Here is a 115,343-nt window from a genome sequence, read left to right on the forward strand (position 1 = left end):
CCCCCATGGGTCCCTCGCCAATCAGTTTCACTTCGCGCAAATTGCACTCGAAACGCACCAGTGCTTCTTCTACACCCGGTGCTGCCACCGCTTTGCTCAATGATTTTTTCAAGCCAGCTTTCTCAAACTCATCCACCTCGGGTGGGTAGTCGCCACAACTGGTGTTCATTTCATCCACCAGTACATGGCTCACAATATTCACCACGCATTCGCGTGTGCTTTGCAAATTGCTCAGCGTGTCCTTTTCGGCGCGGTCGCGCGGATTCACCTGCACCACGCACAACACAGGTGGCTTGCAACTGGCCACAGTAAAAAATGAATAGGGTGCCAAATTCGCAATGCCGTTTTCACTCAGTGTACTAACCCACGCAATGGGGCGCGGCACCACAGCACCCGTCAACAGTTGGTAGTTTTCTCGGGGGCTGATTTCAGAGGCGTTGAAGTACATGGGGCGGGTCCAAAGTTCGAAGTTTTTTGACTGCTGTTATAGTTTAGCCTGAACAAGCAAGTGGAGTGGGCACATGAACCTGACAGTGAAAGTGATCGTGGGCATGGCGCTGGGCATTGTAGTTGGCCTGGCCATCAACTTTTCTGGCCTTAATTCAGAGGGCAGTTTCGTACAGGAATTCATTACAGCAGGGCTGTTTCACGTGGTGGGCAAAATGTTCATCAATGCCTTGAACATGATGGTGGTTCCACTTGTGCTGTTCTCTCTTATTTGCGGTGTGTGCGGCATTGGTGATGTGAAACTGCTTGGAAAAATTGGCAGCAAATCGTTTGGTTTTTATATTCTTACCACCGCCGTGGCCATTGCCAGTGCAATTTTGATCGCAGGCGGAATCGGCATTGGCGAAGGCATGAACGCCAGCAGCGAAGCCAACTTCTCAGGTCGAGAGGCCCCGCCCCTGAGCGATGTGCTCATTAACATCATTCCCACCAACCCCATCAATGCCATGGCACAAGGGGAAATGCTGTCGATTATTTTCTTTGCAATTTTATTTGGCATCAGCTTGCTTCTGGTGGGCCGAAAAGCCACCAAGCTGATTGAGCTGATCGAAATTCTGAACGAAGCGATGATGAAAATGGTGACCATCATCATGGCGCTGGCCCCTTACGCGGTGTTCTGTTTACTGGCCAAAGCCATGGCCGAACTGGGCGTTGAATTGTTCGCCCAGTTGATCGGTTATGTTGTTGTGCTGGCCGGTGTGCTGCTGTTCCATTTGTTTGTAACCCTGCTGTTCTTCCTCAAGGTTTTTTCAGGCCTTAGCCCAACAATTTTCTTGAAGAAAATTCGCAATGTGCAAGTGTTTGCGTTCAGCACGTCCAGCTCCAATGCCACCATTCCGGTCACGTTGCGAACAGTCACCGAGCGCATGGGCGTGAACAATTCAGTGGCTTCGTTCACGGTGCCCTTCGGTGCCACCATCAATATGGACGGCACCGCCATTATGCAAGGCGTGGCCACGGTGTTCATTGCCAATATGTATGGGGTAGAACTGGGTATTGCCGGCTACCTGACCGTGATCATGATGTCGGTGTTGGCATCGATTGGTACGGCCGGCGTGCCAGGTGTGGGACTGATCATGCTGTCCATGGTGTTCGCCCAGGTCGGCTTGCCATTGGAAGGCATTGGCTTGATTCTGGGTGTAGACCGTTTGCTGGACATGCTGCGCACCGCAGTGAATGTCAGCGGTGACGCCGTGGTGTCGCTGGTGGTTGCAAAAAGCGAAGGCAAGCTGGATGAAGAGGTGTTCAACAATGAAAACCTGGAGGACAGCGACACAGGCGACATTCATGTCAGCAGCGAAATAGGCCGCGATTTTGCACAGGCCATTTCAACGGCTTACAAAGGCAAATAATCAAGGCTTTAAGGTGACCGGCTGCACCGCAGCCTCGCCCAAATACACCATGCCTTCCTGAATGGTGCAGGCCAGGCTCATATTGCGCTGGGCCAGGCCTGCCAATGTTACGCCGTCTTCGACACTCAGTTGCAGCACCTGTACTTTGTCCAATTTGTTCAACCAGTCCTGGTTTTGCCTCCACCACACCTCGGCTGATCGTGTGTAGCAGTAAATTACCACGCGGTCTGAACGGCCGCAGGCTTTGCGAATTCGGCTTTCGTCGGGCTGGCCCACATCAATCCACACCTTGATTTGCCCCGTGGGGTCGACTTCCCACACCGCAGCCTCTTCTTCTGCGGAAAGGCCTTTGCCGAATTGAACGTCTTGCCCGGCGTGCATGGCAAAAGCCAATAGCCGAACCATCATGCGCTCTTCAGTTTCAGAGGGGTGCAAGGCAAGCGTGAGGGGGTATTGGGCAAAGTGGTTGCGGTCCAGGTCGGACACATCCAGTTGAACTTTGTAGACAGTGGCTCGAAGGGCCATGGGGCGACTCGCGGTTTGAAACATTCAAACCGCGATTATCGCTGATTACTGCGTCATTAACGACCCATGCGGCGCAAGGCTGCTGTGGAGAAGTCCGCAGGCGAGTACTTCTTGCCAAACTCGGCAAACTTTTCTTCGTTGGTCAAACCACCCACCAGGTAACGGCGTGACTGCAGGTCATACAACACTTCGCCGGTGCCCGCAAACGCAGGAACATGGTAGGCCTGTACGCCGTAAACTTCACGGACGCGCCACAATGTGTTGCGGCTGTCATATTGGTCGGCATGCAACACTGCCCAAGAGTCTTCATCAATATAGAACACACGCTTGGCGTAAATGTGGCGTTTGCCGGGTTTCAGTGTGGCCTCCACCACCCAAACACGATGAAGCTCATAGCGAATGTACTCAGGGTTCACATGATTCTTCTGAATAATTTGCTTGTACTTCAGGTTGCGATCAGCGATTTGATAGTTGTTGTAAGGCACGTACATTTCTTTCTTGCCCACCAGCTTCCACTCGTAACGGTCGGGAGAGCCATTGAAACCGTTCAAGTCGTCGTTGGTGCGCAGGCCGTCTGCGCCAATACCCGGTGAGTCGTAGGCCAATTCAGGCGCACGAATCACGCGGCGCTGCCCGGGGTTGTACTGCCAGGCCAATCGGGGTTCTGCAACCTGGTTAATCGGCTCGTGCACCAAAGCCACTTCACCTGCAGAATTCGCTGGCGCTGTGATCTGGTTCATGAAGTACAAGATGCGATTGTCTTCCGGATTGTCCATGTACGAAGCCAGCGCCACGGTTTCAATACGCTTGCCCACCGTGAACGAACCATCGGACTGAACGGGGAAGTCTGCCGAGTAACGTGTCACCGAGCCGCCCAAATCGCGGAAGTTGTGATTCCAGATCACTTCAACACCACTCTTGGGCACGGGGAATGGGATGTTGGATTTCTTGATGCCTTCCACACCGTTGCCGCCGTCCACCAGTTTTACCTTGGGCGCTTCAGCCTTGGCCGCATCGTAAACACTTTGACGGTAAGCCGCAGTGCGGTGTGTTTTGTACACATTCATTTTGTAAGTGGGGTAACGCTTCATCATTTCCATCTGACCAGGGGTCAAGTTGGCCGCGTACTGCGCCATATTGGCCGAGGAAATAGTGAACAAGGGCTTCTCGCCAGCGAAGGGATCGACGTAACCGGTTTCAGGATCAAAACCCTTGGGCACGGTGTTCAAACCCCCAGTCCAGTCAGGAATGGTGCCCGCGGCGTTGCCTTTTTTCTCGGCGCCCACGGGGGTCAGGCTTTTGCCCAATTCAGACAGGTCATTGGCCAGTGCTGCGCCACTCCCCAAAACGATTGCTGCGGCCAGCAACCCGTGTTTCAACTTTTGCACTGCCATTTCATAGTCTCCTCAAAAACGAGTGGTTATTGATTGGTGTTTTGATCTTGTTCACACAGGGCGAACACCTCGCCACTGCGCATGCTTTGTGTAAAAACGTTTGGGTCGCAATAAATGCCGACAGGCGCGAAATCTTTCATCACATCTGCCAGTGCATCGCCCTTCTCTACGTTTTGAATGGCCTCTGCAAACTCCGGGTTGTGAAGCATGTGCCGGTACAACAGCAGTTGATCAGGATATGGCCCCCATGGCAACCACAAGAATCCGTTCTCGGCAGTGGCATTGGCAGGCCGGTCAGCAGGGTCAGAAATGACCACCGTGAAAAATCCTTGATCATCCAGCGGCACTTGAAAGTCAGCTGCGCAATCGGTGAAACGTTGGGTTGCAAACTCATTGCCGCACAACGACCAATAACGCAATTGCTCTTGCCCAAACTCAACACCGGGCTGGCCACGGTAAGTGGGGGCTTTGGCACGCACCATGGCGATGCTGCCGTAGCGGCGCGCAAAACCGGTGCTGGTGTAGGCATTGTGTACATTGCTTAGAAAGCCGCCAGAGCCTGAATCAACCCGGCCACCCAGCATGCTGGTATCTTGCCCAGTGATGTTGCCCAAAATTCGAAATGCCGTGTCGCCGAGACTGAAAAACTTCAAGGTGTTGGGTGGGTTGGTGGCAGTTGGAAAAGGCAAGGCCAACTGGTTGGGGTAATCAAGGCTCAGCAGCAGTTCATTCAACCCAAGGGGCGGTAGTGTCCCACCTGCATTGGGCAGCAGCGGCTCGGCACAGTTCGGCAGCGTGCCCAATTCACGGCCTCCATCAGCAGTTTCAAGCGTCAATGTGGGCAGGCCAACCCCACCATCAAAAAACTCGCCTGTATTCGACACATACACCCGGTATATGAACACCGCCAAGGCATTCGGAATATTCAAAGGCCCCAAGCCAATTTCGCCGGTGTAAAACGTATTGGGTTTGCGTGGCACATCGGGGTTTTGAACCGGGGAAGGACCATATTCCAGATAAGCCGTGTAAGCACCGCCAGGCTTTGCGCCCTTACGGGCAAACGGATTGCCCTCGCGGCCGTTGTCAGTGGGTGCCAATTCGAAGTCGGCTACTGCATCGGTTGGGCGAAGAGCAGCATCGTAAGCGTTGTAGGAAAAATAACGTGCATCGGGGTAACGGCCATCAATTCGCAAACGGGTTTGTGGTGACACCGGCGCGGCAGCCACCCAGTACTTGGCTTCGCTGTCGGGAAACGCAATATTGGCTTTGTCGGGGTCGCTGGCCGCAATCCAGCCACAACCCAAACCCAAGGGTGTTTCGCCACCCATGGCTTGAGCCAGCGACTCACTGCTCAGCACATTGCCACTGGCGGCGGGTGTGGCGGCGGGGCTGGCTGTGGTGCGCGCGTCTTCAGACGAGCAGGCACCCAGCAGGGCGAACGCCGAGCCAGCAATTGCGGCCGTGAATACTTTTGAAAGTTTCACGCATGTCTCCCGAATTTGTCGTTATAGTGTATTTAATCACTCTAGATTAATACCAAGGTATTAATTCAGGCAAGCGGGAAATTACTCACAAAAACAAGTACATGAACAACACAGCCCCCTCAGCCCACATCATTGATACTCGCGAACAGCTGTTACGGATTGCATTGAATGAATTTGCGCAGCACGGCATTGAAGGCGTGACACTGAGCAAAATTCGGCAGTTGTCAGGTCAGGGCAATCGCTCGGCGGTTCACTATCACTTCAAAACCAAAGACCGCCTGGTGGAAGAAGTGGTGGATTTTGTGACAGGCCAACTCGATGTGCACTGCAAGCAGGCGCATGCCGAATTCGCGCGCAGCCTGTCCGAACACAGGGAATGGTCCAATCTTTGCGAACTGATTTTTGATCCTTTTGTGCAACTGTTTTCAAGCGGTGAAACTGGTGCAGTGTGCATTCAGTTTTTATCACGCCTGACCTGGCAAACCGGTGAGCAGGGACAGCGGTTTTTGACCCGCTACTTCAACCCCTACATGGACGTGTTTGCGCCCGCTTTACAACAGTTTTTCCCGCAATATTCCGAAGCACAACTGCGCTTTAAAGTGCACTTGGCAGTGAACACGGCCATTCACGGCCTGGCTGACTTTTCAATGGTGATGCATGACGAAAGGCTGCTGCCTTTGGTGAACCAAAGCGGTGGCTTGAAAGAAATGCGCAGGCTGTTTCACGACTACATCAGTGCCGGGCTTCGCGGCAATGTGCATTCATAACAAGCGGTTCTGGCGCATGGCATGCAAGCGTGCTTTGCCTTGCTTCAGAGATTCCGTGTTGTCGACTATGGGTGCAGGATAATCGGCTGTGCCAAATTCTGGCAACCAACGTTTTACAAACTCCCCCTTGGGGTCTTGCTCGGCCTGCTGTTTTAGGGGGTCGTACACCAGCATTTGTGAAAAGTGACTGGTGCCCGATGCAATGCGCACTTGCCCGTAGTGAATGGCAGGCTCGAAATCCAGAAACTGCTGGGCCAAATACAAGGCCACGGGCTGCCAAGGCAGACCCAACTGCACACAAGCAAACGACACCAGCGTGGCCCGCGCCCGCATATTCAGCCAGCCGGTTTGCTGTAAGTAGCGCTGGCAGGCATCCACATAAGCAAAGCCGGTGCGGCCTTGCTGCCACGCCGCAAGAAACTCATGCTTGGTTTCTGAAGGTTCATTGCTGTAAAACGCATCAGTTTCCAGCACCACGTGGTTCTCGAATTGCTGCAAATAACCCTGCCGCCAAATCAGCCTGTCCACATAAAACCGGGCGGCGTCTTCCACTTTTGCAATCAGCCCCGCATCGCCCTGCCCGTGCACAGTATTCACCAGCGCGTTCAGTTTCTGTAGCACTTCGCGATCACTGACCACGCCATACGCCAAATAAGGCGACAGGCGTGAACAACCATTCCATGCTTTCAAGGGGCTGGAAATTGAGAAGGGGTAACTTTTCAGTTTTGCCGGAGTGAAAAATTGTGTTGCCACCGCGCGGGCCTGCACGCGACCACCTTTCATGCGCAAGGGTTTATCAACGCCAGCGGCATGCGGTACGGTGGCTCGGTTCAATTCAACCGGGGGCTTGGGTGCGAAAAATACGTTCAAATTTCGCCCGGTCGGGTTTTTGATTTCTTCTTGCGCCGCTCGGTCCAGGTAGGTTTGAAAGTTCAGTTTCTCTCCGCCTGCACGCTGTACATTGTTCTGTGGCAACTCTGTAAACACAACGCCCATGCTTTTGCACCAAGCAGCCACGGCTTGGTCGCGTTGGTATTGTGTAAGTTGTGTGGTTTCCTGGTGGGCCCACAGGTGGGTGAATTTGAATTGCGCATGCAGTGCGGCCAACACCTCCACCGCCTCGCCCAGTTCCTCGTGCAGGTAACCGCCCACATCGACAAGCTGTTGCTGCAAATCATCCAGGCATTCATGCACAAACAACTGGTGCTGGCGTGCCGTGTGCGCATCTGCAATTTGGCTGGGTTCATGAATGTACAGGGGCAACACCAGGCCATGGTGTTTGGCGTTGCGCATGGCCTCGAACAGCGGCAGGTGGTCGCTTAAACGCAAATCCCGTTTGAACCACAACACCTGCATGCCACTTCCTTGAACAACTTTAAAGGGGTTGCAACACCCCGGCGGCCAACAGTGCCAACACCACAATGCCCAGCACCACACGGTACACCACGAACAGGCCGTAGCCACGCGTGCTGACAATTTTCAGGAACCACACAATGACCGCATAGCCCACAAAAAAGGCAATGAAAGTGGCCAGCGCGGTATTGGCTGGGCTGACCGGGCCAGCCACACCCCAGCTTTTGTACAACTGGTAAAAGCCGGAAGCAAACACTGCGGGCACAGCGAGCAGGAAGGAATAGCGGGCGGCGGCCTCGCGGGTGTAGCCCATCAGCAAACCTGCGGTAATGGTGCCGCCTGAACGGCTGACACCGGGAATCAGAGCCAAGGCCTGCGCAAAACCAAACACAATGCCGTCGCGCCAGGTCATTTCCCTCAGCTCGGTTTGGCGTTTGCCCACCTTGTCGGCAAAACCCAGAATGAGACCAAACACAATCAACATGATGGCAGTGAGGTACAGGTTGCGCAGGTAGGTTTCAATCATGTCTTGAAACAACAGGCCCAAACCAGCGATGGGCAAGGTACCCACAATCACCAGCCAGCCCAGGCGGGCATCGGGGTTCATGGGCACACCACTGGCGGCATTGCGTTTGAACGACCCGCACCACGCCATGAATATTCGGGCAATGTCGTGGCGGAAATAAACCAGCACCGCGAGTTCAGTGCCCAGCTGGGTAATGGCGGTGAAGGCCGCGCCGGGATCCAGCCCCGAAGGCAACATGGGGCCGATAATTCGCAAGTGCGCACTGGATGAAATAGGCAAAAATTCGGTCAAGCCCTGTATCAGCCCCAAAATTACGGCCTCAAGCCAACCCACACCGTTGCCGGCAACAAACATGGTGAATTCCCGGTAAATAGATCAATAAAGGCCGTTTTCAGGCCAAATTCAATGCGAACTATAGCAAGCCTGAATGGGGGAAAACATTTTTCTGAAGGGGAAAGAGGCCTGATATTTAACAAATGATTGTGCGACACGGCCGGGATAATGAGGAAAATCAAATAGAAAGGCTTGGGTATGGACCATCGGAAAATTTATGTGACGCAGCCAGCGCTGCCGCCGCTTGCGGAGTTCATACCCTATCTGGAACAGATTTGGGACAGCAAAACCCTGACCAACAATGGCCCTTACCACCAGCAACTTGAAAAAGCGCTGTGTGAGCACTTGGGTGTTCCATTCATTTCCCTGTTTTGCAACGGCACCATTGCCCTGATGACCGCGCTGAAAGCCTTGCGCATTCAAGGCGAGGTGATCACGACTCCCTATTCATTTGTGTGCACCAGTCACTCCTTGTTGTGGAACGATTTGCAACCTGTGTTTGTGGATGTAGACCCGGTGACATTGAACCTGGACCCACGCCGCATTGAAGAAGCCATTACCCCGCAAACCAGCGCAATATTGCCGGTGCACTGCTACGGCTTGCCTGCCAACACCGATGAAATTCAGCGCATTGCCGATGTATACGGCCTGAAGGTGATTTACGACGCAGCCCACGCATTTGGGGTGAAACAAAACGGCGAGAGTATTTTGAATGCGGGTGATTTGTCGGTGCTTAGCCTGCACGCCACCAAAGTGTTCAACACCTTTGAAGGTGGTGCAATTATTTGCAAAGACGCCAAAACCAAGCAGCGCATTGATTACCTGAAAAACTTCGGCTTCGCCGATGAGGTCACCGTGATGGCCCCCGGCATCAACGGCAAGATGAGCGAGCTGAATGCCGCCATGGGCATGCTTCAATTGAAGTACGTAGACCAGGCCATTGAAAAGCGCCACCGCATTCAAGCCCTGTACCGTGAGCTGTTGGCCAATGTACCCGGCATTGAACACATGGCTGTGCCCGAGAATGTGGAATGGAACGGTGCTTACTTTCCGATCTTCGTGAACGCCCACTACCCCATTACACGCGATGCACTGTACGCCCGCCTGCAAGAACACGGCGTGAACGGGCGTCGATATTTTTTCCCATTGATCAGCAGCATGCCCATGTACCGAGGCCTGCCCTCCGCCGCACCACGCAATTTGCCCAACGCCCACAAAGCCGCAGAACAGGTGCTGTGCCTGCCCATTTATCCCGACCTGCCACTGGAAGACGTGGCCCGCATTTGCGTAATTATCGACGAGGCCAGCCGTGGCTAAGGTGCTGTTGGTTGACACCAATTTTTCCTCAGGGCCTATCCTGAACACCCTGCGCAATGCCGGGCATTCGGTGATGTTTGCGGGTGGCAAGCCCAACGATTTTTTGGCCAAAGCCACACCGGGTTACCAGCCACTGGATTACTCCGACCCCGCAGCGCTGGCCGATTTGTGCACCCGCATGGGTATTGAATATTTGGTGCCCGGCTGCAACGACCGCTCGTATTATTCCTGCGCAGAAGTGTCGGAAACCTTGCACTTTCCCGGCATTGATCGCCTGGAGGCAACCGAGACCATCAACCACAAACAGAAATTCCGAAGCTATGCGCAGCGCGAGGGATTGTCGGTACCGCGTGTATTTGGCAACGATGAAACACCTGCTTGCGCCGTGATCGTGAAACCAGTAGACGCCTACAGTGGCCGAGGCATCACCGTGGTGCAGGCTGGCGAAACCACACAGCTACACAAGGCCATCAATACTGCCAAAGCGGAATCGAAAAGTGGCGATTGTTTGGTTGAAGAATACGTGGAAGGCCAGCTGTACAGCCACTCTGCCTTTGTGGTGAACGGCCGTGTAGTGCAAGACTTTGTGGTGATTGAGCATGGCTCTGCCAACCGCTTTGTAGTCGACACCAGCCACATTGCAATCGACTTCCCTCCCGAAATACACACCCGCATTCGCCGTGAAATTGAGCACCTCGCCCAAAGCCTGCGTTTGTGTGATGGCCTGGTACACACCCAGTTTTTGCTCAAGGGCGATGAATTCTGGTTGGTTGAAATTACCCGCCGCTGCCCCGGCGATTTGTACAGCCAGTTGATTGAACTTTCAACTGGCTATCCTTATGTGGCCAGCTACACCAAAGGATTTTTGGGCCAACGTGCAGCACCTGGCCCCTTGAAGCAACATTTTATTTTGCGCCACACACTCACCCTGCCACACGAAGGTTTGTTACAACACCTGCACTTTAACCACCCGGTGCACATGGAACGTTGGGTGCCCATTGCCGCCACTGGCGACCACATTGCGCCCAGCCCGGTGGGCCGCATCGCCCTGCTGTTTGCACGCTGCACCAGTGCAGCCGAACTTCAAACGCTGGCCAGCCATGCCACACAGCGCAGGCTTTACACCTTCAATGGTTAAAGCCACACGCACAGGAGATTGAACATGAACAAACCCATCAAGGTAGCCATGATTGGCGGCGGCGTGAATTCAGCCGTGGGCCGTGTGCATGAAATTGCCATGAAAATGGACAATGAATTCGACCTGGTGGCTGGCTGCTTTAGCCGCAATCCGGAATTCAATGCCGAGTCGGGCCGCCAATACAATGTGCCCGCGGGCAAGCTTTACCCCAGCGCAGAAGCCTTGATCGATGCTGTGGCCAATGAGGTGGACGCGGTAGTGATTGCCACACCCATCAAGTCGCATGCGCAGTACATTCATTTGGCACTGGACCACAACTTGCGGGTTATTTCCGACAAACCCTTGCTGGCCAATGTGCAGGAATGCAAAGAACTGCTCACCCGTGTGAAACCCGACAACACCCAGGTGTTTTCAATATTCAATTACACCGGCTACCCGGCCGTGCGCGAAATGAAACGCCGCGTAGAAAGCGGTGCCATTGGCAGCGTGTTCAAGGTGATGGTGGAAATGCCGCAAGATTCGTACATGCGGCTGAGCAACCAGAACAAAACCCATGCCATTCAGGCCTGGCGGCTTGAAGACGGCGACATCAGCTGTGTGTCGCTCGACCTGTTCGTACACCTGCACAGCCTGGTGAATTTTGTGTGCGGCAACACCCCTCAAGCTGTTACAGCTTGGCAACGTGCCATTACCAACGTAGCGCCCGGGCTAATTGATGAAGTGGATGCTGTTATTCAGTACAGCAACAATCTGATGGTGAACGCCTGGTACGGCAAGGCTGTGTTGGGTTACCGCAATGGCTTGCGCATTCGTGTGTTTGGCACCAAAGGCAGTTTGCAATGGCACCAGGAAAGCCCGGAACTGATTGAGGCTGCCGACGAAGTTGGCAACCGCATGCTGCTGGATCGAATTTCAACAGGCAGCGAAGTAACCGCACAGCCCCGCTACAACCGCTTTAAAGCTGGACACCCGTCCGGCTTTATCGAGGCTTTTGCCAACTACTACGCCGACATTGCACAAGCCATGCGCGATGAACAACTGAATGCCTACACCTTGTCGACCGGCGTTGCTGCTGAAGGCTTGGCCCTGAGCCAGGCCATTGCGCAAGCCTCGGCCACAGGCCGCACCGTTCAACTTTAAGTTAGAGACTTATTCAACATGACCACAGCAAGCCTGGAAGAACAACTACAACCGCTGTTTGAAGAAATTGATGCCAAGCTGCAAGCCATTGAAAACGGTGTGTACTTGCAGCGTCAAGATGCTGAAAAAACAATCAATCAACTGGCTGTGTTGGTGAACGAATGCCAGAACAAACCCTATGCCAGTTTGATGCAGTTGAGCATTGTGGGCACCACAGAACTGTGTACCCGCTTTGCTGCGCTGTACGTGAATGTGCTCACCGATCTGAAACACACCTTGAGCCTGAACAGCCTGCTGGTACTGACCAAGCAAAAGCGCTTCATGAGCCATGTGTTCGAAGTATCGGGCTACGGCAACAACCGCGCCGTACTCAAACTGTTGTTGAACAAAGCCCACGAACGCAAAGCCAAGCAACTGACGGACAACCCGGCACTGGTGCGCGCACTGCTGCTGGCCAGCGTGGGTGACCTGGACCCTGCCGACCTGGTAGAACTGACACTGGAAAGCACGGAAACTTCGGCCTTGCTGGCCATTGGTTTGCTCCTCGATCGCCTGCCCTTGACACTGACGGGCGACGCTGGCCGCACCTTCCTGCTGGAAGAATACAACCCCTACAGTGCGCTTCGCCCGCTGGATCAATACCGTGCCTTGATTTCCAATATCTGGATGCTTTGCAGCTACAGCACCAGCCCGCGCAAACATGAAATCAAAAAGCATCTGAACCAGTGGTTCAAGCGGGTGCTCAAAGCCAAAGGCATTCAGGCCAAGCCTGCGGGCAGCGTGCGGCATGCGGGCAACATCGACAACAAACCCGTAATGGCTGTGATCGCAGAAACATTCAAATCAGTGCATGCCATGTACCGTTGGTATGCGCCCATGATCAAGCGCCTGAAACGCGACTACTACATGGTGATGGTGTCGATGAAAGCCGATGTGGATGAACAGTCCATGGGCCTGTTTGATGAATTCATTGAGGTGCCCGACGAAGAAATGAACCTGCAACCCGTGCTGAACCAGTGCACCCCGGACATTGCCTGGTTCATGAGCGTGGGCATGCGCTCTTGGGGAATTTCACTGGCCAACTTGCGCTGGGCACCACTGCAAACCATGAGCTTTGGGCACCCGGCCAGCAGCTTTAGCACTGAAATGGATTTGGCATTTGTCACCAGCCGCGTGTTCGGCGGCCCAGGTGTGGTGAATGAAAACATGCTGATTCTGGAAAGTGAAATTGGCAATGTGGCCGAGGCCCACAAAGACCTGAAACTGCCACCACCCCCGGTACTGGATGACTCCGTGGTGTCGATTGCAGTGCCTTGCAACACCATGAAAATCAATTTGGGATTCATTACCGCATTGAAGGAAATTGAACGCCTGTCGGCCAAGCCGGTGCGCTTCACTTTCTTCCCCAACGAGTATGGCGTGGGGCATTTGTCGACCGAAAAACGTCTGTGCAGTTTCTTCCCCACTGCGGTGGTGGCCCGCCGCACCGGCTACGAAGCGTATTTGAACCTGTTGAACCAACACCACCTGGCACTCAGCCCGTTTCCGTTTGGCAACGCAACCAGCACCATCGATTGCATGGTGTTGGGCCTGCCTGTCATCAGCTTGATTGGTGCTGAGCCGCATTCACGCAGTGACTACGACATTCTGGCCTCACTCGGCCTGGCTGAATACTGCGTCGCCGACTCGGTAGAAAACTATGTGCACGGCGTGGTGCGCTACATCAATGAACCAGGTTTGCTGGAAGAGCTGCGCGCCATGGTGGCCTCCAAACAATTCATGGACTTGCACCAGCAAAACGAGAATGAGTTTTCCGATGAAATGTGCAAGGCATTGAACTGGGCCTATGCGAACCAAGAAGAAGTGCGTGGGCCAAAGGGATTGGTGCTTGAAGGAAAAGGCAAGTGGTTACCGTGAAGGTCAGGTTCTTACTGTTAAACTGGAATCACAAGCAAACTGGGTTTTAAAATTTTAATTCATTTAAAACAATAAGTTATAAAATTCAAAACACATTTCATTTTTGATTTACAATATTGAGTAAATTTACTCAATATTGTAAAAATGTACAGTCGCCATCAAATTTCCACGCTTCGGCAAAGGCTTCAGGAAACACCCAAGTTCATGATTGCCGTCACTGGCCCACGGCAGGTGGGAAAAACCACCATGGTCAATCAGGTTCTTGACGAACAGCCAGCCGCGCACAGGTTTTTTGTATCAACAGAACAACGGGAAACCTTTTCCACCAACCTCACCACGTTCGACTTCGATTCAAATGAGGAGTCAGATTACACCCCCCCCCCAAGGTCAGAAGAATGGCTTGTTCACACATGGAACAAAGCGAGAGCCCAAGCTCTGCGGATCACCAACGGCACCCATTACATTTTGGCGATTGATGAAATACAGAAAATTCCGAACTGGTCAGAAGTAGTAAAAGGCCTGTGGGATAAAGATCGAATTGAACGACTGCCCATGCATGTGGTGTTACTTGGATCGTCGCCCTGGCTGATGCAAAAAGGCCTGACAGAAAGCCTTGCAGGTCGCTTTGAGCGCATTCATTTAAGCCACTGGTCTTTTCGTGAAATGCAAGAAGCATTCGACTTCACGCTGGATCAGTATATTTATTTTGGTGGATACCCGGGCTCAGCCAGCCTAATAGGTGACGAACAACGCTGGCGAGCTTATGTACAGCATTCATTGATTGACCCCATCATCAACAAAGACATTCTTGAACATAACCGCATTCACAAACCGGCACTGCTCAAACAACTTTTTGAACTGGGTTGCGGTGCCTATTCAGGTCAAATTCTGGCACTCAGTAAAATTGTTGATGGGGGGCTTCTGCAAGAAGCCGGTAACACAACAACATTGAGCGATTATATTAGCCTGCTATCCGCTGCAGAACTGCTCAGCGGGCTTCAAAAATACGCCAATAAAGAACATCGCAAGCGAGCCTCTGCTCCCAAATTCAATGCGCACAATACCGCGCTGATGTCTGCACTAGCGGGGTATACCTTTGCTGAAGCTAAGGCCGATCGAAGCCACTGGGGACGACTTGTGGAAACTTGTGTGGGGGCGCATCTGATGAATACTGCACAAGGCGAATGCGACATTCACTACTGGCGCGAGGGTGGCGACGAAGTGGACTTTGTGTTGAGCAAAAATTCCAAACTCTTGGGTATTGAAGTAAAAAGCGGAAAAACAGGAATCGCGCATAAAGGACTGCAAGCATTTAGTCAAACCCACACAGGATCAAAAACACTGCTGGTTGGGGATGCTGGAATTCCTGTTTACGATTTCTTAAGTGCGCCCGCAAGTCACTGGCTGGGGTAAGAAACCACATGCTCATTCCTCGCAAAGTCACCGAGTATCAGTTAACCGACTACTCTCCGCATTTACAAGGCAAGGCCATACCGCTTGCCGAACTTCGAGAGGTGAAGTCGTGGGTTCTTCTGGGCGAGCCGGGCTCTGGCAAAAGCACGGTATTCGAAGAAGAGTGCAAAAGAACAGGCGGTAAAGTAATACGAGTCAGTGAGTTTCTCGATGAAGAGCTTGCCGATTTAACTGAAGAACCTGTCATTTATCTGGACGCCTTGGACGAAGCGCGCAACACAACAAGCAATGCTGGAAAGCTACTGTGGCAAGTTGCAAAAAAACTGAGGCAATTGGGCCACCCACCATTCAGAATTTCATGCCGGGCTGCGGACTGGTATGGTGATCTGGATCATAATGATTTAAAACGAGTTGATCCGGCTCTTCGGATTTTCAAGCTTGATGAACTCTCAATCGATGACAGGTTTGTGCAGCAATACATCAAGGAGCAGTTGAATGCCAGGCCGGGCAATATGCCTGCCGCGGAATTTTTGAACCGGGTAGAACAACAAAACCTGAAGGCCTTGCTAGCTAATCCCTTATTGATCAGGCTGCTGATCGACTCAATTCACAACCATCAGTTTCCCGAGTCGCGGCGTGAGGTATTTGAATTTGCTACTCAAAAGCTGGCTAAAGAACACGACAAGCACTATCAAAAGTACGCCCCGGATGAAAAATATTCGATTGACGACATCGTGGATCGAGCGGGCTACTTGTGCAGCATCATGTTGTTCAGCAACCGCTTGGGCTTCGCTTTAAGCGATGGGAATGCACACAGCAATACTCATTTACAATCCGATGAATTGGGCGGGCTAAACTCCCTAAGCCTGCGCGCACTGCGAAGTACACTTTTCCGACCATCCCATTTACCAGACACTGCCGAGCCTTTTCACCGAACAGTTGCAGAATTTTTGGCTGCAAAATGGATCGCAAAACAGATTGAACAACACACTTTGCCAATCGGTCGAGTACTGCGCCTGTTCGAAGGTTTTGACAAAAAAACAGTGGCTAGTTTAAGGGGACTATTCGCCTGGGTAGCCACCCTTAGCCTTGGTGCTTTTCAGCGTATGGTTGAAATTGATCCGCTTGGCATTGCAATTTATGGCGATGCCGCCTACCTAAGCACGACACAAAAAAAACAAGTGATTCTTGCGCTTCAAAGGGAAGCCAAAACTTATTTCGGTTTTAGCTGGCAAGTTCCCTTCAAAAGCCCGCTTCACGCACTTTGGGACCCAGCGTTTGAATCGTTTTTTATCGAAAATTTCACCAACGTATCCAGAGAAAAACCTCACCAAGCTTTCATGCGTGAACTGCTGTGCATATTGCAAGGTAACAAGGCAAGTGATCAATTAGCATTTGCTTTAGAAAAAATTGTTGCAGACCACAGTTTCTGGGACAGTGTTCGAAGCGCCGCGCTTGATGTACTTCTGGTTGCGCCCGAACAGCAAAGTCATATTTTGTCATTGCTTGATCAAATTAAGAACGATGAAATCGAAGACCCAGAAGACCAATTGTTGGGCGCATTGCTAAGCACACTCTACCCCTTGGCAATATCCACAACATCGATTCTTCGCTACCTTCATCGCGCCAAGAATCCAAATTTAATCGGCGACTATCTTTATTTTTGGGAACATGAATTACCAAAACGTGTGCCGAAAGGTGATCTTCCAGTTTTGCTGGATCAACTGGCCAAAAGACTTGATTTGCCATGGCCGAGAACGGAAAGTCTTAATTTGCAAAGAATGATCGGCAAGTTGGTTCTACGCGGCCTGAATGAGCTGGGCGATGAAGCACATGATGAGCAGTTGTTCACATGGCTTGGTATTGGCCAAGATGAATATGGCCATGTCGACCGAACTGCAGAACATCAACAACAAATTGGCACGTGGTTTGGTGAACGGGAAGGTCGATACCTTTCATTCCTTGAAAAAGCCGTTGAGAAATCACTTTCAAAAAAAAATCCATACTATGCCTACCACACAACGAAGGAATGGATTTTTGTCAATAAATTGCCGGTCCAACTGGGCTTGTGGCATTTGAAAAAAGCGGATTCAGCAACTACCCACACTGCCGTGGAAATTCATGTGGGTGAAGCCATACGCTATCTTTCATTTCAACAGGGAAATGAAGGACTTTCGCTGGAGATGATCGACGAATTTTCATTAAAACACCCGGAGCACAGCGACTACATTCAAGCGCACTTTTTTCATGAACTCTCTAACGATGAACTTGAACTAGCCAAACACCGAAACAATTCAATACAGATAGCCAATCAAAGAAAAACTGAAACCACGAAAACGCTTTCAAACAATTTAGACGCGATTAAAGCTGGCACAGCCAGTTTGGGAATATTTTATAAGCTCGCAATTGTTTGGCTGGACCTTGCCACCGACATAAGTGGAAGTAATCCACAACAACGATTCGACAGCCTTTGTTTCAACGGCACAGAAGTTTATCAGGCAGCCAGAGCGGGATTTGCAAAATTCATTCTGTTGTCTGCTTTTGCAAACCACACCGAAATTATCGAATCCTATACAAACAGCAAAAGACCCTGGAATCACTTCCCTGCAATTATTGGCCTGGAGGTTCTTTTCGAAGAAAACCCGAATGCTTTTACATCAATCGATGAAAACCGGTTGAAAAGTTTTGTTGCCACGCAACTGGCTTATGGCCTGGAAGAAAAGCCGAAGTGGCTTGAGTATGTCGCCCAAATTAAGCCACTGCCGGTTTCAGAAGTTTGGGTTCGGTTTGTGCTGGCCACCTTCAAGAAGGTTCAGCTTCATGGAGCAAACATTTCCGGGATTTGCGATTGGCCTGAGTATCTTGAAGTTGCATTGATTGGCGTGCCCCGAGTGCTTGAAAAATATCCAGTTCGCAGCCGCTCGGATCAACTGGGTAATTTACGGCGCTTGCTTTACTTTGCCATACAAAATCTGCCTGAAAAGTTGCAGCCCATGGTCAAGAAAAAGTTGAACAATAAAAGTATGGACGCTGCCCAGCGTGTGTACTGGATCACGACTGGCTTGGCGATTGATTCGTCTGCTTATGAAAGCCAGTTGATTACCGAGTTGGTAAATTCAGAAACCAAAGCGAATTATTTTTTCCAGTTTATTGAACACAGTGCACGTGAAAACAATTATATATCCAGCACATCAGCCCTGTTTTTATCTCGATTGATTGAGGTGATTGCACCGAATGCAAACCCTGGCATTGAAAATATGGAGAATGCAGTTAGTCGTTCTGGTGAATTGTGGCGGAGCCTGCGCCGCTTGATCACCCAGCTCGGTGAAAGCGAAGACCCTGACGCACTGACAGAACTTCGACGACTTCAGCAATTGCCCGAACTGGAAAAAATCAATTTTCTACTTGAACACACTGCTTATGATGTGCAAATTCGCGTTCGGGAAAAGTCGTTTGCATTCCTGAAACCAGAAGGTCTAATCAAGGTTCTAAACAATCGCGAGCCTGTTGATGTAAAAGACCTGCAGCAATTGATTGTTGAACATCTTGACGACTACGCTGAGATGATTCACAAGAACAAGGCAAATATCTATGCCTTCTTTTGGGATAAAAACAAAACACGTCGCCCCGCAGATGAAAATTATTGTCGGAATATTATTCTCCACGAGTTGGAAAACAAACTTTCACGACACGGCATTGGATTTGAACCTGAGGCCCAGCATGTCAACAACAAACGGGCAGACATTAAGGCATTATTCAGCAACAAGTTTTCTGTTTCTATGGAATTCAAATGCGACTGGAACAAGGATCTTTGGAAAGGCCTGCCTGAACAGTTGATCAACCAGTATTCCATTGAGCCTAATGCGAATAGGCATGGAATTTATGTCGTGCTGTGGTTTGGAAAACATGACCGTGGGCCTATTCCTGAAACGCTGGACGGCTCACCCAAACCCCAAACACCCAAGCAACTTGAAGAGTATCTTTTGAGTTTACTGAACCCGGAAGAAAAACAACGAATACTTGTTCGGGTTATCAACCTTGAATGGACTGGTGCCTGATCATCCAGAAATTTCAACACCGTACAACCCACCCGGCTCTAACACCGTGGCAGGCCAGTTTGCAGCCTGTTGAACTGGCACCAGGCCGCGTTCAACAATCCACTGCACTGCGCGAATAACGCCTGCGTGGGTAATCCACAGTTCCTCACCTTGCATGCCCTGCAAAGCCTGCCCCACGCGCTGCAACACCGTTTGCGTGCTTTCAATTCCACCAAAACAATGGTGATCAAAGTCGGCCAGCCAGGCATCGAATGCGGGTTTTGGCACAGCATCCCATGGCTGCATCTCCCAGCAACCGAAATTCATTTCATTCAGGCGCGTGTCTACTGTGGCAGCAGGAAGATCGGGCCGCAACACCGCCAAATGATTTGCAAGTTGCTGCGCACGTATTAAACCGGAAACCCGCAGCACCAAACCCTGTGGCAATTGTTCAGCGGCCAACTTGGCAGCCAACAGGCTTGCAGCATCATCGGCGGGCACATCGCTTGCGCCATAGCAAATGCCGGAAGGCAGTAACACCGGCGCATGGCGAATCAGCCAAAGCTTCATCAGGCGTGTGCCAATGGCAAGGCCACAACAAAACCAAGATAAAACGCGACTTCACACAATTGCTGTGTGGCGCCCAAACCGTCGCCCGTAAAACCAGCCAACCTGCGTTTGAGCAAACGGAACATGTAGCCCAGTGCTATCACTGCACCTAACAGGCCAGCCCACCACGGCATGCCGGGCGCAAGCATATGCAGCGGGCCCAATGCCAAACCTGTCCACAGCGCAGCCGCCCACAAACTGCTGTTGCCAATTTGATCCGCCAAGGGCTTGGATTTTGATTGCTGTGTGTCGCCCACATGCGGCAAGCTGCGAATAATGAACAGCGGCAAAAAGCGGGAAAACACATGCGCGGCAAACACCGCCACAGCGACCACCAGCGTTGTGGCAAGTTGCAGCAAGGTTGCCAACAAGCCCACTTTAAGCAAGATGATCAGCACCAGCGCCAGTGCGCCGTAAGTACCAACCCGTGAATCTTTCATGATGTCGAGTGCGCGTTCGCGATCCAGGCTGCCACCCAAGCCATCGGCCGTGTCGGCCAAACCATCTTCATGAAATGCACCGGTCAACATGACACCAAACACTGTGCACAACACCGCAGCCACCCAGCTTGCGGCGGGCACTTCGGGCAAAGCCCACAACAGCCCCCACAATACCCCTGCACTGCTGGTACCAAGCAGCCAGCCCACACCGGGGAAGTGTGCCGCACTGGCACGCAACATGGCCGGCGAGAAACCCACCCATTCAGCCAGCTTGCCGGTTACAGGAATGCGTGTAAAAAACTGCACGGCCAGCAGGTAGTGGCGAATGAATTGCAAGAGGTGATGGATCATTCCGACGGTGCTTGTGTTGATGTTGTGGAAGCGGAATTGTCCGCACGCGACACACTGGCTGAATCAAAACTGGCCATGTCGCGCAGCAAAGCGCAGGCCGACACCAGCAGTGGCCAGGCCATGGCAGCGCCAGAACCTTCGCCCAAACGCATCCCCAGATCAAGCAGGGGCTGCGCGTTCAAGTATTTCAGCATGTTGCGGTGGCCCTGCTCGCCCGATTGGTGCGCGAAAACACAATACGCCAACACATTGGGGCACATTGCGTGGGCAAGCAACACCGCCGCCGTGGCAATAAAACCATCCACCACCACCACACGGCGTTCGCTGGCCGCTTGCAACACAGCACCCACCATGGTGGCAATTTCGAACCCGCCCAGGGCAGCCAGAATTTCCATGGGCGATTCAACATTTGTATGGCGATGCAGCACCTCTCGCAAAATATTCGCCTTGCGCTGAACAGCCTCGGCATTCAAGCCGGTGCCTGCGCCTGTGCATTCGGCAATGTCGTGCCCGGTAAAACGGGCCATGAGCAGAGAAGCTGCCGAGGTATTGCCAATGCCCATTTCTCCCAGCAACAGCACATTGCCGGGCAGGCTGCGAAGCAATTCAATGCCGTTGTTCATGGCCTGTTCGCATTGCTCAATGGACATGGCGGGCCCTTCAAAACTGTTGGCTGTGCCATGGGCAATTTTGCGGATGTACAGGCCGTTGCGTGCGGTGAAGTCGTGCTGAACACCGCAATCCACCACACTCAAATTCAAACTGTGTTGGTGCGCCAATACGCTGACAGCCGCACCACCCGCCAGAAAATTTTCCACCATTTGCCAGGTCACATCGCTGGGGTAAGCCGACACCCCACCCTGCCGCGTCAAACCATGGTCGCCCGCAAACACGATCAGCTGCGGTTCTTCAAGCACAGGGCTTTCAGTGCCCAGCAACATGCCAATTTGAATGGCCAGTGTTTCAATTCGGCCCAGAGAACCGACGGGTTTTGTTTTGTTGTCGATCTTTGTTTGAAGCCGTGCTTGCAGCAATGGGTTGTGCAGGCTTTCAATGGCAGGCAAATTCAAAAACATAATCAGTGGTACCCGCGAATAAATTTCAATCAAGTTTCAATCAGCGCATTCAACACGCCTGGCTCTACATGGCGCTCCAGAAAATCGGCCAATCCGTTGAACACGCTTTCCAGCGTGGGGGCATGCGCACCAAACAATGCAGCCAGTACAGCAGGGTCTTCAAACAGGCCATGCACATACACACCCAATACATTGCCAGTGGCATTTTGCCAGCCCAAGCCGGGCAACACCTCGTGGGCCAATTGCCCAGCCTCGGCCAGTGCGGGGTGTTGCATTGTGCGGCCATGGTGAATTTCATAACCGTTCACCGGCTGTTGCGCCAACGCAGCCCAAGGCCCTTGCACGCCCCCAAAACGCAGGTGGGCGCGGCGCACGGTTTTGTCGGGCTCAAAACAGGTGACCAAGGGCAAAAGCCCCAGCCCCGGTGCATTGCCGTCAATGCCATGTGAATCGACCAAGGCTTCGCCCAGCATTTGCAGGCCGCCACAAATGCCCAAAACTGGCTTGCCTTGACCTGCGTGGCTTGCCACAGTTTGATCAAGCCCCTGTTCACGAAGCCATGCCAAATCGGCTGTAGTGTGTTTGGAACCCGGCAAGACAATCCAGTCTGCACCTGCGCAATCGGCCGGGGTGCGGGCCCACACCAAACGCACGCCGGGCATGTTTTTCAAGGGCTGGAATTCATCCAGATTGCTGATGCGGGGAAGCGCCACCACTGCAATCGTGGTGTGCACCGCGCCCGTGGCCTTGCTTCGGTCATCGAACACGCCGTCTTCTTCGGGCAAACCATGCTGAAACCACATGGGCAAGGTCGCCACCGTGGGCACGCCAGTCAACTGGTGTAACTGTTCCGGCGCAGGGGCCAACAAGGCGGCATCACCCCGAAATTTATTCAACACAAACCCACGGATCAATGCACGTTCCTCAGCGGGCAACAAAGCCCAGGTGCCGTACAGGTGCGCAAAGGCACCGCCACGATCAATGTCGCTAACCAGCAGGCAACGTGCCTGTGCATGCACAGCCACCCGCATGTTCACAATGTCGCTGGCATGCAGGTTGATTTCAGCAGGCGAACCTGCACCCTCGATAACCACCACATCGTTTTCAACGCGCAAGGTGTCGAGCGCTGCCGCAATGTGTGGCCACACCTGTGCGCTGCGTTCACGCCAAGGTGTTTTGCTCAGTGCCGGGTCTACTTGCCCCAGCACCACCACCTGGCTTTTGGTGTCGGCTTCGGGTTTCAACAACACCGGGTTCATGTTCACACTGGGTTCGCAACAGGCGGCCAGCGCCTGAAAATACTGGGCCGAACCAATCTCACCTTCACGTCCATTCAGGCCAGCCACCACACGGGCATTGTTGCTCATGTTTTGTGCCTTGAATGGGGCTACTTTCAAACCCATGCGTGCGTAATGGCGGCACAGTGCGGTGGTTACCCAACTTTTGCCTGCGCCACTGCTGGTGCCCAACACCATGACACACACTGCGGTCATGGCTGCAAAGCCTTTGAAAGTGCAGCCATGGCTTGCGGCCCTTGCGCGCACAAACGCCACCAACCGGGCAAGCCAAAGGAAGTGGCATCACGCAGCTTGATGCCATGTACACGCAGGTGTACTTCACCAATTTCACGGGGTGCCCTGGCACACACAAACGAAGCAATGCTGGGCTGAATTTCCCAACCGTTCTCGTGAAGGCAATCCAGCAAATCCAGCTTCCACTGCGCCAGCACACCGCGACTTTCCGCCAGCCAACTTTGTGTTTCGGGCAGGGTCCAAGCCTGCAGCATGGCTTGGGCATGCGTGCCAATTGGCCAGGAAGGAGCAAGGCTGTTCAAGGCGCACACCGCTCGGCTTTCGCCCAAGGGTGCGATCGCGTAGGCGCCACGAATACCTGTCATGCCCAAGGCCTTGTTGGGTGACCACAATTGCCACAAGTGATCTCGCTGTTGCAGGCTTGCGCGTGCCTGTTCATCCAGGCACAAAGGTTCATAAGCACAATCGAGTACGGCAACCACATCGGGATGATTCGCCACAAGCTTCAATATCTCAGGCGATTCAGCTTGCCCCAAGGGGCTGGAAGGGTTGCACAACCAAACCAATCCTGCCCGGTTTGCGTCATCAACGCGTTCCATGTCCCACACCTGCGCGGCGTGGGCATAATCGCCGTAGGCATGTTGCGGTACCCAGTATGAACTGCAGCCTTTGCGCCACTGGCAAGTGGTCAGGCGTTGAATGAATTCGCTGGCACTGCCCGCAACCACAATTCTGGACTCGTCCACTTGGTGAAAGCGGGCCAATGCAGCGCGCAAAGTTGTGTAATTCGGGTCGGGGTAGCGCAGTGCGTCGGCCTGTTGAACCGCATTCAACACCGCAGGGCAAGGCCCCACCGCATTGGCATTGCTGGAAAAATCGAAGGGCACAGGCCCATGCTCATCGGTACCGCCATGTATGCGTGTGTTCATGCCAAGCCCCACAAAACAGCTGCCATGCAAAAAACTGCAATGAATACCACCACTTGTGCACAAGCATGCAAGGCGACTTCGGTGTGCGCACTGCGCGGGTCATCCCCTTGTGCATTCAAACAATACACCCCTTCCTTTTCAAGACGAATATTCATCCCCAAAGCCAATGCCCCCATGGGCCAGCCTCCGTTCGGTGATGGGGTTTGTTGTGCCACAGCGGGCAACTGCGGCAACCGTCGCCCTTTGAACCACAGGGCAATCAGCAAGGCAGTGATGCGGGCGGGTACCCAGGACAACACATCGTCTGCGCGCGCAGCCCACTTGCCGGCCCAGGTCCAGTCGCGCCCGGCACGTTCGCCCCGGTAGCCCCACATGGCATCGGCGGTGTTGGCAAAGCGGTAAACCGCAGCACCGGGCAAACCAAACAGCACAAACCAGAACAGCGGGGCCACCACCGAATCATTCAAATTTTCTGCAAGCGTGGAAATGGCCGCTTGCCGAACCTGCGCTTCATTCAGGGTATTCACATCGCGGCTCACCAAGCGCGCCACCTGTTGCTGGCCTTCGGGCAGCGAGCGTTGCAAGGCGTGTTCAACATCGCGCACTTCATCGCGCAGCACCCGCCAGGCCAGCATGGGTTTAAGCAGCAAGCCCACAAGCGCCACCTGAACCAGCCAATGCATTGTGGCCACCCACATTGAAATGGCCACAGCCAGCATGCACACAACAGCAACGCCCACCCACCAGGCCAGCGCACCGGCGGTAAATTCACGCAGCGGGTTTCGAGACAGCTTTTCAATCTCAGGTGCAAACAATCGCCCCGCCCACGCAAGGTAGTTGCCCATCCACACCACTGGGTGCCAGCGTGCGGGGGGTTCGCCAAAGCAATAGTCCAACAGCAAGGCGACCAGCATGGCAGCGGCCAGAATGTTGATTGGGGTGCTGTCAAACCACATGGCTAGTGGTCCTCGTTGGCAGGCGGCGAACCGGCTTGGCTCGCAAATACGGCACTGGCTTTGCCCCAGGTGTCGTCAAACACCAAACCCGACAAGGCCTCGCATTGGGCCCAGTGCTGTTGCGCCAGCATGGGTTCTGCGTAATAGCCCTCGACCGGTCCCAGGCACAGCACGGCAATCGGGCTTGCGCCTTCGGGCAGGCCCAACACTACAGCCAGTTCAGCAGGTTCAAACAGCGACACCCAACCCATGCCCAGCCCTTCAACCCTTGCGGCCAGCCACAGGTTTTGAATGGCACAGGCGGCCGATGCCAAATCCATTTCAGGCATGGTGCGCCTGCCAAAAACATGGCGCTCACGGCCATCGGCCAGCGCAACCACCAGCACCTCGGCTGCATCCAGAATGCCCTGTACTTTCAGCTGCATGAATTCGCTTTCGCGTTGTCCAAGTGCACGTGCAGTTTCAATACGTTCAGCCTCGACCAGCGCATGCAAGCGCACACGGGTGTCGTGGTTCTGAATGCGCAAAAAACGCCAGGGCTGCATGTAGCCCACACTGGGTGCCTGGTGGGCCGCCTGCAACAATCGCTGCAACACATCGCTAGGCACCTGCCCGCCACAAAAGTGGCGCATGTCGCGCCGCTCGCGAATGGCGCGGTACACTGCCGCCGATTCACGTGGGGAAAAAGGCGTGGCTTTTTTCATCACGGCCGGTTTAATCCTCAATGCCGCGTTGGGCTGGAATTCCAGCCTTGAATGCATGTTTGATCATGGCCATTTCGGTCACAGTGTCGGCCAGGTCGATCACCTCTTGCGGGCAGCGCCGCCCGGTGATCACCACATGCACATCCTTTGGCCTGTTGCGCAAGGTTTGTAACACGTCATCCAACGGTATCCAGCCGTAAATCAAACCGTAGGTCAATTCATCCAGCACCACCATGAAATGTTCGCCGCCCAGAATGGTGTCGCGAGCTTTGGCCCAGCCATCGCGGGCCAGTTTCGCCGAATGTTCAATGTCTTTACTTTTCCAGCTAAAGCCATCGCCCAGCCCTTCAATGGACAAGCCCAGTTGCTCAAGCGCACGGTGCTCACCAAAACGCGCACTGGGTACCTTCATGAATTGGTAAATTTTTACCAGCTTGCCGTGCACATGGGTGCGGCCAAAGGCACGCATGGCCAAACCAAATGCGGCGGTGCTTTTGCCTTTGCCATCGCCGGTGTTCACAATGATCAAACCACGCCGTTCGCCTTCGGGGCGGTCGTAGCGTTTTTCAGTGGGGGGCGTTTCAATTTGCATGGGTTTTCTCTCGCGGTCAGGTTGGCAACACAAGCCAACGGTTGTTCACCTGGTGAATGGAAAGCCGGTGGTCGAATACAGTTTGCAAGGCGTGGTGTGCGGCCGCATCATGGCTGGGGCCTGCGTATTGCAACTGGCCTGCTTGCATCACCAGCAGGTCGTCGGCCAGCAAGGCCAGGGAAATTTCATGCAACACAGTGACCACGGTTCGGCCCTCTGCCACCAGTCCACGCACCAGCGCTATCCAGTCAGCCTGGTGCGGCGGGTCCAGGTTGGCCAAAGGTTCGTCCATCAACACCATGTCGGCTTGAACAGCCAGTAACCTTGCCAGCAATACGCGCTGGCGTTCGCCACCGGAAAGGCTGCCCAGAAGACGGTCTCGCCATTCCCACACCCGGGTTTGTTCCATGGCCCGTTGCACGGCGGCGTGGTCGGCCGGGCCGGGCGGGCTTAGCCAGGGCAAGTGGGGAAAGCGGCCCAGCATCACAATGTCGTAGGTGCTTAAATCATCGGCGGCCTGGTCGGCCCCGCCTTGCGCAAGCCACGCCACTGTTTTGGCGCGTTCGCGGTGTGCATAGGCTTGCAAGTCTTGTCCATTCACTTTGACATGGCCTTGCCGGGCAGGCACAAGCCCCGCAAGCGCGCGCAACAATGTGGATTTGCCCGCACCGTTGGGGCCCACCACACAGGTCCAACGGCCCCGCGTAATGGTGGCATTCAAGTGGTGCAGCACAGGGCGTACCTGGCGTGCAGCGCCCAGCGACACGCACAAATCATTCACTTCAAATGCAGCAGCTTTGTTCACGTTCACCTTACCCCGCCCTTCGGTGCATCAGCCACAGCAAATAGCCACCGCCCAGTGTGGCGGTCAGCACACCCACCGGAATTTCCTGGGGTGCAATCAAACCGCGGGCCAGAATGTCGGCGGCCAACAGCAGCACGCCACCCATCAGGCTGGCCAACACCACCAACTGCGCATAAGTTGTTCGCACAGCGGCGCGCACCAAATGTGGCGCTGCCAAACCCACAAAGGCAATCAGGCCGGTGTGGGCCACTGCTGTGCCAGTGGCCAAAGCCACCACGGCAATCAGCGCCATGCGGGCCGGGCGCAGCGGCATGCCCAGGCTTTGGGCCGTGTGCTCGCCCAGGGTGAGCGCATCAAGCGTTCGGGAAAAGGCCCAAGCCACACCCAGGCACAACACGCCGACAAGCAGCATGATGCCCAGCGACTGCCAACCCACAAAACCGGTAGAACCGAGAATGAAGGCTTGCATGGCCTGCAAGGTTTGCGGAACCGCAATGGTGATCAGCGATGTCAGCGCACCCAACACCATGCCCACCACCACACCGGCCAACAGCAAACGCAATGTGTGTTGCACACCTTTGGCCAAGGTGAGGGTTAACAGCACTGCACCCACTGCGCCCAGAAACGCAGCACCGGTCAAGCCCAACCGCACCACCCAGGCCTCGGCAAACGGCGAAACACCCAGCGTGGCCAGCGACACCGCCACCGCCAGCGAGGCTCCCGACGCACTGCCCAGCAAAAACGGATCGGCCAAAGGGTTTCGAAACAAGCCCTGCGCCACGGCACCAGCCAGCCCAAGCAGCGCACCTACAGCCCATGCACCCAGTGTGCGGGGTGCGCGAATGTCCAACACAATTTGACTGGCCACCGGATCGGCCCACATGTGCCACACCGATTCAAGGCCAGTGCTGCCCACGCCCAAACCAAGGGCGCTTAGCAACAGGCTTAAGACCAGCAAAAAAATTCCCCATGCAAGGCTTGCCCGTGTATTCATGGCGCACCTGCACTGTGTTTCAGAATGCACTGCGCCAGCAAGCGGGCACCTTCGGCCATGCGGGGGCCGGGGCGCACAATGGCGTCTTCATCGTCGCTGTTGAAAATGCAAATGCGTTGTTCACGCACAGCCCGCAGGCGCTGCCAACCGGGGCGCTCAGTCATGCCTTGCACATTGCGTTGCCCCACCATGATCAAATCGGGGTTGGCACGCACCACAAATTCCGGGTTCAGTTTTGGAAATGGGCCCAGTTCAGCAGGCACCACATTGCCCACACCCAGGCGCTTAAGCGTTTGGCCGATAAAAGAAGATTCACCGGCAGCATAAGGTGCACGGTTCACTTCAAAGTACACACGAATGCCGCGCGCATGTTGCGGCAAGGAACTGGCAGCTGCTGACACACCGGCGTCCACCTTGCGCCATACCTGCTCGGCTTTTGCTGGCGCAAGGCCCAAGGCCTGCGCAACCTTTGCAATGACCACCTGCACCTGTTCGTGGGTTTTGGGTTCAAGCATCAGTACTTTCAGGCCCAGTGCCTGCAAACGTTCTGCTGCACGTGACGATTCTGCCATTAACACCAAGTCTGGTTTCAAGGCCACAATGGCTTCAATATTGGGATCAATACCACCGCCCACGCGTGGCAGCTGTTGCACAGAAGCAGGCCAGTTGGAATAACGGTCCACACCCACCAAACGGCTGCACTCGCCAAGCGCGCACACACTTTCAGTGAGCGAGGGCAACAGGCTAACGATGCGTTGTGGGGCAGCATGCGCAGCCCAAGTGCAACACGCCAACAACATGGCCAACACATTGCGCAGGCAAAGCAGCTTCATTGTGAAGTTCCTTTGACAGGCACCGCCTGCCCGGCCACCATCAAGGTAACCCGTTCACAAACGTTGGCGATGGCTTGGTTCAAACGCCCCAGTTCGTCCACATAATCGCGAACCTCTTTGCCCATGGGCACCACACCCAAACCAATTTCATTGCTGACCAACACCACAGGGCCGGGCAAATTCGCCAATGTGTCCAGCAAGCCGCTGACTGAATCTTGAAAATTTCCAGTGGGTACAGGCAAGCCGGGCGGCGGCATCAGCCAATTCACCAGCCACAAGGTTAAACAATCAACAAGCATCAAAGTGTTGGGTGCGCTGTGTTGCTTCAGCACTGAAGTCAAATTCAAGGTTTCTTCAACTGCCACCAAACCGGGTACACGCAAGGCGCGGTCAAGCTGATGTTGCACAATGCGTTGCCTCATTTCGGAATCGCCCGCATAGGCTGTGGCCACCAGCACAGCGTGCCGCTGCGGGCCGGCTGCCAGCCATTGCATGGCCAGGTTCTCAGCGCGGCGCGATTTGCCACTGCGCTGACCACCCAATATCAATTCAGAACGGGCAAGCATGTGCTTCAATCAGGTTTCACCCTTAAAAAGACCAATTGGCCGACACAAACAGGTTTCTGCCCGGTGTGGTAAAGCCATTGGCCAGTGAATAGGTTTTGTCGGTGAGGTTATTCAAGCGGGCCGACACGGACAAGTCCTGATTCACCTTGTGGCTTATACCCGCGTTCAGCAAACCATAACCGCCCAGCTCAATATTGGGATCACTGGAGCGAATTGCTCTGTCTTCCCGGTCGCTGGCCAGCTTTAGCTCCCCATAGTACTGCCAGGGACCGGTTTCACGGCTCAAGTTTAAATTGAATACATGGCGTGCAATGCGAACAATGCGTTTGTTGTCGGGTTCGGTTTTTGGGTCGGTGTAATCGTAAGACGCTTTCACTAATATTGTTTCAAACTGGCGATCCACTGCAAAGGTGGCACCCTGCAAGGTGGCACGCGCCGACTGCACTGCCGTAGACGGTGTGATGAAACCCTGCACCCTGTTGTGATACACCACGGCACTGGCTGCAATGGCCGGGGCTGCGTATTTCACACCCAGTTCTTTGGAACGACTGCGCTGGGGTTGCAAATTCGGATTACCAAACCCCGGGAAATACAGCTGGTTGAATGTGGGGGCCTGAAAACTGCTGCCTGTGCTGCCCACCAGGCGCCATTGCGAATTCAGCTTGTAACCCGCAGACACTGCATAGTTGTTGAAACGCCCAAACTGCGAATTGTCGTCGCTTCGCAGCACACCCAGCGCGTCCCACTGCGTGCGATTCAAGGCATACGCGGCCATAAAACTGTCGATGCTTCGGGCCTTCACCGCATAATCGGTTTCGCTGTCCACTTCTTCGTTGCGCTGTTCTGCAAGCAAGGTCAGTACATCTTTGTCAAAGCTGATGTCGTTTTGCCAGCTGTATTGATCGCGCTTGGTGTTGAACCGTGCACGGCCAGCGTCTGCACCATCCGACAAACGGCGATATTCACTCAACGATTTGTCATCGGCCTGCGCCAGCAGCACAGTCGACTTCCAGCGCGGTGCGAATTTGGCCACCCATTGCAGGCTGGACTGATTCAGTTCCGGTTTTGCAATCGCTTCGCTGGTTTGTGAATTCAGGGCCAACGGGTTTGGAAAGGGGTTGCCGTCGAAACCGTACTCGCCTTCGCTGTACAAGGTTTGAAATTTCAATTGGTGATTGGTGTGCACATCGGCCACCAAACTGAAATTCAGGCTGCTGCTTTCAAACGGATCTTCGTCCGGGTTCAAACCCGACGCGGCAGGTGTTTTGGCATCAATGCCTGTGCCCCGCTCATGGGAAAAACCCAGGCTGTAGCCAAACATGCCTGTTTTGCCACTGAAGTGCGCTGCGCCCAACCGTTGACCATCGCTGCCCACACCCACGCTAACGGACCGCCGGGGTGTACCCGCTTGCCGCGTGATGATTTGAATGACCCCGCCCACCGCATCAGGACCATACAGGGCCGAAGCGGCGCCACGCAAAATCTCGATGCGCTCGATTGATTCAAGCGGAATGGTTTCCAGAGAAAAACCGCCACTGGTGGCCGAACCCACCCGCACGCCATCGACCAGCAAAATGGTTTGTGTGGCCGATGCACCACGCAGAAACAAAGTGGTGTTGGACCGGTAACTGCCGTTGGACGAAATTTGTACGCCCGGCTGTTGGGCCAGCACTTCGCGCAGCGAGGTTTGCCCGGCACGGCTCAGGGTTTCACGGTCGATTACCGTGACATCGGCCAACACTTCTGTGATGGCTTGCTCGGTGCGGGTGGCAGTAACCACCACAGAATCGAACAGGGGATTTGTTTGTGCAAATACAGAACCGGTCGCCGGGAAGGCAACGGACATGGCAAGACAAAGCTTGCCCAAACGAATTGAGTGCATGATAAGTTGATTGGATAAGTACCCTCACCGCCTTCCCCGACAGTGCATGGGACACAGTGCGCCATTGGCGCACCCCGTTGTTGGCCGGTATCCGGGCTGGCAGACTTACCCTCACCACCTTCTCAGGCGTTTGAAAACACCCAATGGTTTTTGATGAGAGCCAAGCTAGACGCTTGTCTGCGTACCGTTGCGGGGGCAGCGCTAAAGAGCTTCCCGTTTAACTTCAGAACAGGGACTGTTCCGAGAGCACCAACAAACCAGATTGTACAGCAGCACAGCGCAATTTTTGGGGATTCAAACGGCGCATGGTTTAATTGACTTGTGGTGAGAGCTCAAGCTTGTTCAAGTCGAAGCCCTTGGCGTTCAGCCGTTGCAGCAGCGCCTCATATTTGGCTGGGTTCACCTGTTGGGTGCGCGACAACACCCACAAAAATTCTCGCTTGGGCTCGCTAACCGCAACCAACTGGTACTCGGGGTCAATGTCAATCACCCAGTAATCACCCCACACCATTGGCAGCCAACTTAACCAGGCAGGCGCAAAGCGTACCTCAAGCTTGGGCGATTTCAAACCGCCAATTTGACGGGCCTGCCCCTCAACTTCCTCCATCTCGCTGTTGGCCAACTGGCAGCGATTCAGCACTTTCACTGTGCCGTCCTTTCGCAAAGAATAGGCTGCGCTGGTGTTGGCCACACATTGCTTCTGGAAGCGGTTGGGGTACTTGGCGATTTCAAACCAGGTGCCCATGTAACGGGGTAAATCCAGGGACTGAATGGTTTGAAGCGGTTGAGGGGGTTCGGCTGCAAAAATTGGAAAAGCCGCATGGATAAAAAACAAGAAAGAAAGCAGCAACTTCATTGCAAGCCCCTGAATCAAATGAGAAAGGAGTTTGGCACAGTTCTGATTAAAATGGGGCGCGGGTATTTTCAGTGACACACACTTTAAATCCAGCGCTTCACAGCCTCGGCTGTGTCGCCTGGGTTGGTGTTGAAGCAGATTTTCGCGCCCGGTGCATGCGTGTGAATAGTATTGATGATTGTCTCGAACAATAGAAAATGGGTGGGCACAGTACGCACCCCGGCACCGACAAGCACACAATCAAACTGTTTCTGACTCAGTGCATTCCGAAGCACCATGTCAGCCGTCGCACCAAAGTCGGTCAAGCAAATTTGTGCGTCATAACCCTGCGCTTGTAAGCTGGCTGCGCCTGCGTTCAAACCTTGGAGTATCTTCTCAGCAGTCAGTCCGGGAAATGCCGCGTATTCCGGACTGGAAAAATCTATCAGCTCAGGCTGAAGGCCCACAATCAAAACCTGCTTGCGTGTTTCCATGCTTTTCTCCCACTGAATACTTGCCTTTGACTGTCAGAAGTTGTCCTTCATCAGTCGAATATCAATCTCGCGCTCCACATACTTCCATTCTTCCGAGGTCCGCAGTTTGACAAGCAACGCATCAAACGCATCTGTGTGCTCAGGCGCAAATTCAAACCAGGTTAAAAAATCAAACGGCTCGCCCAGGTCGCGAGAGTGGTGAAGCTGCCGGGCAATTTCAGGCAAGTAGGCCAAGCCAATTTCAGTGTGATGCGACTGCGCCTCGAAAATGGCCCGACGCTCGTCTTGTGACAAAGCCCACCACTGCGCATTTTTCTTGATTGGAATCAGTGCAGCACAGGTGGAGGCAGTTCGATTCAATCCCTCTTGCCTTGCACGCAGCTGGGTAATTTCATGCCGTTCGGCATAGCGCACATTGCTGGTAAAACCTTGAAGTACCCAAGTGCTAACCTGGCTTAGCTGGCTTGCCGGGGTATTCACTACATTCAGCCTTGGCACGGTTTCAATAGGTTCACCAACAATGGCCTCGCAGCGGGTAACACGCCATTGGCCCTCGGGGCCGCCGATGAATGAGTAGTGGTTGTTCATGTGGGGAGCGGGGTATCGGTTTGAGTCACCAATATCCCAGCTTGCCCGACGCCGGTCAAGCGTCTTGACAACAACTTTGGTCAACCATGGTCTGGAATATCAGGCTCCACCAACTTGGCCAATTGCTCAAGCGATTCCTGCCAACCTAAATAACACATTTCAACAGGTATGACCGAAGGGATTCCTTCCTGAACAATCCGCAATGCCGTCCCGCAGACCACCGTTTCAAGATCCACAGTCACGACCATTTCACCAGGTAAGTTGGGGTCATCAAATTGATCTGTGCTACGAATACGCTGGTTGGTTACAAGCTCCAGATACTTCACTTCGAACGTGTGGCTGCTGCCGGTGCTGAAGTTGGTAAATGACATGCGATAGCCACCGCCCTCCCGCACATCCATTTCATGGATGGTACCTGTGAAGCCGTAAGGTGGGCTCCAATACTCCAACGCACTTTTATCAGTAAACGCCTTGTATACCCGCTCTGCTGGGGCGCGCAGTACCCTGTGCAACTTCACTGTTCCTGTGCTGTTCGACATCGTAGTCTCCTTGAAAGTTGTGCCTACCTAGGTAGTCGAATGGGGTATGGTGAAATCGACAGTTGTACGGAAAACTTATTTATCGGGTATCGATTGCCCAATATGCCTGGCCTTCAAGGGAAGCCAGTACCAGAAACAAAGCTACGTTCAAGAAAACTGTTACCCAGAAAACAAACCGAAACGGAGCCTTGCTTGATTTGTGCCTAAGCATGTGTTGAGCAATCAAGGCTCCCGGCCAACCACCCAGCAAAGACAAGCAGTGCAGGGTGCTCTCAGAAGTTCGCCAGCGCCCTTTCCTGGCAGCTGATTTGTCCATGGCATAAGTGACATAAGTCAAAGTGCTGGCAAGCACATAGATCAAAGCCAACAACAATGGTGGCCTCCAGAGCAAGCTAACCACACCAAACAAAAACACAAAAGCGGGAATCGCTAAAAATGATCCGGTCTGCCACTGCGCGGGGTTATCTGTGCGTTCACGGTTGTTTCCAGAAACGGGGCGCGAGAAATGGACATTCTTGGCTCTTGGTTTTCCCTCAGGGCTTAGTTCGAGGTCGAAATAAACACGTTGGTTTACATGGGGACGAATGTGCCGAGAATTGAATGCGGTGGCATGAACAAACACCTCGATTTGACCTTCATTGGACCGAATAAAACCAAACCCACGGTCATCATTCCAGGTTTTTATGGTGCCTTCGATATACATAAAATTTAACGAGTTGATGATTGGTCAAAATGCCCCGCAACCCATTCTCGCGCAAGCGTCCAAAGAACGGGGGCTCCACGTTGAATCGCAGGACCATACCGCTCCAATACCTGTTGATACTGAACTTTGCCCTCAACCCATGTACCACCACCGGTGAACACATTAATCAACAGCGGTTGAAACCGATCCAGGGCCTTTGCAAATTGGGCATCATCGCTTTGCCCTTCTTCAAACTCATGCCACAGGGCGCTAAGCGCATCGCCTTGCGTATCCGGCAACAGGCCGAACAGGCGTTTGGCCGCTTGTTGTTCCCGTTCAAACTGCTTGCCGTCTTGTTGACCATGCAAGGGGGTGTCGCCCGCATCAATTTCCACAATGTCATGAATCAAAAGCATCTTGATTACCCTGGCCACATTGACATGGACAGCAGCATGCTCGGAAAGAATAAACGCGTACATGGCCAAGTGCCATGAATGCTCCGCTGAATTTTCTTTGCGGCTTTGATCCAGCAAAGGAGACTGTCTAAGCACTCCCTTGAGCTTGTCTATTTCCCGCAGGAAGTGAATTTGCTGTTGAAGCTCGCTGGAAATCACGGTTGCACCTTCAGTTAATAGGTAATTTTACCTTGCCAACTCCAATTTACACACAAAATCCAAGCCTTCGCCTTCACCCGAATCTCCAACGCTCGCAAGTTGAAAATGCAAACTCGAGGGGGTCTTTGGCAAGGTACCTTGCACGCTGCATCATCTTTCAGATTCAAGAAGTGTTTTTAAGGAGTGAAGATCTGCTGCAACTGCTTGCGCGTCTTCCTCGAATTGCTGTTGCGGCATACCCGGTTGCTGGAACAAGGTGAAAGTGAATTCACTGCCGGTGCCATTGGGCACCACACGCATGGGGTTGTGCACCACCACGCCCGATTCAAGCTGCACATCGTGATCGAGAACACCCAGCGTGTTCGCAGGTGCGAACCCGATCCTCACCTTGCCAAAGGGCGCTTCGGCCACCCAGGCATCTCCTTGTTTGCTGACTTGAGATTGGGCCAGGCCAGCAGCCCATGCGGGGAGGTTTTGGGGGTTTGAGGCGAAGGCATACACATCGGCCGAAGTGCGGTTGATAAAGATGGTGATGTGTTTAACAGCATTCACTTAATTTGCCCTCAGCAATTTATTGACAAACCACGTCAAGTTAACAAGAAGCCTTTTACTGCTGAAGAATGGCGGCAAGGTATGCAATGTACAGCGCCAGCAAAAAGACACCCCGCTTTCGTTGAATGAAGCCGTTGCGCGGAGGATAAGTGAACACCACCGCCACAACGCCGAACACCAGGGCAATGGCTACTTCATGCCAAGGAACGATGATGGGATGAATCATGGCTGCAACAGCGACGATGAAAATGCCGTTGAAAATATTGCTGCCCAGAATTGTGCCCAAGCCAACTTCATCATGACCTCGAATTTTGGCCATAAAAGTTGTTGCAAGCTCGGGCACCGATGTGCCAATGGCCACAATGGTTGCGCCAATGATGAACTCATCGACACCAAAGGCAACCGCGATGCCTCTTGCCCCGGTGACAATCAAGTTTCCGGCCGCCACCAGAAATGCGAAACCGGCAATGCAGGAGAGAATCACCAGCCACCTTCGCTGTTCGGCAAGCACCTCCTCTGCTGCGCTTCGCTGCTTTCTTGCTTCGACTATGGCCGCCACGATCCAGGCAATGAACATGCTGATCATCAAGAATCCATCGACCTGGGAAAGCTCGCCATCGAGAAACAAAACAGCTGTAAAAACAGGGATCAGCAAGGCCACGGGGAAGTCCCGCTTGACGCTGTCGCGAGGACTTTGTATTCCGGAAATAACCAATGCCAGCCCAAGAATGAGGGCTACGTTCACCACATTACTGCCCAACGCATCGCCCAAAGCGATTTGCGGCTTTCCGGCCAAGGCTGAGCTGATAGAGACCGACAATTCCGGGCTTGATGTGGCAAATGCAGCAACCGTTGCACCAATGATGCCCGGAGACACCCTCGCCCAGTGGGCAAGGCCGACTGCACCGCGAACGAACAGCTCACCACCAAGGCCTGCGCAAATAACACCAAGAAGTAAAGCTGTGTAGTCGTTCATGACAGTGTCGGAATTTAAATCATCAACAATTCAACGATCAGCCATTCGATCAAATTGACGTATAGCTTGCTTAATCGACAAAACCCGAAAACCACGATCAATCTTATTTTGAGCAACAAGCGACGAAACACCACCCTGCATTTGAGGGGGCCGGTGATCCACGGCATTTTCGAATGAATGACAAAACTTCTCGCGAGCAATTATCTATTCCGCCAATTCCCCAGCTTGTAATAATCACAAAGTATGTTATTACAGTAACTCATCATCCAGTCACTTCAGGTTTGCGCTTATGAACTCCCCTTTACGTAACATGCACACCCAGGGTGAACATTTCCTGCGCACGCCTTTTCTGGCGGGCAACGACATCGAATCCAAACGAGGTGAATTGCTGCAGTACTTTCACGCCAGCTTTGACCGATATGAATCGCTGTTCGAATTGCTGACCTGCGACGAGGCCTATTACAAAAAGCCGATCAACCTGCGCCACCCGCTTATTTTTTACCTGGGCCACACGGCCACGTTCTTCATCAACAAGTTTTTGCTGGTGGGCCTGATCGACAAGCGAATCGATCCACGGCTGGAATCCATGTTCGCTGTGGGCGTGGATGAAATGAGCTGGGACGACCTGGACGACGCCCGCTACGATTGGCCCACAATCGAGGAAGTATGGGCCTATCGCAAAAAAGCACGTGAAGTAATCGATGACGTAATTCGCCATACGCCATTCACGCTTCCAATTGGCTGGAACGACCCCTTCTGGGCCGTGATCATGGGCATTGAACACGAGCACATTCACCTTGAAACATCATCGGTGTTGATGCGTCAACATGCCCTGCACTTTGTGAAACAACACCCAGCCTGGCAACCTTGCCGCACCACAGGTGCCGCGCCTGCCAACAGCCTGGTGAACATTCCTGCGGGCAAAGTGGTGTTAGGCCGATCAATTACCGAACCCATTTACGGTTGGGACAATGAATACGGCCACCATCAGGCCGATGTGCCCGAATTTCAAACTGCACGGCATTTGGTCAGCAACGGTGAGTTCCTCGAATTTGTTAACGCAGGTGCTTACACGAATCCGACCTATTGGGATGAAGAAGGCTGCAGTTGGCAACAATTCTCCCAAGCAACGCACCCCACCTTTTGGGTGCGTGCGCCCCACGAGAAAGATGGCTGGGCGCTTCGCCTGTTGGCCGAAGAAGTGGCCATGCCCTGGGATTGGCCAGTGGAAACCAATTACCACGAAGCACGTGCCTTTTGCCGCTGGAAAGCGGAGCAAACAAGCCAGCCCGTGCGCTTGCCCACAGAAGACGAGTGGAATCGCATTTACGACCATGCACAACTGGCTGATGTGCCCAACAATTCAAAGGCCAAAGCCAACCTGCACCTGGATCACTGGGCCTCTAGTTGCCCGGTGAATCAGTTTGCACACGGCGAATTATTCGATGTGGTGGGCAATGTGTGGCAGTGGTGTGAAACCCCCACCTACCCCTTCGATGGTTTCGATGTACACCCGATCTACGACGACTTCACCAGCCCGACATTCGACAACCACCACAACATCATCAAAGGCGGCAGCTGGATTTCATGCGGCAATGAAAGTCGCCATGCTTCTCGCTATGCATTCCGAAAGCACTTCTTTCAGCATGCTGGCTTCCGCTATGTGGTCACCGACACGCCAGCGGTTAATCCTTTGTCAACCTATGAAAACGACGCATTGGTATCGCAATACGCCGAATTTCACTTCGGTGAAACTGCCTTCGGTGTACCCAATTTTGCAAAAGCCATGGCCGACATGGCCATGGATGCACACCAACGCTTGGGCAATGGCAAGCAAGGCCGCGCACTTGATTTGGGCTGTGCCACCGGGCGCTCAACCTTCGAGTTGGCGAGAATGTTCAACAAAGTGGTCGGGATTGATTTCTCAACGCTGTTGATTCAAGTTGGTGCGCGCCTGAAAGAAACCGGTACCGTTCGCTACACCTTGCCCGATGAAGGTGAGTTGTTGAACTACTACGAACGCCGGCTCGACACCCTGGCCCTTGCAGACACGGCCGAGCGCGTCGAGTTCTGGCAAGGCGATGCTTGTAATTTGAAGAATATTCACACTGGATTCGACCTGGTGCTGGCCGCCAATTTGATCGACCGTCTTTACGCCCCGCGCCGATTCCTTGCTGACATCGCAAATCGAATCAATTCAGGCGGACTTTTGGTGTTGGCCTCGCCCTATACCTGGATGGAGGAATACACCAAACGCGAAGAATGGATCGGCGGGTTCAAGAAAGACGGTGAATCGTACGGCACACTTGATGGCCTGAAAGACATACTGGGCGAACACTTCACGTTGGTGCAAGGGCCACAGGCTGTGCCTTTCGTGATTCGGGAAACACGGCGCAAACACCAATACACGCTGAGTGAAATGACGGTGTGGAAGCGCAAATAAGGGATGGCGCGGCTGGCGGGGATCGAACCTTCGGAGGCCAAGGGGAAAAGATGTATCTCATACAACTTACATTCACTCTAAACGACGTTAATTCGCGCTTTTCAAGACGATGTGCATTTCTATACTTTGTTGCTTTCACACACAAACTGTGAGATAACACCATTTAACGTCTCGGTACTATTTCGCTATTTTTGTGGTTTTTGGAGTCTCGGCCCACTTTGCGGCACATCCGTAGGCGACTGAATTTTGTTCGTCACAGACTTTTCAAAGTCACTGCGAGACCACAATGAGCAGCAAAACCGACCAAACCACACCCAGCTTATTCAGTGACTACATCGTCTATGTCGACGAAAGTGGTGACCATGGCATGCAAAATTTGGATCCAAACTATCCAATTTTCGTCCTTGCCTTTTGCATATTTCACAAAAGGCATTACGCCAATCGCGTTGTTTCCGCACTGCACCAATTCAAGTTCCAGCACTTCGGTCATGACTTGGTTGTACTACATGAACACGACATCAGAAAAGAAAAAGGCGCATTCACCTTCAAAAGCAAGCTGCAAAAAACCAAATTCCTGGACGAACTGAGTCAACTAATCAAAACCCACAACTTTATTCTGGCTAGTTGTGTCATCGACAAATCAAAACTCAAAGGCTCGCCTGACCAAAACGAGAACCCCTATCATTTAGCACTAGGCTTTTGTTTGGAAACACTCTATGAGTTCCTGCAGGAGAAGAGTCAGCACAAGCAACTCACCCACGTAGTCTTTGAATGTCGAGGTAAAAAAGAAGACGACGAGTTAGAGCTTGAGTTTCGTCGGATGACCGATGGAGCAAATCGCGTTGGAATCAACTTCCCTTTTGAGATTATTTTTGCGGATAAAAAGGTGGATTCCCCTGGCCTGCAACTGGCTGACCTCGTCGCTAGGCCGATTGGCCTTAACATTCTGCGCCCCGATCAACCAAACAGTGCTTTTGAAATCTTGAAGGAGAAGTTTTATTGCTCTGGAGGTCGAAAAAACGTCGGGCAAGGATATGAAAATTGGGGCTTAAAAGTTTATCCGCCCCAAAAAAGCGAAAAGCCCCGATGAAACCCACCGAGGCTATAGCGCCGACCGGGAGCCCCCAATCCACTTGCTCGAAGTGTAAGCGATATAGCTTGTTCAAATCAAGTCTTCTCGGTGCAATCGTAACGATATTTGCAACGATGTTGTCAAGCTGGGACACCGCCATATGAAAAATATCCCCAACTGGAATCCAAATCTAATCCAAGACTGTGGCCAGTTTGAGGATGCGCTTGCAGCGGTAACCGACAAAATAGACCTTCCCGCTCACTTTGTAACCAATTTAAGACGAAGCTGGGCAATCGGGGAAGATCTACGTCTTCATAACGGGCTACGTAATCATAAGGTTGAGTCGGAAATTACTATCCCTTTTGCGGGAGGGGGCTTTCTCCATTACTGCCTTGGCTGGCTATGCACTACGCACTACAGGGAAACTTTACAAGCATGGTCGCACCAAGATGATTTCTACAGAAACCTCCACCATCTGATCCATATAATCCGAAGCTACGATGCTTACGGAGCATGTGATCAGCAATTACAAACTATCAATACAAAACGACCGATTTTCAGAGCTCAGCAAATTTCACGCGGTGAATACCCAATTGTTGAGCTGCTTTTTCAAAGTTGGCAGCAGCATCCCAATTTCGGCTATACACAAACCGCTTTGCTAATATTAAAGCAGTTGTTTGAATGCTATTGTTTCACCCATGGAAGCGTGATATTTCGCATGCCCCATCTTAAATTTCTCAATGAGATACGCCAAACTTTTGCGCCAGTAAACGAAAACCAAAACCGTGATTTTCTGATCCATCTGTTTCAACGCTTCGACAAGCCATCGAAAAGTGAAAAAGTATTCAAGGAAAAGTTAGAAACTGAACTTCGTCTATCGAGATCAACGACTGTTCTTCCAAACGATAACGAAACGAAATATCAGAGGAATATTCAGAAGAGTTTCTTGAATTTCTTTTCTCCGTCTGAAAAACCTGTTCTTTACTTTGGTCCAGACTCTCTTTCAGGGATCCAGTCTTTGAAATTGAACAGGTACAAAATAAACGATGATGATGGCAAGGAAGTCCGGAGGTTAAAAGCGCTTTTTAAACAGAACTTCAGTAATGCGCAACCAGACGACCACACTGGTTCAAACATTGACGGTCATACCAAGGGACAACAAAACAACAATCAGGACGCCCCTGAGCTAGAGGCAAAAGCCATTGGGCAAGTACTGCTTGATTTCAACCTTTCGACCTATTTCCCGACCAACCCACACTTGCCGCTTCAGGCTGAACATATCAGTGCCTACGCAACTTTGGAGGCGGGCAACACCAGCGAAATCACCAATGACACTTTAGCAGACGTGTTAATTTGGATCGGATATCAAATCGGTGCCAACCTTGAAGGTGCGCTAGCACTCAGAGTCCATCATCTGCCAGAACCGGAGTTTGGATTCATGGAGGATTTTTCCGCGATATGGAGACTTCGTCCATCACTTCAACATATCGGCAAAACGACTTTTCTTCATTCAGCTCTTTTGCCGTCCGAAAGGATAGAGCGGAGATCTCTACCCACCAAACTCCAAAACTTTCTAAAGGACCAATGGAATATTCAAACCCATGAGAGCCTCTACGACCTGGCGATTGATAGAAAGTTCGATCCTGAGAAAATTGATCAGGTAAAAGTACATTTCGGGTTTGAATCGAATGCCTGGCTGCAAAGCAGCCGACGACTGATGCTCCTTGCACAAGGGCATCCAGAATCGGCAGCAATGTTGATACAAAAAAACGCTCGATCAGAGCTTCCTTCGAAATGCGCCTACTATTCCGTAATCCACAAAGAGAAAAACGTCGCGGGCTCCCCTTACGCTTTTGATCTTGAGAAATTTAGAGCCGATGTAGCTATCATGGTTAGCCAATTAAAGCATGCCATAAACAGCAAATCACTTTGCATGTCTTGGAATGCTTGGGTTACCTACTTGATCTTCCGGATCTATCTAACAACGGGCGGGCGACCCGTTAAAGATGCATATTGCGATCTTGATTTATTCACAGACACTTTTGATCTCACGATTGTTGATGACAAAGATGTTTTACTAAGGGAGCCAAGACGTGTGGTACCACTTTGTAAATCGCTCGCTGATGAAATTGGCATCTCCTATCGAAATGCTCTTAAACGCCTCGCCAATCTACTTCGAACCAACACGCCTAAGCTTTCGAAACAAATCGAATCGCTTCTCGTCACGCCAAGCCTTTCAAACACTCAAGGTATCCCATTTTTCTTTTTCCTGACAGAAAACGGTATTGAAGGTATTTCTGCGGATATAACACTCCTTGAAAATTTCGATACCTTACAGGCCAATTTCTTGCGTCACTTTGTCAGTAACCACTGCGAGATCACCGATAGAGACATTGTGGATGGACTATTAGGCCATGAAAACGACAAGATTCCAGTTTACGGCGCATCAAGCCTAAGAACAATGAATAAGGATCACCAACGAGTTCGTGACTTTGCAGATAGGATCTTAAAGTTCCTAAATATTAGTGAATCCATTGATTTTGAATTCAGTAGCAAAGACGTTGATGTGTGGGGGCAGTCGATACCCAAACGCTTTGGCTTGCAATTGCGAAGGACTGAACATAAAGCATTACACAAGTCAGTTTCAGCGAGGGCCTACCAAGATGCGGAATCAATTATTGAAGGCTTGCGACCTGAACAGAAAGCACAAGATCGAATTGACAAAGCACTCAAACAAGCCCAATTGGAGCTAAGCAACCGGATTCATTTTGATATCTATTTTTACAAGTTCACTCGGTTTCTTCGAAAGTTAGCACCAGGCCTTGACATGAAATTCTTCTCGCGTGTTGGCCGTACCGTCAACGAGAGAGTGCCAATCGACTTTTGTCGAAAATATTCGGAATACCGGGCGTCTCACCCAGGCATCATGGAGATCCTCCAATCCAACACCCAGGCGAAACAAAAGGTCAATCTTGAATTTCTGTTCGCACTCTCTTTAATCAAGCTAAATGGCATTACCTGTAAAATAGCAATTCAGCAGGTTCTAAAAGGAAATTACCTGCTTGGAACAGTATCCGATAAAACATTTATTGACATTCATTTTGTCGATACGCAGCCCCATCCGCTCACTCCGGTCAGACGGCACGAGCTTCATCGCCTGTCAATTCACTATTATGAACGGCTGGTCAATCAACTAAGCTTTCGCCAGAGCAGCAATAATTTGGAAAAACTAGGGCGTGACCTGCAGGCTAAAATAAATCGCCTCGGAGTCAGTGGATCATCGCTTAACACCAAAAAAGACCTACTTTATTATTTCGCTGAAATTGAGCAATCCTACCAACTATACGAATTACCCGGTTGTTTGTCCGCGATTGCCTCAGGCGACACCAAGCATCGCAGCTCAAATTATCTAAGCTTTCAACAACTCACTGATCCTGACACAGATCACGTGGCAAGTAACGCTCGACTAGCGCCCGCAACTAAGTATCTCTCGCATGAAGTTATAGCGACCGATGCGATTGCATATCCCGATCCCGGTAACAAAGACCCTAATCCATCCCAAGCGACCGCTACAAGCTCATTTGTTAGCGCTACAGGACTCGAAATTAAGGATAACTTTTCTGGGGGCACCCATGACCAAGCCATCGAGGAGAGCTCCACCTCGGACACTTTAACTGACTTCCATGAACAAGGGCTATTGTGTAAATCTGTCGCAAGCCATATTGAAGCAATCATGGATGACGCCCTTGGCGCGATGCTAAGACTAAGTACAGAAATTGCAGCGAGACCCTCTCTGTGTAAATCGGCACTTTTAAGCTATGCCAAAGATATAGAGAGTAGAAGACCCTCTGGACGAAAAAGTTTGGCTAAAAGCACCAAGCTCAATTACTACGGAAGAATTGGGAATCTTTTTAAAGAGACCAACCTCGAGCAGGAAATCGATGATGAACAACTCGATGAGGCAATTGAAACCATTAACGGCTACCTACTGGACAGACAACAGATCCTGCAATCTGCTAAAGACGATCTGCGTCAAATTAGGGACCTATTCTCCAAACTAGCAGAACTGAATCCTTTGATGTCCGTGAAGTTCGACAGTATTGGTGCGGTTTATAACCCAGCCACACATCTCTTTTCTCAGAAAGAACTAAATCTGATCTTTAAAAAAATTCAAGAAACCCAGCCCGAAGCGGTTCAAGCAATTTTTGTTCTTCTTCGTCGTTTTGGTCTGAGGAAAACTGAGTCTCTCTTTCTAAAGCCCGTCAATCTGCAGCTTCTAGATACTACCCCGCTGCTCAGGGTGGTGGGCGATTCTGTTTTTAGACCCAAATTTCCTGCTTCCAATCGCTATGTGTTATCTCAAACTAAAATTACAAGTGAGGAGAAAGGGATCCTTCAAAGAATAAAGCACCGAGCAATCACAGCGAAAGCAAGTTACCTTGGCGATTTGATTCAGTCCTCTGCGCGCGAGATTAGTTTGCGTCTAAACCAAATCATTCGAAATGTTACTTTCAGAGGGAGTATTCACACCCTGCGACATACCTTTGCTGACGAGCTGACATATGGACTTTTTGAGAGTGCAATTTGCTGCAATCCTGACAATCCGTTAACCGGCGAAAGATTGATTCATACAACACCCGAAAACGTGAATCGCAAAACACTATTTGTCGCGAGCAGAATTCTCGGGCATGCAGGAACAACCACGCTACTAGAAACCTATTCACATCGCGGGTTTGAGGTTATCGACTCCTTGTACAACAGTCAATTTTGTGAAGGCGCGCTCGGGAACACTGATACTCAAAGCGAAAGTTTCGCCTTCTCATTGGCTTCAAGATACGGCCTTAAAGGTTCAGCTCATCAACTCGATGAGTCAATAAATCTGCGTACTTTTAACGTCAAAGACTACATTCTCGGATCACTTGATTACCTCAACCAATCTAGCAATACGATAAATCCTTGTTCCACTGCCAACCCGAAAATCGCAAGCCGGCTCTATCATCTTGAAAATATATTTAGATCATTTCCGCCTAACCTACGCCCTGCCCGCTTCGCTCACACGAAAACGAACGGCATTTTCCTGAGCCGAGCCTTCTACGAACGCCTTGAAAAACAATTACCTGATAATGCAGATACTGCTGACTTGATTCACCGAGTGCAGGCAACACCTGCAAAAACATCAGAAATATTGGCTCTTAAACGAATTCCATTTGAACTCAACTCTAACTTTGATCCACTCGGTAACTTCACTGAGGATGCTCATTATGTGATCCGCGAATCGATGAAAGAAAAGGATCTTGTGAATCTCATCCACATTTTAGACCTGCTTCAGTTCCTCGGATTCGACTCCAAAGATTTGTTCTTTTGGTCAAATTCTTACAGTCAAAAATGCGATATTCGGAATGTCTTGACAGATCTTGGACTGAGCACTCGATTCAGCTTATCAGTTGGTCCTGTGCGTCAAACAGTCAAGTTCAATATTGATCTAGAGACAGTGTGGGTCATTGGTGTCAAACGTCAAAAGAAAGACGTGCCTTTTTCGAATACCGAATTTTTCTGGATTGGATTGATTGTACATCTGTTAGCAGGAGGCTACTAAATGACTTTCTATGTAGTTCATAAACTTAAGGTGAAAAATCCGCAATCACTAACAGAGGGCCAGGTATCTGAAAGTGCTAGATTATTCAAAACTACAAAAGCAAATCTTTTCCACAGAATTGCAGCCACTTACAGAGATCAAATTGATAGGTCAATTGAAGTCGGCGACTTGGTTAGTGACTCAGAAAGTGAACTCCGTTATTGGCAACTCGTCTTTGACATTTCATCGACAAAAGAAAATGAGGAAGCAATTTTCGAACGGCTGGATTGGATTGATAATCACATCGTCGATATCGTATCAAGCCTGCAAGGTGTCGTGTTCGAACCGAAGCTCAATAGCATTCACCGTGTAGGTAAGGACGACAACTCTAAACTTGATCATTTAGCCAAGGAACTAATCACACAGCAGGTTCACGAATTTGTTGTCGAACGTCTTGTCGAACACAACCAAATCAAGCTGACTAAGTTTTCTGGCTTGGGCCCAAACTCCGACGTTACAATACACCTCGCAGAACAAGTTAGCGGACTCCAGGACACGACTCGCATTTATAAATTTAAAGGTCGAATCACAAGTTATGATATGAGTCAAAAAACAATCAAGGCATTGCGTAGTGAATCTTCAGATTATCAATCCAAAGAACAGGAACAGCCACTAGATATCAAATTTAACAAAGATGTTGGCCCTGACGATTTATCAGATGAGCGAATGGAAACAACTCGTTCTGGAACTAATCTACAGGCAATGCGAAAACCGCGCGAAGAGACTTTTTACATTAATCCAAGTGACTTCGTGAATGTCGATCATCAGGCCAAATACATGCCGTGGGAAAGAAGATTTAATATGGAAATCGAGTTCCACTATCAGATGCTGGAAAGTCGCAAACAGATATGCCTCAGAATGGACGATGCCTATATGGGCCTGTAAATAAATTTGTGTAAGTGCATTCGGCCAATTAACCTCTTTCGAGGAAATGGACGAATTCACCAGAATACGCACTTGTGGTGATGTCTAAAATCGCCAATTGTATTTATGGCTGCGCATAAGACTAGCCATACCCGCTGGCATGTGTACGAACATATTGGTTTTATCGCTAGGCCCTGCCTCGAATACCAATACCGTGAACTTGCCATTTTCGCTCAACCTATTGGCCAAAACACTTCCGGAGGAGCCAGCTCCCACGCCTATAAAATCATATTGGGCTTGACTGTCCACTAATTTGCTCCTCACAACTGCAATTTGATCAATCTCTGAATTAGTTCCGCCTGCATTCTGGCAACATGATTTTAAGCATCGCATCACGAACTAGCTCAGTTTGTTCCATAGGCAAAAAATGCGTAGTTCCAGCCAGAACCCTCACTTCGGCTGAGGGCAATATCTTTCCAAGACGTCTTTGCGCTAATGATGAGAAAGTTGAAGCGCGCTCCGCAGCTATTGCAACAACAGGACACTTCAACTGACGAATGCCAGGCCACGGGTTATGCTCGGTTTGAGCGAATGTGGAGCTCTCCCACAACGGCGAGCATGCAAGACGAAGACGATCTCCATCCTGTATAAAGGCATGTTGGACATAAGCCTCTAACCAAGACTCGGGCCAAGTCTTGAAGCCACCTCGACCACGATAGTTTTCCAGAGCTGAGACATAAGAATCGAACACATTCCGTCGGCGTGCGGCTCCAGCGGCCAACGACAACCGGTGTGATCGACGCAACAGCTTGGACAACCACAACATTCGGCTTTGCCATGAATCCATTATCACCGGCTCTAAAAGTATCAATCCCAACACTTTGTCTGGCTGGCGAGCAGCCGCCATAATGCTTGATGTAGCACCGATTGAATGACCTCCAAGCCAAACTGGTTCATCCAACTTTGCCAACAACGCGGTTAGATCTTGATAGTAGGTCTCCCAACCGCGAAATGTAGAAGCAACGGCTGCATCAGAACTTGCTCCATGTCCACGCATATCCCAAGCTATGATGTTGCACTCAACGGACAGTTCATCAAGAAGTGGCTTATAAAGACGACCATGGAAACCAGTCGCGTGTGCCCAGTGAAGCATGGGGCGTCCGTCAGACTGAGGCCACCGCCACAAGGTAATCTCTCGACCATCAGCGGCGAGAAATCCGTCTCGTTCGACAGAACATGATTTATTTGTTACCAATACCATCTTGATTCTTCCCGGAAGTAGAGAACAGCAACTGAACAACTCCGTTTGCGATCGGTGCAGTCCTTTCACTCTGCCAACAGCTCACCCTCACCAAACTGGTACGCCGACCTTGACGCACAATCTCCGCGTTCGCGAAAGTAATTTGCGCCGTGGCTGAGCGAAGGTAGTGGATGTTGCTTCCCAGAATACGGGGGCTGCGTAGTTGCGTATCTTCTCTTTGGGCAGCGATACGCGCTGTAATCTCAATCAAGGCTCCGATTACACCGCCGTGTAGTGCTGGCAACATGAAATTACCAATAAAAGCGTCACGGTAAGGCAGTTGAACAAATATCGCCTCATTGTGTTGTTGAACCTCGAGTCCTAAATGCCGTGAGTATGGAATACTATCAAGTAAGGTCTGCCAAGCGTCATACTCGCTCTTTCCATCAAATGGGGTGGGACGAGGATGAGCAGGATCGACAGTACGACTCATGCTCTTCCCCTTGAAGCCTCAGCCACTTGGAAGCGTTGGCCTTGGGTATTTCTTATAAATGTGGCACTACCTGTTGCTAGCGGCACATCATCACCTTCACAGAAGATTTCACAATAGATGAAGGCTACGTCGTCCATAAGATGGCGACAAGTGGCCACCGCCAACAATGAATGACTATCAACAGCGGGTCTTAGGTAATCCATATGCAAACTCAACGTAGCTATAGGAGTTAGCTCCTGTGCCTCAGCGAATACCGCAAGACCGCTGGCCGAGTCAGCTAGTGAATACAAAATACTCGTGCTTACTTCCCTTTTTTCGGAATCGGCGAACATCCATGCCTGTGGGGTTAGACGCATACACACCTTACTGCCATTCACAAAGACTACCTGCATACCTAGATCGCTGTTGTGAGGGACCTGCTCGGTAAAACGCCGCGCAGTCTCTACGGCACCACATTGGTGAACTTTGTTTGGCTCAGTCATCAGATTTGATCGCTCATTAACATTTGGGATTGGCATAAAAAAGACCAAAAGCAATTATTGCCATTGATAGTAATCGCCTAAAAGTTTACACACATCTTAATTTTGGTTGGTGAACCAACTAAAGTCAAGAATATGTTCAAGCGGAAGGGCAACGACTTACACAATGGAATATTATTTGTGTGTAGATTCGGTCCATTTTGACAATGATGAGAAATACAATGTCCCCACTTAGGAGATGTACAAACTATGGTTCAAAAACCGCCCATACCCGATAGTAAACTGGATGATCAGGGCAATGTTTTGTCAAATGCAGCACGACTTTTTCGCGAAAAGGGATTTGAGAAAACCTCACTTAAGGAAATCGCTGAAGCTTGCAATATGCTGCCAGGCAGCCTTTATTATCGATACAACACCAAGGAGGCACTTCTTGTTGAACTGATGCGCCGTGGAATTTACCTGGTAACAGAAGAGGTAGAATTGGCCTATGCCAGTTCGAATGACCCAGTCGAGAAGTTGCGTCTTTGCATCAATGCACATCTTCGAGCTCTGCTGGGTGATTCCGACATGGTCTATGTGCTGCTGTTTGAATGGCGAGCCTTGAGTCCAGAGGCACGGAAGGAAATCATAAAACTGCGTGACCAGTACGAGTCTCTTTGGATAGATATTCTCGAAACAATGATCAGCCAGAGAGTTATTCAGAAAGACGTGGATAGTCGTCTTCTTCGACTGATTGGCCTTGGTGCCCTCAACTGGGTTGCAACATGGTTTGATCCAAATGGCTCCCATACACCGAACGACATTGGCAATTTCGTCTGGCAAGCTATTATCAAAGGTTTGATCAATCAAAATGCTCAGGGCGAACACTTGCACCGGTTAAAGCAGCTCAATCAACCGTTGATTTAGATCATAAATCAACTAAATTGCATAGCCTGAGGTTTGGTATTTAGCCTGAACGTCTCTGGCGGTTGGTCAAACCAGCGCTTAAAAGCACGCCTGAAGTTGGCACTATCATGATAGTTCATCAACACAGCGATGTTCTCAATGGATAACCTGCTGTCGCACAGGTAGCTTGCAGCCTGTTGAGACATAATCTCATCTCGGATTTGCCGGAATCCGGTGTTTTCCTCTTTGAGTTTACGTGCCATGGTGCGCTTGCTCATGAATAGAGAAGCTGCCGCTTCATCTTCATTAAGGGTTCCGGGCGGACGGGACAACATCATCTTTTTAATTCTCGTCTGATAGCTAGGTTTGTGAGTCTGAAGTTGCGCGAGCATGGATTCACACTGCTGCAGAGCAAAGCGATAGCTTTCATGATTGGCAGAGGCGTTCGGCTCCAGACACAACGCCATCGGCAACCTGAGTTTTAAATGATCGCAATTAAAGAGAATCTGCCCCGACAAATAGTCGGAGTACAGCGCATGGTACTCGGGTGCCTGATGGGGGAAAAATATTTCAGCCTCATTTAGAGGTCGACCAATAATGAATTCACCAAACTCCAGAAGAACTTTAATTATCGTATCTGCCATGCAACGCTGTATGTCAGCATCAAGCGACATCCGAAAATGCAGTGTGCATTCGAGGTGAGTTTCAACTTGCTGCAAATTTAATTCAATGACGCTTACCCGCGTTGGCAGAAATATATGTATAGCCTGTAGCGCACTGAGTAAATTTGGGCTGCTTGAAGCGGCAAACCCCATAGCACCATGCGTCGCCGGCGTGAGGCGCTTGCCCAACATTAAACCAAATTCGGGCTGGCCAGACAACACCAACGCATTTCGCAAAATCAGAACTTGTTGAGTTGCCGAGAGCAAGCCATCCTCCCTCAGAAACTGTCTAACTCCGAGTCCCGTTCCACGTAACAGAACTGGTAGCTGTCTAGCCGTCAGATCCAGCTCACGGGCAATAAGTCGTGAGTAATTTGATGGGATATCGGCTGTAAGGTTTTGGGAAATATTCGCTTGCCGCGTCATCAGCGCCACCTATCAAGGATGAGAATAACTGCATTGTCTTGAAATGACCCGGTGCCGTCAAGAAATGACCTCGCCGTTGTGTTGACGGCAATTTACTATCACTAGCGATGATAGTTACTAGTAGGAGAAACGCAGTGGGCAAAATCATTTTTATTGAGCATAACAATACAACTCACGTTATCGAATTCAAGGCTGGATCATCATTGATGCAAATCGCAGTCGATAACGCCATTCCAGGAATCGATGGGGACTGTGGCGGGGAATGCGCCTGTGGCACTTGTCACATCATAGTCGCAGATGAATGGTTCGAAAAGATCGGTTCATTCGGTGATGGGGAAGAGCAGATGCTATCGATGACGCCAGAGCGGGCAAAAACCTCACGTTTGGGCTGCCAAGTTAAAACCACTGAAGCGATGGACGGCATGACCGTTCGACTCCCAGAATTTCAGATGTAAATATCGGAGAGCCCCATGTCAACACAATCCAAAACATTTGACCAAATTCAGACCAGAGTGATTAATGCCACCGCCAAGGTGATACCAATGCATTTGCAAATTCAGGGTCTGAAATTTTTGATGCGTGCCAAAAAGAAAACAATTGGCGCGCGCAGGCCCACGCCAAGCTTTGTTGAATACCCGCTGCCAGACGTAGGTACACTACGAATTGATGACATTGACGTGAGCAATCCGTTTTTGTACAGGCAAGGGCAATGGCGGGCCTATTTCAAGAGACTGCGTGATGAAGCCCCGGTGCACTTCCAGAAAAACAGTCCATTCGGTCCGTTCTGGTCGGTGACTCGCTATGAGGACATCCTGTTCGTCGATAAACACCATGACCTGTTTTCCGCCGAGCCGGTCATCATCCTTGGCGATCCCCCTGAAGGCCTCTCGGTGGAAATGTTCATCGCCATGGATCCACCAAAACACGATGCACAGCGGAGCTCCGTGCAAGGCGTAGTGGCTCCTCAGAACCTGAAAGAAATGGAGAGCCTAATCCGGTCTCGCACAGGGGATGTGCTCGACAGTCTTCCCGTGGGCCAACCCTTTGACTGGGTACCAACGGTATCAAAGGAGCTAACCGGACGCATGCTGGCCACGCTTTTGGATTTCCCTTACGACGAACGTGACAAACTAATTTACTGGTCAGACCTTTTAGCTGGTGCCGCATCAGCCACCGGTGGCGAGTTCACCGACGAGGAGGCCATGTTCGACGCTGCCGCCGACATGGCCCGCGATTTTTCACGACTTTGGCGAGATAAGCAGGCACGCCGCGCCGCAGGTGAGGCGCCAGGCTTTGATTTGATCAGCTTGTTGCAAAGCAGTGAGGATACTCGTGACTTGATTAACCGTCCGATGGAGTTTATTGGCAATCTGGCACTACTCATCGTCGGTGGTAATGACACTACCCGCAACTCCATGAGTGGAGGCTTACTAGCCATGAACCAGTTTCCGAAAGAGTTCAAGAAGCTCAAAGCAAACCCTGCGCTAATTCCAAACATGGTGTCGGAAATCATCCGCTGGCAAACACCTTTGGCCTATATGCGCCGAATCGCCAAGCAAGACGTTGAGCTTGGGGGACGGACTATCAAAAAAGGTGATCGAGTAGTGATGTGGTATGCATCGGGAAATCGGGACGAGCGCAAGTTTACGGATCCGGATCAATTCCTCATCGACCGTTCTGGCGCACGTAACCACCTGTCGTTCGGCTATGGCGTTCACCGATGCATGGGCAACCGTCTGGCCGAACTACAACTGCGTATCCTGTGGGAGGAATTACTCAAGCGCTTTGAAAACATAGAAGTTGTTGGTGAGCCCGAACGAGTGCAGTCGAACTTCGTGCGTGGCTATTCGGAGATGATGGTTAAATTGACCCCACTGCGATAATCTCTTTGACGCAGAATACAAGTTAATTCCTTTACAAGCAAACAGAGACGCCCGACCGCTGTTAGGGGGGCGCAATCATAATATTGTCCAGCTGGATAATCCGGTCTCAATAACGTGTTGGAGAGGGCGCTCATGACAACGAAAGAAAAAGAGACGACAGTTGTCGTTGGAGGTGGGCATGCAGCAGGCGCGCTACTGACCACATTAATCCAGAAAAAATACCCGCATAATATAGTACTGGTAGGAGATGAGCCCTACCCCCCATACCAGCGCCCACCTCTGTCGAAGAATTACCTGGCGGGTAGTGTTGACCGAGAGTCGCTGTACTTGAAACCATCGTCGGTATACGAGAACGCGGGCCACCAGCTTAAACTTGGCGTGCGCGTTGAGCAGATAAATCGGAGCAATAAAACCATTCTCTTGTCTGATCAGAGCACTCTGACATACGATCGACTCGTCCTGGCCACTGGGTCACGGGTGCGACGTCTGAAAGTACCCGGCGCGGACTTGAAGGGAATTCATTATCTGCACGATATCGCCGACACCGATGTCCTGCGTGATCAACTAAATCCGGGTAAACGGCTGGTGATCGTTGGTGGCGGCTACATCGGCCTAGAAGTGGCAGCAATCGCCATCAAGGCAGGCCTAGTCGTCACTGTGCTCGAATCCTCAGAACGCCTATTGCAACGTGTCACAGGACCAGAGATCTCAGAGTTCTTTTATTCAAAGCACCGCAGCGCGGGAGTGGATGTGCGGTTGACCACCACGGCTACCGAATTCGCAACTGACGGTCTCGGTCATGTGACTGGCGTAGTAGTGGCGAACGGGAATACCTTGCCAGCCGATATTGTGCTCGTCTCTGTAGGAGTAGTACCAGAAACCAAACTGGCAGAGTCCGCTGGACTGGCTTGTGATGACGGTATTTTAGTGGATGAACATACCCGCAGCAATGATCCCTCCATCCTGGCTATCGGCGACTGTACCCGCCACCGAAATCTTTTTTTCAAACAAATGCAACGGGTCGAATCGGTCGCCAACGCTGTCGAACAAGCCCGTACAGCGGCGGCTACCCTGATGGGAGAGGACAAACCGTACCACCACGTCCCATGGTTCTGGTCGAATCAATATGACCTTCGCCTGCAAATGGTGGGATTGTCACAGAACCATGATGAACGCGTCGTTCGCCGCGACATCGAGGGTGATGCATTTGCGGTTTTCTATATCAGGGAAGGTCGTCTAATTGCTGTTGACGCAGTCAACATGCCATTGGCTTTTATGGTCGGTAAGCGGCTCGTTTACGAGGGTAAGGACGTCAGTGCCGAGAAGTTGAGAGATCTGAACATCGCGTTAACTTCTTTAATCTGAAGTATGTAAGAGTTAGCTTCCTTCAAAGGTAAATCAAACGACTACTGCATAAGATTGGCGGAAAAAGACCCCTTTTTGTCCGACGCACCTCTTTGCAGAAAATGACCCCCTCCGCATAATAATTCTCATTTGGTCTATCGCCATTTCTCACATTATAAAAATCACTTGGAGGCGGACATGCTTCAATTTCTAAACAAAGGCTCAACCCACAAAGCCAATATAAACGGCAAACTCATTCATGTTGAAGCCGACGAAACGCTACTTCTAGCTGCTTTGCGTCAAAACGTCGAAATTCCCAATATTTGCAGAGTTGGAGGATGTGGTTCCTGCAAGTGTAAGCTCAAGGACGGCAGGGTTCAGGAGTTGACTGAGAGCGCGTACCTGCTCTCTGAGGAAGAGATTGCTGAAGGCTACATTTTGGCTTGTCAAAGTCGCTTGAAGTCGGACATTGAAGTGGAAATGGACGAGAGCGCCGCGATTACTTCTTCGCCAGTAGCGGGACGCATTGTGAAGCGCGAGTTCTTGACACACGACATAGCGAGAATTGACGTGCAACTTGATCAGCCAATCAATTACAAGGCCGGCCAATTCGCCGAGTTGACGCTGGATTCTGTCAAAAACGCACCTCGTAGTTATTCATTTTCAAATGCACCAGACAACCAAGGTCTGGCCAGCTTCACCATTCGCAGAGTGCCTAGTGGTCGGTTTTCAACTTATGTATTCGATAAGCTGGTCGAAGGGGAAATACTAACCGTACGAGGTCCCGGTGGAGACTTTTGGCTACGTGAGGGTGGAGAAAAGGTTGTATTTATCGCCGGTGGTAGTGGCCTGGCTCCAATACTTGGGATGCTTGAGGAGATGGAGCGCAAGGGTGATCGGCGCCCCGTTACGCTGTTGTTCGGTGCACGCACCGAACAAGATCTATACGAATTACATCGCCTTGACGCTTACACAAAGAATTGGCCTGGATTTCGGTTTGTTCCCATTCTTAGTGAAGATAATTCCAATCACAACTGGAATGGCTTGCGTGGCTTGGTAACGGACCATATTCGTAGGGAAGCTGCGGGTGCCACCCAAGCCTACTTATGTGGTCCGCCTCAAATGATTGATGCTGCAATTAAGGAATTAAAGGAGAACAAGCTTGCAGCACAAGGTATTTATGCAGATCGCTTCGTAGTTCGAGAGGTTATGAACACTGGCTTTTATGGAGCGGTTGGTTTGCCCTTGATTGAGAGAACTCCGGCGACCATTGGTGATTATCTGAAGTTCATGATGTTTCATTTGATGGGAGTAATCGCAGTCGTTGCATATTTGGCGGGTGGCGCTTGGATCACTGCGGGTTTTGCGAGTTTGTTGGGCTTTTATGTTCTAGGAGACATGTTGACGGGCGACGACACAGTGACACCCGAGTACCGCAAGCCCTGGATTTTGACCGTTCAATTGTGGTTAGCTTTGCCACTCCTTTTGTTGATTGGTTTTTGCTTTATGTGGACGATGTCGACAGGAGATCCACTTGGTCTAGGTGAATTTGTCATGGGTCTTACCAGTTACGACGTCTTTGCGGCGCGGGAGGCAACCTCGTCTGTACATCGCTATTTTTCAGGGATTATTTACTATGGCTATTTGATTGGAATCATGGGCACTGTGGTTGCTCATGAATTAACGCATCGGACATGGGATCCCGTTTCGTTGTGGGTTGGGCGTTGGCTTCTGGCGTTTAGTTACGATGCGGGCTTTGCCATTGAGCATGTGTACGGTCATCATCGTTATGTGTCAACTGAGCATGATCCAGCGACAGCACCACGTGGACGCAATGTATATCTTCACATAGTGCTCTCAACTATCAAGGGAAATATCAGTGCTGCAAAAATTGAAGCTGAACGCCTGAATAAAAAGGGACTCCCAGTAATGTCTTATCACAATGCGTACATTCGAGGCCTGCTCATGAGCGTGGTGTTGAATGTAGCTGCATTTTCGGTTGCGGGCTGGACAGGCGCACTATGTTTTAGCTTGGCCGCTTTATTTGGCAAATCCTTACTTGAAATCGTGAACTACATGGAGCATTACGGCATGGTGCGCTTACCTGAACAGCCTGTTCAGCCACGTCACTCCTGGAATACGAACCGTCGAATGACATCATGGGGCATGTTCAACCTGAGTCGTCATTCGCATCATCATGCACAAGGCGAAGTGCCCTACCAGAACTTGATGCCACTGCCTGATGCGCCTGTGATGATCGGCGGATACCTAACCACAATTTTTTTGACGCTTTGCCCGCCCCTTTGGCACAAGCTCATGACATCAAAACTAGTTGAGTGGGACCGACACTTTGCTTCCCCGGAGGAACAAATCTTGGCTCTTCGTGCCAATCAGCGAAGTGGAATTAAAGAGTTGGTCGACTATGACCCCCGCCAATGGTCTCTTGATTCGATCAAGTATTCGACTTGAGAGAAGCAACTAATTCTTAGTTTGGAGATTATTATGGAATTCGATTTTGTAATCGTGGGTGGAGGCTCATCCGGAGCAACTCTGGCAGCGCGCTTGAGCGAAGATTCGTCAGTAACAGTGTGCCTTCTTGAAGCTGGTGGTCGTGGAGACAATTCCTTGATTCGAACACCTGCTGCAATGGTTGCGATGGTTCCCGGGCACGGAAAACTGAACAACTGGGCTTTTAATACAGTGCCTCAGCCCGGTTTAAACGGGCGTATTGGCTATCAGCCTCGCGGCAAGGCGCTGGGGGGTTCTTCAGCGATTAATGCCATGTTATACATCCGAGGACAAAGACAGGATTACGATGGCTGGGCAAACCTGGGTTGTGATGGTTGGGACTGGGACAGTGTATTGCCTTACTTTAAAGATGCCGAAAACAACGAGCGAGGTGCTGATCCATTTCACGGGGCCAGCGGACCACTTCATGTGTCGGATCAGAACAGCCCACGACCGGTGACTCGCGCGTTTGTTGAAGCAGCAAAAGCCTGGGGACTACCAGAGCAGCAAGACTTCAATACCGGTGACAATGAGGGTACCGGGCTATACCAGGTAACACAATTTCATGACCCGAATAAGCACGGTGAACGTTGCTCAGCGGCCGCCGCTTACCTTCATCCCATAATGACCGAGCGTTCAAACCTAACGGTGCTTACAAACGCTCATGCCTGTCGCATTCTTTTGGAGAATCAGCGTGCAAAGGGTGTTTTTTATCGCCACAGCGGCAAGGAGTTTCTAGTTAAAGCCCGTCGCGAGGTGATCGTCTCTGCTGGTGCTTTTGGCTCCCCTCAACTCTTACAGTTATCCGGTGTTGGTAGACCACAAGACATCACCCCCTATGGCATTAGCATGGTGCACGAGTTAGCAGGTGTCGGGCAGAACATGCAGGATCATCTGGATTTCACACTGGCATTCAAATCCCTTGATACTGACAACTTTGGATTGGGTTTGGCAGGCGCGCTGGGATTATTCAAGCACCTTACTTCGTGGCGTCGAAATGGCACCGGTATGCTGTCCTCGCCTTTTGCGGAAGGAGCTGCATTTCTGAAATCATCGAAGTCAATTGATCGTGCAGATTTACAATTGCACTTTGTAATTTCTATAGTGGAGGACCACGCGCGCAAACTACATTCAGGCTACGGCTTTTCTTGCCATGTGTGCGCGCTTCGTCCCTATTCTCGAGGAGAAGTTTTCTTGCAATCTGCGGATCCTTTGGATGATCCAGGGATCGATCCAAAGTTCCTATCGGATCACAGGGATCTGGAAACTTTGATCAAGGGAGCAAAAATCACCCGTGAAATTTTGATGCAAAAACCATTAGAGAACTACCGACATAAAGAACTTTTCGACGTGCATGAAGGCATGAGCGATTCTCAGTGGGAATCAAAAATACGCGCTAGAGCCGACACCATCTATCACCCTGTAGGAACTTGCAAAATGGGAACCGACACAATGTCGGTTGTGGATGCGCAACTACGTGTGCATGGGCTGCAGGGACTAAGAGTGGTAGACGCGAGCGTGATGCCCACCTTGGTTTCTGGCAATACAAATGCACCCTCAATCATGATTGCCGAAAAAGCGGCTGATATGATCCTCGGTAAGAATCGAATCACCAAAACAAGTACAAGCCCTCAGATTAATGAGAAGGAGATGAGTCATGTCTGAGTCGTTAGGTAATTTATCGATAGAGCAGATGTCCGTTCAAAACCTTATACCTGGAGAGAAAACTGCTTCCGAAGAGACTCAACGCTGTGACGACGCTTTGTTGGTTCTCGATGGGAACAAACATGAATGGGCCCGTACCGACTGTACCGTTCGCATTTTCATTCTTCAAGAAATCAAGACTGCGCTTCTTCAACAATCTGAGGGCTGGGCTGAAATTGCAGCACGTCGCAAGCGTTTACCTGCAAGCTCTACATTGAAAGGGGAAGAATGGTTAGCAGGTCCGTTGCCAGTAATGGCCACTTGCAATGGCCTTATTGAAACACTCTCCAAAATGGAAAACAAGGCCTTTCTAGCGCAACTACCCTATCGCCGAGTCGCGAAAGGTCAACTTGCTTTGAAAGTATTCCCGCATACCCTTTGGGACAAACTTCTTTTATCAGGTGTGAAGGCAGAGGTTTGGATGCAGCGCGGCGTAAATGAAGTTTCGATTGAAGCTGCCTCAGCCTATGATCTACCAGCCGGTGAAAGATCTGGAAAACTGGCCTTGGTGTTAGGAGCAGGCAATGTGGCAGCGATCAGTCCATTGGACGCACTCCACAAACTCTTTGTTGAAAACGAGGTCGTGTTGCTTAAACTCAACCCGATCAATGATTATCTTTTTGATTATTTGCACGCTGCGTTCAAACCATTAATTGACCGCAATGCTCTTCGGATTGTGCGCGGCGGAAACCAACTGGGGGCGTATTTGGTAGAACATCCCTTAGTGGAGAGCATTCACATTACGGGCGCTGCCGCCACGCATGACCTGATCGTATGGGGTGAGGGGAAGGAGGCAGACAACAACAGGAAAAACGACAAACCGCGTAATACCCGGCGCATTACTTCCGAGCTAGGTGCAGTTTGCCCGACCATTGTGGTGCCTGGTTCATGGACAAAAGCGGACATTCGCTTTCAGGCTGAGCAGATTGCGACACAAAAAATGCAAAATTCCGGTTACAACTGCGTGGCCATGCAAACGCTCATAGTGCCAGAGGGGTGGGAAGGAACAGAGGTACTACTTCGTGAGTTAAAGTCCATCATGACATCCCACGGTGGACGTGAGCAATATTATCCTGGCAGTCAACAGCGCTGCGCTGATTTTCGAGCGCATGGTGGCATAGAGTCTTTTGATCAATTTGGAAGGCTGACCTTTTTGGTGGCCGACTTTGATCAGGGCGAATCTGAATGGCTGGCCAACAATGAAGTGTTTGCTCCTGCCTTCACAATCAAATTTTTGTCAGGTGAATGCCCCAAAAACTACCTGGCCTCAGCCATTGATTTCGCGAATGAAAAATTACACGGTACTTTAGGGGCGAACATCGTGATCCACCCTGCAACCATTAAAAAAATTGGACGTGAAAAATTTGAATCGCTTCTAGGCCAACTTCGTTATGGCACCATCGCGATTAATACATGGACTGGATTAGCCTTTCTTCTCAACGCCTGCCCTTGGGGTGCCTTTCCCGGTGCCAGTTTGAAAAAACCAGGATCGGGCATAGGTACGGTGCACAACACCTGGATGCTAGAGCGTACTGAAAAAACAGTTGTTCAAGCGCCTTGGCGTCCTTTTCCGAGGAATTTATTGTCTTTGAATTTTAGCCTATTACCTCGACCACCATGGTTTATAACAAACGGTAAACAACACATCCTTGGACGGTTATTAACCTATTTTTATTACCTTCCTTCGGTTTGGAAATTACCGGGAATTTTCATCAATGCGCTCAAAGGATAACCCCTACCCTATCCCGACTAATTTGGGAAACACGGTAATTCATTACATTCCACAGATCGCCGAACAACTGAACACCAAAGGACTTGACGTGTTTGGTTGGCTTGCGGGTGTTGGGCTTGATGTAACCTGTTTGACTAAACCCGGTTATGAAGTACCTGTTGCAGCCTATAGTGCATTGCTGGAACAGGCCATTGAGTTGACAGGCGACAGTGGGCTTGGCTTGAGATTGGGGTGTAACCTCGTACCGAGCGCGCATGGAAATGTTGGATTGGCCGCGTTGTCAGCAAATACCATACAGGAGTCAATGCAAATCGTGGAAAGGTACGTACCGTTGCGGACGTCATTACTGGCTATTCGATCTGAAACAGTCAACGATGAATTTCGAGTGGTGTTTGAACCGATACCAGGACTTGGAGAAATTGGCAATGTCGTTGCTGAAATTGCGTTGGGGACAGTCAAGAACATAATAGATGCAACAGTGGCTAGCAATAGTCCATGCCAAAGTATTCTATTTTCGATGTCTGAACCTTCGCATGCAGCCCTTTCCCGGGAATTGTTGGGTTGCGAAGTGCTTTACGGGCAATCGTGGACAGGCATCTCCCTCAATTATTCGGAAGTATTAAACCCGCTGAGTCATCGCGATGCGCTGGTTATGTCCGAAGCGCTATCAATTTGTCAGCGAGACCTGGAGCGCCTTGAATCGAACCATTCAATTGCAGCCCGTCTTGAACGGTTGTTATTGAAAAGTAAACAAGGAGAATTTCCAAATCAACATGTATGCGCTCAGACGCTGAATATGACTCCTCGTACATTTCACCGAAGGCTTCGGGAGAATGGAACCTCGTATCGAGATGTGTTAAACAAGGTACGTTGCCGCCTTGCTCATGAGTACCTGAAGATGATGCATTTGGGTGTAAAGGAAACAGCCTATCTATTGGGTTATGGCGATATCGCAAATTTTAGGAGGGCGTTTACCCGCTGGTATGGTTTTCCACCGTCCAAATTGTAGGAAGTCTGTCAACTTATCTGAACTCTTTTTGATTTGTAAAGCTAACATTTTAAGCAACAAGTTGCGGAGACTTCATTTTTGTTACTCAAGCAGGTCTCCCAAATCAATATCTTGGGCGGCAGAATTTGATTCGTCCCAGTAAGTTCCAATTGACGCTATCGGTGTACGTGTACCGATATTTGCTGACCAGTAGCGATCTGAAAGATTAATCATCGTGAGTGTGGATATGTCCTCGACCAAGCGATACTGCTTGCTCGGCTTAAAATTCTGCGCCGCTGCCCAACGTTTAGTAGCATCCCTGAAACGCTTTTCGTCCCCAGCCGCCTGCGCCGATATTGCGTACATCACGTGTGCCAATCGCACACCGCTTCGCTCGCCAATCAACATTGAGCGATTGAAACTGCCCCAGACGTCTTTGCCTTCTGCCCCGCCAGGCAGGATGTTCCAAACGACAGATCTTGCTGCGAGAGGGACCCCCCACCATTTGGTGTTGGAAACGCATTTCAAGGCCCGTTCAGACAATGGTGCTATATCAGTTGGAACGCCGACCATTTGCTGAGATGCGATGTCGTTGATCACTGCCTGCAGGCCTGCGACTGTCCCTAATATGAAGGTAAGTTCATCGTAATCACGCTCAAAATTTGGGCATGTTTTGCCGTATTCAAAATCATACTTCTCCTCCAAATGACTGCGCATAACCTTGAATGCCGAGAACTGTCGTCTTGCGGTGATCTCAAGAAGGCGCTTTTGTGCAATTCGGGCATCTTGTGCATCTGAAATTTGATTCGCGCGTGTGGCTCGCAGATAACGAAGTTCCTCATCAACAGAGCGCTTCTCAGAACACACTGCGGATGTGGTGTACAACAATGATTCCAATAACGCTGGGTCGCCATAGAACGCTCGCGTGGCACCTGATATTAGAGGAAAGCCGCTGGTGGCAAACTGGCAACCCATGTCTACATCGTTCAGTTCAAGAATAGGTGGCACAATTCGGTCTTCCACGATGCCAATAGCAAAGTTTGTGATGCCGCCCTGAATGCTGGAACAACCAGTCAATATTGCTGCAGTTCCAAAGACCAAGAGTTTTTTTGTCAGTTTTTGTATCACTATCATGTCGATGCCTGCCCTTTAGAATCGCTCGGTGATGCTTACACCAAAAAAGTCGATGTCAAGTTTGGTTGTACCCTGAAAATCGCCCCCCCTTACTTCAGCAGGGCTGACTTGCCCGTTGGCACCGGTTGCGCCTGGCTCCAGGTCAAATTTCATATATGAGAAATTCAGTGTGGTATCCCGTCGCAACTCAAGTTGTGCTCCTAAGCCAAAGTATTGTCTGTCTGAGTCGGGTAACAGTGTAATTCGTGTGTCATCATCAATTACGCTGTTCTCTACTGCGTAGCCAGCTTTTAAAACGAGGCGTTTGAATGCTTTATAATTAAGACCAACGCGATAGCTGTTGGCTGCTACATAATTTTGTTGAATCTCTTGAAGTACCCGCCCATTCGATTCCCGAACAAATTTAAGATTTGTCACCGAAAAGTCCTGACGCGTGTAGCTGGCCATTAGATCAAGTTTGGGGCTAGCATGATGAAAAATACTCAAGCGAAGCTCATCCGGCAACGTGATGTCTTGCTTGATTCGTTGCTCCGGAAGCAAGTCGCCAGCAGCCTGCGGTCCGTTCACACCGAGTAAAGGACCTGATACCCCGATCAGTCCTCCATTAAGGAACTCCCTGAACTCAGCACCCTCCGCTGTTTCCTGTATTTTCAGTTTGCCACGCATACCGGTGAATTCCGTTTTCGGTCGATAGGAAATACCAATTCGTGTATTGATCGTGGGTTCCCAAAGCGCGCCGGCTTGTGCATTGAATGCCCAACCGAACATTCGCAAACTTAAATCAGCTTCTTCAGGAATAGGCGGTGCCAGCCCAGCGGCATTCAACCCATCAAGAAGTGTTGACCCATTGTTCAACAGCCCATCAACGGCATCCCGATAGTTCAGTTTCAGCTTAAGGGATTGAAAGTATCGCTCATAAGATCCATTGGCGCCAATCGACAAAGTCGGAGTAAGTTTGTAGCCAAACCCAAGGTTTGCCCGGCTGACCTTAAAGTCAATATCGCGGCCTTGGTTGCGTCCCGGAAAATTTTCATCGTAGCGAACAATCAGTGCATGGGAGGCGGCCCCTCCGAAACCAACAACGAGTTTTTTAGTAATTGGAATTGCTACGAACAGGTTGGGCGCAAGGGCAGTTGAATCGTATCCACTTTTTCGATTGAATTCCTGCCCAGCGCTGCCTGTAGTGCCGCTGTTCGTTGGAGATCCATCCGGTGTTTGACCGGAGGTGTAAGAGGTGTTGATACCAACAAATGCAGCGCCAAGTACAACTTCCGCTCTTTTGAGTCTGGTCAATGCAGCAGGGTTCGCAAATAGAACAGATGCGTCACCTGCTTCGGCAGCCATCCCCGCATTGGCACTTCCCATAGAACTGATTGAGGTTGCATCAAATGCGGTTCCTCCCGCATATGCTTTGCTCGACAAAAAAGACAGAATTGGGGTTGCTGTCAATGCGCCTACAATTAGCATCTTGAAGTTTGGGCAGTACTGTATTTTTTTGTTCATGTTATATCCGTCGGGAAATGAGGTCGTATTGCATTTCACTGAGTGCAAGACATAAACCAGCTTTTCTATATCGCCAACAAGCGGCAGTCTCAAGATGCTTACAGAGACTGATTTGAGTGGCTTGGGTGGTTGAGACCAGGAGATAAAAAGGCCGATATGATCCTTTCTCGTCACATATCGGACTGGTCAACTATCAGAACGTTTTGCTGTCAGGTGTGCATTCTGAGTCCGCCCGATTCACACTGCACCGGATTTTCTTCATGATGCTCAAACCCTGCTTGTCGTATATGCCTTGCTCGACAATCGACCCCCTGCTTTCCCTCAACATGATGGTGTACTTAATCATGTTTTCAGGGGTCAGGTCACTCCATGTTTTCTCTGGAATTGTTTGCTCTGCTCGAAGAATCAATTTCAAAGCACGATCATACTGACCGCTCCAATACTTTCTTGACTCAAGTCCAAAGCCGACCGGAAACTTGCTGGTGTTGATCACCATCTGATAGCTCAAGATCACAATCGGAAAACGATTGATAGCACCTTTGGTGCCAATGCCTCGATAGAGTTCTAGCGGTTTATATGCGGCGGCTGGTGCTGCAATCATGTCAACAATGCCATTGTTGAACTTGCTGGCGAAGTTGGTGATATCTGCAGAAACTGGTTGAGCACCAATTTTCTGGATCATCACGGCCTGTGCCTTGTCATAGTCAAAAGCTGCAATTTTCTTGCCAGCAAGATCTTCAACGGTCTGGATTTTTCGATCGTTCAGCACTGGGTAAGCCGTCCCAAAAGGGATAATACCGGCGATCTCAAATTTTCCATTGATTGCGGTTTTTGTGGAGTTTGGTGAGGAAAATACCTGAATTGCGCGACGTACTACTTCGTAACTGGCGTTCATGTCCACCTTGCCGTCTTTGACGATTGAGGATGCGCCCAGTGAGTCAATAGATGTAGTGATGGCGTTGAATTGACGGGTACGGAAACCAGTCGCAAACACTGCATCACATTCACCCGCGATAAAGTCTTGAGTGGCAATTCGCTCATCCGTGTAAGCATGAATTTTGACGTTGCCGCCCCAAGCTTTAGAGGCAACTTCATAGTCTTTAGCCATGGCAAAAATATCACCCGCAGCACCTAAAAGATCATATACACATAATTTTTGATTACCCTGCTGTGCTTGGGCGGATAAGCTGAATGAGCTTGCGAGCAGAAATGCCCAAAGTTTTTTGCGGCCAACGCGGGTAGTAAATTTCATCGTTATTGTCTCCATATGGTTTTAATATTTCATTTGATTATTACATTGGTAAAAACATATACTCTTGACCATTGAAGACTATTTTTTGACCTTTGGAGACAAATGAGTCTTTTACTTAGATCGACGGTCATGTTGGGATTTCTTGAGGTATTGAGCAGTAGTGGTAGTGATGCTCGCGAAATTGCTTCGCGGTTTGGTCTGGACCTAGACCTTGCGAATCAAGACAACGAGTTCGTCCCGATAGATGACTTTGTCAAGATGCTCGAATACGCCGCCAGAGCGAAGAATCTTCCCTGTCTCGGTTTAAGCATGTCTCCGTATCACGACATCAGCATCCTAGGCCCGCTTTCGCTGGTAATCAGCAATTTGCCCACAGTGCGCGAGGCAGTTGAATACGCAGCCAAACATATTGACATCATGAGCCCAGCAATTGAGATTGACAGTTTTCCGGAACCGTCACTGCCTCAAAGGTCCTCGTTCAATAGCTGGGTAAGTATTTCAATTAATTTGGGAAAGCCGATAGTCCACACACAAACCTTGGATATTTGCTTGGGCAATCTTCACCGTTTTATAAAGATTCTGGCAGGCGATAATTATCAATTGACTAAAGTAATCTTGCCTCATGGTTCGAAAAATCACCATGAAGTTTATGATCGATTCTTTGGTGCTCCTGTTGAGTTTGATCGTGACAAAGCAGCACTACTCTTGAGTAATTCGACTCTGGCAACTCGGCTCGATAAGCCCAATATTGAGCTTAGTCACATCGTAGATCTACACATTCAAACCAATTTCCGAAGCCTCCGTGGTACTTATTCAGCGAGGACTGCCCAAGTAATCAAAAAAATACTTGGAAGAACAGTGTGCGACAAATCTGCAGTTGCTAACCTGTTGGCGATTCACCCAAGAACTTTGCAACGGCATTTGTCTGATGAAGGCACTTCTTTTGATCAAATAAAGACACAAATCATTTGTCAAGAAGCGATTCGATATCTCACCGAGACGGAAGTTTCTATGTCTCACCTATCCTCTATCCTAGGGTTTTCCGAACAGGCCACTTTAGTCAGATTCTGCAGGCGTCACTTTGGGCGCTCTCCCCTTGCTATTCGAAAAAACACTGAACTTGCCTCCTGAATAACAGTGCCAACGGCATTCTGTTGATTTACACCCAGATTTGAATTGGGATTTGAATTGGGGTTTGCATTGAATTTTGCCCCCCCTTGGGGTCAGAATTATGTCTCGATTTTCAGTTTTTAGATCTGTTTTTCCTCCTTCCTGTTTTGCGTTGAACTGTGTTTGAAGCGGTAACTTTCGTTGCCTGTTTTACTTGTACTCGCGCCACAGCAAATCGAGTATGACGTGTTTGCGTTTCAATTCGCTGTGAATGAAAGCCGAGTTCGGTTGTGGGCGCTTCACGCTTGATGGCAAAGCAGGAGGAAACAAGCGCTGCTCATCTATTTTAACGCCAATTGAATAATCGATAGCGGCCATCTCGGCCCGTCACAGATAGTCTCACGCGGTGATGGGGCCGGCTTTGATGACCTCAGCAATTTGCTGATTGGTGAACCCAAGCCGTTCGCGCAGCCGCAGTGTTTCTAAAATCTTCCTCATGGACAACCTCCGGTTAGGCATTGGTGTGGCCGCTGTTGTTTGGTTAAAAAACCAAGCAAGGCGCCACGGTTATCAGCGAGCGATTTTAGGTTTCCAGTTTATGCTGGAATCAGTGTCCAGTTTCGACCAAAATACGCAAAACAACCCTTGCCCGATGTTTTGCCTTGAACTACTCGAAATCTTTCCACTGCCTGACCCGGTCATAGACCCGGTAAAGCCCAAGGCCACCAAATCCCGGACATGCTGCGCAGGTTCCTGTGCAGCTTCTTCGGCTTCTTGTGCTCGGTGGATACCAACTTTGAATTCTTTAACTTCACATGACCCTTGGCGTTTTTGCCTCCCACTCTCTCAAGAACAACGCGAAAGGCATCAAATCAAGATCATTTCCTAGCTCGAGCTCCGTCGCCCTCCAGCCCAAGATGGTTATTAACATCTGCTGACTGAAGCCTTGATCCTGAAATTTGCAACGATAAATCGACCCTGAAAACCCGTGAAAGTCCACGAAGCCATCCTGAATTTCGAAGCTAAGAATGCCGGAGTTCAGACTCCAGACAGCATCTTCACCATCATGAGGCGCCGAAACCAATCGATAAACCACTCCTTCTTTGTCGATATATTTAATGACCCCCCACTGGTACGCCTGTTTAATTTGCGTAGACGACTTTTGGTTTTCCTGTGCAAACCTTTCATTGCTAGCTTTATCAGATGAGCCGGTTTTTTTGTTCACCGTAATCTTCCTTACTGAACTGAGTCCTCCCCCATGCACTTCCGTTTTTCAGAGCATCAGGGGAGGACAGTTTTTTTGATATATCGAACGCGGATCATCGCTGAGATCACTCGGCCTTCACACCTCAATGTGATCAAAGAACCTGACCTTGGCCCCCATCTGTTCCAAAGCGATCCTCACCGTGAGCTCCTGAATTAACTGTTTTCCACGAAGCGTTGCACCTCGCCCCAACCCCATCTGAGCAAGAGTTAAATCAACATGGCAGGCAACCACACGATCCAAAATCGACTGAAGCAAACGAAGATCACCTTCTTGTCTTGCCAGAAAATTCAAAGCCTGCGGTGCGAAATCGACATTGCGATAGGCCTTCGCCAGCATGCTGCGAATAATGATCAATCTCTGGCTGCGATCAGGGTAAGAAATATCAAATACGTCAAACCGAGATCTAAGAGGGGCCGAAACCGAACTTAAATTATTCGAAGTCGCGACATAGATCACCCTTGAAGCGTCGAACTCAATGGACCCATATTCATCTCGCAATTCGCGGGCGGTTTGTGGCTCCAGTGCTGCAAGCAACGGCCCCTCAACAGGGTGCTGCTGAAATGAGGACATCTTGTCGATTTCATCGAGAAGAATAAGGGGCGAGGCTGTTTCACTTCTTGCCAATTCAGAGAAAATTAAACCCGTCTGACCGTTTCCCCATTTGTTGGATGTACCTGTCAGCACCCCACCCATTGATGTGGCCGAGATGTTTATATACGCGTAGCGGGTGTTCAGAGCCTCGGCCAATTCGCGAGCAAATGCGCTTTTACCTGTCCCCTTTGGTCCATCCAGCAAAATTGGCTTGAGCCTTCGCTCATGAGAGCTTTTTAAAGACCAGATTCGCATCTGCCTAAGCACGTGATCCACGACATGTGCAAAATTTGGAAAGTTAGATCGCAGGTTTTGCAGCCGCTTTTCAATCGGCGTGCTGGGCTTGATAATTCTTCTAAAGCCGTTGTTTTGAGACATTGAAACAAACAGCCGCCAGGAGCGACCAATACGTTCACGGTCCTCACCAATTTGTTCGACAAATTCTGATGTGGCTCTGGCTGTAAAGATCCGAGCCATACCCTTATATGCCCTTAGGTATGCTTTGCTATCACTCATGCACTCCTTCAAGTGCTTAAGAAACAAGCTCGTAGAGTCTGGAACTTTGAGATTCTCTGCTTTTTTCAACGCCTTTTGAGAGTGATTTTTCTTCTCCCCACCATCTTGAAATACCCAACTGGGGTGCTCGTTCGGATTGTCAGACCACTTCTTCTTTAATTCTTCGAATCGCTGAGAGTCAAAAAAATCATGAAGTTCTTCATGAAAATCTAGACTGTTAAGTTGCCTGATAAATTTATCCTTGGAAAGCAATTGCATTCTGCTTTGCAGCTCTTCTTGTCGATTTCTAGGAATGAGAATTTCACACAAGTCGCTGTAGTAGTACTCACTGCAAACTACACTTTCCTGTTGGGGAATCCCTCTCCGTAGGAAAGCGGTCTCACCAAATGGATATTTGCTGCCCTGCCCCTGGTTATTCATGCAGATTCTCCACGTACAAAATGATGGGCCAGCAAGACACTTTTCTCACCTTTATCGAATGCACGCGCGCTTGCGCAATCAGCTTCGTGCAACACAAAGCTCTCGGGAGTTTTACGCTTTCGAGCACCCGACTGATCATGCTGTCGCTTCACGGCGCAGATGGCATGTTCAAGCTGTAGTTCACGCTTAAGTGGATAATTCCCTGAATTAGAGCAAGCCGCTGCGATCCACTTGAGCATGGTTTGCTCATGGCCAAGTAGTTTGCAATTTAGATTTGTAGAATAGACGTCTGGCGCAAGACGGTAGTAATCGTCCACCTTGGCGGCATCATGTAAGAGTGCTGCAAGAAGTGTCAGACTTAAGTCAAAAGCGGGTTTACCTATGCTGCGTTGCCACGGCGACGCCGCTAAAAAGCCAAGCAAAACATTGGCCACAGTTTCTGCTGTGTGCAACACAAGTCCGTGATCGCCATTGTGATGACTGCGTGTTGAAGCCGCGTACTTTAGGAACCTGGAGAAGCGGTTGCTCTGCAACATGATTCCCAAATAAAGGGAACGATCCTCGGGGGTTAGCAATCGAAACGCCTCACTCAAGAACTCGCACAGACTTGAAGCGCAGATTGCCGTGCTTGCAGCTTGATTCAACGTGGAAGGCAATTGAGCTATTGCGTAGTCGAAAGGATTGTATTCAGGCTCACCCTCAGCTGGGCTCAATCCCGACACCCAGCAGTTCTTACCATCATCAACAGCACGGGCCCACAACGAGGGAACAACCTTCACGACCGAGTGATCTCCCAGGCCATCTGCGCCACTACAGGCTAGGTTTACAAACAGCATTCCTTGGTAGATTTGATCAGCCGCAGCGTAAACCGGTATACCAAGCTTCACGTAAGTTACGCCCTCACGCTGCTGTCTTTGCGAAACATAGCCATGTTTGGCCACGCAAATGCCAGTACCAAGTTTTGCGAACTGCGGCATATTCAGACCAGAGAAAGCACCAGTGAAAAGCTGATTAGCATCTGGATTGATGCGAACCATTTTCTGAACACAAACTTTGTTGGCGTGAATACCTTGGCTTGAACGGACTGTTTTTTTATCGGCTTGAGCGCTAAGAGAGATATTACCGGTTTGAAGTTTTGGATTGATCATGATTATTCTCCCTGAGTGTTCTTGTTTTGGTAGCTTTCAAACATTTGCAGCCATGGGCTTTGAATGGCAGGTTTGGAAGCTTGATTCACGCCGGTAACAGGTGCGGCGGATGTGGGTGCCGGTTTGGCTACTCGTGGTGGCTGGGCTTGCTCTAGGGCCTCCGAAACAGAGGACTTTTCCGCCACCGCCACAGAACTCGGAGCAATCGGCGGTGATACACCGGGACCCAAGTTGGCAGCCAACATGCGCTCAAACGCTGAGCCATCACGACGAGTCAAATTGGGTACATAGCGTGAGTACACCTTGAACAGCATTTCCGTGGAGGAATGCCCCATCTGAAATGCTATCCATTCTGGAGACTCACCTGCGGCCAGCATCAGCGTGGCAAAGGTGTGCCGGGTTTGGTACGGCGTACGGAGTTTTAACCCCAGTGAGCGCAGCATGGGGTACCACACCCGGTTACTCATGTTGCGGTTGGTCAGCGGCCCGCCATTGCCATTGGCAAACACAAATGGCGATTTCTTGCCCGTAACTTCCCACTGGGTTTTAAGGGCCTCATACACCTGCGGTGCCATTTGAATATCTCTGTTGGAATCGGCTGTTTTGGGCGTTTCCTCGTAGTCATCCACAATGGTTTCGCGAATGGTGACCAGGCGCTTTTCGAAATCGATGTATTTCCACTTCAGCCCATGAATTTCTCCAGGGCGCATGCCCGTGAAAAACTTCACCGTGAAGTAATTTCGAAAGTCTTCGCGGCAGTACTTGATGATCATCTCCACCTCTTCAATCGTGAAGGGCGTGACATCTGTCTTTTTGATCCGCATCCGTTTGATATTCTGGTACGGAGTGGTAAAGTTGAATCGATCAGCGGCTTCATCTAAGACCTGTTTCACAGACGTCATCACATGATTGATCCGTGAAGCTGACATTGTTGTTTCTGGTTTTTTGCCCGGGGCTTTGGCGAGAACTGAGCGAAATTCCAGAAGGTCCTGTTTGGTGATACTGCTGATCACCCTGTTTCCGAACTGCGGGATCAACCACTTTTCCAAGATGTCCCGCTTGGTGCGAATGTTCGAGCGCTTCCACAGCGACTCGTTTTCTTCAATGAATTTCTGAGCGAATTCAGTGAAGGTGGGATGACCTGCGGTGGAAATTTTTTCCACTGATTGCCGCACCGACTGGTTGGTCATTGGAATGGAAACCATTGGCGAGGCGGGTTGATATTGCTGAGTTTCAAGGGCTTCGATTTTCTCGAGCAGACTACTACCTGGAAAGTAATTTCTGTAGCGAAACTGCCCTGCTTTGATCTCAGACTCAATCTGGTTCATCAGATGTTCGAGCTTGTATCGATTCTGTTTCGAATCTGGCAAAACGGATCGTTCTCTACAGCGCTCCCCAAGATATCTAAAATCAAGGAAAAGCTGACCATTGTCTTTTCTTGCGCGTACGCTTCCCATGATGTCCCCTTAGATGCCAGAGGCCATCAATTTGGTGGATGCTGCTTTCTGCATATCGGCTTCAATCGCTTCCCAGATATACAAAATCTTGCGGCCACCAAAAGGACGAAAATAATGGCGACCTTCCAGCAACACTGAATCTTTCAAACGATCGCGGATGGTGCGCACGTCATATTTGATTCGTGTCGATAGCTCTTCAGTGGTTAAAAAAGTTTGTGACATATAGCCTCCATTACGTTAAACTTTCTGCACTCCAGATGATTTTTATTCATCCTGGATGACATATTGCCACGCTAAAATGCATATGTCAACTATTTTTGTCATCCTGAATGACATTTGGATTTTTAGAATGATTAAATGCCATTTATCAAGGCTCATGGGCGAGCAAAAATTGAAGGTTATAGACGTGGCGAGAGCCACTGGACTGAATAGAAATACGATTACTTTGCTTTACAACGAGACCGCCACTAGGGTTGATTTGGCAGCAATTGAGGCGCTGTGCAAGCTGTTCGACTGCCAGGTGGGCGACTTGTTTGAATTGGTAGACGAGCAGGACTAGCGATATGTGCGGTCGGTATGTTCTCGAAGGACCAGTTTCCCGGTTAACAGCATATTTCGATGCACGTTATACGGAAGAAGAGAGCCGCTTCAAGAACAGCTACAACATTGCACCCACTACATGGGTACCTGTGGTGCGAATAAATCGAGAAGGCAAACGGGTAATTCTCAACCATGTTTGGGGGCTGATTCCCCATTGGGCAAAAGACAAATCTGGAAGTGCGAAATTGAATAATGCTCGCGGAGAAACTGTCCATGAGAAGCCATCTTTTCGAACAGCTTTCAAAAAGTTTCGCTGTTTAATTCCCGCAAGCGGCTACTACGAATGGCAAGCCCCGTCAGAGGGCAGTGAAAACCGCAAGCAACCTTTTTATATTTACCCCAATGAAACACCCTACTTCGCAATGGCTGGCGTTTGTGATCACTGGATCGATAAAACAAGTGGTGAGCTTGTCATGAGCACTGCCATCATTACCACCGAACCTAGCGAGAAGCTGAAGCAAGTTCACGACCGCATGCCAGTGATGATCTCGAAAGAGGATTGGGCTGTGTGGTTGGATCCAAAGAATCAAGATGTGAAGGCACTAAGGCAACTTATTTCTAGTAGCGACGACTTGAATTTTCATGCTGTAGGATTTGGCGTTAGTGGGGTTGGGAAGAATAGGATTGATTCCCAGGGCCTGATTGACCCGTACCAACCTGAATAACGCCCGCGAAAGAACGACCTTTAAAGTAATAAATGAGTTTAATGCATTGATTACTGCTTCCGCTTGTCGGCCAGAGCGGACCTGTGACTTTTGACTTAGAACGTCTCCAGAGAAATCTTAAACGGACTTTGTGTAACACCTGAGTTCGGCGGCATTTGAGGCGATGCCTGTTTTTGCGGAAGCAAAAATGGGTGACGGGTCAAATGTCCACTGTATCGATTTGTTAGATGCCGCTTTCTCGAAACTCATCAATCCTCGCCAAGTACTCAAAAAACAGCTCCTCAGCCGTTTCTATTTCAAGCTGTGCACAATCTACGCCCTTCTCAAGAAGGTATTTTTGGAGGGCAATACTTGCAAGATAGTAAATGTAGAACTTCGACTCCTCCTCCTCCAAATTGAGCGAACTGATACCGTTTCGGATGCGGTCATGTAGGTGAGGGTGCTTTACCTGCCACAGACCCGAAATCTTCTCAGGGATAAAGACACAAGAGACGAGCAGCAAAACGATTGAAACCCCTACAAATCGGCGCTCACTTTCGTTTGTACCCGCCTCAATGAAAAATGTGGTTGCATAATTATCCGCATCTTTTTCTTGGTCAAGAGTCCAGTCTTTGTCTTCATTTACGACATGTCCCAACACTAGGTGCCCGTACTCGTGAAATAGTAAAAAATTCACGGCCTGCAAAAAAAGGCTATTCACCTTTGGTACGTAAAACTGCTCAGCTTCGCTCTCCACTTTGGCTGGATTTGGGAGTTCATCTATGCTCCAGTCGGAATAACAACGGACAAACTTGATAGCCCAGCTCTGTAGCGCTGCCGCACGTTGAAGCAACGAATTGTTGAACTCTAAACTTCCGCTGAAAGTGCCGGCGAGCATTGGCTTCTGTATGCCTTCTTCGTAAAGTACGAAGCTCGAGTAAACAAATGCCCACAAATATGCAAGATGTGATTCATAGATTGTGATCTCTCTTGTTTTCACGTTTGCATGTGGCACTTTCGGAGGGACCTTGTCGAGAATCAACTCTAGGGTCGGGACCACTTTTCTACTCGCCACAGCCAATTCGAGATCGTGTGCATTAGATTGTGCACGTCGTTCAAATTCATAAACAACGTTGTGTTCCAGGATTGAGATTGGGAGCCTAGACTTACTCATAAAGCCACCTAACACTAACTTAACGGGTTGGTTTGAAGCGCCAGCGGAAAACTAATCCCGTTGACGTAATTGTCAAGCATTGAAGTACGTCTCCAGGTCATTCTGTGACCAGCTACCTCGACCTGGTTTGCCGGGAGCTCCTGCTAATCCGGGTCGCCCCGGCTTACCGCCAAAACCAAGCGCACCCGGTGTACCACCGATCCCGGGCCGACTTGGCAGGTAACCAGTCGAATTTCGAAGAAATCCCAAAGCTTGATTGCGGTTATCGTAAAGAACACCGCCTTCGAACCAACCAATATGCTGACCTCTGAGCGAATAGACGTTTTCTCCGTTTATCCACGCTACAACTTGGCCTCGATTATTGCGGAAACAATCATTATCGAAAATGACGGTGGCTTGACCATTTCGCCCGAACATCCAATCCGACACATTCCTCTCCTTGACGCTTAACGTAGAAATGACCAGCGAACATTAGGCACGCGAACGCATACCGATAGGCCGTCCGTGTCTATTGCTATGTTATACCTCTTCGCCCCGTTCTCGATCTGCGACTTCTTTCGGAATGATCCACCATCCGCCTCTCTTCGCCGGGACCAGCCGTTCGATTGCGATGTTTTCGAGATTATCTTGAGGTAGCCGAGCGACATCTGGCGCCGTCGGAGCCTTCGTGAACGATTTGAGGTGTTCGACAAGTTTTCGCTCCACCTCCGGAGACAAGGGGATGGGAGCCTCACGAGAGGATTGAGCATTCGGGGCATGCTTTCTCCACAGCGAGGCGACGACGCCACCGGGGTCACCCGGCGGCTGGGGAGCCAACTTGTGCAAGCCGATCTGACGCTCCTCCTCTGGGATAGAGGAGAGTTCCTGATTGATTCGCGTGATATCGGCCTTCAGGTCCGGACCCCAGACGAAGTCTTGCCGTTTACTCAGAAATGCTGGTGCGCAGCGACGGTGGAGTTTGTCCCCCGACACGAAGATGTGGCAGAAAGGCAAGTAGAAAAGATAGGCAATGTCAGCACGATTCGAGGGCCGATCGGAAGAGATCAGATTGGCCGCGAGCGCAATTTGGAAGAAGATCTCGACTTTCAGCACGTGCGCCGCATAGCTTGCGAACTCCGCCAGCGACGGAAAGCCTGCGTCCGACCAACGCTGAATAATGGGACCCCACAGATGCTGCGGGATATGAACGAAGGAGAAGAGCAGACCGAGTTGCTGCTCCGGCGCAAATCTCGTATTCACAAGCGAGGCGGCGATGCCATACGCTTGCTCAATCGTCTTGCAGCTTTGAGGCGTTATGCCAAGTGCGCGCATCCTCGACGCAACTTCAGGCAGATTGAGATCCGACAGCATTGCACGCCAAGCAGAAGCCGACTCCCGTTCAATGTCTTGAAATTGCCCGCGCTGCCATCGGGAGAAGGCTTCGGCTTCGGGAGAATTCTTGAACACGACGCCCGCCTTGCCGTCTACGCCTCTGACCGGTCGGCCCCCTGCAAGGGGAACTTGACCAAAGTGCGGCGCCTCATGACCCATCAGGTTCGCTATGCAGATCTGTGAGTGATGTACGCAAGGCGCTCCCGACATGACAGGCGTTTTGTCCGCAATGATGCGGACAAGGTCTTCAGGAGTTCGTGTACCTACACGGGTTCGCTTGCTCAGATCGGCGAGGGTTTCAACAAAAAACAAGGGGCAGATGACAGGCAGAAAGAAATGATCAAACCACACCGACTCATCGAGCGTGAGAGACTGCAAGAAGGATTTGTCGAAGAGCGCTATTGGACCCACGGCGTCACCAACGAGGTCTAACGCCCAGCATCAGCGGCGGCGCGAAGCGCCGTCCGCTGCATGCTGTTGTTAGGCGACCAAGGGGAGACTGTCACAGCACCTCACCGATTTTGGAGAACAGGCGCTCGAAGCGTGCCAGTTCATCGGGCTTAAGTGTCGCAGCCGTCAGCGCCGGCAGTACCGCCTGCGCGACGCGGTAGTGGTTGAAGCCGCCATCCTTCAGCAGCGTGATGTTCTTTGCCTTGAGCCAGTGGTTGATGCGCTCGATCATGCGCGGCTGCGCGCCAAGATCGGCCGCGGTCAGCGTCACGCCGTTCAACTCCTTGCCGTAGGCTTGGTTGAACGCTTCGATATAGGCGTCGGTGGGCAACAGGTCTTCGATGTCGGCTTCGGCCGGAGCCGGGTCGATGAACATGGAGAAGTCGAGGACGCGCTTGCGCTCGATCAGTTTCTGCCGCACCAGGTCTTCCAGCTTCTGGTTAGGGCTGGCGGCGCGGTCATGCAACACCACGAGCTTCAGCTTGTTCGACCCGAGCAGCGCGACGAAGGTAGCCAACTTGTCCAGACCGCCGACCGGCACCAGAATCGCGTCCCCCACCCCCTGCTTGTCGCTGGCTTCCAGCAACGCGCCCATATGCTGCAGCAGAATCAGGTCCGCCGGCCCTTCGATCAGGACGTTTTTCTTGGCGATGAAGAGGTTCTGCGCGATGGAGTAGCCGAGCGCGGCCTGCAGCGGGAACACGCTTTCGTCCGATGAGCCGGCCAAGTCACCGGTGATCTTGGTGCCTTCCTTGACGCGGTCTTCGACGACTCGCACTTCGTCCAGGCACGCGCTGTCCACCATGAAAGGCGAGTGTGTCGTGTAGATGATCTGATGCTGCGTCGACAGCTCGCGAATGTAGGCCAGGAAGTCGGCCTGCGCCAGCGCGTGCAGGTTCAGGCCCGGCTCGTCGAGCAGAAGAACGAGCGCGTCCTGCGTCGCGGCGCGCGACTGCACGGCGTCGAACCAGACCAAGAAGCTGAAGAACCAGATGAAGCCCTTGCTGCGCTGGTCAAACGGCACCGTGACGCCGTGGCGGCGGTTCTTAATGCGGATATAGAGGTTGACACCGCTGTTGTAGGGCGCAACGTCCTTGCTATCGGTCTTGAGATCGAACTCTACGTCCAAGTCCTGGTTCTGCTTCCAGAACTCGAAGACCTTCTGGGTGATGTTCAGGCCGATGGCTTCTAGCTTCGCTTTCGCGGTTTCGTAGCCCTCGTCGCTCATCAACTCCTGCAGAGTCGTTCCGGCGAGCTGCAGAAGCCCCTGCGCGGTTTCGTCGGCGTCAGTCAATTGCTTCGCGGCTTCGCGCTGCTGCAGCGCAGGCAGATTGATCTTGCCTTCGAGCAGCTTGTAGTCGTCGAAGTAGAGGAACTTTGGCAGTGCCGGCAACAGGTAGGTCTGCCAGATATGGCCGTCAACCAGTCCCCAGCCGTTCGCCTTGATCGCCCGTGCACGCCACTGTGCAGCGAACTTCGCCAGGCGGTTGTCCGTTGGCAGGTTCAGGCCTTCGATTTTGGCAAGCACGTCGGCGAGCGACGTGGCCCCGGCAAAGACTTCGTCCTGGTGCTCCAGATCGCTTAGCGGCTTCTGCTGCGCGACCAAGGCCGCTTTCTGGTCGATATGGAAGCCGATGGTATTCGTGTTGGCGATGGTCGTATCGCGTATGAAGGTACTGCCGGCGGCGACGATCTGCGCACCCCCGAAGACTTCCTTGTTGATCGTGTCGGCCAGCTCCTTCTCGATGCGAAAAGTCAACTGCACGACCTTCTGATAGTTTTTCGCCTCGTGCTGAGGTCGGTAGCGCACCAGGTCCTTGCGCGGGTAATCGGCGACGTAGTCGTATCCGGCGGCGCCGAGCGGCAGCGCTTTATACAGCGCTTCGAGGAAGGCCGTCTTGCCGGACTCGTTCTTGCCAACCAGCACCGTCACGTCATCGGCAAGCGCCACGGGCGTTGAATCCTCAATGGACTTGTATTTCCAGACCTGCGCCTTGACGAGTGTTAGCACTATGCCCTCCGATTTCTCATGATTCCATCAACTGCGAGCGGGCTAGGATTGGTCGCCTAACTTGATTTATCGAATAACAAAGGCGATATCCATTTATCCGCACATAGCAAAAGATTTCTTTAAATTAACTATTTCAAATATTTACAAAGCATCGCATGAACAGGATGAAAAATAAACCTAGGTTATTCGCCGCAAAATGTTGAACCTGGAACTCGATTTCGAAGGTCAGATCTATCATCGACAACTGCTAAGGTTCCGAAGTCTGCTTTTGCAAATAACTCAGACGTCCCAGCCATCAGTCCTAATGGCTTCTTCGGCCGAATTGCGGTTACTCAATCAAAACAAGCGAATAATTTGGGCACAAGTGTGCCCTATTTCAAACCGATACTCTTGTGCCCATCGTGCCCAAAATTTTTGGGCACAGAATGGGCACAAACATGCTGAGAAAAACAAGCAGATTTTGGATAGAGAAGACTAGTTTTTGACGGAAACACCCAAACGGCGGGCTTTCGGAGGAAAACGAAAATGGCGCGGCTGGCGGGGATCGAACCCACGACCCTTGGCTTCGGAGGCCAATACTCTATCCACTGAGCTACAGCCGCGCGAGAAGGCGTTAGTGTACACCAGCGCCGGTATCTAGGATACTGAGGGCAACTATCCACCGTATTGCACTTATAAAATGAAATTTGCCCCCATTCTTCGCTCCAAATCGGTGCTGATTCCGCTCTTTGTCATTGTTTTCTTCTACCTGTTTGCTTGGGCTGGCCTGCCACGCCTGGTGCACTGGCAAGCTGAAAAACAGGTGCTTGAGCGTTCGGGCCATGTGTTGAACATGGATCTGCCCGAGATCAACCCCTTCAAGCTGACTGTGCGCATCCCGAAGCTGAACCTGGCCACGCCAGAGGGCGAGCAACTGGTGTCGTTCGAGCATTTGTTTGTCGATGTATCGGGCACCGACCTGTTCACCGGGCTGATTGCGATGGATCAAATCGACCTGAAAAACCTGAACCTGAATGTGGCCCTGCTGCCTGAGGGCAAGAACAACTTCACCGCCCTGCTGGATGCCTTTAAAACCGACGAGCCCGAAGAGGAAGAGAACACCGAGCCACCTGCCTTTTTGCTTAGCCACCTGCTGATTTCCGATGCCGCGGTAAATTTTGAGGACCGCCGCAAACCCGACGGTTTGAAAACCACATTTGCCCCGCTGAACCTGGAGTTACGCGACCTGGCCACCCGTTCAGAAAACGATGGCGACTTTGTTCTGAATGCAGTCACCGGTCTGGATGCGGAGTTGAAACTGCGCGCGCAAATTCAGTTGGCTGACCCTTCAGCGGTGGGCGAGTTTTCACTCACCGGCTTGAACATTGCGAAGCTGGAACCGTTGCTGGCCCCCTTGCTGCCCACAGCTCCACCGGCTGGCAGCGCCGACCTGGCTTTGGATTTTGATGTAAACCTGAAAGACGCCAGCGAGGAAATTCCGCCTAAGGTGTTCATCAACAACATCAATGCTGAAGTGCGCGAATTCAATATTGCAGCCAAACCGCAAGGTGCCAGTGCTGCGGCTCAATTCAACAAGTTGAACATCAACAACGCAAGCTTTAATTTGCAAACCAACAAGGCCGAGTTGGCAGGCATTGTGCTGGCGGGCTTGCAACTGAACCACAGCAACAAGGCCAAAGCAATTGGGCTCGACGCCATTGAGGTGGGGCCAATCGCGGTCGACCTGACCGAGCAACATGCCGAGGTGAACGCAGCAACGCTGAAAGGCGGGCAAGTGAATGTAAAGCGCAATGCCAAGGGCGAACTTGATTTGATGGCCGCGATTAACGACTGGATTCCCCCAGCCAAACCAGCGGAAAAACAAGCTGAGGCCGAAGGCGCGACTGCCGAGGAATCCAAGCCTTGGACGTATGCCGTCAACACCATCGACCTTTCTGGCATTCAAGCGAACATTCAAGACCAAACTGTGAGCCCTGCGCTGAACATTGGTCTGAACAATATTGCAGTATCAACAAGCGGTGTCACTCAAGACCTTTCAAAAAACCTGCCCTTGAAGGCCAGCCTGAATGTGGCCAGTGGCGGCAGCATTGCAGTGAATGGCACCATCAACCCCAGCACCACCGCCACACAAATGAATGTGGAAGTGAATGCACTGGCGCTGAAGCCCGCACAGCCTTTCATCGCCCAGTTTGCCAAATTGAACCTGGTGAGCGGCGCCATTTACACCAAGGGCAAAGCCACCTACAACGCCAAAGAACAAGGCTATGCGGGCAGCTTGACGATTGGCAGCCTGCGGCTGAATGAAGCGGGCACCAACAACTCGTTTTTCGAATTCAAAAAGCTGTTCACGCCTGGCCTGCGTGTGAATGCTCAAGGCCTGAACATTCAACGCTTAACGCTTGAAGGCCTGGATACGGCACTGTTAATTGCGAAAGACAAATCGACCAACATCAGCCGCATTTTGGTGAACAAGGAAGAACCGAAAACCGCGACCGCACAAACACCTGAACCAGCGAAAGGCGCCGACAACTCGCCCCCCGCATTCGCAGTCAACATTGACCGCTTCAACATCGTCAACAGTGAAATGGACTTTGCAGATGAATCGCTGTTCATTCCGTTTGGCACACGCATTCACAGCCTGGAAGGTGTGGTGAATGGTTTGTCCAACAAGCCGGGCACGCGCGGCGAGCTGGCCCTGAAAGGCGCGGTTGACGAATTCGGCGAGGCCGATGCGCAAGGCACCATCAACCTGCTCGACCCCACCAATTACATGGACGTTGCCGTGAAATTCAGCAATGTGGAAATGCGCAATTTAACGCCCTATTCAGGCACGTTTGCCAACCGCAAAATTGAGTCGGGCAAGTTGTCGCTGAACCTGGTGTACAACATTGAAAACCAACAGTTGAACAGCAGCAACCAGGTGATCGTCGACAAACTGAAACTGGGTGAGCGTGTGCAGAGCCCACAGGGCCGAGACCTGCCGCTTGAACTGGCCATTGCCATTCTGGAAGACAGCAACGGTCGCATCGATTTGGGCCTGCCCATTACTGGCGACTTGAACGACCCACAGTTTAGCTATGGTGCCATTGTGTGGAAGGCCATTGGCAATGTGCTGACCAAAATAGTAACTGCCCCTTTCCGCGCACTGGGTGCCTTGTTTGGTGGTGGCGATGCCGATGAGCTGGGCAAGATTGAGTTCACTGCTGGCGCCAACACGCTAAGCCCTTCACAACGCGAAGGCCTGAAGAAGTTGGGTGAAGCATTAACCACCCGCCCAAACCTTGCGCTGACCGTACAAGGCACATGGGCACCCGCCGACAAAACTGCCATTCAAAACTTGCAAATGCGCCGTGCCGTGGCGGTTCAAGCTGGCGAGAAACTGGAAGCCAACGAGAACCCTGGCCCCTTGGCCTTGAACAACGACGCCACTCAAAAAGCACTGGAAGCGTTGTTCGAAAAACGCTTCAGTGGCGGTGAATTGGCCTCGCTAAAAACAGGCTTCAGAAAGGCCAACCCGGGCCAACTGGAACAGGGCGTGGCAGGCAAGGCGCTGGGCCAAATTACCAACCTGTTTAAAGACACACGCGAGTTGAGCGATTCAGAAGTGAATGCCCTGAAAGGCAAAAACTTTTATGCCGTGCTGGCGCAAAAGCTGCAAAATTCTGAAGAAGTCAGCGCTGCGCAATTGCAAGCCTTGGCCACACAGCGCCAGCAAGTGGTCAGCACGGGGCTGACCACAGCGGGTGTTCCCGCCGAGCGCGTAAAAACCGACGCCCCCAAAGAAACCGAGGCGAGTGATGAAAAAACCGTGCCGATGGAATTGGGTGTGGCTGTTAACAAGTAAACCATCAATGGCTAAACAATAAACCCTGCCTTGCTGGCCAACACCTCGCGGGTTACCCGAATGAATTCGCGGGTTTTGGCGGGCATGGGGTTGGCATAGGGGCACACGGCGAAAATGTCGGCCGGTGCACCCGCCCAGTCGGGCAACACACGCACCAGCGCACCGGTTTTTAGTTCTTGCTGAATATCCCATTCAGAGCGCAGCAACACGCCCTTGCCCTGCAAGGCCCATTGCACGGACACATCACCGTCGTTCGAGCTGACCGGCCCGTGCACCTTCACGCTGGTTTCCTGTTTGCCATTGCGCAGTTGCCAGTTGTTGAAGGTGTGGTTCTCTTGCCGAATTACCAGGCAATCATGGCGGGTTAAATCGGCGGGTGTATTCAACTGCCCTGCCAGGGCCAGATACGAAGGCGCGGCACACAACACACGGCGGTTGCTGGCCAGTTTTTGGGCAATCAACCGTTGGTCTGGTGGCTCGCCAAATCGCACCGACAAATCAAAACCGCCCTCAATCAAATCAATCGGGTGGTCGGTCAGTTCCAGTATCACTTCCACGGCCGGAAACTCGGCATGGTAAGCCGACACCACATTGGCCACATGTTTGCGACCAAAACCCAAACTGGCATTCACCCGCAGCAGGCCACGCGGGGTATCTTGCCCGGCACGCAAGGTGGCTTCCAACACATCAATTTGGCGAAGAATATTGGCACCCTCGGCCAGGTAACGCTCGCCCTCTGCACTTAAACCTATGCGCCGGGTGCTGCGGTGAAGCAAACGCACACCCAGCCTTTTTTCCAGTGCAGCCAAGCGGCGGCTAACGGCAGGCGGTGTTACATCAAACGCCATGGCGGCGCTGGCCAAGCTTTCATGGCGCACCAGTTCAGTGAAAAAGGCAAGGTCGGACAGTTGCTTCAAGAAAACCTCACATTGATTCGTGCGTATTTGTTAATAATATTTTAAATATTGAATCATTGTAGATATTTTTATAACGAATAAACTGAGCGCTTCCACATTTACGGCACACCACCCCATGTCTTGGCTCGCTCTTCCTGATTTGCTCCTTGTTTTGTCGTTGGGCGCGGCTTTGGGTTTCTTCGGTGGGCTGTTTGGTATTGGGGGCGGCATTATCGCCGTCCCGCTTTTTATTATCGGGTTTGGCATGGACCAGGCCTTGGCCCAAGGCACTGCACTGGTGTTGATGGTGCCCAATTTGCTGATTGGCTGGTGGCGCTACAACCAACACCACAAGCTGCCCTGGCTGGCCGTGGCGGCGATTGGTATCACTGCCACCGTGACCACCTGGCTAACTGCCAAGCTGGCCGTGCAACTTGATCAAGATGTACTGCACTGGATATTCAACCTGTTCATTCTGGCCGTGGGCCTGCGCATGCTGTTGCTGCGCAAGAACCCCAGTGCCACTGCAAACAACAGCGATCAACCCCGCACGGCCACCATGCCCTTGGTTGGCGTACTGGGTGGCACCAGCATGGGTTTGCTGGGCATGGGCGGCGGCCTGGTGGCCACACCCATGTTAACCACGGTGTTCAAGCACACCCAAACCACGGCCCAGGCTTTGTCGCTGGCGCTGGTGGCCCCAAGTTCAGTCATGGCATTGACCACGTATGCCAACGCGCATCGCGTGAACTGGGAATTGGGTTTACCCCTCGCTTTCGGCGGCTTGTTTACCGTGTCTGCCGGGGTGGCCATTGCCCACTACCTGCCTGAAAAAGCCCTGCGCCGAAGCTTTGCGGCGGTCATGATCATTGCTGCTTTCTGGCTGATTTTGCAATCACTACACACGCACTAAGCTTTTCCGGTAAGAATAGGGGCTTGTCCACACTTGCCCTTGTTGCTTGATGAAGCTGGCGACCCTGTTTCGATTCGTGTTGTTTGCCACTTTGCTTGGCTTGGCCTCCAATGTGTGGATGGGCGAGCGTGCCGACCAGTTGCAAACCTCGCAAACAGCACTACTCACTGCCCGCCTGAATGCCATCAATGAATTGCGCCTGCTGCAATCGGAATTCGATGCACTGCAAACTTTGGTGGCCGCCTTTGTGGTCAGTAAAAACAGCCAGCACCTGGTGAACTACTACGAACTGCTGGATGCACACGCCGGTGCGCGCAAGTACGCCCAACCTGTCGACAATGTATACTGGAGCAAGCTGATTGCCGGTAACACTCAAGCTGTTCCGCTGATGCCGGCTGAGGGCGAAACCCTGGAAAGCCGCCTGCTTGCCCCACAAAACGTAGCCCCCAACTTGAGCGGAGAGCTTAAGGCCTCAGTGGACAATATTCTGGCCTTAAGCCGCAAGCTGCGCGAACGTGAGCAAATTGTGTTTGCCCTCACCCAAGGCCTGTACAACCCGGAGGCCGGCAAGTATGTCTCAGAGGCGCCGGTGCGCGACGACCTGGCCATTCAAATGTTGTTCTCGGAAGAATACCTGGGCATGAGCAATGCCATTCGCGCTGAAATTCAGGGCCGAATTCGTGCAGTCGAGCTTGGCTTTCAAACCGTAATCGCCGAGCAGGCAGACAACATCAAAGCCACTGCCAATTTCGACCTGTACCTGGGCTTGCTGGTAACGCTGATGGCCCTGCTTGGCCTGGCGGTGCTTCAACGATTTGTGGTGGCCCCCTTGCGCGACCTGAACAAGGTGAGCAAACAAATTGCGCAAGGCAATTACAACGTCACCTTGCCTGAACCACGCTTTGTGACCGAGATGAGCAACCTGGTCAAGGGCTTTGCCCTGATGATTGGCTCATTCAAACGCGAACTGGAACAAGGGGAAGCGGCGCGGTCTGCCGAGTTGATTGCGCTGGAGGCAAAAATGGGGCGAGAACGCGCCGAAGCGCAAGTGGAAGCGCGCGGCATGTTGTTGGCCAATATGAGCCATGAGATCAGAACGCCCATGAATGCCATTTTGGGCATGACCGCGCTCACCTTGAAATCCGATTTGCCCGAGCAAGAGCGCAACTACCTGTTGAAAGTGCAAGACGCGGCGAGATCGCTGCTGGGTTTGCTCAACGACATTCTGGATTACTCCAAGGCCGAAGCGGGCATGGTGGAATTCGAGCACATTCCGTTTACGCTGGATGAAGTACTGGCCAATTCATTTCTTGCCGTGCAAAGCCAGGCTGCCAGCCGCAAACTGATGTTGCTGAACGAGATTTCACCCGGTTATTCCAATCAGCTGGGCCAGCGCCTGGTGGGCGACCCTTCCCGCTTGCGGCAGGTGCTCAGCAACCTGCTGAGCAATGCTGTGAAGTTCACGGAAAGTGGTTCAGTGCGGGTGTATTCGAAACTGCAAACCCGCTCGGACAGCGGGCTTGATTTGCGCATCGAAGTGCACGACACAGGCCAGGGCTTGAGCAAATCGCAGGTAGACCGTATTTTCGAGAAATTTGCACAAGGTGATTCAAGCGTAAGCCGTGTGTATGGCGGCACGGGCTTGGGCTTGAGTATTGCCCGCGAGTTGGTGATTCGCATGGGTGGCGAAATTTCAGTGGAAAGCACGCCGGGTGTGGGCAGTTGTTTCTGGTTCTCGGTGCCGGTGGTGTATGACAGCGATATATTGATTGAACCCTTGCCACTGGGCTACCAAAGCGGTGTGCTGTTGCACCAGCCTGGGCCTGTGGCCGATTGCGTCATGTCGGTGCTGCATGCCACTGGCATGGAAGCCACCCTGGTAAGCACCCTGGGTCAGTGCATGCGGCATTTGGATGAGAACAGCTGCGACTGGGTGTTGCTGCAATCCGATTTGCTGGACCCTGGCGAGCCGCTGCCCGCCGAACTCCTAGAGCACCTGAGCAACCCGGCTTTGCGCGTGGTGGCCATAGACCGAGACCTGCTGTCAGCCGACAGCACTCTGCTTCAACTGCTTCCCATTGAACTGAGCAAACAATTACTGCACCTGGCCCACCCGGTGTTGATGCAAGACATTTGCGCGGCACCTCGGCCGGAGTTTCAGCCAGTCGAACAGTCAAACAAAGTGCGCGAGTACCCGGACACCTTGCAAGGCAAGCGGGCTTTGGTGCTTGAAGACCACCCAGTGAACCAGGAACTGGTGTGCTCCTACCTAACGGCAGCAGGCATGCAAGTGACCATGTGCGCGCACGGCCAGGAGGCAGTTGAATTGCTGGACCCAGACGATGCGCCCGACTTTGACGTGATCATCACCGATCTTGAAATGCCGGTGATGGATGGCTATGAGTTTACAGAATGGCTGCGCGACCAAACCCGCTGGATGGACACCCCTCTCGTAGGGCTGACCGGGCATGCCTTCTCGGAAATACGCAACCGCTGTCTGGATTTGGGCATGGACGACTTCATTGCCAAGCCTGTGGAGGCACGCGAACTGTATGCCACCTTGGCCGAGCTGCTGCGCACCGAAGTGGCATTGCCCAGGCACGCTGCACAGCAGGCAACACCCAGACCACCTGCCTTGCCCAATTTGTTCATGGAGCACTGTGCCGACCTGCCCGCCAAGTTGCGTGGGCACTTAGACCAGCTGGACGAAGCCGCCTTCGTGCGTGAAATACATTCCATGGTGAGCCTTCTGGCCCTGCTGGGCGAAAAAGCCTTGCACCAAATATTCCGCGAATTTGAACAAGGCTTGAACAATCAAACCGTCGAAGCCAGAGAAGTGCTGGATCAAATTCGCACCGTGTGGCCTGCCTTGGTGAAGAAATATTCGGAGTTGGCTGAGAAAGCCACCCCCGCCTAGGGGAAACCTATCCCCACAAATGGTGAACCTCCCCGTAAACGGTGAACCCTCACCTATGCGATGCCACACCAGTAATTTGCCGACGACAATACATAAACGATGAACGGCAAGGCACTGGATTCAGCATGACCATTCGAGCACCCTACCAAGTGCTGCACAGCAGCCCTTACAAAAAGTACTCCTTCGAGCGCGAGGTGTTTTTTGAAACGCTGGGTGCCTGCTGGGCATTGAGTTCCCGCAACGTCAGCGGCCTGTTCGCCATGCAGTTGCAAATTGACTTAAGCCGTGTGCAGTTGTTGTACGGCGTACCCAGTTCGCATTTGCCCGAACCACTGCTGTTTCAATTCTTGAATGTGTTTCAAACCCGGCCACGCAATGGCGCGCATGCACAACACATGCATGCTGAGCACAATGCGCTGGAATTGATTGAAGACATGAATGAAGCGGACTTCCTGAACTTCACCACTGGCTTTCAAGACGCGGTGAATCAAATTCTTGAACCGCTGGATTGCTGGACCAAAGAATGTCAGCAAGCCCACCTCGCCCTGAAATACTATGGCCTGAACCTGGTGGAGACGGGCATGCGTGAATCGAAATTCAAGCGCACCTACGCTGACCTGTTGGTGAACTACCTGCTGACCACACAGCGCGTGTTCTTGCAGGAAAGCAAAACCTCCACTTACAACCTTTAATCGCGCCGCCAGGTTTCACCCTAAGCGCGGGCGCAGGTGCTGGCGCAACACCATTTTCAATTCAAGAAAGACATCGGGATCGTTCAGCAAAGTCATGTGGTGCTTTTGCGCAAAGGTGACCCGTTGTGCTTTGCCACTGTCGTCGGCCAATGCAGAATCGGGAGTCACCAAACCATCGCCCACGGTGGTGTTCAACCACGATGAGGTGTGGTCGCCAATCGTAGAGCCGATGAGGTGAAACATCACTTCTTGCCCGTCGCGGGTTTGCAGGGCACCAAGGCCATGATCCAGATCACGAATGCCGCGTGAACGCACGCCCAACACCCGCCCAATGGGTTTGGACAATTCAAATTTGCCAAACAATTGCTCGCCTGCCGCAGCCAAACGGGCCAGCGGTGCGCCAGCATGTGGAGAACCCAAACACACCACATCGCGAATGGCGCGCTTCAAAATAATGTCGTCATCAGTCAGCGCTTCAACCACCGCACGACTGACCAAACCTCCCATGCTGTGGCCCACCAGGGTAATGCCTTCAACAGCCACGGGCCAGTTGCGCACCAGCTTGTTCAACATGCGCTTGAACTGACGGGCATTGGAATCAATGTTGCGGCCGGTGTTGTAACGCAGGTAAAGCGAAGTGACCGGGAAATCGTCTTGCAGCTTCTCGCCATAAGGGCGTGTGGCGGGCTCGCTGGGGTTGTAATACATCTGCCAGCTGTCTTCGTTGCAGCACAGGCCATGCACAAAAATAACGAGATGGTTTTGTGCATCGGGAAACTGCGCCATCAGTGCGGCCTGGTCTGCTTCCAAAGCCTGACCGTTGGCATACAGATTCATGTGCACTTGCATGGGGTTGCGTGTGGCCACCAAATGGTCACCAAACACACCATTGATTGCACTTGAAATGGCAGAGATCCGTTTGTCGGTTTTTGCATTCGGTACGCTGGGCACGGGTAGGTGGTCCACATCGTCCATCAACTCGCCACCCATGGCCTGGTCGATAATTTGTGGCGAGGCCAAACTTTGGTTGGCTTGCCGCACTACCCAGGCCGCACCGGAAAACACGCCTTTACCGGCCTCGCGCACAGCGCCATACACCAGGTCGGTAATTTCATTGTGAACCGATTCAACAGGTTTGCTGGCATTGAGCGTGGCTGTACCCACAGCCTTGAATGGCATGTCGCTGATGGCCCTGTGAAATTCATGCACGCGGGTGGTGGCTTGCGCAATGGTGTCACCCACAAACATCAAGGTGCCTTCCAGTTTTTCGCCAGTGCTGGGTGTTTCTTTTTTGCTCATGCGTTGTCTCCGGACTATTAGTGAACAAATGTACACTGAATGCATTTTTCGCGCTAGAAATTCAACTCTAACGGTGACAGCCCTGTGTTCTATTTGACCGTTTTCGACAAGCCAAAGCAATAGGCCCAGTACACCAGCCCAATGAACAAATACCCTTCCAGGTAAAAACTGCGCCACTGTACATCGCCAGCCAATGCAAGGCTGAGCGAACCAGTCAATTCAAACAAAGCCACGATGGTGACCAGTGAACATTCCTTGAACAAGGTGACAAAACTGTTGGTCAGGCTGGGCAGGCATGCACGTATGGCCTGCGGCAACACCACATGTACATTGCGCTGAACCACATTCAAACCCAGCGCCTTGGCGGCTTGGCCTTGGCCCTGCGGCACCGCTTGCAATCCACCACGCAACACTTCTGCCAAATAAGCGGCGCTAAACAGGGCAATGGTCAGCAGCACGCGTGTAAACAAATCTAGCCCCTCGCCGGGCAGCCACAAGGGCAATACAAATGCAGCGAGAAACAGCACGGTGACCAGCGGCAAAGCGCGCAGCAACTCGATGTAGGCAATGCAAAACCGCCGCAAGGGTGCAAATGGCGATTGCCGCCCCAAGGCCAGCAACAGCGCCAGCGGAAATGCCAAGCCAAACCCCACAGTGCTTAAGATCAAGGTAAGTGGCAAGCCACCCCACAGGTTGGTGGGCACCGTGGGCATGGTGGCAAAACCACCATGAAGCAATGCGGCGCTTAAGGGCACTGCGATTGCCCACAAGGTGAACGCTGTGTTGGGCTTGAAAATTCGGGCGGCGGTTGCGAACAACAAGGCCGACCACACCACCAGCACCGTGGCTGCGCGCCATTGTTCTTCTACCGGGTAACGGCCAAACAAAATAAGGCGCCATTTTTCAGCCACCACGCCCCAGCAGGCACCCTGCCCCGCAGCTTGTTGGCAGGCTTGCAAATCAGGGCGAAACACCGCACTAAGCAGTGCCCAATCCAATAGCGCCCAGGCCAATGGGGCCAACAACACGGGCAAGGCCACCCACAGAAAACGATTAAGCAACACGGCGGGGTTCACAAGGCCCCCCGATTCACACGTGCGTTGAGCACATTCATCAAACCAGCAGCCACAGCGCTCAACAGGGCGTAAGTGATCAAGATAATCAGCACGCACTCCACAGCTTTGCCACTTTGATTAATTGCCGTGTTGGCCACGGACACCAATTCCGGATAGCCCACCGCCACACCCAGCGATGCATTTTTAAGCAAATTCAAATACTGGTTGGACAATGAAGGCACCACCACGCGCAAGGCCAAAGGCAACACCACGTAGCGGGTAGTTTGGGCGGTGTTCAGGCCCAAAGCCAAAGCACCTTGCCGCATGCCAGGCTTCACGGCTTGTACCCCCGCACGCACAACTTCAGCAACAAAGGCAGCGGTGTACACCACCAGTGCAAGCAGCACGGCCAGGTATTCCGGGCTGAGTACCCAGCCGCCTTCGATCGAAAAACGCCCGCGCACAGGTGCCTCGGAAAATGTGGGAAAAGCCAAACCGCTTTTGCTTAAGAACACCGAGTCGCCCCAAGACCAGGCCTGGCTGGCAATGGGCAAAAACTGGGTGATGGCAAAGTAAATGGCCAGCAGTTGAAGCAACAAGGGCACATTTCGAAACAGGTTGATATAGCCCCTGCACAAACCTTTCAATAGCGGGTGGTGGGCCAACTGCCCCAAGCCAATGAACAGGCCCAACAGGGTGCTTAGCACCAAGGCAGGCAAGCCCACCTTCAGTGTGTTGAGCAAACCCGCCAACAGTATTTGCCAGTAGGGCGAGCTGAAGGCCACTTGCAGCCAGCCTTCACTGAGGCCAAAACCGGCGGGGTCGGTCAGGAATTCAAAGTTCACCGGTGCACACCTTCAACGCAAAGGTGGGGCATACATCAGCCCGCCCTGAGTCCACAAGGCGTTCAAACCACGCTCCAGTTTCAAAGGCGATTGCCTGCCCAAATTGGCCTCGAACACCTCGCCGTAATTGCCCACTTGTTGAAGAATTTTTACCACCCAGTCGCGCGGCAAGCCCAGTGGCTTGCCCAGGTTTTCTGCACCGCCCAGCAAGCGCTGCACGGCCGGGTTTTTGCTGTTCAGCGCTTCGTCGATGTTGGCTTTTCCCACACCCAGTTCTTCGGCTTCGATCATCGCAAACACCACCCACTTCACGATGGCGAAAAACTCGTCATCCCCACGCTGCACGGCAGGGCCCAGTGGTTCTTTGGAAAACACTTCAGGCAGCACCACGTAATCATCGGGCTTGCCGCTCTGGCTGCTTTTCAAACCAATCAGTGCCGACACATCGGTTGAAAAAGCCTGGCAACGCCCACTGAAAAAAGCTTTGTAAGCCGCCTCGAAGTTGTCGTAAACAATGGCCTTGGCTGTGATGCCTTGCGTGCCCAGGTAAGTACTCAGGTTTTTCTCGTTGGTGGTGCCTGACTGCACACATATTTCAGCGCCCTTCAATTCTTTGGCGCTTTTCACGCCAAAGCGTTTGTGCATCAAAATGCCTTGCCCATCGTAATAGGTGATCGCGGCAAAGTGTGCATTCAAACCAGCATCACGGCTTAATGTCCAGGTGGTGTTGCGTGAAAGGATATCGATTTGCCCAGCCTGCAGCGCGGCAAAACGCTGTTGCGAACTAAGCGGCGTAAACTGCACTTTCTGAGCGTCGCCCAGCACGGCTGCGGCCACGGCACGGCACACAGCCACATCCAGCCCGCGCCACTGCCCGTCGCTGCCCAAGGCAGAAAAACCGGCCACACCACTGCTGACGCCGCAGCGCACGGCATCGCGCTTTTTGATTGATTCAAGCACCGGGCCTGCATGCGCTGCGTTTGCAAAACACAAAGCAATCAACACACCACAATACAATTTGAACACCTTCACTGGCTGCCCCCCGATTCATAGGCACCACTCACTTTCAACTGCAAACGGCCCAGGTGCTCTTTAATCGCAATGGTGCTTTCGTCCAGGGCCTGAGGTTTGGGTAGCCATTCCCAAAATGCGCGGTCTTCGTTCAACACACGGATGTCGGTGCGCACCGGGTACACGGTAAAGCCCGCTTTTTCAAACCACAACACCGAACGGCCCATGTGGAAGGCCGAGGTGACCAGCGCAATGCTGCGCTCGCCTTCACCCAATAATTCTCGGGTGCGAAGTGCATTCTCGAAAGTGGTGCGCGATTGGTCTTCGATCAACATGGCCTGGTCTGGCACGCCCATGTCGAGCATGAACATTTTCATGCCGGGGGCTTCGGCTTCCTTGCGCGGGTCGGCTGAAAATTGCCCGCCGCTGAGCACCAGGCGCGGGGCAATACCCTGCTTGTACAACCTTGCGCCTTGCCAAACCCGGTCGCCTGCGTCGTTCACATCTGGCAGTGCGCGCACACCAGCGTATGTGCCCTCCAGCCCACCACCCAACACCACAATGGCGTCCACTTGTTCAGCCAAAGGTCGGCTGGCCTCCATGACCAAGGCCTCGTCTTCCAAAGGACCCAGCAGGGCTTCACCCACCCAGGGCAGGCTGAACGCCAACAACTGCAACTGGGCCAAAACAACTACCCGCGCGCGCCAGGGGCTTGGCAGCACCATGCCGAACATGGACAAGGCAATCCACAACCCCAAAGGGCTTAGCAACCAGATGGCGTATTTGGTTAGCTCTGCAGCCAAGGCATTCTCCGCAAATAAACTCAAGGCCCATTGTAGACGTGTCACTACGCCTGCAAGCACGCTACACTGCGTTCTTCAACCACTCATGCGTGCCCGTTACCATGCCCTTTCCCAACCACCAGCTCAGCATGACGGTGCTGATGACTCCCGACATGGCCAACTTCAGCGGCAAAGTGCATGGGGGGCATATTCTGAAATTGCTCGATCAAGTGGCCTACGCCTGTGCAAGCCGCTATGCGGGCATGTATGTGGTCACCTTGTCGGTCGACCGGGTGCTGTTTCGCCAGCCCATTCGCGTGGGCGAATTGGTGACGTTTTTGGCCAGCGTGAATTACACCGGCAACACCTCAATGGAAGTGGGGATCAAGGTGGTTTCAGAAGACATTCACAAAGGCATTGCCACGCACACCAACAGCTGCTTTTTCACCATGGTGGCCATGAATGCCGATGGCTCACCTGGCAAAGTGCCGCCCCTGGAGCCCCGCACCGACGAGGAAAAGAAGCGGCATGCGAATGCAGCGTTGCGGAAAATTCTGCGCAAGGAACATGAAGAGCGAATGAACAATCTGAAGTAAACTAATTCGTAACTTTACCTATCACGACCTACCAATGAATTTGAGCAGTTTGTCGCCGGAAATCGATTTGGAAACCACGCTGGATCGCCTTTGTGGAGATTCTGCCTTGCTGATCGAAATTCTTGATTTGTTTCTCGACGAGTTTTCTGCCGAGCAGCCACATCTACTTAAGCGAATTCGCGAAGAGGACTTCGCCGAGCTTGCGAGCAAAGCGCATTATTTTAAAGGCATTGCACAGAACCTGGGTTTGATCAGATTTCTGCCCGAAGTCATGTTACTTGAGCAAGCCGCAAAACAGAGTGACGCTGCTTGCTGCACCCAGGCGGTCAATTCCTTAAACCAGATTACCCAACACCTGTTGTCGCTGCGCAAAAGCATGCCGGGCCACTGAAGCAATTTCACACCTCGGGCAGGTATTTGGCCAACACTTCGATCAGCTTGCTGCGATCCAGTGGTTTGGTCAGGTAGTCATTCATGCCAGCATCCAGGCATTTTTTGTCTTCACCTACCATGGCATGCGCAGTAAGCGCCACCACGGGTATGTTTTGGTTGACCCCAGGCACCGCGCCACTTCGAATGGATTTGGTGGCCTCATATCCGTCCATCACTGGCATTTGTCCATCCATCAACACCAGGTCGAATGATTCCTTGGCAAGCAAGTCAAGCGCCTCTTGTCCGTTGTTGGCAATTCTGGATTCAAGGCCAAGTCGTTCCAGTACTTTGCACACCACCATCTGGTTCATGGCTGCGTCTTCAACCACCAGAATTTTTCCTCGAAATTGCCCAGTCACTGGTGCAACGACAGCCAATTCGGCAAGGCGTTTTCCAGCATCCGTCTCAATTGGGGTTTGAACCACCAACTTCAAAGTAAACACAAGCTCGGTTCCCTGATTCAGCGCACTTTTCAACTGCACCTGCCCACCCATAAGCTCCACCAGTTCCTTCACAATGGCCAAGCCAAGGCCGCTGCCTTGCGCACGCCGGGTGCTGGAATTGTCGACCTGCGTGAAACGTTTAAACAGGTTTTTTTGATGCTCTGGCGCGATGCCCACCCCGGTGTCTTTCACCGTGAATTCAAGCACCGCCTGTTGCCCGATTCGGGACACTTCCCGGCAACTGACTTTAACAAAACCCACATCAGTGAACTTGATGGCATTGCCCACCAGGTTCAATAGAATTTGCCGCAGCCGCACCGAATCGCCCAGGTAAGTGGTGCTGGGCAATGCCCCTGCCGAGCACTGCAATTCAATCTTTTTGCTTTGTGCATCAAAACTCAGGGCGGCCTCTACATCAGCAAGTACTTCAGAAATTTCAAGCGGATTGTGGCGCAGGGTCATTTGCCCGCTTTCCACTTTTGAAATATCGAGAATGTCGTTGAGCAGGCTGAGCAAGGAGGCTGCACTGCGCTTGGAGGCCGCAGCAAGCTGAAGCTGCTCGGGTTTCAATTCTGTGTCGAGCAGCAGGTCGAGCGTACCCAACACGCCATTCATGGGCGTACGAATTTCATGGCTCATATTGGCCAGAAAAGCGGCTTGTGTTTTCTGAGCCTGCAGGGCAAGTTCCTGAGACTTCCTTAGCGACGCCTCACTTTGACGTCGGGACACGATTTCCTGAGCCAGTGCCGAATTAATTTGAGTCAACTTGCCAAGGTCGGGTAAGGCCATAATGTGTTTTAGTTTGGGCAACAGGTAAATTGCAGTGGCCACTGACACAAGGGCGGTGATTATTTTTGTAATGCCCTGCGTGTAATACAACGGAACCCACAGGGTCAGAATACCCATCACGTGTGTAACACCACAGGCCAGAATGAATGCGGCGAACAGGTAATAAATGGGCTGCAATTCTGCGTCAGGTCGCCGCTTGGCGACATACACAATACCAATCGGGATCGAGAAATAAGCGATTGCAATTAATAGGTCTGAGATAACATGCATGGCCAGCAGTTGCGGATTCCATGCAATACAAAAGCCATGTGGCAGGTACTCGATCACGTTGTTCATTTGCAAATTACCCGGATAAAAATCGTTCAGCGATACACAAAATCCACACGGTCCGATTTGTGTTCTCTCAGGAAGCTTGCGTCAATATAATTCAAGTACTCCGGTTCTCTCGCCACACCGCTGCGAACATGGCCCTCGCGTTTGGCCCATCGGGCCTGACCCTGAAGGGTACTCACCAGCGACTGCTGCAAGGCAATCCGAAAGTTGTACGCTTGCCAGTTGCTGTCAATGTATTCCTGATTGGCCAGTTTGTATCTAAGCAGCGTGGACTGCGCCCGCGAGGGGTAATCGCGAATGTAATTCACGGCATCGTCCAGGGCCTTCATTACGCCATGCACCTCTCTCGGTTGCATGTGCTTGAATTGATTGCGCACACTTAGATTGAATGTTTGGGTGTACAAAAAGGGGGCTGGCACCAGTGCAATGTCATGGCCCCCTTGCTGCATTATTTTTACTGCCCACGGCTCCCAAACAGCGATGGCGTCCACACTGCCTTTCAACATGGCCTTTGGCAGCTCGGACACCGCCATGGGTACCTTGATAACCTGCTTGGGATCGATGCCCTTGAACAACAGGAAAATATCCATGTAGTAATGCGACGCCGATTTGGGCACATAGCCAATTCGCTTGCCAACAAGGTTTAACTTGCCATCGTTAAGCAAAGTACGAGACACGAGAAATTTGAGATTGTCTTTGTTGTTGGCGAAAGAGGCCAACACTGAAATTGGCTTGTCCTCGAAGGCCGCGAACATGACAGGCAATTCAGACGAACCTGCCAAATCTGCCGCTCCACGGCCAAGGGCCTGCAGGCAATCCCGACCACTTTTACATTCGACCAGCACCGGTTTAACCTGATACTTCTCGAAGAACTTTCGTTCTGCAGCCACATAAAATGGCAAAGACATCGGCGTTTGGGGCACTGCAAAACGCACGGATTGCGCCGCCTCCGCACTTTGGGCGGCAAGAAGAAAAGCGAGCAGCAAGGAAAAGACCCAAGTGCTGAACCCAAACTGTTTCATTGCGACAGCCCTCTCGATTTAACAACTCCATGTTGCATCGATGAGAACCGTTCGCATGGCTGAATAAGGGGGGATTCGACCCTTCAGTTTGTTACTTTACATAATTTCACAAATTAACATTTAGTGTAGTTGGGCCTTGAGTTTCAGATGTGTACCCCAGCGCTTCACTGCGTCTAGTACCTTGTCGATTTGCAAAGGCTTGACCAGCACCTCATCCATACCGGCAGCCAGCGCCATTTGGTGATCCGCTTGCATCACGCCTGCGGTCAGGGCAAGAATGGGCAACTGACGCAAACCCAATTGGTCACGCAAGTACTGGCAGGTTTGCATCCCATCCATTTCAGGCATTTGTACATCCATTAAACAGACATCAACGCCCACGTGATTGGATTCTCCTAGAACCTGAATGGCGGCTTTTCCAGATTCAGCAAGAATGACTTTGGCGCCATGTGTTTCAAGAATTTTTTTCAGGATCATCAAATTCAGTTTGTGGTCATCCACAGCCAACACTGTTAGGCCAGCGAGAAACATCAGCTCATTTTGATTTTGCAGACGTTGGACAGCGTTGGTTTTGCTTGAACCAGTGCCAGTAAGCTCTTGCAACACATTGCTCAAAGCAAGAAAGGAAACAGGTTTAAGCAAAACGGAATCGAGTTGGCCATTGGACAAGGCCACTTGCAGTTGCTCTACTTCTTTGGGCCACGCCATCAGTGCCACTTTGACCAAACCCGGCTTGTTGGCGGCTTTCAACTTGCTGGCAAATTCAAGCCCACTCATTCCACTCAAATTGCTGTTGACCACAAACAAGCGGGTGCGCAGGCCAGGTGCCATACTCAAGGCCTGTTGCGAGTTAACGAAACTTTGAGCCGAAACACCACACCATAGAAGCATCTCATTCACGCTCTCCAGTTGCGGTTTAAAGCTGTCCACCACCACCACATCACAATCCAGTTCGAATTTGCTTTGTTGAGTGGCTGCAGTGTCGCCCAAGGTCAACATCAATGAAAAAGCAAACAGGCTGCCCTGCCCCGGTGCACTCACAGCAGAAATGGTACCGCCCATCAACTCCACCAGCTTCTGACTTAAAGCCAAACCAATACCAGTGCCCCCGAACCGACGCGAAATGGACGAATCGGCTTGAGAAAAGGACTGGAACAGACGTTTCATGGCGCCTGCATCCATGCCCAGGCCCGTGTCTTGAATGATGAAGCGCAACACGCAATGGTGAGTATCCAGCTGATCCAGCGTAACCCCCACTTTGACATAACCATTTTCGGTAAACTTGACCGCATTGCCCGCCAAATTCACGAGCACCTGCCTCAGTTTGGTTTCGTCACCCACCAGTGAATCGGGCACATTGGGCGCCACAGACACCACCAGTTCAAGCGACCTGTCGGCCACGGCACCTGTCATCAAATCGGCCAGGGAATCCACCAAATGGCGAACAGAAAACGGCCGCCTCTCAAGCTCCATGGCGCCTGCTTCAATCTTGGACACATCCAGCACGCCGCTGACCAAATCGATCAAACCACGACCAGCATTCTCAAGCTTTTCAACAAAATCAAGTTGGGAAGAATCTAGCTTGCTTTGTTTCAGGATGTACGCGAGCCCCACCACCGCATTCAATGAAGTGCGAATTTCATGGCTGATATTGGACAAGAATTCGCCTTTGGCTTTGCTGGCCGATTCTGCCAACAATTGGGCGTGGCGAATTTCCTCTTCAACCCGTCGGCGCTCGGTGATGTTTTGAAAGGCGCCGCGAATCATCCACGGCTTGGCGTGGCTGCCCTCGCCTTGAAAAGTAATTTCGCCAAACACATGCACCCAAATCAAATTGCCTTTGTAGGTTCTGAATTGCAGTTCAATGTTCAGATCCTTGCCGGTTCGCACCGCATCGGCCATGGCATTGGACAGCTTCTCCGCTGAATCGCTCGGATACAGGCTCATTGCCTCCTCAAGCGTAGGCTGATGAGTAAAGTCTGCCTCCACAATGTCGTAAATCTGCCTGGACCAGCGAAGCTCGTTGGTGTTGACATTCAATGTCCAGGCGCCCACGCCGCACATGCGACCAGCCACCTCCAACAAGTGGGTTGTGGCTGTCAAGTCATCAAGACGTGCGCTCAATTCAATGGCAAGCTTGTCCAGCGCTGCAGCCACATCGCCCAACTCATCACCTTCGGGCAATTCGCAACGCACCTGCAAATTGCCGTTGCGCATCTGCTGGGCTGCATGCTCAATTTTCTGAAGGGGTGCCACCACGCGAAAACGAATTAACAAAAGCAGCAGAAGCGAGTTCAAAGCGAACAAAACCACAAATATTGACAACACATTCCTGCGCTTCTGCGTCAGCGCTTCCTGCTGGGCAAACGCCGCATCCGACACCTTGTAGCTGATCTCGGCCAACTGCTCTGCTTCAGAAATCAACCGGTCCACAAGCACACTGCTGCGCCGCTCTTCCAGCGCGGTTTCATTCAAACTGGTCAAGTGAGAATAACCACTGAACAGCACGGCCAAGTCAGCCAAACGCTCCTCGAGTCGCTTGGCCAGATCACTGGCTTCCTCGGAAAAATGCAGCTGCTCCAGTTCATCGGTCATTGACTGGTGGACAACCCACCATTGGCGCAAATTGGTGTCTGTCACGTAAGTAGAGACCGTATGCGTCAACACCAGCATGCGCGTGCTCAATCGGGATATCTTGCGTGCCGCCTTGTTCTGCTCGTGCATTTCCATGCGTTGCGCATCAATCGACCAAACCACCACGCTGGCCAGTGCAACCATTCCGAACAACAACAAAAGGGCGATGCTCACCCCATGGTTTAAACGCAGAATCGGTTTCATGGGTACACGAAATCCACCGCAGCAGGTTTTATTTTCCTCAGCAGGCTTGAGTCAATGAAGTTCAAGAATTCTGGCTCAGCCAATGAATTGTCCACATGTCCTTCGCGGCGAGCCCAACGGGCTTCACCCTGAACTGTGGTCAACAGTGACTGCTGCAAACTCAACTCAAATTGGTAAGTGGGCCAGGTCGCCTTGATTACATCAAGATCTACCCCCGCGTTGCGCACCAAAATTTGCTTGGCTTCATTGGGGTTTTTCTTGATGAACTGGATTGCCTCATCCAGTGCAGTCAATACGGCCTGTGTTCGTTTTGCCTGGGTTAAGCGATACTGATTGGTCGCCATCAAATTAAAAGTCTGGCTGTACAACTTGGGCACGCTCATCACGGCCACCTCTGGCCCACCCATGCGCAAAGCCACCTGCCCCCAAGGTTCCCACACGGAAATGGCGTCGACATCGCCCTTGATCAGCGCATCAGCCAAAGCCTCCGCCCCCATTGGCACGGGCACTACCGTTCTCGGGTCTATTCCCTGGTAGAGCAAAAACAAATCCATGTAGTAATGCGAAGAGGCCTTTTCCACGTAGCCAATTCGCTTGCCTGCCAAGGCTTGAACTCCCCCTTTCACTACCGATTTTCGGACAATGAATTTCATGTCTTCTTTGTTGGTCACAAAAGTGGTGATCAGGCTGATGGGTTTGCCTTGATAAGCAGCAAACATGAAAGGCAAATCCGATGCTGTGGCCATGTCGGCACGCCCCTCGTTAAGCTCTTTCATGCAACGATTACCGCCCAAACACTCGATCAGCTGTGGCTCCACCTTGTGTTTTGCAAACAGGTTTTTTTCTTTGGCGACAAAAAACGGAAGCGACAAGGGGGTTTTCGAAACTGCGATGCGGGGCTCTCCCGCCCACGCACTGGTGGAAAGGGCAATAAATACACAAAAAATGGCTGTGAGAAATCGCGCGCTACGTATCCAAAAGATCGACATGTCATGTTCAAACCGAAGTGCTGGTTGAATCACGATGCGCGCTTTAAATGTGAACAATCCAATAAAAAGGGGGCTTTTGCCCCCTTATATTCTTACTTTACAATATTTATCAATTTAACATTTTTAACACGCTCAGTTTGACGCCCTTGGCACCTGAAGCACCTTGGTTTCACCCACTTTGGCAGCTTGAATTTGAGCATTGGTGTACGGCAAACGCGCCCAGTTTTTCTCTGAATAGGCCTTGGTGTAGTCATCAAAGTGAGGGTTGGCAGGGTCGGTCGACAGCGAATAAGTCAACATGGCATCAGCCTGTGGCTTGCCGTTGTCATCCCAGGTTACAGCCTGAATGTAACTGTTGCCGTAAGTCACTTTGTAGCCTTCCGAATTCAGTCGGTCAGGCTCAGTGCTCACAATCGTGAAAGCTCCTTCCGGGCTTGTGCCGCCAAAAATTGGCGTGGCACTGGCTTGCACGCCCGATTTCTGGATATTGCCCAAAGGCTCGTCCAGCGCAAAGCCAGCTGCCTGCACCGCCAAAATTGCATCAGCCAAAGCTGCAGCGGTGAAGGGGTTTACAAGGTTCAGTGTGTTGGGTGTGTTCACAGGGTCAGCCACATTGAAGCCATTGGCCCACAAATTGGTGGGCAATGACAAAGGCACCGGCACATCAAACGGCAAATGCAGTTGCGGCACGCCCACGGGCAAACCACCCGGGTTGGCAATGGCTCGGCTCCAGAACTCACGCCACAGGTGCGCACCTTTGCTGTCCAGGTTGGCCTTGCCATCCCAGGCCCCCAAGGCAGCGCAGGCGTCTGCGGTTTGAACTGGCATCAAGCCGGTGCTCAACAACACGGGCACCTGGCACAATGCATCCACCACAGACTGCTTGGCCAAGGTGGCTGAATAAATCTCGCTGTTCAGCGCAATTTCTTTGAGGTTGTCTTGCGTGAACCGGTTGCCGGGTAGGCCATCTCCGCCGCCCAATCGGCGTTCCGCTTGAAGGGTGCACAAGCGGGTGCGCAGTGTGCGCTCGGCATTCTCATCGCCAATAATGCGGTTGAAACCGGTCAGCGGCTGGCGTGGGTTGCTTAACCAATGGCTGTCGTTGCAATTGGTCACGTAGTCGTCACGCTGAAGCGTAGGCAGATTGCCCGGGCCAAAAATGCCGGGCGCCGGCGCATCAGGATCACTGCCCCATTCACAGGCCTCGCGAGAACCATTCAGCACAGGCAAGCCTGGTGAAAGCTGACCCACCACGGTGTTGAATGGCTCGGCGGCGCAATCCGCAATTTTTTCATCAGTCACATGCGGCACCACAGTCACATCACCATAATAGGCAGGCTTGCCGGGACCGCTGGCCACGGTATTCACCCAAGGTACCCCCAATTCACTGGCATGCAGGTCAACAAACTCCTCCAGCGATTTGGCCAGGTTCCACTTGGCAAACTGGTTGATCAGTCGATCATTTTCCAGGTTCGCATCTCGCAGGGTAAATGCCATCAACTGGTTCCAACCCAACACTGGTACACCGCTGGCTTCCAGCACCAACATAGGCCCATAGTGGCTGCGGTACATGGTGCGCTGCATTTTGGTGATGCTGCCATCGGCCTGCTTCACTTCAATTTCAGTGGGCAGCGCGATCATGTCGCGCATCTCACCCTCATACATGTACTGGGTGGGGTTGGCCGGGTTAATTTGCAACTGGTAAAGCGTAAAGCGGAAAGCCGTTGAAACCGTGTGGCTCCAGGCCACGTGCTCATTAAAGCCAATCAGCACCGCGGGCACGCCGTAAAGGCCCACGCCCATGATGTCCATGGCCTTTTCGCCATTCAGTTCCAGAATGTTGTGGCTCAAGTACAAGCGCTCCGTGCCCTTCCACGGAAAGTGGGGGTTGCCGTACACCAGCGATTGACCATTGGCGGTTGCATCCTTGCCGAAGGCGTACATATTGCTGCCAAAGTGGTCCTTGTTCTGCATGGCAGTGAAGGGGTTCGGGTTGGCCTTCAACAATGCCACTTGCTCGGCAACACCGGGCGTTTTGGCTTTTTTACCGGCACTGGCCACCGGTAGCGAAGGGGCACCACCGCCGCCAGGCAAACCTGGCAGCACACCTGGGGGTTGGGCATTGCCAATTTCAGTCACAAACACCGAGCTGCTGGCCAACACCGCCAAGCGCACAAAGCGGCGGTACATGTCGTCCGTGGTAATCGGGGCTAGCCATTCAGCATCGGCACAAGCGGCATGCGCAGGTACCTTGCTGCCGTCGGCTTGCTCGTACTCATGCTCTCCGGCTTTCAGCTCGGTAATGTAACGGTTCACTCCGTCGGCATAACCAGCCACCACATTTTGAAAGTCAGGAATGGTTTTGTCACGGGTGCGCTGCCAAGCGTTACGGGTTATACCATCAGCACCCTCTTCTTCAAAAGCAAACAGGCTTTTCCAGAAAAAATCGCTGGCCACATTGTTGGCGGTCGAACCATTGGGTTCAATGGTGTAGGTGCCATCGGGGCCAAAAAAACGGGAGCGCTCGCCGCGAATGGTCAACAGGTCTTCAAGAAACACACACAGGTTGTCTTGCGCAAAGGCATAACCCTGCCCATAGCCCAAACTGCCATAGTCTTTGGCCCGAATGTGCGGCACACCGTAAGTGGTTCGGGTAATGCTCACATCGTATTTCAGGTTGGGGTTGTTTTCGTTCGGGTTGGTGCGGCCATCGGTGCCGGCAATGTCGTTGTTGCTGCTGCCAAGGCAACCCGCCAACACCAACAGTACAACGCTGGCGGCGCCCGCCCGCAGCCCACGCCGCAACGCGGCCTCATTCATCAAGCCTGTAATCACTGCTGTCTCCTCTGCTTTCATTCTGGGCATGCATCGAGGCATGCCTTGTGTAATTAGTACCTCCCTAGATGGGAATTGGATTAAAGATCAGGGCTTTACCGACAGCCTTCGGTAAATTGCCCATGTCTTGCCAATGCACCGAAAATTTTTGAAAGCTTGGTGTTAGCACCGATTCAACCCGCACCCGGCTTGCGCGACAATGTCCGTCTTCCGAAGCAAACAAGCAGGCCCAGACACATGCAACCCTACAAGAACGATCAAACTGTCGCCCACTTCATCAACGGCAACACTGTGAGCATTGCTGGCAGCAAAACAGCCAATGTGTTCAACCCGTCGCTGGGCGCTGTGGCCCGCCAGGTTGAGCTGGCCGATATCGCCACCGTGAACAATGCCGTGGAAGCCGCCAAAGCCGCGCTGCCTGCCTGGGCCAACAAGCCGCCATTGCAGCGCGTGCGTATCATGAACAAGTTCTTGGCCTTGATGAACCAGCACCGCGACGAACTGGCGGCCATCATCACCGCCGAGCACGGCAAAGTATTCACAGACGCGCAAGGCGAAGTCAGCCGCGGCATTGACATCATTGAATTTGCCTGCGGCATTCCGCAGTTGCTGAAAGGCGATTACACCGAACAGGTGTCCACCAACATCGACAACTGGACGCTGCGCCAGCCTGTGGGCGTAGTAGCTGGCATTACCCCTTTCAACTTCCCCTGCATGGTGCCGTGCTGGATGTTCCCCGTGGCCATTGCCTGCGGCAACACCTTCATTCTCAAGCCCAGCGAACGTGACCCCAGCGCAGCCAACTTCATGGCCAATTTGCTGAAAGAAGCAGGCCTGCCCGATGGCGTATTCAACGTGGTACATGGCGACAAACTGGCCGTGGAAACCCTGCTAAACCACCCTGACGTGGCCGCACTTAGCTTTGTGGGCTCCACCCCCATTGCGAAGTTCATTTATGAAACAGGCGCTCGCAATGGCAAGCGCGTGCAAGCCCTGGGTGGCGCGAAAAACCACTTGCTGGTGATGCCAGATGCCGACCTGGACCAAGTGACCGACGCGCTGATCGGTGCCGCCTACGGCAGCGCAGGCGAGCGATGCATGGCCATTTCCGTGGCTGTGATGGTGGGTGATGTGGGCGACAAGCTGATCCCCAAACTGGCCGCCCGCCTGAAAACACTCAAAGTAACGGACGGCATGGACCTGTCCGCCGAAATGGGGCCGATTGTGACCGCAGAAGCCTTGAAGCGCATTGAAGACTATGTGCAGATTGGCGTGGACGAAGGCGCCACGCTGGTGGTCGATGGTCGCGGCCAAAAACCCGCAGGCTTCGAAAACGGTTTTTACACCGGTGGCACCTTGTTCGACAACGTGAAGCCGAACATGCGCATTTACCTGGAAGAAATTTTTGGCCCGGTTCTTAGCTGCGTGCGTGTGGCCAACTTCGCCGAAGGCCTGGATTTGATCAACAGCCACCAATATGGCAACGGCGTTAGCTGTTACACCCGCGACGGCAATGTGGCCCGAGAATTCGGCCGTCAGGTGCAAGTGGGCATGGTGGGCATCAACGTACCCATTCCTGTGCCCATGGCCTGGCACGGTTTCGGCGGCTGGAAGGCCAGCCTTTTTGGTGACATGCACGCCTATGGCGAAGAAGGCGTTCGCTTCTACACCCGCCAGAAATCCATCATGCAGCGCTGGCCAGACAGCATCGAGAAAGGTGCCGAATTCGTCATGCCCACCTCGAAATAATCCAATTCGCGTAGACTAAGTTTCAACTCAACTTCGGCTGCGCGAATTCTTCCTTGAACACCGAATTCAAAGCGGGCGCACTGGTCGCATTCGGTGGATACGCTCAAGCAATTGTGTACGGCATGCTGGCCTTTGCCCCACTGGGGCAGGCCGGTTTGGCCTATGGCATATATGCCGGCTTGGCCAGCGCGCTGCTGGGCGGTTTTATGGGTGCACTGCTTGGAAAAGCGCCCGTTCAGTTTGGCGGACCGCGTTCTTCAACCGCGCTGATTATTGCCGGTTCGCTGCTCGGTTTTCTGCAAATTACCAGCAGCCACACGGAGCTCATGCTGTTGCTGGCCCTTGAAATTGTGCTGGCTGGCCTGTTGATTGCGCTGGCGCAACAACAAGGCGTGGGCAGGCTGATGCAGTTTTTGCCCGCCCCGGTACTCATTGGCATGAACACCACACTGGGCCTTTTCTCAGCCTACAAATTGCTGCCCGCCATGCTGGGTTTTGCGGTGTACACCACTGTCATTGAAGCCACCAACAACCCGGCACTTTTCTCACCCATGGCGCTCAGTGTGTCGGCCATCACAGTTGCGGTGCTGCTGTACTTCCGCGCCATACGCCCCAACCCCCTGGGCCTGGTGTACGGCCTGGCCTGTGGCTTTGCCCTGCATGCATTGCTGCTGTGGGTGTGGCCCGCAAACCTGCCCGTGCAGACCGTGGCTGCCATGCCCAGCCACCCCTTGTTGCAAGCACCCAGCCTGGCGGGTAGCCTTCAACAGGTGTTTGCATTGTTGCTGGGCACACCCGGCCTGCTACTTCAGGTGTTGGTGGGTGCGGCGGTGCTGGCCTTGCTGGTGGTGCTGGAAAGCATGCAATCGCTGTTGCAGGTGGACCAAACCCTGGGGACCCGCCACAACACCCGGCAGGAACTGAATACCCTTGCATTGACCAATGTGCTGTGCGGCCTGGCCTTGGCCCTGCCCAGTTCCAACTATTTTTCCAGAAGCAATGCAGGCTTGGGCGTGGGTGCCCAAAGCCGTCAAAGCGAAGCGTGGTACGTCGGTGTGCTTACCCTACTGTTGCTATTGACCTGGCCAATTCTCGCGCAATTGCCACTGCACATTCTCGCCACCGCCGTGGCAGTCAGTTCACTGTTTCTGATTCAAGGCAACACCCTGCATTTGATAAAACGCTTTGCAACATCAGGTACACGCCGCCAAATGGCCCCCACCGAGCGTTTCACTGTGTGGGTGGTACTCAGCATGGTGTTTGTTACCGGCATCAGCAATTTGTTGGTTGGCACCTTGGTCGGCGTGCTGTTTGTGGCGGCCTATTTTCTTCAACAACAATCGGGCAGCGGCTTGCGCAGCATTGAATTCAAACCGGCCGCACGTTCGCGCAGCATGCGCCCGCGCGCCCACCGCCAGCAGCTGGATACCGCCTTTGAGCATTTGGCCTGGGTACGCTTCGAAGGCAGCCTGTTTTTTGGCAACGCCCCCGCCATTGCGATACGCCTGCACGATGAACTGGCACCTGCGAAATCGGCCCTGCTTGATTTCACCCACCTGCGCTACATCGACGACACCGCCTGCGACTGCATTGAACGGCTGGTGAAGCAAGGTTTGCCCAACACCCACACCGTGGCTGTGTTACCCACCCAGGAACTGGCCATGGGCGGAGAATCCCTGCTGCGCAGTTGCCTTGAACGCCTGGGCATTGCCACACAAGGCCACATCGATGATGCCTTCTGGCACATTGAGAATAATTTGCTGGGCCAGGCCGTCTCTGAAAACACCGCTTGCACCGCCGACACCGCACTGAGAGACAGCCACCTGTGCGACCACATGAACCCGGCACAAATTACTGTGTTCACAAGGCACTGGAAAGCCAAGTCTCTGCCCGCCGGCCAGGCTTTGTTCAATGAAGGTGCCGAGCCCTGCGGCCTGTATGTCTTGCTGCAAGGGCAGTTAAGCGCGTGGCACCACACCGGCCACAGCAATGAAAGACTCATGCGCTTTTGCCCGGGCAGCATGGTGGGCGAAATGGCACTGATTGACCGCAAACCACGTTCAGCCACTGTGCGCGCAGACAGCACCTGCACCCTGCTTTTTTTGCCCACTGCGCAATTCGACCAATTACTGGAACACCAGCCCGAATTGAGCCAAATTTTGCAAAACAACCTTGCCCGCGAACTGGCCCTGCGCATCCGCTTGGCCAATCAAAGCCTCTCCCTTCTGCAGTGAAAGGCCAGGCACTAGAGGAATTCCTCTTTGTGCCCAGCCCCGCCTTGCCGTATTTTCTCGGGTGTGCGCAACCTTGTAACACCCCATGAACAAAGCAGAATTCCAGAAACGTTACGGCAATTCCATTGGCAAACCCAAACTCAGCTTGCTGCTGGGTGAAGCCAAAACCCCGTTTGAAGCCGCCAAACTGGCCGTGGGCTGGCGTTTCCTCGCCCGCAAAAATGTGGGTCAAGGCCAAACTGTGTTGTTGCTACCCGGCTTTGGAGCCAGCTCGAGCAGCATGACCTTCATCAAGCGCTATCTGGACTCTCTGGGCTACAAAGCCGTGCATTGGTCAGCCGGTTTCAACCACGGCGAAGTAGGCAAATTGCTTCCTCAGGTGATCGCCGACATCAAGGAACATTCCGAGCAGGCCCAGGCCCCCATCAAACTGCTGGGCTGGAGCCTGGGTGGCTACCTGGCCCGCGAGGCCGCTCGCGAAGTGCAGCAAAACGTAAGCCGCATTGTCACCATCGGCAGCCCGGTGATTGGCGGGCCCAAGTACACTGCCGTGAAAACGCTGTACGACATTCGTGGACTCGATGTGGAGTCCATCGAGAACAGCACCCTGAAACGCTTTGAGCACCCGATTGTGTGCCCCATCGTGGCGCTGTATTGCAAGAAAGACTCCATCGTGAGTTGGCAAGCCTGTATCGACCGCTTCAGCCCCAATGTCGAGCACATTGAGATTGACACCCCCCACTTGGCCATGGGTGTCAGCAAGGAAGTGATGAACCTGCTGCCTTATGCCCTGGGCACACCGCTGAAATAGACGGGTATTCACCTGTGTCCTCCGGGCTTTTACTGACTTGAAACTTTCCGCCAGCGGCGTAGACTAAATTCTTAGTGGACGGTGCTTGCACTGCCACGACACAAGGCAACAAACCCTTGTGCCTGTACCCCCTTTTTGCATGCAGTCCGTCCTGCAAATTCACCCGTCGGCCCCAAGAAGCCAGCGGATGCAACACCACTGTGTGTCAAAAAGGGTTTCAACATGATCAGACAACACTACCAAGCACTCGAACACATCAGCGCTGGCGCCACTGACACCATTACAGTCAGCGACCCCAGCCGCCCTTTGAAGCTGACAGCCGATTCGCCAGCCTTCGACGCCATGACAGACCTTCGGCGTGTCCACCCCGTCAGCATTTCCGGCTCGGAGACACTGGAACAGGCCCGCACCACCATGATTGTCTGTGGCGTCAAACTGCTGTTCGTTCGCAACAGCCACGGCCATTTGCAAGGTTTGCTCACCGCCAATGACCTGGCTGGGGAGCGTGCAATCAAGGAAGCATCGTCAAGCAACCGCAACGTGCCCGAACTCACCGTGCATGACGTCATGGTCAAACTGCCCGATCTTGAGTTCCTGGAATTTGGCGCAGTGTCGCGTGCCGAGGTGGGGCACATCATCGCCACGCTGCGTGAACACAATCGCCAACACGCACTGGTGGTCGACAACCGCACCGGTCAAATGCGCGTGGTGGGCTTGTTCTCCTCCACACAAATTGCGCGCCAAATGGGAATTCCCGTGATGGACCCCGTCAAGGCCAGCACTTTTGCCGAAATCGAGGCCGCAGTGGCAGCAGCTTAAGCATCCAGCCTGTTCAACAACTCGACCACCAAAGGGTGGTCGATTCCTCTCACGTTCCACACGCCATGAATTTCCTCATGCAGGTCGTCGCATTGCCCCAACAATCGCAGACCGCTTAGGGTACCCGTGTCGTAAACACCCAGGCGGCTTACCGGAAACACGCCAAAGCCCCTGGCGGCAAACACCGACATCAAAGCACTGTCTTCGAACTCTCCCACCACGTGCGGCACAATGCCCCGCTGCTCAAACCAGTGGTTCAAATCCACCCGCAAACGGGAATGCCCGGTGGGCAACAGCACCGGCAATTTGGCCAGGCATTGCGGGAAATGGCTCACATTGTGTTTGCTGGCCCACTTCGACGCGCCGTACCAGTCCACGGTGGCAGTGTTCAGCACCCTGCTTTGCATACGCAGGTTGGGGTTGGCTGGCGGGGGCTGCCCGGCAAACACAAAATCAAGGTGGTGTAGCGCCAATTCAGCCAGCAATTGTTCGGGCTCCCCTTCGTGGCAAGTCAGGTGCAAATCCTCGGTATTCAACACCGGTTTCAACAAGGAATGCACAGCCAGTTTCGAAATGCCATCGCACAGGCCCACCCTGAATCGCCGCACTGGTTTACTGGCCACAGCCCGCACCATGTCAGGCAGGCTTTGGCCAATCTGGAAAATTTCCTCGGCCTTGGCGAAAGCCATCTGCCCTGCCTCGGTCAGTGCCACGCCACGCCCTTCCGGTTTTAACAACTGATGGCCCAAATCCTTCTCCAGCTCGCGCACCTGGGCGCTGATGGTTTGAATCGCCATGTCCATGCGCTCGGCCGCGCGTGCAAAACCACCCTCTTTGGCCACCATCCAGAAATAGTGCAAGTGTCGATAGTTCAGGGCCATACAGCATCTCCAACAATGACTTCGTAAAAACCGCAGCAACAGTTCATTAAATACCGGTTTTTCCGAAACAACAACTGTTACATCATGGCGCCGTGTTTAATTCAACCTTCATGGAGTATCAAAGTGGAAGCATTAATGGAATTCATGCATGCCGATTTTTTAGGCACGGCCACATGGATTTGGCTGTTGTTCATCGGCATCGTCGTCGCACTGCTCGCCTTCGACCTCGGCGTGCTGCACAAAGACGAAAAAGAAATTGAGGTCAAGGAAAGCCTCTTGCTGTCCGCAGGCTACATCACCGCTGCGTGTTTGTTCGGTGCCTGGGTTTGGTACTACCTTGGCGCTGAAAGCGGCATGAACTACTTCACCGGTTTCGCCATTGAGAAATCACTGTCGATGGACAACGTGTTTGTCATCGCCATGATCTTCTCCTTCTTCGCAATTCCCCGAAAGTATCAGCACCGCGTGCTGTTCTGGGGCATCTTGGGCGTGATCGTGCTGCGCGCCATCATGATTGGCCTGGGTGCAGCCTTGGTGAAAGAATTCAGCTGGGTGCTCTACCTGTTCGGTGCATTCCTGATCATTACCGGTATCAAGATGTGGTTCATGGCCGACAGCGAACCCGACATTGAAAACAATCCGATCCTGAAGTTTTTGCGCAAACACATGCGCGTCACCGAAGGCCTGCGTGGCAACGCCTTTGTGGTGAACGAACCCGACCCAAAAACCGGCAAGGTGGTGCGTTTTGCAACCCCCCTGTTGCTGGCCCTGGTGTTGATCGAGTTCGTAGACCTGATCTTTGCGGTTGATTCCGTGCCCGCGATTTTCGCGATCACCACCGACCCCTTCATTGTCTACACCAGCAACATTTTCGCCATTCTGGGTTTGCGTGCACTGTACTTTGCCCTGGCCGCGATGATCCATCGCTTCCATTACCTGAAGTACGCTTTGGCCATGGTGTTGGTGTTCATCGGCAGCAAGATTTTCCTGGTGAACTTCATCGGCAAATTCCCGCCTGCCTTCTCACTCAGCGTGACCCTGGGCTTGATTGCCGGTGGTGTGGTGTTCTCGCTGTGGAAAACACGCGGTGACAACAAAGCCGAGAAACTGGAACACGCTGCAGACCACAAATAAAAACTGCGGCAAATAAAAAGGCCGGTGATGCAAAATCACCGGCCTTTCTCATTTCGAACGCCTGAAATTACTTGGGCTGCTTCACGGCTTCAATGGTGATCAACACTTTCACCTCCGGGAAAAACCCGCGATCCACGGCATAACCCAAGTCAAAATCCGTGCGCTTGAATTCGGCCACTGCATCAGCGCCGCACACTTCGGCTTTTTTCATCGGGTGCATGATGCACTTGAAGGTGTTGATCTTCAAAGGCACCGGCTTGGTAATGCCTTTCAAGGTGAGGTCACCCAGCACCTCAACAGGTTTGTCGCCCTCAAAGCGCATTTTGCTGGCTTTGTAGGTAATCGTGGGGTGCGCTTCCACGTCAAACATCTCCACGTCTTTGGCATGCTCATTCATCTTGCCATGGCCAAAATCAAGGCTGGCCGCATCAATTTCAATGTCCACGGTGCCGGTTTTGTTGGCACGGTCCAGGGTCACCATGCCCTTGGTTTTCTCGAACTGACCACGCCACAATGAAAGCCCGCCCATGTGGTCCGCTTCAAATGAAGGGAAGGTATGGCTTGGGTCAATCACATACGTGTCCACTGCGGCATTTGCTGCGCCCAACAGTCCCAGCGCAAACGCACCACCCAACACTGTTTTTGATACTTGTTTGAACATCCCTAAAACTCCTTTTTATTTGGCTGGCAACACCAGCTTGAAATCAATCAATACTTCATCGGCCACCAAGGTGGTGTCCCCCCATTCGCCATCCGCACCCACTTTGTAGTCCAGGCGCTTGATCTCTGTTTTGCCTGTGAAGGTGTGCTTGCCGCCCGAGGTTTGAATTTTTACCGGAAACTTCAAAGGCTTTTTGATGCCCCGAATGGTTAGATCGCCAGTGGCCTGCAAATTGTTGCCACTGCCGGTAACGCCCGTAATGACAAAGGTCGCCTTGGGGTGGTTTTTTGAATCAAACCAGTCTTTGCCGGCAACTTCTTTGTTGTACTCCGGATCGCCCAAATCATAGCTGGCAGTGTCCACACTCAAGGTTGCTTGGGTACTCGCGGGCTTGGACGGGTCGAACTGCACGTCGCCCGCAAATTTCTTGAAATTGCCGCCAACCGGCACATTGAACTGCTTGAACGTTGCCTTGACCTCGCTTTGTGCCACATCAATCGGGGCAGCCCACGCGGCCTGGTTTAAGGCCGACAACGCCAGGCCAGCAAGCACTGCGCTAAATCGTTGAATCATGTTGTTTCCTGCAGGTACTGAATCGGCTTGTGCGGTTTAATCCGCGCGCATTCCAGGGATCATGCGACCCAAAACACCATCCCGATCCAGAATGTGATGTTTCAGGGCCATCAACACATGGCCCGCCACCAACAAGACCAAACCTTTGCCTGAAAGTTCATGCAAGGTTTTAAACAGCGCCTTGAGTTCCGCGTTTTTCTCAATCAAAACCGGCAACTCAATTACACCCAACCACACCACCGGGTAGCCCGAGGCCAGGCTGTACAGGTAGCCAAAAACCGGCACGCCCAACATGAACACATACAGCGCAAAATGCCCCAACTTGGCCAGCAGCACTGTGTTGCGCCCCCAATGTGCAGGGTACTTGGGGGTTTTCGACAACATTCGAACCACCATGCGCAACAGCACCAAGGCAAACAAGGTCACGCCCAACCACTTGTGCCAGTTAAATAGTTTCAGCTTGAATGGCGTAATGCCCGGGATGTCCACCATGTACAAACCCATGCCAAATGCCGTCAAAATGCCCACCGCCATTAACCAGTGGACCACCACCATGGGCAAACCATACCGATGGTTCTCGCTCAATGCACTCTTCAAAATCTCATCCCTCTGTAGTACAGGCTTGCATTTTCAGCAATAAATAGTTGGGTTTAAAGCCTTTTTCAAGATACAATTTACAGTTGTTTTGAAGCTGCGTACATGCCGTGGGGCGAAACCTTGGCCAGCCCGTATTGTGCAGCCCGAATAATTACGTTTCAACCAGCGCTTTCAATCAGGACGTCGTATGAGCGATTCAAACGAACACGAACTTCTAATCAAGACACCCAAGCAACTCATCTATGCAGTGGTTGCCGCGTTTGTCATCCCGATTTTTGTCATTATTTTGCTGGCTTATTATGTCAGCAGTAGCGAAAAACCTGCTGCTGGCAGCAACGCATTTTCCGAAGAATCCATCGCTGCACGTCTGGCACCTGTGGGCACCGTCGACTTTGTAGACGCAAACGCGCCCAAGGTTCTGAAAACCGGCCAAGAGGTGTATGCCGCAGCTTGTGCAGCATGTCACACCGCTGGCGCAGCCGGCGCACCCAAAACCGGTGATCAGGGTCAATGGTCTGCCCGACTGAGCAAAGGCTTCGACACCCTCTGGCAAAACGCGGTGAACGGTATCGGCGCCATGCCAGCCAAGGGTGGCAATTCTGACCTGGACGACATTGAAGTGGCCCGTGCCGTGGCCTACATGGGCAAAGAAGTAGGCGCTGATTTCAAAGCGCCTGAACCTGAGGCGCCAGCTGCGGAAGCACCGGCTGCCGACGCGCCTGCTGCTGAGGCCGCGAAGTAATTTCGGGCGAATCTCACCAGCAATAAAAAAACCCGCTCGATGGCGGGTTTTTTTTCGCGTACAGCCTTGAACAATTAGTCGGTCAACATCAAACCAATGCCTTTGAAAATCAGCATGGCATTTTCAACCACATCTTCCACGGGCTTCTTGCAACCGTCCATGCTCCAGCGGGCCGCCATGTAAAGCACCGAACCCACCAAGCCAGAAGCCAGCAATGTGGAATCAAGCCCCTTCACGGCGCCATCCTTGCGCTGCTCAATCAAGGGTTTCGCCAATGTTTCCAGCATTTCAACAAAGCTGTACAGGGTCTTCAGTGAAAGCTCTTCCAAATGGCGATTCACGGTCAACACCTCGACCAGCAAAATTCGGGCGGCCTGGGGGCTTTCCTTGAACTGCGTAAAAAACACTGTCAACCCGGTGCGGGTTGCCAACTCAAGGTTGTCCGCTTCCATGTTCAACAGCACGTTCTGAAGCCGCTCCCGAAGCGTGTCGGTGATGTGCAGGTAACAGGCTGTAAACAGGGCCTCGGCATTGCTGAAACTTTCGTAAAAGTAACGCTCAGTCAAACCCGCTTCCTGGCACAAACCCTTCACGGTGGCCGAGTGGTAGCCCGTGGAGCCAAATACCTTGATGCCGGCTTCAATCAATTTCAGCCGGCGTTCGGCCTTGCGGGTTTCATTGGACACCCCACGGTAACGGCGCCCTGCGGCTTTGGCAATTTGGTCCGGTGCTTTCGCATTCATAATTCGAAGAGATACTCAAAAAATAGGCATTGACAGTATGCAGCCCCAACATTAAATTGACAACCACGATTGTCAAATTACAGCTACAACACAGCACATTGGAGACCGACACATGAAATCATTCAACGGCAAAGTGGCCGCAATCACCGGCGCAGCTTCTGGCATGGGCCGCACGCTGGCACTTCAACTGGCCAAGGACGGCTGCCATGTGTCCATCTCTGATGTCGACACCAAAGGCCTGGCAGAAACTGTCAAACTGGTGAAGGCTGCCAACCCCAATATCAAAGTAAGCAGCCAGCAACTGGACGTGTCCAACCGCGAAGCCATGTACGCCTGGGCCGACCAAACCGCGAAAGATCACGGCAAGGTTAACCTGATTTTCAACAACGCGGGCGTGGCCTACGCAACCCCGGTTGAACACATCGACTACGACAAGTTCGAGTGGATCATGGGCATCAACTTCTGGGGCGTGGTGTATGGTACCAAAGCATTTTTGCCGCACCTGAAGGCATCTGGCGAAGGCCACATTATCAACACCAGCAGCTTGTTTGGCCTGTGTGCACAACCCACACAAAGCACTTACAACTCCACCAAATTCGCCGTGCGCGGCTTCACGGAAAGCCTGCGTCAGGAACTGGACATGATGAACTGCGGCGTATCGGCCACCAGCGTTCACCCAGGCGGCATTAAAACAGCCATTGCCCGCAAAAGCGTGGCATCGCCTGAAATTGAAGAATTCACAGGTGCTGATTCCGAACAAGGCAAAGAATTCTTCGAAAAATTCTTCATCACCAGCGCTGAAAAAGCTGCAGACATCATTCTGAAGGCAGTGAAAGGCAACAAGCGCCGCGTGCTGGTTGGTCCCGACGCCGTGGCCATGGACGCCATGGTGCGCACATTGCCTGAAACTTACCAGGCCATTATCGTGGGTCAAATGAAGAAAATGCGCGACAAGCAAATTGCCCGCAAGAAGCGCAAAGCCGCAGAAAAAGAAACCCAAAGCGCATAAACAACGCCTTTGGACTTTGACGGTGAAACGCGGTTAGTCTAAAGACTGCCGCGTTTTTTATTGGGGACCTGATTTGAGTTCAACGAATATTCAGAAAACTGTGCTGCTGCTGGGCGCCACTGGCGTGGTGGGTCACAGCGTGTTAGCGCAGGCACTTGCCCATCCCAATGTGGGCAAGGTGGTTGCACTAACCCGCAAACCGATTACGCCGCACCCCAAGTTGCTCAACCAGGTGATCGACTTCAACGCCATTCCTGAAGAAGCCCCCTGGTGGCAAGCCGATGCAGTCATTTGCACCTTGGGCACCACCATCAAAGTGGCCAAAACTGCCGAGCAATTCCGTTTCGTGGACTATACGCTGGTGGCTCAATTTGCAGCGCTGGCCGCCCAGCATGCCGTGCCCTGTTTCGTGTTGAATTCGGCCATGATGGCCAATCCCAAAGCCAAAGGCCTTTACCTGCGCACCAAGGGCGAAGCTGAACAAGCGGTGAAGAATGCGGGCATTCCGAGCGTGGTCATTGCACGCCCTGGGCTGCTTGATGGTCAGCGTGAAGAGTTTCGCCTTGGCGAAGAAATTGGCTTGGTGGCCAGCCGCTTGTTCAACCCGCTTTTGCCCAAGCGCTTGCGCAGTGTGAAAGTCGACATGCTTGCACGCACAATGCTGATAGAAGCGCTAAACGCCGAACCGGGCGCAAAAGTACTGGAGTCCGAGGTTTTTCAATCTGGCACGGTATGATGGTAAAAATAAATCACCATCAAGCCAAATCACACCATGCCCAATATTCTTCTAATTGACGATGCCAATACCATTCGAAAAGTCTGCGCACATATTTTGGCCCAAGCGGGTCATGTTGTGCGCACTGCGGCATCGGCTCAGGAAGGCATACGAGAGATCGTAGAAAACGGCGCACCCGACCTGATCATCACTGACATCGACATGCCCGGCATGGACGGTCTTGAGTTGTGCAACCGAATTCGAAAAACCGGAGCCATGGTACCCATTGTGGTGATTACGTCGTATTCCGACAAAGAAATGATTAAACAGGCCAAAGCCCTCAACCTTGCGGGGTGGTTGCTGAAACCCGTTACCCCCGAGGCGCT

At 52.0% G+C, this 115,343-nt stretch carries 99 protein-coding genes, 1 tRNA gene and 1 riboswitch (2 of these 101 cut by a window edge); of the genes, 38 read left to right on the forward strand and 62 right to left on the reverse strand.

Annotated features, from left to right (window positions below; genetic code table 11):
* Nucleotides 1-448, reverse strand: the 5' portion of a protein-coding gene (locus FCS97_RS02205) for a flavin reductase family protein (RefSeq protein WP_138516215.1). 161 nt of this gene lie to the left of the window's left edge; 448 of the gene's 609 nt are visible here — the first part of the coding sequence; it begins with the start codon at nucleotides 446-448; the stop codon falls past the left edge of the window.
* Between the two features lie 73 nt (nucleotides 449-521).
* Between FCS97_RS02205 and FCS97_RS02210 the strand changes: the two genes are divergently transcribed.
* Entirely contained in the window at nucleotides 522-1,859 is a 1,338-nt protein-coding gene (locus tag FCS97_RS02210) for a dicarboxylate/amino acid:cation symporter (RefSeq protein ID WP_138516217.1), read from the forward strand.
* Here the strand turns inward: FCS97_RS02210 and FCS97_RS02215 are convergent, their stop codons facing one another.
* From FCS97_RS02215 to FCS97_RS02225, 3 genes are read right to left on the reverse strand one after another with little or no spacing between them, the layout of a single operon-like run.
* Nucleotides 1,860-2,408, reverse strand: a complete 549-nt coding sequence (locus FCS97_RS02215) for a YaeQ family protein (protein ID WP_342776944.1) — start codon at nucleotides 2,406-2,408, stop codon at nucleotides 1,860-1,862.
* 32 nt (nucleotides 2,409-2,440) lie between these two features.
* Nucleotides 2,441-3,778, reverse strand: a complete 1,338-nt coding sequence (locus FCS97_RS02220) for a DUF1329 domain-containing protein (protein ID WP_138516219.1) — start codon at nucleotides 3,776-3,778, stop codon at nucleotides 2,441-2,443.
* Nucleotides 3,779-3,804: 26 nt separating this feature from the next.
* Nucleotides 3,805-5,262, reverse strand: a complete 1,458-nt coding sequence (locus tag FCS97_RS02225) for a hypothetical protein (protein ID WP_138516221.1) — start codon at nucleotides 5,260-5,262, stop codon at nucleotides 3,805-3,807.
* Between the two features lie 101 nt (nucleotides 5,263-5,363).
* On the opposite strand from FCS97_RS02225, the gene FCS97_RS02230 reads away from it, so the two are divergent.
* Nucleotides 5,364-6,029, forward strand: coding sequence for a TetR/AcrR family transcriptional regulator (locus tag FCS97_RS02230; RefSeq protein WP_138516223.1), 666 nt, complete (start codon nucleotides 5,364-5,366; stop codon nucleotides 6,027-6,029).
* On the opposite strand, the gene FCS97_RS02235 is transcribed toward FCS97_RS02230, so the two are convergent.
* Nucleotides 6,024-7,385 (reverse strand): FAD-binding domain-containing protein, encoded by a 1,362-nt coding sequence (locus tag FCS97_RS02235; protein WP_138516225.1) that lies wholly within the window; start codon nucleotides 7,383-7,385, stop codon nucleotides 6,024-6,026. The two genes, FCS97_RS02230 and FCS97_RS02235, sit on opposite strands and share 6 nt — an antisense overlap.
* Nucleotides 7,386-7,404: 19 nt before the next feature.
* Nucleotides 7,405-8,262, reverse strand: coding sequence for an undecaprenyl-diphosphate phosphatase (locus FCS97_RS02240; protein ID WP_138516227.1), 858 nt, complete (start codon nucleotides 8,260-8,262; stop codon nucleotides 7,405-7,407).
* Between the two features lie 177 nt (nucleotides 8,263-8,439).
* Here FCS97_RS02240 and FCS97_RS02245 point away from each other — a divergent pair, with 177 nt between their 5' ends.
* From FCS97_RS02245 to FCS97_RS02270, 6 genes are all read left to right on the forward strand, one after another.
* Entirely contained in the window at nucleotides 8,440-9,558 is a 1,119-nt protein-coding gene (locus tag FCS97_RS02245; RefSeq protein WP_138516229.1) for a DegT/DnrJ/EryC1/StrS family aminotransferase, read from the forward strand.
* A complete protein-coding gene (locus tag FCS97_RS02250; RefSeq protein WP_138516231.1) occupies nucleotides 9,551-10,696 on the forward strand; it encodes an ATP-grasp domain-containing protein in 1,146 nt (381 codons plus the stop codon). The genes FCS97_RS02245 and FCS97_RS02250 overlap by 8 nt, the downstream gene beginning before the upstream one ends.
* Before the next feature lie 24 nt (nucleotides 10,697-10,720).
* Nucleotides 10,721-11,836: a Gfo/Idh/MocA family protein gene (locus FCS97_RS02255; RefSeq protein ID WP_138516233.1), complete on the forward strand. Its 1,116-nt coding sequence runs from the start codon at nucleotides 10,721-10,723 to the stop codon at nucleotides 11,834-11,836.
* An 18-nt stretch (nucleotides 11,837-11,854) separates the two neighbouring features.
* Nucleotides 11,855-13,753 (forward strand): tetratricopeptide repeat protein, encoded by a 1,899-nt coding sequence (locus FCS97_RS02260; protein WP_138516235.1) that lies wholly within the window; start codon nucleotides 11,855-11,857, stop codon nucleotides 13,751-13,753.
* A gap of 204 nt (nucleotides 13,754-13,957) precedes the next feature.
* On the forward strand, nucleotides 13,958-15,166 hold the full coding sequence (locus FCS97_RS02265) for an ATP-binding protein (RefSeq protein WP_138516237.1): 1,209 nt from the start codon (nucleotides 13,958-13,960) through the stop codon (nucleotides 15,164-15,166).
* 260 nt (nucleotides 15,167-15,426) lie between these two features.
* Nucleotides 15,427-19,224, forward strand: coding sequence for an NACHT domain-containing protein (locus FCS97_RS02270; RefSeq protein ID WP_138516239.1), 3,798 nt, complete (start codon nucleotides 15,427-15,429; stop codon nucleotides 19,222-19,224).
* Here the strand turns inward: FCS97_RS02270 and FCS97_RS02275 are convergent, their stop codons facing one another.
* The 21 genes from FCS97_RS02275 to FCS97_RS02375 all read right to left on the reverse strand — a co-directional run bounded on the left by FCS97_RS02275 (nucleotide 19,225) and on the right by FCS97_RS02375 (nucleotide 36,752).
* Entirely contained in the window at nucleotides 19,225-19,773 is a 549-nt protein-coding gene (locus tag FCS97_RS02275) for a histidine phosphatase family protein (protein WP_138516241.1), read from the reverse strand.
* Nucleotides 19,773-20,603, reverse strand: a complete 831-nt coding sequence (locus FCS97_RS02280) for an adenosylcobinamide-GDP ribazoletransferase (RefSeq protein WP_246065754.1) — start codon at nucleotides 20,601-20,603, stop codon at nucleotides 19,773-19,775. Before FCS97_RS02280 ends, FCS97_RS02275 begins: the two co-directional genes overlap by 1 nt.
* Entirely contained in the window at nucleotides 20,600-21,679 is a 1,080-nt protein-coding gene (cobT, locus tag FCS97_RS02285) for a nicotinate-nucleotide--dimethylbenzimidazole phosphoribosyltransferase (RefSeq protein WP_138517765.1), read from the reverse strand. Before cobT ends, FCS97_RS02280 begins: the two co-directional genes overlap by 4 nt.
* 29 nt (nucleotides 21,680-21,708) lie before the next feature.
* Entirely contained in the window at nucleotides 21,709-23,172 is a 1,464-nt protein-coding gene (locus tag FCS97_RS02290; RefSeq protein WP_138516243.1) for a cobyric acid synthase, read from the reverse strand.
* Nucleotides 23,169-24,140: an aminotransferase class I/II-fold pyridoxal phosphate-dependent enzyme gene (locus FCS97_RS02295; protein WP_138516245.1), complete on the reverse strand. Its 972-nt coding sequence runs from the start codon at nucleotides 24,138-24,140 to the stop codon at nucleotides 23,169-23,171. Before FCS97_RS02295 ends, FCS97_RS02290 begins: the two co-directional genes overlap by 4 nt.
* Nucleotides 24,137-25,096: an adenosylcobinamide-phosphate synthase CbiB gene (gene cbiB, locus FCS97_RS02300; protein WP_138516247.1), complete on the reverse strand. Its 960-nt coding sequence runs from the start codon at nucleotides 25,094-25,096 to the stop codon at nucleotides 24,137-24,139. The genes FCS97_RS02295 and cbiB overlap by 4 nt, the downstream gene beginning before the upstream one ends.
* A 2-nt stretch (nucleotides 25,097-25,098) precedes the next feature.
* On the reverse strand, nucleotides 25,099-25,800 hold the full coding sequence (gene bluB / locus FCS97_RS02305; protein ID WP_138516249.1) for a 5,6-dimethylbenzimidazole synthase: 702 nt from the start codon (nucleotides 25,798-25,800) through the stop codon (nucleotides 25,099-25,101).
* A 10-nt stretch (nucleotides 25,801-25,810) separates the two neighbouring features.
* The gene (cobO, locus tag FCS97_RS02310; protein WP_138516251.1) at nucleotides 25,811-26,392 is read right to left on the reverse strand and encodes a cob(I)yrinic acid a,c-diamide adenosyltransferase; all 582 of its coding nucleotides are present in this window, start codon (nucleotides 26,390-26,392) and stop codon (nucleotides 25,811-25,813) included.
* A gap of 16 nt (nucleotides 26,393-26,408) precedes the next feature.
* Nucleotides 26,409-27,203, reverse strand: coding sequence for an ABC transporter ATP-binding protein (locus tag FCS97_RS02315; protein ID WP_342776945.1), 795 nt, complete (start codon nucleotides 27,201-27,203; stop codon nucleotides 26,409-26,411).
* 1 nt (nucleotide 27,204) lies between these two features.
* Entirely contained in the window at nucleotides 27,205-28,191 is a 987-nt protein-coding gene (locus FCS97_RS02320; RefSeq protein ID WP_138516253.1) for a FecCD family ABC transporter permease, read from the reverse strand.
* Nucleotides 28,188-28,991 carry an ABC transporter substrate-binding protein gene (locus FCS97_RS02325; RefSeq protein WP_246065992.1) on the reverse strand — a complete coding sequence of 268 codons (804 nt, stop codon included), beginning with the start codon at nucleotides 28,989-28,991 and terminating at the stop codon, nucleotides 28,188-28,190. Before FCS97_RS02325 ends, FCS97_RS02320 begins: the two co-directional genes overlap by 4 nt.
* Nucleotides 28,992-29,020: 29 nt before the next feature.
* On the reverse strand, nucleotides 29,021-29,590 hold the full coding sequence (locus FCS97_RS02330; RefSeq protein ID WP_138517767.1) for a bifunctional adenosylcobinamide kinase/adenosylcobinamide-phosphate guanylyltransferase: 570 nt from the start codon (nucleotides 29,588-29,590) through the stop codon (nucleotides 29,021-29,023).
* 22 nt (nucleotides 29,591-29,612) lie between these two features.
* Nucleotides 29,613-31,472: a TonB-dependent receptor domain-containing protein gene (locus FCS97_RS02335; RefSeq protein ID WP_138516257.1), complete on the reverse strand. Its 1,860-nt coding sequence runs from the start codon at nucleotides 31,470-31,472 to the stop codon at nucleotides 29,613-29,615.
* A gap of 65 nt (nucleotides 31,473-31,537) precedes the next feature.
* Nucleotides 31,538-31,741, reverse strand: a riboswitch (cobalamin riboswitch).
* A 41-nt stretch (nucleotides 31,742-31,782) separates the two neighbouring features.
* Nucleotides 31,783-32,328, reverse strand: a complete 546-nt coding sequence (locus FCS97_RS02340; protein WP_138516259.1) for a lipocalin family protein — start codon at nucleotides 32,326-32,328, stop codon at nucleotides 31,783-31,785.
* A gap of 83 nt (nucleotides 32,329-32,411) precedes the next feature.
* Entirely contained in the window at nucleotides 32,412-32,801 is a 390-nt protein-coding gene (locus FCS97_RS02345; protein WP_138516261.1) for a hypothetical protein, read from the reverse strand.
* 33 nt (nucleotides 32,802-32,834) lie between these two features.
* Nucleotides 32,835-33,389: a chlorite dismutase family protein gene (locus tag FCS97_RS02350; protein ID WP_138516262.1), complete on the reverse strand. Its 555-nt coding sequence runs from the start codon at nucleotides 33,387-33,389 to the stop codon at nucleotides 32,835-32,837.
* A gap of 80 nt (nucleotides 33,390-33,469) precedes the next feature.
* On the reverse strand, nucleotides 33,470-33,928 hold the full coding sequence (locus tag FCS97_RS02355; protein ID WP_138516264.1) for an SRPBCC family protein: 459 nt from the start codon (nucleotides 33,926-33,928) through the stop codon (nucleotides 33,470-33,472).
* A gap of 79 nt (nucleotides 33,929-34,007) precedes the next feature.
* On the reverse strand, nucleotides 34,008-34,631 hold the full coding sequence (locus FCS97_RS02360) for a DUF1294 domain-containing protein (RefSeq protein WP_138516266.1): 624 nt from the start codon (nucleotides 34,629-34,631) through the stop codon (nucleotides 34,008-34,010).
* A gap of 5 nt (nucleotides 34,632-34,636) precedes the next feature.
* A complete protein-coding gene (locus FCS97_RS02365; RefSeq protein WP_138516268.1) occupies nucleotides 34,637-35,224 on the reverse strand; it encodes an HD domain-containing protein in 588 nt (195 codons plus the stop codon).
* A 150-nt stretch (nucleotides 35,225-35,374) separates the two neighbouring features.
* A complete protein-coding gene (locus FCS97_RS02370; RefSeq protein WP_138516270.1) occupies nucleotides 35,375-35,776 on the reverse strand; it encodes an SRPBCC family protein in 402 nt (133 codons plus the stop codon).
* Between the two features lie 55 nt (nucleotides 35,777-35,831).
* On the reverse strand, nucleotides 35,832-36,752 hold the full coding sequence (locus FCS97_RS02375) for a calcium/sodium antiporter (protein ID WP_138516272.1): 921 nt from the start codon (nucleotides 36,750-36,752) through the stop codon (nucleotides 35,832-35,834).
* Between the two features lie 289 nt (nucleotides 36,753-37,041).
* Here FCS97_RS02375 and ovoA point away from each other — a divergent pair, with 289 nt between their 5' ends.
* The 4 genes from ovoA (at nucleotide 37,042) to FCS97_RS02395 (ending at nucleotide 46,787) form a co-directional block, all read left to right on the forward strand.
* Nucleotides 37,042-39,195: a 5-histidylcysteine sulfoxide synthase gene (gene ovoA, locus FCS97_RS02380; RefSeq protein ID WP_246065763.1), complete on the forward strand. Its 2,154-nt coding sequence runs from the start codon at nucleotides 37,042-37,044 to the stop codon at nucleotides 39,193-39,195.
* A gap of 286 nt (nucleotides 39,196-39,481) precedes the next feature.
* Nucleotides 39,482-40,285, forward strand: coding sequence for a DUF3800 domain-containing protein (locus tag FCS97_RS02385; RefSeq protein ID WP_050771113.1), 804 nt, complete (start codon nucleotides 39,482-39,484; stop codon nucleotides 40,283-40,285).
* 142 nt (nucleotides 40,286-40,427) lie between these two features.
* Entirely contained in the window at nucleotides 40,428-45,863 is a 5,436-nt protein-coding gene (locus FCS97_RS02390; RefSeq protein WP_008247264.1) for a site-specific integrase, read from the forward strand.
* Entirely contained in the window at nucleotides 45,864-46,787 is a 924-nt protein-coding gene (locus tag FCS97_RS02395) for a hypothetical protein (protein ID WP_008247259.1), read from the forward strand.
* Nucleotides 46,788-46,871: 84 nt separating this feature from the next.
* Here the strand turns inward: FCS97_RS02395 and FCS97_RS16830 are convergent, their stop codons facing one another.
* From FCS97_RS16830 to FCS97_RS16805, 4 genes are all read right to left on the reverse strand, one after another.
* Entirely contained in the window at nucleotides 46,872-47,159 is a 288-nt protein-coding gene (locus FCS97_RS16830) for an NAD(P)-binding protein (protein ID WP_083797051.1), read from the reverse strand.
* Complete coding sequence (locus FCS97_RS02405; protein ID WP_008247257.1) at nucleotides 47,116-47,919, reverse strand: alpha/beta fold hydrolase; 804 nt, start codon at nucleotides 47,917-47,919, stop codon at nucleotides 47,116-47,118. Before FCS97_RS02405 ends, FCS97_RS16830 begins: the two co-directional genes overlap by 44 nt.
* Nucleotides 47,920-48,007: 88 nt before the next feature.
* Nucleotides 48,008-48,499 carry a PaaI family thioesterase gene (locus tag FCS97_RS02410; RefSeq protein WP_008247256.1) on the reverse strand — a complete coding sequence of 164 codons (492 nt, stop codon included), beginning with the start codon at nucleotides 48,497-48,499 and terminating at the stop codon, nucleotides 48,008-48,010.
* Complete coding sequence (locus FCS97_RS16805) at nucleotides 48,496-49,017, reverse strand: PaaI family thioesterase (RefSeq protein ID WP_198006764.1); 522 nt, start codon at nucleotides 49,015-49,017, stop codon at nucleotides 48,496-48,498. The genes FCS97_RS02410 and FCS97_RS16805 overlap by 4 nt, the downstream gene beginning before the upstream one ends.
* Before the next feature lie 210 nt (nucleotides 49,018-49,227).
* Here FCS97_RS16805 and FCS97_RS02420 point away from each other — a divergent pair, with 210 nt between their 5' ends.
* The gene (locus tag FCS97_RS02420) at nucleotides 49,228-49,884 is read left to right on the forward strand and encodes a TetR/AcrR family transcriptional regulator (protein WP_008247251.1); all 657 of its coding nucleotides are present in this window, start codon (nucleotides 49,228-49,230) and stop codon (nucleotides 49,882-49,884) included.
* Nucleotides 49,885-49,892: 8 nt separating this feature from the next.
* Here the strand turns inward: FCS97_RS02420 and cypR are convergent, their stop codons facing one another.
* Nucleotides 49,893-50,951, reverse strand: a complete 1,059-nt coding sequence (cypR, locus tag FCS97_RS02425) for a transcriptional regulator CypR (protein WP_008247248.1) — start codon at nucleotides 50,949-50,951, stop codon at nucleotides 49,893-49,895.
* Between the two features lie 134 nt (nucleotides 50,952-51,085).
* On the opposite strand from cypR, the gene FCS97_RS02430 reads away from it, so the two are divergent.
* The 7 genes from FCS97_RS02430 (at nucleotide 51,086) to FCS97_RS02460 (ending at nucleotide 61,131) form a co-directional block, all read left to right on the forward strand.
* Nucleotides 51,086-51,406, forward strand: a complete 321-nt coding sequence (locus FCS97_RS02430; protein ID WP_040512148.1) for a 2Fe-2S iron-sulfur cluster-binding protein — start codon at nucleotides 51,086-51,088, stop codon at nucleotides 51,404-51,406.
* 15 nt (nucleotides 51,407-51,421) lie between these two features.
* Entirely contained in the window at nucleotides 51,422-52,834 is a 1,413-nt protein-coding gene (locus tag FCS97_RS02435; RefSeq protein ID WP_008247244.1) for a cytochrome P450, read from the forward strand.
* A gap of 132 nt (nucleotides 52,835-52,966) precedes the next feature.
* Entirely contained in the window at nucleotides 52,967-54,199 is a 1,233-nt protein-coding gene (locus FCS97_RS02440) for an NAD(P)/FAD-dependent oxidoreductase (RefSeq protein WP_008247233.1), read from the forward strand.
* 177 nt (nucleotides 54,200-54,376) lie between these two features.
* Nucleotides 54,377-56,647 (forward strand): fatty acid desaturase, encoded by a 2,271-nt coding sequence (locus FCS97_RS02445; protein WP_008247232.1) that lies wholly within the window; start codon nucleotides 54,377-54,379, stop codon nucleotides 56,645-56,647.
* A gap of 33 nt (nucleotides 56,648-56,680) precedes the next feature.
* On the forward strand, nucleotides 56,681-58,351 hold the full coding sequence (locus tag FCS97_RS02450; protein ID WP_138516274.1) for a GMC family oxidoreductase: 1,671 nt from the start codon (nucleotides 56,681-56,683) through the stop codon (nucleotides 58,349-58,351).
* Nucleotides 58,344-60,122, forward strand: a complete 1,779-nt coding sequence (locus FCS97_RS02455) for an aldehyde dehydrogenase family protein (RefSeq protein ID WP_232222687.1) — start codon at nucleotides 58,344-58,346, stop codon at nucleotides 60,120-60,122. The genes FCS97_RS02450 and FCS97_RS02455 overlap by 8 nt, the downstream gene beginning before the upstream one ends.
* The gene (locus FCS97_RS02460; RefSeq protein WP_008247225.1) at nucleotides 60,106-61,131 is read left to right on the forward strand and encodes an AraC family transcriptional regulator; all 1,026 of its coding nucleotides are present in this window, start codon (nucleotides 60,106-60,108) and stop codon (nucleotides 61,129-61,131) included. The genes FCS97_RS02455 and FCS97_RS02460 overlap by 17 nt, the downstream gene beginning before the upstream one ends.
* Nucleotides 61,132-61,212: 81 nt before the next feature.
* Here the strand turns inward: FCS97_RS02460 and FCS97_RS02465 are convergent, their stop codons facing one another.
* The 3 genes from FCS97_RS02465 to FCS97_RS02475 all read right to left on the reverse strand — a co-directional run bounded on the left by FCS97_RS02465 (nucleotide 61,213) and on the right by FCS97_RS02475 (nucleotide 64,999).
* Nucleotides 61,213-62,244, reverse strand: a complete 1,032-nt coding sequence (locus FCS97_RS02465) for a hypothetical protein (protein WP_008247224.1) — start codon at nucleotides 62,242-62,244, stop codon at nucleotides 61,213-61,215.
* A 15-nt stretch (nucleotides 62,245-62,259) separates the two neighbouring features.
* Entirely contained in the window at nucleotides 62,260-63,747 is a 1,488-nt protein-coding gene (locus FCS97_RS02470; RefSeq protein WP_008247222.1) for an OmpP1/FadL family transporter, read from the reverse strand.
* A gap of 193 nt (nucleotides 63,748-63,940) precedes the next feature.
* Entirely contained in the window at nucleotides 63,941-64,999 is a 1,059-nt protein-coding gene (locus tag FCS97_RS02475; protein WP_008247221.1) for a putative solute-binding protein, read from the reverse strand.
* 102 nt (nucleotides 65,000-65,101) lie between these two features.
* Between FCS97_RS02475 and FCS97_RS02480 the strand changes: the two genes are divergently transcribed.
* Nucleotides 65,102-66,130, forward strand: coding sequence for an AraC family transcriptional regulator (locus tag FCS97_RS02480; protein WP_040512019.1), 1,029 nt, complete (start codon nucleotides 65,102-65,104; stop codon nucleotides 66,128-66,130).
* 189 nt (nucleotides 66,131-66,319) lie between these two features.
* On the opposite strand, the gene FCS97_RS16515 is transcribed toward FCS97_RS02480, so the two are convergent.
* The 6 genes from FCS97_RS16515 to FCS97_RS02505 form a co-directional block, all read right to left on the reverse strand.
* Nucleotides 66,320-66,487, reverse strand: a complete 168-nt coding sequence (locus FCS97_RS16515) for a hypothetical protein (RefSeq protein ID WP_008247210.1) — start codon at nucleotides 66,485-66,487, stop codon at nucleotides 66,320-66,322.
* Between the two features lie 433 nt (nucleotides 66,488-66,920).
* Nucleotides 66,921-67,334, reverse strand: a complete 414-nt coding sequence (locus FCS97_RS02485; RefSeq protein ID WP_040512017.1) for a hypothetical protein — start codon at nucleotides 67,332-67,334, stop codon at nucleotides 66,921-66,923.
* Nucleotides 67,335-67,451: 117 nt separating this feature from the next.
* A complete protein-coding gene (locus FCS97_RS02490) occupies nucleotides 67,452-68,903 on the reverse strand; it encodes an AAA family ATPase (RefSeq protein WP_008247205.1) in 1,452 nt (483 codons plus the stop codon).
* On the reverse strand, nucleotides 68,900-70,051 hold the full coding sequence (locus tag FCS97_RS02495) for a hypothetical protein (protein ID WP_138516276.1): 1,152 nt from the start codon (nucleotides 70,049-70,051) through the stop codon (nucleotides 68,900-68,902). Before FCS97_RS02495 ends, FCS97_RS02490 begins: the two co-directional genes overlap by 4 nt.
* 2 nt (nucleotides 70,052-70,053) lie before the next feature.
* A complete protein-coding gene (locus FCS97_RS02500) occupies nucleotides 70,054-71,508 on the reverse strand; it encodes an Arm DNA-binding domain-containing protein (RefSeq protein ID WP_083797050.1) in 1,455 nt (484 codons plus the stop codon).
* A 9-nt stretch (nucleotides 71,509-71,517) separates the two neighbouring features.
* A complete protein-coding gene (locus FCS97_RS02505; protein ID WP_008247198.1) occupies nucleotides 71,518-71,730 on the reverse strand; it encodes a hypothetical protein in 213 nt (70 codons plus the stop codon).
* A 127-nt stretch (nucleotides 71,731-71,857) separates the two neighbouring features.
* Here FCS97_RS02505 and FCS97_RS02510 point away from each other — a divergent pair, with 127 nt between their 5' ends.
* Entirely contained in the window at nucleotides 71,858-72,067 is a 210-nt protein-coding gene (locus tag FCS97_RS02510; protein WP_040512143.1) for a helix-turn-helix domain-containing protein, read from the forward strand.
* Nucleotides 72,068-72,071: 4 nt separating this feature from the next.
* On the forward strand, nucleotides 72,072-72,773 hold the full coding sequence (locus tag FCS97_RS02515; protein WP_008247195.1) for an SOS response-associated peptidase: 702 nt from the start codon (nucleotides 72,072-72,074) through the stop codon (nucleotides 72,771-72,773).
* 223 nt (nucleotides 72,774-72,996) lie between these two features.
* Here the strand turns inward: FCS97_RS02515 and FCS97_RS02520 are convergent, their stop codons facing one another.
* The 5 genes from FCS97_RS02520 to FCS97_RS02540 form a co-directional block, all read right to left on the reverse strand.
* Entirely contained in the window at nucleotides 72,997-73,926 is a 930-nt protein-coding gene (locus tag FCS97_RS02520) for a phage exclusion protein Lit family protein (RefSeq protein ID WP_008247193.1), read from the reverse strand.
* Nucleotides 73,927-73,998: 72 nt separating this feature from the next.
* Entirely contained in the window at nucleotides 73,999-74,355 is a 357-nt protein-coding gene (locus FCS97_RS02525; protein WP_040512015.1) for a 4-fold beta flower protein, read from the reverse strand.
* A 90-nt stretch (nucleotides 74,356-74,445) separates the two neighbouring features.
* Nucleotides 74,446-75,708 carry a hypothetical protein gene (locus FCS97_RS02530; RefSeq protein WP_008247191.1) on the reverse strand — a complete coding sequence of 421 codons (1,263 nt, stop codon included), beginning with the start codon at nucleotides 75,706-75,708 and terminating at the stop codon, nucleotides 74,446-74,448.
* Between the two features lie 91 nt (nucleotides 75,709-75,799).
* Nucleotides 75,800-77,758 (reverse strand): AAA family ATPase, encoded by a 1,959-nt coding sequence (locus FCS97_RS02535; protein WP_008247186.1) that lies wholly within the window; start codon nucleotides 77,756-77,758, stop codon nucleotides 75,800-75,802.
* A 526-nt stretch (nucleotides 77,759-78,284) separates the two neighbouring features.
* A tRNA-Arg gene (locus tag FCS97_RS02540) sits at nucleotides 78,285-78,360 on the reverse strand.
* Nucleotides 78,361-78,437: 77 nt separating this feature from the next.
* Between FCS97_RS02540 and FCS97_RS02545 the strand changes: the two genes are divergently transcribed.
* Nucleotides 78,438-81,602 (forward strand): DUF748 domain-containing protein, encoded by a 3,165-nt coding sequence (locus tag FCS97_RS02545; protein ID WP_138516278.1) that lies wholly within the window; start codon nucleotides 78,438-78,440, stop codon nucleotides 81,600-81,602.
* Between the two features lie 11 nt (nucleotides 81,603-81,613).
* On the opposite strand, the gene FCS97_RS02550 is transcribed toward FCS97_RS02545, so the two are convergent.
* Nucleotides 81,614-82,519 carry a LysR family transcriptional regulator gene (locus FCS97_RS02550; RefSeq protein ID WP_138516280.1) on the reverse strand — a complete coding sequence of 302 codons (906 nt, stop codon included), beginning with the start codon at nucleotides 82,517-82,519 and terminating at the stop codon, nucleotides 81,614-81,616.
* A 115-nt stretch (nucleotides 82,520-82,634) separates the two neighbouring features.
* Here FCS97_RS02550 and FCS97_RS02555 point away from each other — a divergent pair, with 115 nt between their 5' ends.
* The 3 genes from FCS97_RS02555 (at nucleotide 82,635) to FCS97_RS02565 (ending at nucleotide 87,020) form a co-directional block, all read left to right on the forward strand.
* The gene (locus FCS97_RS02555; RefSeq protein WP_138516282.1) at nucleotides 82,635-83,411 is read left to right on the forward strand and encodes a sulfite exporter TauE/SafE family protein; all 777 of its coding nucleotides are present in this window, start codon (nucleotides 82,635-82,637) and stop codon (nucleotides 83,409-83,411) included.
* A 49-nt stretch (nucleotides 83,412-83,460) separates the two neighbouring features.
* Nucleotides 83,461-86,328 (forward strand): hybrid sensor histidine kinase/response regulator, encoded by a 2,868-nt coding sequence (locus FCS97_RS02560; RefSeq protein ID WP_138516285.1) that lies wholly within the window; start codon nucleotides 83,461-83,463, stop codon nucleotides 86,326-86,328.
* A 125-nt stretch (nucleotides 86,329-86,453) separates the two neighbouring features.
* Complete coding sequence (locus FCS97_RS02565; RefSeq protein ID WP_138516287.1) at nucleotides 86,454-87,020, forward strand: hypothetical protein; 567 nt, start codon at nucleotides 86,454-86,456, stop codon at nucleotides 87,018-87,020.
* A gap of 15 nt (nucleotides 87,021-87,035) precedes the next feature.
* Here the strand turns inward: FCS97_RS02565 and FCS97_RS02570 are convergent, their stop codons facing one another.
* The 5 genes from FCS97_RS02570 to FCS97_RS02590 all read right to left on the reverse strand — a co-directional run bounded on the left by FCS97_RS02570 (nucleotide 87,036) and on the right by FCS97_RS02590 (nucleotide 92,033).
* On the reverse strand, nucleotides 87,036-88,319 hold the full coding sequence (locus tag FCS97_RS02570; protein ID WP_171035137.1) for an esterase/lipase family protein: 1,284 nt from the start codon (nucleotides 88,317-88,319) through the stop codon (nucleotides 87,036-87,038).
* Between the two features lie 89 nt (nucleotides 88,320-88,408).
* Nucleotides 88,409-89,395, reverse strand: coding sequence for an amino acid ABC transporter permease (locus tag FCS97_RS02575; protein ID WP_138516291.1), 987 nt, complete (start codon nucleotides 89,393-89,395; stop codon nucleotides 88,409-88,411).
* Nucleotides 89,392-90,219 carry an ABC transporter permease subunit gene (locus tag FCS97_RS02580; RefSeq protein WP_138516293.1) on the reverse strand — a complete coding sequence of 276 codons (828 nt, stop codon included), beginning with the start codon at nucleotides 90,217-90,219 and terminating at the stop codon, nucleotides 89,392-89,394. The genes FCS97_RS02575 and FCS97_RS02580 overlap by 4 nt, the downstream gene beginning before the upstream one ends.
* Before the next feature lie 12 nt (nucleotides 90,220-90,231).
* Nucleotides 90,232-91,251: an amino acid ABC transporter substrate-binding protein gene (locus tag FCS97_RS02585; protein ID WP_138516295.1), complete on the reverse strand. Its 1,020-nt coding sequence runs from the start codon at nucleotides 91,249-91,251 to the stop codon at nucleotides 90,232-90,234.
* Nucleotides 91,248-92,033, reverse strand: a complete 786-nt coding sequence (locus tag FCS97_RS02590; RefSeq protein WP_138516297.1) for a YdcF family protein — start codon at nucleotides 92,031-92,033, stop codon at nucleotides 91,248-91,250. The genes FCS97_RS02585 and FCS97_RS02590 overlap by 4 nt, the downstream gene beginning before the upstream one ends.
* A 101-nt stretch (nucleotides 92,034-92,134) precedes the next feature.
* Here FCS97_RS02590 and FCS97_RS02595 point away from each other — a divergent pair, with 101 nt between their 5' ends.
* Both FCS97_RS02595 and FCS97_RS02600 read left to right on the forward strand, forming a co-directional pair.
* Nucleotides 92,135-92,608 (forward strand): acyl-CoA thioesterase, encoded by a 474-nt coding sequence (locus FCS97_RS02595; protein ID WP_138516299.1) that lies wholly within the window; start codon nucleotides 92,135-92,137, stop codon nucleotides 92,606-92,608.
* 34 nt (nucleotides 92,609-92,642) lie between these two features.
* Entirely contained in the window at nucleotides 92,643-92,999 is a 357-nt protein-coding gene (locus FCS97_RS02600) for an Hpt domain-containing protein (RefSeq protein ID WP_138516301.1), read from the forward strand.
* 7 nt (nucleotides 93,000-93,006) lie between these two features.
* Here the strand turns inward: FCS97_RS02600 and FCS97_RS02605 are convergent, their stop codons facing one another.
* The 5 genes from FCS97_RS02605 to FCS97_RS02625 all read right to left on the reverse strand — a co-directional run bounded on the left by FCS97_RS02605 (nucleotide 93,007) and on the right by FCS97_RS02625 (nucleotide 102,319).
* Complete coding sequence (locus FCS97_RS02605; RefSeq protein ID WP_138516303.1) at nucleotides 93,007-94,608, reverse strand: ATP-binding protein; 1,602 nt, start codon at nucleotides 94,606-94,608, stop codon at nucleotides 93,007-93,009.
* A 26-nt stretch (nucleotides 94,609-94,634) separates the two neighbouring features.
* A complete protein-coding gene (locus FCS97_RS02610) occupies nucleotides 94,635-95,627 on the reverse strand; it encodes an ABC transporter substrate-binding protein (protein ID WP_138516305.1) in 993 nt (330 codons plus the stop codon).
* 120 nt (nucleotides 95,628-95,747) lie between these two features.
* Nucleotides 95,748-98,465, reverse strand: coding sequence for a hybrid sensor histidine kinase/response regulator (locus FCS97_RS02615; protein WP_138516307.1), 2,718 nt, complete (start codon nucleotides 98,463-98,465; stop codon nucleotides 95,748-95,750).
* Nucleotides 98,462-99,454 carry an ABC transporter substrate-binding protein gene (locus FCS97_RS02620; RefSeq protein WP_138516309.1) on the reverse strand — a complete coding sequence of 331 codons (993 nt, stop codon included), beginning with the start codon at nucleotides 99,452-99,454 and terminating at the stop codon, nucleotides 98,462-98,464. The genes FCS97_RS02615 and FCS97_RS02620 overlap by 4 nt, the downstream gene beginning before the upstream one ends.
* 132 nt (nucleotides 99,455-99,586) lie before the next feature.
* Nucleotides 99,587-102,319 (reverse strand): penicillin acylase family protein, encoded by a 2,733-nt coding sequence (locus FCS97_RS02625; protein WP_171035139.1) that lies wholly within the window; start codon nucleotides 102,317-102,319, stop codon nucleotides 99,587-99,589.
* Between the two features lie 207 nt (nucleotides 102,320-102,526).
* On the opposite strand from FCS97_RS02625, the gene FCS97_RS02630 reads away from it, so the two are divergent.
* From FCS97_RS02630 to FCS97_RS02645, 4 genes are all read left to right on the forward strand, one after another.
* A complete protein-coding gene (locus tag FCS97_RS02630; protein WP_138516312.1) occupies nucleotides 102,527-104,038 on the forward strand; it encodes a CoA-acylating methylmalonate-semialdehyde dehydrogenase in 1,512 nt (503 codons plus the stop codon).
* A gap of 53 nt (nucleotides 104,039-104,091) precedes the next feature.
* Nucleotides 104,092-106,272, forward strand: coding sequence for a cyclic nucleotide-binding domain-containing protein (locus FCS97_RS02635; RefSeq protein WP_138516314.1), 2,181 nt, complete (start codon nucleotides 104,092-104,094; stop codon nucleotides 106,270-106,272).
* An 85-nt stretch (nucleotides 106,273-106,357) separates the two neighbouring features.
* Nucleotides 106,358-107,083 carry an esterase/lipase family protein gene (locus FCS97_RS02640; protein WP_138516316.1) on the forward strand — a complete coding sequence of 242 codons (726 nt, stop codon included), beginning with the start codon at nucleotides 106,358-106,360 and terminating at the stop codon, nucleotides 107,081-107,083.
* A gap of 222 nt (nucleotides 107,084-107,305) precedes the next feature.
* Complete coding sequence (locus tag FCS97_RS02645; protein ID WP_138516318.1) at nucleotides 107,306-107,902, forward strand: CBS domain-containing protein; 597 nt, start codon at nucleotides 107,306-107,308, stop codon at nucleotides 107,900-107,902.
* Here FCS97_RS02645 and FCS97_RS02650 read toward each other — a convergent pair.
* The gene (locus FCS97_RS02650) at nucleotides 107,899-108,783 is read right to left on the reverse strand and encodes a LysR family transcriptional regulator (RefSeq protein WP_138516320.1); all 885 of its coding nucleotides are present in this window, start codon (nucleotides 108,781-108,783) and stop codon (nucleotides 107,899-107,901) included. The two genes, FCS97_RS02645 and FCS97_RS02650, sit on opposite strands and share 4 nt — an antisense overlap.
* 135 nt (nucleotides 108,784-108,918) lie before the next feature.
* Between FCS97_RS02650 and FCS97_RS02655 the strand changes: the two genes are divergently transcribed.
* On the forward strand, nucleotides 108,919-109,917 hold the full coding sequence (locus tag FCS97_RS02655; RefSeq protein WP_425460740.1) for a TerC family protein: 999 nt from the start codon (nucleotides 108,919-108,921) through the stop codon (nucleotides 109,915-109,917).
* Between the two features lie 67 nt (nucleotides 109,918-109,984).
* Here FCS97_RS02655 and FCS97_RS02660 read toward each other — a convergent pair whose 3' ends face one another.
* From FCS97_RS02660 to FCS97_RS02670, 3 genes are read right to left on the reverse strand one after another with little or no spacing between them, the layout of a single operon-like run.
* The gene (locus tag FCS97_RS02660; protein ID WP_138516323.1) at nucleotides 109,985-110,578 is read right to left on the reverse strand and encodes a YceI family protein; all 594 of its coding nucleotides are present in this window, start codon (nucleotides 110,576-110,578) and stop codon (nucleotides 109,985-109,987) included.
* Nucleotides 110,579-110,593: 15 nt separating this feature from the next.
* Nucleotides 110,594-111,151: a YceI family protein gene (locus FCS97_RS02665; RefSeq protein WP_138516325.1), complete on the reverse strand. Its 558-nt coding sequence runs from the start codon at nucleotides 111,149-111,151 to the stop codon at nucleotides 110,594-110,596.
* Nucleotides 111,152-111,187: 36 nt separating this feature from the next.
* Nucleotides 111,188-111,736 carry a cytochrome b gene (locus FCS97_RS02670; RefSeq protein WP_246065765.1) on the reverse strand — a complete coding sequence of 183 codons (549 nt, stop codon included), beginning with the start codon at nucleotides 111,734-111,736 and terminating at the stop codon, nucleotides 111,188-111,190.
* Nucleotides 111,737-111,935: 199 nt separating this feature from the next.
* Here FCS97_RS02670 and FCS97_RS02675 point away from each other — a divergent pair, with 199 nt between their 5' ends.
* Nucleotides 111,936-112,490 (forward strand): c-type cytochrome, encoded by a 555-nt coding sequence (locus FCS97_RS02675; protein ID WP_138516329.1) that lies wholly within the window; start codon nucleotides 111,936-111,938, stop codon nucleotides 112,488-112,490.
* Nucleotides 112,491-112,564: 74 nt separating this feature from the next.
* On the opposite strand, the gene FCS97_RS02680 is transcribed toward FCS97_RS02675, so the two are convergent.
* On the reverse strand, nucleotides 112,565-113,233 hold the full coding sequence (locus FCS97_RS02680) for a TetR/AcrR family transcriptional regulator (protein WP_138516331.1): 669 nt from the start codon (nucleotides 113,231-113,233) through the stop codon (nucleotides 112,565-112,567).
* Between the two features lie 112 nt (nucleotides 113,234-113,345).
* On the opposite strand from FCS97_RS02680, the gene FCS97_RS02685 reads away from it, so the two are divergent.
* The 3 genes from FCS97_RS02685 to FCS97_RS02695 form a co-directional block, all read left to right on the forward strand.
* A complete protein-coding gene (locus tag FCS97_RS02685) occupies nucleotides 113,346-114,242 on the forward strand; it encodes an SDR family NAD(P)-dependent oxidoreductase (RefSeq protein WP_138516333.1) in 897 nt (298 codons plus the stop codon).
* Nucleotides 114,243-114,315: 73 nt separating this feature from the next.
* Nucleotides 114,316-114,978: an NAD(P)H-binding protein gene (locus FCS97_RS02690; RefSeq protein WP_246065766.1), complete on the forward strand. Its 663-nt coding sequence runs from the start codon at nucleotides 114,316-114,318 to the stop codon at nucleotides 114,976-114,978.
* A 36-nt stretch (nucleotides 114,979-115,014) separates the two neighbouring features.
* Nucleotides 115,015-115,343 carry the 5' portion of a response regulator gene (locus FCS97_RS02695; protein ID WP_138516334.1) on the forward strand. Its footprint extends 37 nt past the window's final position, so 329 of the gene's 366 nt are visible here — the first part of the coding sequence; its start codon is at nucleotides 115,015-115,017; its stop codon lies off the right edge, out of view.

Source organism: Limnobacter alexandrii (assembly GCF_005871185.1).
Lineage (GTDB): Bacteria > Pseudomonadota > Gammaproteobacteria > Burkholderiales > Burkholderiaceae_B > Limnobacter > Limnobacter alexandrii.

Coding starts and splice junctions, on each gene's coding strand:
- FCS97_RS02210 (WP_138516217.1), top strand. CDS start 522: ATGAACCTGACAGTGAAAGTGATCGTGGGCATGGCGCTGGGCATTGTA.
- FCS97_RS02215 (WP_342776944.1), bottom strand. CDS start 2,408: ATGTTTCAAACCGCGAGTCGCCCCATGGCCCTTCGAGCCACTGTCTAC.
- FCS97_RS02220 (WP_138516219.1), bottom strand. CDS start 3,778: ATGGCAGTGCAAAAGTTGAAACACGGGTTGCTGGCCGCAGCAATCGTT.
- FCS97_RS02230 (WP_138516223.1), top strand. CDS start 5,364: ATGAACAACACAGCCCCCTCAGCCCACATCATTGATACTCGCGAACAG.
- FCS97_RS02235 (WP_138516225.1), bottom strand. CDS start 7,385: ATGCAGGTGTTGTGGTTCAAACGGGATTTGCGTTTAAGCGACCACCTG.
- FCS97_RS02240 (WP_138516227.1), bottom strand. CDS start 8,262: ATGTTTGTTGCCGGCAACGGTGTGGGTTGGCTTGAGGCCGTAATTTTG.
- FCS97_RS02245 (WP_138516229.1), top strand. CDS start 8,440: ATGGACCATCGGAAAATTTATGTGACGCAGCCAGCGCTGCCGCCGCTT.
- FCS97_RS02255 (WP_138516233.1), top strand. CDS start 10,721: ATGAACAAACCCATCAAGGTAGCCATGATTGGCGGCGGCGTGAATTCA.
- FCS97_RS02260 (WP_138516235.1), top strand. CDS start 11,855: ATGACCACAGCAAGCCTGGAAGAACAACTACAACCGCTGTTTGAAGAA.
- FCS97_RS02265 (WP_138516237.1), top strand. CDS start 13,958: ATGATTGCCGTCACTGGCCCACGGCAGGTGGGAAAAACCACCATGGTC.
- FCS97_RS02275 (WP_138516241.1), bottom strand. CDS start 19,773: ATGAAGCTTTGGCTGATTCGCCATGCGCCGGTGTTACTGCCTTCCGGC.
- FCS97_RS02280 (WP_246065754.1), bottom strand. CDS start 20,603: ATGATCCATCACCTCTTGCAATTCATTCGCCACTACCTGCTGGCCGTG.
- cobT (WP_138517765.1), bottom strand. CDS start 21,679: ATGTTTTTGAATTTGCCTGCCATTGAAAGCCTGCACAACCCATTGCTG.
- FCS97_RS02290 (WP_138516243.1), bottom strand. CDS start 23,172: ATGACCGCAGTGTGTGTCATGGTGTTGGGCACCAGCAGTGGCGCAGGC.
- FCS97_RS02295 (WP_138516245.1), bottom strand. CDS start 24,140: ATGAACACACGCATACATGGCGGTACCGATGAGCATGGGCCTGTGCCC.
- cbiB (WP_138516247.1), bottom strand. CDS start 25,096: ATGTGGTTTGACAGCACCCCAATCAACATTCTGGCCGCTGCCATGCTG.
- bluB (WP_138516249.1), bottom strand. CDS start 25,800: ATGAAAAAAGCCACGCCTTTTTCCCCACGTGAATCGGCGGCAGTGTAC.
- cobO (WP_138516251.1), bottom strand. CDS start 26,392: ATGCAAATTGAAACGCCCCCCACTGAAAAACGCTACGACCGCCCCGAA.
- FCS97_RS02320 (WP_138516253.1), bottom strand. CDS start 28,191: ATGAATACACGGGCAAGCCTTGCATGGGGAATTTTTTTGCTGGTCTTA.
- FCS97_RS02325 (WP_246065992.1), bottom strand. CDS start 28,991: ATGTTGTTGGCGTGTTGCACTTGGGCTGCGCATGCTGCCCCACAACGC.
- FCS97_RS02330 (WP_138517767.1), bottom strand. CDS start 29,590: ATGCTTGCCCGTTCTGAATTGATATTGGGTGGTCAGCGCAGTGGCAAA.
- FCS97_RS02335 (WP_138516257.1), bottom strand. CDS start 31,472: ATGCACTCAATTCGTTTGGGCAAGCTTTGTCTTGCCATGTCCGTTGCC.
- FCS97_RS02340 (WP_138516259.1), bottom strand. CDS start 32,328: ATGAAGTTGCTGCTTTCTTTCTTGTTTTTTATCCATGCGGCTTTTCCA.
- FCS97_RS02345 (WP_138516261.1), bottom strand. CDS start 32,801: ATGGAAACACGCAAGCAGGTTTTGATTGTGGGCCTTCAGCCTGAGCTG.
- FCS97_RS02350 (WP_138516262.1), bottom strand. CDS start 33,389: ATGAACAACCACTACTCATTCATCGGCGGCCCCGAGGGCCAATGGCGT.
- FCS97_RS02355 (WP_138516264.1), bottom strand. CDS start 33,928: ATGTCGAACAGCACAGGAACAGTGAAGTTGCACAGGGTACTGCGCGCC.
- FCS97_RS02360 (WP_138516266.1), bottom strand. CDS start 34,631: ATGTATATCGAAGGCACCATAAAAACCTGGAATGATGACCGTGGGTTT.
- FCS97_RS02375 (WP_138516272.1), bottom strand. CDS start 36,752: ATGAACGACTACACAGCTTTACTTCTTGGTGTTATTTGCGCAGGCCTT.
- ovoA (WP_246065763.1), top strand. CDS start 37,042: ATGAACTCCCCTTTACGTAACATGCACACCCAGGGTGAACATTTCCTG.
- FCS97_RS02385 (WP_050771113.1), top strand. CDS start 39,482: ATGAGCAGCAAAACCGACCAAACCACACCCAGCTTATTCAGTGACTAC.
- FCS97_RS02390 (WP_008247264.1), top strand. CDS start 40,428: ATGAAAAATATCCCCAACTGGAATCCAAATCTAATCCAAGACTGTGGC.
- FCS97_RS02395 (WP_008247259.1), top strand. CDS start 45,864: ATGACTTTCTATGTAGTTCATAAACTTAAGGTGAAAAATCCGCAATCA.
- FCS97_RS16830 (WP_083797051.1), bottom strand. CDS start 47,159: ATGCGATGCTTAAAATCATGTTGCCAGAATGCAGGCGGAACTAATTCA.
- FCS97_RS02405 (WP_008247257.1), bottom strand. CDS start 47,919: ATGCTTCACTGGGCACACGCGACTGGTTTCCATGGTCGTCTTTATAAG.
- FCS97_RS02410 (WP_008247256.1), bottom strand. CDS start 48,499: ATGAGTCGTACTGTCGATCCTGCTCATCCTCGTCCCACCCCATTTGAT.
- FCS97_RS16805 (WP_198006764.1), bottom strand. CDS start 49,017: ATGCCAATCCCAAATGTTAATGAGCGATCAAATCTGATGACTGAGCCA.
- FCS97_RS02420 (WP_008247251.1), top strand. CDS start 49,228: ATGGTTCAAAAACCGCCCATACCCGATAGTAAACTGGATGATCAGGGC.
- cypR (WP_008247248.1), bottom strand. CDS start 50,951: ATGACGCGGCAAGCGAATATTTCCCAAAACCTTACAGCCGATATCCCA.
- FCS97_RS02435 (WP_008247244.1), top strand. CDS start 51,422: ATGTCAACACAATCCAAAACATTTGACCAAATTCAGACCAGAGTGATT.
- FCS97_RS02440 (WP_008247233.1), top strand. CDS start 52,967: ATGACAACGAAAGAAAAAGAGACGACAGTTGTCGTTGGAGGTGGGCAT.
- FCS97_RS02445 (WP_008247232.1), top strand. CDS start 54,377: ATGCTTCAATTTCTAAACAAAGGCTCAACCCACAAAGCCAATATAAAC.
- FCS97_RS02450 (WP_138516274.1), top strand. CDS start 56,681: ATGGAATTCGATTTTGTAATCGTGGGTGGAGGCTCATCCGGAGCAACT.
- FCS97_RS02455 (WP_232222687.1), top strand. CDS start 58,344: ATGTCTGAGTCGTTAGGTAATTTATCGATAGAGCAGATGTCCGTTCAA.
- FCS97_RS02460 (WP_008247225.1), top strand. CDS start 60,106: ATGCGCTCAAAGGATAACCCCTACCCTATCCCGACTAATTTGGGAAAC.
- FCS97_RS02465 (WP_008247224.1), bottom strand. CDS start 62,244: ATGATAGTGATACAAAAACTGACAAAAAAACTCTTGGTCTTTGGAACT.
- FCS97_RS02470 (WP_008247222.1), bottom strand. CDS start 63,747: ATGAACAAAAAAATACAGTACTGCCCAAACTTCAAGATGCTAATTGTA.
- FCS97_RS02475 (WP_008247221.1), bottom strand. CDS start 64,999: ATGAAATTTACTACCCGCGTTGGCCGCAAAAAACTTTGGGCATTTCTG.
- FCS97_RS02480 (WP_040512019.1), top strand. CDS start 65,102: ATGAGTCTTTTACTTAGATCGACGGTCATGTTGGGATTTCTTGAGGTA.
- FCS97_RS16515 (WP_008247210.1), bottom strand. CDS start 66,487: ATGGCCGCTATCGATTATTCAATTGGCGTTAAAATAGATGAGCAGCGC.
- FCS97_RS02490 (WP_008247205.1), bottom strand. CDS start 68,903: ATGAATAACCAGGGGCAGGGCAGCAAATATCCATTTGGTGAGACCGCT.
- FCS97_RS02495 (WP_138516276.1), bottom strand. CDS start 70,051: ATGATCAATCCAAAACTTCAAACCGGTAATATCTCTCTTAGCGCTCAA.
- FCS97_RS02500 (WP_083797050.1), bottom strand. CDS start 71,508: ATGGGAAGCGTACGCGCAAGAAAAGACAATGGTCAGCTTTTCCTTGAT.
- FCS97_RS02505 (WP_008247198.1), bottom strand. CDS start 71,730: ATGTCACAAACTTTTTTAACCACTGAAGAGCTATCGACACGAATCAAA.
- FCS97_RS02510 (WP_040512143.1), top strand. CDS start 71,858: ATGATTAAATGCCATTTATCAAGGCTCATGGGCGAGCAAAAATTGAAG.
- FCS97_RS02515 (WP_008247195.1), top strand. CDS start 72,072: ATGTGCGGTCGGTATGTTCTCGAAGGACCAGTTTCCCGGTTAACAGCA.
- FCS97_RS02520 (WP_008247193.1), bottom strand. CDS start 73,926: ATGAGTAAGTCTAGGCTCCCAATCTCAATCCTGGAACACAACGTTGTT.
- FCS97_RS02545 (WP_138516278.1), top strand. CDS start 78,438: ATGAAATTTGCCCCCATTCTTCGCTCCAAATCGGTGCTGATTCCGCTC.
- FCS97_RS02555 (WP_138516282.1), top strand. CDS start 82,635: ATGTCTTGGCTCGCTCTTCCTGATTTGCTCCTTGTTTTGTCGTTGGGC.
- FCS97_RS02560 (WP_138516285.1), top strand. CDS start 83,461: ATGAAGCTGGCGACCCTGTTTCGATTCGTGTTGTTTGCCACTTTGCTT.
- FCS97_RS02565 (WP_138516287.1), top strand. CDS start 86,454: ATGACCATTCGAGCACCCTACCAAGTGCTGCACAGCAGCCCTTACAAA.
- FCS97_RS02570 (WP_171035137.1), bottom strand. CDS start 88,319: ATGAGCAAAAAAGAAACACCCAGCACTGGCGAAAAACTGGAAGGCACC.
- FCS97_RS02595 (WP_138516299.1), top strand. CDS start 92,135: ATGCCCTTTCCCAACCACCAGCTCAGCATGACGGTGCTGATGACTCCC.
- FCS97_RS02600 (WP_138516301.1), top strand. CDS start 92,643: ATGAATTTGAGCAGTTTGTCGCCGGAAATCGATTTGGAAACCACGCTG.
- FCS97_RS02605 (WP_138516303.1), bottom strand. CDS start 94,608: ATGAACAACGTGATCGAGTACCTGCCACATGGCTTTTGTATTGCATGG.
- FCS97_RS02610 (WP_138516305.1), bottom strand. CDS start 95,627: ATGAAACAGTTTGGGTTCAGCACTTGGGTCTTTTCCTTGCTGCTCGCT.
- FCS97_RS02615 (WP_138516307.1), bottom strand. CDS start 98,465: ATGAAACCGATTCTGCGTTTAAACCATGGGGTGAGCATCGCCCTTTTG.
- FCS97_RS02620 (WP_138516309.1), bottom strand. CDS start 99,454: ATGTCGATCTTTTGGATACGTAGCGCGCGATTTCTCACAGCCATTTTT.
- FCS97_RS02625 (WP_171035139.1), bottom strand. CDS start 102,319: ATGCCCAGAATGAAAGCAGAGGAGACAGCAGTGATTACAGGCTTGATG.
- FCS97_RS02630 (WP_138516312.1), top strand. CDS start 102,527: ATGCAACCCTACAAGAACGATCAAACTGTCGCCCACTTCATCAACGGC.
- FCS97_RS02640 (WP_138516316.1), top strand. CDS start 106,358: ATGAACAAAGCAGAATTCCAGAAACGTTACGGCAATTCCATTGGCAAA.
- FCS97_RS02645 (WP_138516318.1), top strand. CDS start 107,306: ATGATCAGACAACACTACCAAGCACTCGAACACATCAGCGCTGGCGCC.
- FCS97_RS02650 (WP_138516320.1), bottom strand. CDS start 108,783: ATGGCCCTGAACTATCGACACTTGCACTATTTCTGGATGGTGGCCAAA.
- FCS97_RS02655 (WP_425460740.1), top strand. CDS start 108,919: ATGGAATTCATGCATGCCGATTTTTTAGGCACGGCCACATGGATTTGG.
- FCS97_RS02660 (WP_138516323.1), bottom strand. CDS start 110,578: ATGTTCAAACAAGTATCAAAAACAGTGTTGGGTGGTGCGTTTGCGCTG.
- FCS97_RS02665 (WP_138516325.1), bottom strand. CDS start 111,151: ATGATTCAACGATTTAGCGCAGTGCTTGCTGGCCTGGCGTTGTCGGCC.
- FCS97_RS02675 (WP_138516329.1), top strand. CDS start 111,936: ATGAGCGATTCAAACGAACACGAACTTCTAATCAAGACACCCAAGCAA.
- FCS97_RS02680 (WP_138516331.1), bottom strand. CDS start 113,233: ATGAATGCGAAAGCACCGGACCAAATTGCCAAAGCCGCAGGGCGCCGT.
- FCS97_RS02685 (WP_138516333.1), top strand. CDS start 113,346: ATGAAATCATTCAACGGCAAAGTGGCCGCAATCACCGGCGCAGCTTCT.